This window comes from Azospirillum humicireducens (assembly GCF_001639105.2).
In the GTDB taxonomy this organism is placed as follows: Bacteria; Pseudomonadota; Alphaproteobacteria; order Azospirillales; family Azospirillaceae; genus Azospirillum; species Azospirillum humicireducens.
Genome location: NZ_CP015285.1, coordinates 416,648 through 528,263, shown reverse-complemented (window position 1 = coordinate 528,263; position 111,616 = coordinate 416,648). Strand labels below are relative to the sequence as shown.

117 protein-coding genes (2 of these 117 cut by a window edge) are annotated in these 111,616 nt (G+C 65.7%); 48 read left to right on the top strand and 69 right to left on the bottom strand.

The features are described 5' to 3' along the window. Positions 1-223, top strand: the end of a protein-coding gene (locus A6A40_RS02425; RefSeq protein ID WP_063633948.1) for a cobalamin biosynthesis protein. 761 nt of this gene lie to the left of the window's left edge; the window shows 223 of its 984 coding nt (coding positions 762-984); its start codon lies off the left edge, out of view; it ends in the stop codon at positions 221-223. On the opposite strand, the gene A6A40_RS02420 is transcribed toward A6A40_RS02425, so the two are convergent. The 3 genes from A6A40_RS02420 to htpX form a co-directional block, all read right to left on the bottom strand. Further along, positions 220-954: a hypothetical protein gene (locus A6A40_RS02420; RefSeq protein WP_063633947.1), complete on the bottom strand. Its 735-nt coding sequence runs from the start codon at positions 952-954 to the stop codon at positions 220-222. The genes A6A40_RS02425 and A6A40_RS02420 overlap by 4 nt on opposite strands. A gap of 26 nt (positions 955-980) precedes the next feature. Continuing rightward, positions 981-1,913: a DHH family phosphoesterase gene (locus tag A6A40_RS02415; protein WP_063633946.1), complete on the bottom strand. Its 933-nt coding sequence runs from the start codon at positions 1,911-1,913 to the stop codon at positions 981-983. A 99-nt stretch (positions 1,914-2,012) separates the two neighbouring features. Continuing rightward, complete coding sequence (htpX, locus tag A6A40_RS02410) at positions 2,013-3,023, bottom strand: zinc metalloprotease HtpX (protein WP_063633945.1); 1,011 nt, start codon at positions 3,021-3,023, stop codon at positions 2,013-2,015. Between the two features lie 93 nt (positions 3,024-3,116). Between htpX and A6A40_RS02405 the strand changes: the two genes are divergently transcribed. Then, the gene (locus A6A40_RS02405; RefSeq protein WP_063633944.1) at positions 3,117-3,305 is read left to right on the top strand and encodes a DUF1674 domain-containing protein; all 189 of its coding nucleotides are present in this window, start codon (positions 3,117-3,119) and stop codon (positions 3,303-3,305) included. A gap of 11 nt (positions 3,306-3,316) precedes the next feature. Here the strand turns inward: A6A40_RS02405 and A6A40_RS02400 are convergent, their stop codons facing one another. The 5 genes from A6A40_RS02400 to A6A40_RS02380 all read right to left on the bottom strand — a co-directional run bounded on the left by A6A40_RS02400 (position 3,317) and on the right by A6A40_RS02380 (position 9,473). Next, the gene (locus A6A40_RS02400; RefSeq protein ID WP_063633943.1) at positions 3,317-4,381 is read right to left on the bottom strand and encodes a sn-glycerol-3-phosphate import ATP-binding protein UgpC; all 1,065 of its coding nucleotides are present in this window, start codon (positions 4,379-4,381) and stop codon (positions 3,317-3,319) included. Between the two features lie 25 nt (positions 4,382-4,406). Then, the gene (gene ugpE / locus A6A40_RS02395) at positions 4,407-5,255 is read right to left on the bottom strand and encodes a sn-glycerol-3-phosphate ABC transporter permease UgpE (RefSeq protein ID WP_063633942.1); all 849 of its coding nucleotides are present in this window, start codon (positions 5,253-5,255) and stop codon (positions 4,407-4,409) included. Next, a complete protein-coding gene (gene ugpA / locus A6A40_RS02390) occupies positions 5,252-6,136 on the bottom strand; it encodes a sn-glycerol-3-phosphate ABC transporter permease UgpA (RefSeq protein ID WP_108546626.1) in 885 nt (294 codons plus the stop codon). The genes ugpE and ugpA overlap by 4 nt, the downstream gene beginning before the upstream one ends. Positions 6,137-6,219: 83 nt before the next feature. Then, on the bottom strand, positions 6,220-7,572 hold the full coding sequence (gene ugpB / locus A6A40_RS02385; protein ID WP_063633940.1) for a sn-glycerol-3-phosphate ABC transporter substrate-binding protein UgpB: 1,353 nt from the start codon (positions 7,570-7,572) through the stop codon (positions 6,220-6,222). Positions 7,573-7,871: 299 nt separating this feature from the next. After that, entirely contained in the window at positions 7,872-9,473 is a 1,602-nt protein-coding gene (locus tag A6A40_RS02380) for a hybrid sensor histidine kinase/response regulator (RefSeq protein WP_063633939.1), read from the bottom strand. A 270-nt stretch (positions 9,474-9,743) separates the two neighbouring features. On the opposite strand from A6A40_RS02380, the gene A6A40_RS02375 reads away from it, so the two are divergent. Continuing rightward, the gene (locus A6A40_RS02375) at positions 9,744-10,511 is read left to right on the top strand and encodes a M48 family metallopeptidase (protein ID WP_063633938.1); all 768 of its coding nucleotides are present in this window, start codon (positions 9,744-9,746) and stop codon (positions 10,509-10,511) included. 36 nt (positions 10,512-10,547) lie between these two features. Here the strand turns inward: A6A40_RS02375 and A6A40_RS02370 are convergent, their stop codons facing one another. The 4 genes from A6A40_RS02370 to A6A40_RS02360 all read right to left on the bottom strand — a co-directional run bounded on the left by A6A40_RS02370 (position 10,548) and on the right by A6A40_RS02360 (position 17,985). Continuing rightward, positions 10,548-13,805 (bottom strand): bifunctional diguanylate cyclase/phosphodiesterase, encoded by a 3,258-nt coding sequence (locus tag A6A40_RS02370; protein WP_063633937.1) that lies wholly within the window; start codon positions 13,803-13,805, stop codon positions 10,548-10,550. 572 nt (positions 13,806-14,377) lie between these two features. Continuing rightward, positions 14,378-15,835, bottom strand: a complete 1,458-nt coding sequence (locus A6A40_RS02365) for a VapE domain-containing protein (protein ID WP_063633924.1) — start codon at positions 15,833-15,835, stop codon at positions 14,378-14,380. Beyond that, positions 15,832-16,797: a hypothetical protein gene (locus tag A6A40_RS30650; RefSeq protein WP_063633925.1), complete on the bottom strand. Its 966-nt coding sequence runs from the start codon at positions 16,795-16,797 to the stop codon at positions 15,832-15,834. Before A6A40_RS30650 ends, A6A40_RS02365 begins: the two co-directional genes overlap by 4 nt. A 591-nt stretch (positions 16,798-17,388) precedes the next feature. Continuing rightward, positions 17,389-17,985: a recombinase family protein gene (locus A6A40_RS02360; RefSeq protein ID WP_063633926.1), complete on the bottom strand. Its 597-nt coding sequence runs from the start codon at positions 17,983-17,985 to the stop codon at positions 17,389-17,391. A gap of 392 nt (positions 17,986-18,377) precedes the next feature. Here A6A40_RS02360 and A6A40_RS30310 point away from each other — a divergent pair, with 392 nt between their 5' ends. From A6A40_RS30310 to A6A40_RS02305, 12 genes are all read left to right on the top strand, one after another. Continuing rightward, positions 18,378-19,250: a hypothetical protein gene (locus tag A6A40_RS30310; protein WP_063633936.1), complete on the top strand. Its 873-nt coding sequence runs from the start codon at positions 18,378-18,380 to the stop codon at positions 19,248-19,250. 292 nt (positions 19,251-19,542) lie between these two features. After that, positions 19,543-20,388: a phage Gp37/Gp68 family protein gene (locus A6A40_RS02350; protein WP_158279271.1), complete on the top strand. Its 846-nt coding sequence runs from the start codon at positions 19,543-19,545 to the stop codon at positions 20,386-20,388. 153 nt (positions 20,389-20,541) lie between these two features. Continuing rightward, positions 20,542-20,883, top strand: a complete 342-nt coding sequence (locus A6A40_RS30305; protein WP_146191535.1) for a hypothetical protein — start codon at positions 20,542-20,544, stop codon at positions 20,881-20,883. A 44-nt stretch (positions 20,884-20,927) separates the two neighbouring features. Beyond that, positions 20,928-21,296 (top strand): gamma-glutamylcyclotransferase family protein, encoded by a 369-nt coding sequence (locus A6A40_RS02340; protein ID WP_158279270.1) that lies wholly within the window; start codon positions 20,928-20,930, stop codon positions 21,294-21,296. Next, positions 21,293-21,868 (top strand): dual specificity protein phosphatase family protein, encoded by a 576-nt coding sequence (locus A6A40_RS02335; RefSeq protein WP_082860695.1) that lies wholly within the window; start codon positions 21,293-21,295, stop codon positions 21,866-21,868. Before A6A40_RS02340 ends, A6A40_RS02335 begins: the two co-directional genes overlap by 4 nt. A gap of 39 nt (positions 21,869-21,907) precedes the next feature. Beyond that, positions 21,908-22,129 carry a hypothetical protein gene (locus tag A6A40_RS30300; protein WP_146191534.1) on the top strand — a complete coding sequence of 74 codons (222 nt, stop codon included), beginning with the start codon at positions 21,908-21,910 and terminating at the stop codon, positions 22,127-22,129. Between the two features lie 190 nt (positions 22,130-22,319). After that, complete coding sequence (locus A6A40_RS02330) at positions 22,320-23,198, top strand: BrxR family helix-turn-helix transcriptional regulator (RefSeq protein ID WP_063633932.1); 879 nt, start codon at positions 22,320-22,322, stop codon at positions 23,196-23,198. Between the two features lies 1 nt (position 23,199). Then, the gene (locus A6A40_RS02325) at positions 23,200-26,784 is read left to right on the top strand and encodes a helicase-related protein (RefSeq protein WP_063633931.1); all 3,585 of its coding nucleotides are present in this window, start codon (positions 23,200-23,202) and stop codon (positions 26,782-26,784) included. Further along, complete coding sequence (locus tag A6A40_RS02320) at positions 26,781-27,257, top strand: hypothetical protein (RefSeq protein ID WP_063633930.1); 477 nt, start codon at positions 26,781-26,783, stop codon at positions 27,255-27,257. The genes A6A40_RS02325 and A6A40_RS02320 overlap by 4 nt, the downstream gene beginning before the upstream one ends. Before the next feature lie 49 nt (positions 27,258-27,306). Further along, complete coding sequence (locus tag A6A40_RS02315; RefSeq protein WP_063633929.1) at positions 27,307-28,092, top strand: ASCH domain-containing protein; 786 nt, start codon at positions 27,307-27,309, stop codon at positions 28,090-28,092. Further along, on the top strand, positions 28,092-30,974 hold the full coding sequence (locus tag A6A40_RS02310; RefSeq protein ID WP_063633928.1) for a DUF1156 domain-containing protein: 2,883 nt from the start codon (positions 28,092-28,094) through the stop codon (positions 30,972-30,974). Before A6A40_RS02315 ends, A6A40_RS02310 begins: the two co-directional genes overlap by 1 nt. A 21-nt stretch (positions 30,975-30,995) precedes the next feature. Continuing rightward, positions 30,996-34,343: a Swt1 family HEPN domain-containing protein gene (locus A6A40_RS02305; protein WP_063633927.1), complete on the top strand. Its 3,348-nt coding sequence runs from the start codon at positions 30,996-30,998 to the stop codon at positions 34,341-34,343. A 538-nt stretch (positions 34,344-34,881) separates the two neighbouring features. Here A6A40_RS02305 and A6A40_RS30295 read toward each other — a convergent pair. After that, entirely contained in the window at positions 34,882-35,061 is a 180-nt protein-coding gene (locus A6A40_RS30295) for a hypothetical protein (protein WP_146191533.1), read from the bottom strand. Positions 35,062-35,429: 368 nt separating this feature from the next. On the opposite strand from A6A40_RS30295, the gene A6A40_RS02300 reads away from it, so the two are divergent. From A6A40_RS02300 to A6A40_RS02295, 3 genes are all read left to right on the top strand, one after another. Next, a complete protein-coding gene (locus A6A40_RS02300; RefSeq protein ID WP_063633926.1) occupies positions 35,430-36,026 on the top strand; it encodes a recombinase family protein in 597 nt (198 codons plus the stop codon). Positions 36,027-36,617: 591 nt separating this feature from the next. Further along, entirely contained in the window at positions 36,618-37,583 is a 966-nt protein-coding gene (locus tag A6A40_RS30645) for a hypothetical protein (protein ID WP_063633925.1), read from the top strand. Next, the gene (locus A6A40_RS02295) at positions 37,580-39,037 is read left to right on the top strand and encodes a VapE domain-containing protein (RefSeq protein ID WP_063633924.1); all 1,458 of its coding nucleotides are present in this window, start codon (positions 37,580-37,582) and stop codon (positions 39,035-39,037) included. The genes A6A40_RS30645 and A6A40_RS02295 overlap by 4 nt, the downstream gene beginning before the upstream one ends. A 239-nt stretch (positions 39,038-39,276) precedes the next feature. Here A6A40_RS02295 and A6A40_RS02290 read toward each other — a convergent pair whose 3' ends face one another. Then, positions 39,277-40,521, bottom strand: coding sequence for a tyrosine-type recombinase/integrase (locus A6A40_RS02290; protein WP_063633923.1), 1,245 nt, complete (start codon positions 40,519-40,521; stop codon positions 39,277-39,279). A gap of 309 nt (positions 40,522-40,830) precedes the next feature. Here A6A40_RS02290 and purB point away from each other — a divergent pair, with 309 nt between their 5' ends. The 4 genes from purB (at position 40,831) to rarD (ending at position 44,051) form a co-directional block, all read left to right on the top strand. Continuing rightward, positions 40,831-42,126 carry an adenylosuccinate lyase gene (gene purB, locus A6A40_RS02285; RefSeq protein ID WP_063633922.1) on the top strand — a complete coding sequence of 432 codons (1,296 nt, stop codon included), beginning with the start codon at positions 40,831-40,833 and terminating at the stop codon, positions 42,124-42,126. Positions 42,127-42,284: 158 nt separating this feature from the next. Next, positions 42,285-42,524, top strand: coding sequence for a BolA family protein (locus A6A40_RS02280; protein ID WP_063633921.1), 240 nt, complete (start codon positions 42,285-42,287; stop codon positions 42,522-42,524). A gap of 89 nt (positions 42,525-42,613) precedes the next feature. Continuing rightward, positions 42,614-42,949: a Grx4 family monothiol glutaredoxin gene (grxD, locus tag A6A40_RS02275; protein ID WP_042697386.1), complete on the top strand. Its 336-nt coding sequence runs from the start codon at positions 42,614-42,616 to the stop codon at positions 42,947-42,949. 175 nt (positions 42,950-43,124) lie between these two features. After that, on the top strand, positions 43,125-44,051 hold the full coding sequence (gene rarD / locus A6A40_RS02270) for an EamA family transporter RarD (RefSeq protein WP_063633920.1): 927 nt from the start codon (positions 43,125-43,127) through the stop codon (positions 44,049-44,051). A 3-nt stretch (positions 44,052-44,054) separates the two neighbouring features. On the opposite strand, the gene A6A40_RS02265 is transcribed toward rarD, so the two are convergent. Then, the gene (locus A6A40_RS02265) at positions 44,055-44,717 is read right to left on the bottom strand and encodes a TetR/AcrR family transcriptional regulator (protein WP_063633919.1); all 663 of its coding nucleotides are present in this window, start codon (positions 44,715-44,717) and stop codon (positions 44,055-44,057) included. A 136-nt stretch (positions 44,718-44,853) separates the two neighbouring features. On the opposite strand from A6A40_RS02265, the gene A6A40_RS02260 reads away from it, so the two are divergent. Next, the gene (locus A6A40_RS02260; RefSeq protein ID WP_063633918.1) at positions 44,854-45,984 is read left to right on the top strand and encodes an alkene reductase; all 1,131 of its coding nucleotides are present in this window, start codon (positions 44,854-44,856) and stop codon (positions 45,982-45,984) included. Between the two features lie 146 nt (positions 45,985-46,130). Here the strand turns inward: A6A40_RS02260 and A6A40_RS02255 are convergent, their stop codons facing one another. Next, positions 46,131-46,634, bottom strand: coding sequence for a hypothetical protein (locus A6A40_RS02255; RefSeq protein WP_082860693.1), 504 nt, complete (start codon positions 46,632-46,634; stop codon positions 46,131-46,133). A 322-nt stretch (positions 46,635-46,956) separates the two neighbouring features. Here A6A40_RS02255 and A6A40_RS02250 point away from each other — a divergent pair, with 322 nt between their 5' ends. From A6A40_RS02250 to nifW, 6 genes are all read left to right on the top strand, one after another. Further along, entirely contained in the window at positions 46,957-47,352 is a 396-nt protein-coding gene (locus A6A40_RS02250; protein WP_014246968.1) for a HesB/IscA family protein, read from the top strand. Between the two features lie 56 nt (positions 47,353-47,408). After that, a complete protein-coding gene (gene nifU / locus A6A40_RS02245; protein ID WP_063633917.1) occupies positions 47,409-48,332 on the top strand; it encodes a Fe-S cluster assembly protein NifU in 924 nt (307 codons plus the stop codon). A gap of 15 nt (positions 48,333-48,347) precedes the next feature. Beyond that, on the top strand, positions 48,348-49,553 hold the full coding sequence (nifS, locus tag A6A40_RS02240; RefSeq protein ID WP_063633916.1) for a cysteine desulfurase NifS: 1,206 nt from the start codon (positions 48,348-48,350) through the stop codon (positions 49,551-49,553). 269 nt (positions 49,554-49,822) lie between these two features. Then, positions 49,823-50,944, top strand: coding sequence for a homocitrate synthase (gene nifV / locus A6A40_RS02235; RefSeq protein ID WP_063633915.1), 1,122 nt, complete (start codon positions 49,823-49,825; stop codon positions 50,942-50,944). Next, positions 50,941-51,792, top strand: a complete 852-nt coding sequence (cysE, locus tag A6A40_RS02230; RefSeq protein WP_063633914.1) for a serine O-acetyltransferase — start codon at positions 50,941-50,943, stop codon at positions 51,790-51,792. Before nifV ends, cysE begins: the two co-directional genes overlap by 4 nt. 13 nt (positions 51,793-51,805) lie before the next feature. Next, positions 51,806-52,141, top strand: a complete 336-nt coding sequence (gene nifW, locus A6A40_RS02225; protein ID WP_063633913.1) for a nitrogenase-stabilizing/protective protein NifW — start codon at positions 51,806-51,808, stop codon at positions 52,139-52,141. A 56-nt stretch (positions 52,142-52,197) separates the two neighbouring features. Here the strand turns inward: nifW and A6A40_RS02220 are convergent, their stop codons facing one another. After that, the gene (locus A6A40_RS02220) at positions 52,198-52,500 is read right to left on the bottom strand and encodes a hypothetical protein (RefSeq protein WP_014246962.1); all 303 of its coding nucleotides are present in this window, start codon (positions 52,498-52,500) and stop codon (positions 52,198-52,200) included. Between the two features lie 294 nt (positions 52,501-52,794). Between A6A40_RS02220 and A6A40_RS02215 the strand changes: the two genes are divergently transcribed. Then, complete coding sequence (locus A6A40_RS02215; RefSeq protein ID WP_063633912.1) at positions 52,795-53,202, top strand: response regulator; 408 nt, start codon at positions 52,795-52,797, stop codon at positions 53,200-53,202. A gap of 221 nt (positions 53,203-53,423) precedes the next feature. Here the strand turns inward: A6A40_RS02215 and A6A40_RS02210 are convergent, their stop codons facing one another. The 5 genes from A6A40_RS02210 to A6A40_RS02190 form a co-directional block, all read right to left on the bottom strand. After that, a complete protein-coding gene (locus A6A40_RS02210; protein WP_082860692.1) occupies positions 53,424-53,717 on the bottom strand; it encodes a ferredoxin family protein in 294 nt (97 codons plus the stop codon). Continuing rightward, on the bottom strand, positions 53,714-55,015 hold the full coding sequence (locus tag A6A40_RS02205; protein ID WP_063633911.1) for an FAD-dependent monooxygenase: 1,302 nt from the start codon (positions 55,013-55,015) through the stop codon (positions 53,714-53,716). The genes A6A40_RS02210 and A6A40_RS02205 overlap by 4 nt, the downstream gene beginning before the upstream one ends. A gap of 28 nt (positions 55,016-55,043) precedes the next feature. Then, a complete protein-coding gene (locus tag A6A40_RS02200; RefSeq protein WP_063633910.1) occupies positions 55,044-56,123 on the bottom strand; it encodes an electron transfer flavoprotein subunit alpha/FixB family protein in 1,080 nt (359 codons plus the stop codon). Between the two features lie 25 nt (positions 56,124-56,148). Further along, on the bottom strand, positions 56,149-57,000 hold the full coding sequence (locus tag A6A40_RS02195) for an electron transfer flavoprotein subunit beta/FixA family protein (protein ID WP_063633909.1): 852 nt from the start codon (positions 56,998-57,000) through the stop codon (positions 56,149-56,151). Positions 57,001-57,441: 441 nt separating this feature from the next. Beyond that, complete coding sequence (locus A6A40_RS02190) at positions 57,442-60,537, bottom strand: hybrid sensor histidine kinase/response regulator (RefSeq protein ID WP_063633908.1); 3,096 nt, start codon at positions 60,535-60,537, stop codon at positions 57,442-57,444. Between the two features lie 189 nt (positions 60,538-60,726). On the opposite strand from A6A40_RS02190, the gene A6A40_RS02185 reads away from it, so the two are divergent. After that, positions 60,727-61,572, top strand: a complete 846-nt coding sequence (locus A6A40_RS02185) for a BglII/BstYI family type II restriction endonuclease (protein WP_063636079.1) — start codon at positions 60,727-60,729, stop codon at positions 61,570-61,572. A gap of 33 nt (positions 61,573-61,605) precedes the next feature. Here the strand turns inward: A6A40_RS02185 and A6A40_RS02180 are convergent, their stop codons facing one another. The 7 genes from A6A40_RS02180 to A6A40_RS02150 form a co-directional block, all read right to left on the bottom strand. Then, on the bottom strand, positions 61,606-62,268 hold the full coding sequence (locus tag A6A40_RS02180; protein ID WP_063633907.1) for a LysE family translocator: 663 nt from the start codon (positions 62,266-62,268) through the stop codon (positions 61,606-61,608). A gap of 31 nt (positions 62,269-62,299) precedes the next feature. After that, the gene (locus tag A6A40_RS02175; RefSeq protein WP_063633906.1) at positions 62,300-63,196 is read right to left on the bottom strand and encodes an LpxL/LpxP family acyltransferase; all 897 of its coding nucleotides are present in this window, start codon (positions 63,194-63,196) and stop codon (positions 62,300-62,302) included. Continuing rightward, positions 63,180-64,178, bottom strand: a complete 999-nt coding sequence (lpxK, locus tag A6A40_RS02170) for a tetraacyldisaccharide 4'-kinase (protein WP_063633905.1) — start codon at positions 64,176-64,178, stop codon at positions 63,180-63,182. The genes A6A40_RS02175 and lpxK overlap by 17 nt, the downstream gene beginning before the upstream one ends. Positions 64,179-64,220: 42 nt before the next feature. Next, positions 64,221-65,507: a 3-deoxy-D-manno-octulosonic acid transferase gene (locus A6A40_RS02165; RefSeq protein ID WP_063636078.1), complete on the bottom strand. Its 1,287-nt coding sequence runs from the start codon at positions 65,505-65,507 to the stop codon at positions 64,221-64,223. A gap of 172 nt (positions 65,508-65,679) precedes the next feature. Next, the gene (locus A6A40_RS02160; RefSeq protein ID WP_108546622.1) at positions 65,680-66,105 is read right to left on the bottom strand and encodes a type II toxin-antitoxin system VapC family toxin; all 426 of its coding nucleotides are present in this window, start codon (positions 66,103-66,105) and stop codon (positions 65,680-65,682) included. Further along, a complete protein-coding gene (locus tag A6A40_RS02155) occupies positions 66,102-66,344 on the bottom strand; it encodes a type II toxin-antitoxin system Phd/YefM family antitoxin (RefSeq protein WP_014246949.1) in 243 nt (80 codons plus the stop codon). Before A6A40_RS02155 ends, A6A40_RS02160 begins: the two co-directional genes overlap by 4 nt. A 67-nt stretch (positions 66,345-66,411) precedes the next feature. Then, positions 66,412-67,023, bottom strand: coding sequence for a LysE family translocator (locus A6A40_RS02150; protein WP_063633904.1), 612 nt, complete (start codon positions 67,021-67,023; stop codon positions 66,412-66,414). A 162-nt stretch (positions 67,024-67,185) separates the two neighbouring features. Here A6A40_RS02150 and A6A40_RS02145 point away from each other — a divergent pair, with 162 nt between their 5' ends. Then, positions 67,186-68,004 (top strand): YoaK family protein, encoded by an 819-nt coding sequence (locus A6A40_RS02145; RefSeq protein WP_063633903.1) that lies wholly within the window; start codon positions 67,186-67,188, stop codon positions 68,002-68,004. Positions 68,005-68,009: 5 nt separating this feature from the next. Here A6A40_RS02145 and A6A40_RS02140 read toward each other — a convergent pair whose 3' ends face one another. Together A6A40_RS02140 and A6A40_RS02135 are read right to left on the bottom strand one after the other, a co-directional pair. After that, on the bottom strand, positions 68,010-69,008 hold the full coding sequence (locus tag A6A40_RS02140; protein ID WP_063633902.1) for a glycosyltransferase family 4 protein: 999 nt from the start codon (positions 69,006-69,008) through the stop codon (positions 68,010-68,012). Further along, positions 69,005-69,847: a UDP-2,3-diacylglucosamine diphosphatase gene (locus A6A40_RS02135; RefSeq protein ID WP_236783704.1), complete on the bottom strand. Its 843-nt coding sequence runs from the start codon at positions 69,845-69,847 to the stop codon at positions 69,005-69,007. The genes A6A40_RS02140 and A6A40_RS02135 overlap by 4 nt, the downstream gene beginning before the upstream one ends. 199 nt (positions 69,848-70,046) lie before the next feature. On the opposite strand from A6A40_RS02135, the gene A6A40_RS02130 reads away from it, so the two are divergent. Next, positions 70,047-71,018 carry a diacylglycerol/lipid kinase family protein gene (locus tag A6A40_RS02130; RefSeq protein WP_063633901.1) on the top strand — a complete coding sequence of 324 codons (972 nt, stop codon included), beginning with the start codon at positions 70,047-70,049 and terminating at the stop codon, positions 71,016-71,018. 111 nt (positions 71,019-71,129) lie between these two features. Here A6A40_RS02130 and A6A40_RS02125 read toward each other — a convergent pair whose 3' ends face one another. The 4 genes from A6A40_RS02125 to A6A40_RS02110 form a co-directional block, all read right to left on the bottom strand. Continuing rightward, positions 71,130-71,768 carry a DNA-3-methyladenine glycosylase family protein gene (locus A6A40_RS02125; RefSeq protein ID WP_063633900.1) on the bottom strand — a complete coding sequence of 213 codons (639 nt, stop codon included), beginning with the start codon at positions 71,766-71,768 and terminating at the stop codon, positions 71,130-71,132. Positions 71,769-71,812: 44 nt separating this feature from the next. Further along, positions 71,813-72,055, bottom strand: coding sequence for a phosphoribosylformylglycinamidine synthase subunit PurS (gene purS, locus A6A40_RS02120; protein ID WP_014246942.1), 243 nt, complete (start codon positions 72,053-72,055; stop codon positions 71,813-71,815). 54 nt (positions 72,056-72,109) lie between these two features. Continuing rightward, on the bottom strand, positions 72,110-72,874 hold the full coding sequence (purC, locus tag A6A40_RS02115; protein WP_063633899.1) for a phosphoribosylaminoimidazolesuccinocarboxamide synthase: 765 nt from the start codon (positions 72,872-72,874) through the stop codon (positions 72,110-72,112). A gap of 136 nt (positions 72,875-73,010) precedes the next feature. Next, positions 73,011-73,784 (bottom strand): NRDE family protein, encoded by a 774-nt coding sequence (locus A6A40_RS02110; protein ID WP_063633898.1) that lies wholly within the window; start codon positions 73,782-73,784, stop codon positions 73,011-73,013. Between the two features lie 179 nt (positions 73,785-73,963). Between A6A40_RS02110 and A6A40_RS02105 the strand changes: the two genes are divergently transcribed. Next, on the top strand, positions 73,964-74,284 hold the full coding sequence (locus A6A40_RS02105) for a DUF1476 domain-containing protein (protein WP_063633897.1): 321 nt from the start codon (positions 73,964-73,966) through the stop codon (positions 74,282-74,284). A gap of 61 nt (positions 74,285-74,345) precedes the next feature. On the opposite strand, the gene A6A40_RS02100 is transcribed toward A6A40_RS02105, so the two are convergent. Continuing rightward, entirely contained in the window at positions 74,346-75,212 is an 867-nt protein-coding gene (locus tag A6A40_RS02100; protein ID WP_063636075.1) for an N-formylglutamate amidohydrolase, read from the bottom strand. A gap of 270 nt (positions 75,213-75,482) precedes the next feature. Here A6A40_RS02100 and A6A40_RS02095 point away from each other — a divergent pair, with 270 nt between their 5' ends. Then, a complete protein-coding gene (locus A6A40_RS02095) occupies positions 75,483-76,451 on the top strand; it encodes a M14 family metallopeptidase (protein WP_063633896.1) in 969 nt (322 codons plus the stop codon). 6 nt (positions 76,452-76,457) lie between these two features. Here the strand turns inward: A6A40_RS02095 and A6A40_RS02090 are convergent, their stop codons facing one another. Next, the gene (locus A6A40_RS02090) at positions 76,458-76,982 is read right to left on the bottom strand and encodes a CreA family protein (RefSeq protein WP_063633895.1); all 525 of its coding nucleotides are present in this window, start codon (positions 76,980-76,982) and stop codon (positions 76,458-76,460) included. 124 nt (positions 76,983-77,106) lie between these two features. Between A6A40_RS02090 and A6A40_RS02085 the strand changes: the two genes are divergently transcribed. After that, the gene (locus A6A40_RS02085; RefSeq protein WP_063633894.1) at positions 77,107-78,267 is read left to right on the top strand and encodes an AI-2E family transporter; all 1,161 of its coding nucleotides are present in this window, start codon (positions 77,107-77,109) and stop codon (positions 78,265-78,267) included. Between the two features lie 91 nt (positions 78,268-78,358). Here the strand turns inward: A6A40_RS02085 and A6A40_RS02080 are convergent, their stop codons facing one another. Next, positions 78,359-79,372 (bottom strand): DUF6352 family protein, encoded by a 1,014-nt coding sequence (locus A6A40_RS02080; RefSeq protein ID WP_063633893.1) that lies wholly within the window; start codon positions 79,370-79,372, stop codon positions 78,359-78,361. A gap of 30 nt (positions 79,373-79,402) precedes the next feature. Further along, positions 79,403-80,437: an alpha/beta hydrolase gene (locus A6A40_RS02075; RefSeq protein WP_063633892.1), complete on the bottom strand. Its 1,035-nt coding sequence runs from the start codon at positions 80,435-80,437 to the stop codon at positions 79,403-79,405. Between the two features lie 168 nt (positions 80,438-80,605). Between A6A40_RS02075 and A6A40_RS02070 the strand changes: the two genes are divergently transcribed. The 5 genes from A6A40_RS02070 to A6A40_RS02055 all read left to right on the top strand — a co-directional run bounded on the left by A6A40_RS02070 (position 80,606) and on the right by A6A40_RS02055 (position 84,690). After that, entirely contained in the window at positions 80,606-81,193 is a 588-nt protein-coding gene (locus A6A40_RS02070; RefSeq protein ID WP_063633891.1) for a septal ring lytic transglycosylase RlpA family protein, read from the top strand. A gap of 465 nt (positions 81,194-81,658) precedes the next feature. Then, positions 81,659-82,108, top strand: coding sequence for a MaoC family dehydratase (locus tag A6A40_RS02065; protein ID WP_012973248.1), 450 nt, complete (start codon positions 81,659-81,661; stop codon positions 82,106-82,108). Positions 82,109-82,238: 130 nt separating this feature from the next. Next, positions 82,239-83,180: a bifunctional riboflavin kinase/FAD synthetase gene (locus A6A40_RS02060; RefSeq protein ID WP_063633890.1), complete on the top strand. Its 942-nt coding sequence runs from the start codon at positions 82,239-82,241 to the stop codon at positions 83,178-83,180. Positions 83,181-83,193: 13 nt separating this feature from the next. After that, positions 83,194-83,370 (top strand): hypothetical protein, encoded by a 177-nt coding sequence (locus tag A6A40_RS30945; protein WP_167562457.1) that lies wholly within the window; start codon positions 83,194-83,196, stop codon positions 83,368-83,370. 117 nt (positions 83,371-83,487) lie between these two features. Further along, positions 83,488-84,690 carry a multidrug effflux MFS transporter gene (locus tag A6A40_RS02055; protein WP_063633889.1) on the top strand — a complete coding sequence of 401 codons (1,203 nt, stop codon included), beginning with the start codon at positions 83,488-83,490 and terminating at the stop codon, positions 84,688-84,690. On the opposite strand, the gene A6A40_RS02050 is transcribed toward A6A40_RS02055, so the two are convergent. Then, positions 84,656-85,210, bottom strand: a complete 555-nt coding sequence (locus A6A40_RS02050) for an MgtC/SapB family protein (protein ID WP_063633888.1) — start codon at positions 85,208-85,210, stop codon at positions 84,656-84,658. The two genes, A6A40_RS02055 and A6A40_RS02050, sit on opposite strands and share 35 nt — an antisense overlap. A gap of 439 nt (positions 85,211-85,649) precedes the next feature. Here A6A40_RS02050 and A6A40_RS02045 point away from each other — a divergent pair, with 439 nt between their 5' ends. Next, a complete protein-coding gene (locus A6A40_RS02045) occupies positions 85,650-86,786 on the top strand; it encodes a type III PLP-dependent enzyme (RefSeq protein ID WP_063633887.1) in 1,137 nt (378 codons plus the stop codon). Between the two features lie 214 nt (positions 86,787-87,000). Here A6A40_RS02045 and A6A40_RS02040 read toward each other — a convergent pair whose 3' ends face one another. Continuing rightward, positions 87,001-87,213 carry a DUF1127 domain-containing protein gene (locus tag A6A40_RS02040; RefSeq protein ID WP_063633886.1) on the bottom strand — a complete coding sequence of 71 codons (213 nt, stop codon included), beginning with the start codon at positions 87,211-87,213 and terminating at the stop codon, positions 87,001-87,003. 313 nt (positions 87,214-87,526) lie between these two features. Here A6A40_RS02040 and A6A40_RS02035 point away from each other — a divergent pair, with 313 nt between their 5' ends. Next, positions 87,527-88,252, top strand: coding sequence for an HAD family hydrolase (locus A6A40_RS02035; RefSeq protein ID WP_063633885.1), 726 nt, complete (start codon positions 87,527-87,529; stop codon positions 88,250-88,252). 12 nt (positions 88,253-88,264) lie between these two features. After that, a complete protein-coding gene (locus A6A40_RS02030) occupies positions 88,265-88,615 on the top strand; it encodes a cupin domain-containing protein (RefSeq protein WP_063633884.1) in 351 nt (116 codons plus the stop codon). A 9-nt stretch (positions 88,616-88,624) separates the two neighbouring features. Here A6A40_RS02030 and A6A40_RS02025 read toward each other — a convergent pair whose 3' ends face one another. From A6A40_RS02025 to A6A40_RS02015, 3 genes are all read right to left on the bottom strand, one after another. Further along, entirely contained in the window at positions 88,625-88,858 is a 234-nt protein-coding gene (locus tag A6A40_RS02025) for a hypothetical protein (RefSeq protein ID WP_063633883.1), read from the bottom strand. 120 nt (positions 88,859-88,978) lie between these two features. Continuing rightward, positions 88,979-90,481: a tripartite tricarboxylate transporter permease gene (locus tag A6A40_RS02020; protein WP_108546621.1), complete on the bottom strand. Its 1,503-nt coding sequence runs from the start codon at positions 90,479-90,481 to the stop codon at positions 88,979-88,981. Then, entirely contained in the window at positions 90,478-90,954 is a 477-nt protein-coding gene (locus A6A40_RS02015; RefSeq protein ID WP_063633881.1) for a tripartite tricarboxylate transporter TctB family protein, read from the bottom strand. The genes A6A40_RS02020 and A6A40_RS02015 overlap by 4 nt, the downstream gene beginning before the upstream one ends. Positions 90,955-91,305: 351 nt before the next feature. Between A6A40_RS02015 and A6A40_RS02010 the strand changes: the two genes are divergently transcribed. Beyond that, a complete protein-coding gene (locus A6A40_RS02010; RefSeq protein WP_236783703.1) occupies positions 91,306-92,316 on the top strand; it encodes a tripartite tricarboxylate transporter substrate binding protein in 1,011 nt (336 codons plus the stop codon). A 41-nt stretch (positions 92,317-92,357) separates the two neighbouring features. On the opposite strand, the gene queC is transcribed toward A6A40_RS02010, so the two are convergent. The 6 genes from queC to A6A40_RS01980 all read right to left on the bottom strand — a co-directional run bounded on the left by queC (position 92,358) and on the right by A6A40_RS01980 (position 99,665). Further along, on the bottom strand, positions 92,358-93,098 hold the full coding sequence (gene queC, locus A6A40_RS02005; RefSeq protein ID WP_249039489.1) for a 7-cyano-7-deazaguanine synthase QueC: 741 nt from the start codon (positions 93,096-93,098) through the stop codon (positions 92,358-92,360). Between the two features lie 100 nt (positions 93,099-93,198). Beyond that, positions 93,199-95,100 carry a sensor histidine kinase gene (locus A6A40_RS02000; protein WP_063633879.1) on the bottom strand — a complete coding sequence of 634 codons (1,902 nt, stop codon included), beginning with the start codon at positions 95,098-95,100 and terminating at the stop codon, positions 93,199-93,201. Between the two features lie 161 nt (positions 95,101-95,261). After that, positions 95,262-96,077 carry an alpha/beta fold hydrolase gene (locus A6A40_RS01995; protein WP_063633878.1) on the bottom strand — a complete coding sequence of 272 codons (816 nt, stop codon included), beginning with the start codon at positions 96,075-96,077 and terminating at the stop codon, positions 95,262-95,264. Between the two features lie 10 nt (positions 96,078-96,087). Then, a complete protein-coding gene (locus A6A40_RS01990; protein WP_063633877.1) occupies positions 96,088-97,413 on the bottom strand; it encodes an O-acetylhomoserine aminocarboxypropyltransferase in 1,326 nt (441 codons plus the stop codon). Between the two features lie 178 nt (positions 97,414-97,591). Further along, on the bottom strand, positions 97,592-98,743 hold the full coding sequence (locus tag A6A40_RS01985; protein ID WP_063636073.1) for a carboxylate-amine ligase: 1,152 nt from the start codon (positions 98,741-98,743) through the stop codon (positions 97,592-97,594). 19 nt (positions 98,744-98,762) lie between these two features. After that, on the bottom strand, positions 98,763-99,665 hold the full coding sequence (locus tag A6A40_RS01980; protein ID WP_063633876.1) for an N-formylglutamate amidohydrolase: 903 nt from the start codon (positions 99,663-99,665) through the stop codon (positions 98,763-98,765). Positions 99,666-99,784: 119 nt separating this feature from the next. Between A6A40_RS01980 and A6A40_RS01975 the strand changes: the two genes are divergently transcribed. From A6A40_RS01975 to A6A40_RS01965, 3 genes are all read left to right on the top strand, one after another. Then, positions 99,785-100,480: an MBT domain-containing protein gene (locus tag A6A40_RS01975; protein ID WP_063633875.1), complete on the top strand. Its 696-nt coding sequence runs from the start codon at positions 99,785-99,787 to the stop codon at positions 100,478-100,480. A gap of 115 nt (positions 100,481-100,595) precedes the next feature. Then, positions 100,596-101,513, top strand: a complete 918-nt coding sequence (locus A6A40_RS01970) for a DMT family transporter (protein ID WP_063633874.1) — start codon at positions 100,596-100,598, stop codon at positions 101,511-101,513. Positions 101,514-101,671: 158 nt separating this feature from the next. Next, positions 101,672-102,451 carry a FadR/GntR family transcriptional regulator gene (locus A6A40_RS01965; RefSeq protein ID WP_063633873.1) on the top strand — a complete coding sequence of 260 codons (780 nt, stop codon included), beginning with the start codon at positions 101,672-101,674 and terminating at the stop codon, positions 102,449-102,451. Between the two features lie 92 nt (positions 102,452-102,543). On the opposite strand, the gene A6A40_RS01960 is transcribed toward A6A40_RS01965, so the two are convergent. The 19 genes from A6A40_RS01960 to rplB all read right to left on the bottom strand — a co-directional run. Beyond that, positions 102,544-103,191 carry an adenylate kinase gene (locus A6A40_RS01960; RefSeq protein WP_063633872.1) on the bottom strand — a complete coding sequence of 216 codons (648 nt, stop codon included), beginning with the start codon at positions 103,189-103,191 and terminating at the stop codon, positions 102,544-102,546. Then, entirely contained in the window at positions 103,191-104,531 is a 1,341-nt protein-coding gene (gene secY / locus A6A40_RS01955; RefSeq protein ID WP_063633871.1) for a preprotein translocase subunit SecY, read from the bottom strand. Before secY ends, A6A40_RS01960 begins: the two co-directional genes overlap by 1 nt. Before the next feature lie 123 nt (positions 104,532-104,654). Then, a complete protein-coding gene (rplO, locus tag A6A40_RS01950; protein WP_014246904.1) occupies positions 104,655-105,140 on the bottom strand; it encodes a 50S ribosomal protein L15 in 486 nt (161 codons plus the stop codon). A gap of 4 nt (positions 105,141-105,144) precedes the next feature. Next, the gene (gene rpmD / locus A6A40_RS01945; RefSeq protein WP_014246903.1) at positions 105,145-105,336 is read right to left on the bottom strand and encodes a 50S ribosomal protein L30; all 192 of its coding nucleotides are present in this window, start codon (positions 105,334-105,336) and stop codon (positions 105,145-105,147) included. Between the two features lie 2 nt (positions 105,337-105,338). Beyond that, positions 105,339-105,908: a 30S ribosomal protein S5 gene (rpsE, locus tag A6A40_RS01940; protein WP_014246902.1), complete on the bottom strand. Its 570-nt coding sequence runs from the start codon at positions 105,906-105,908 to the stop codon at positions 105,339-105,341. Between the two features lie 12 nt (positions 105,909-105,920). Continuing rightward, positions 105,921-106,283 carry a 50S ribosomal protein L18 gene (rplR, locus tag A6A40_RS01935; protein WP_063633870.1) on the bottom strand — a complete coding sequence of 121 codons (363 nt, stop codon included), beginning with the start codon at positions 106,281-106,283 and terminating at the stop codon, positions 105,921-105,923. 5 nt (positions 106,284-106,288) lie between these two features. Continuing rightward, positions 106,289-106,822 carry a 50S ribosomal protein L6 gene (rplF, locus tag A6A40_RS01930; RefSeq protein ID WP_063633869.1) on the bottom strand — a complete coding sequence of 178 codons (534 nt, stop codon included), beginning with the start codon at positions 106,820-106,822 and terminating at the stop codon, positions 106,289-106,291. 13 nt (positions 106,823-106,835) lie between these two features. Further along, the gene (gene rpsH, locus A6A40_RS01925) at positions 106,836-107,234 is read right to left on the bottom strand and encodes a 30S ribosomal protein S8 (protein ID WP_042694090.1); all 399 of its coding nucleotides are present in this window, start codon (positions 107,232-107,234) and stop codon (positions 106,836-106,838) included. A 13-nt stretch (positions 107,235-107,247) separates the two neighbouring features. Further along, on the bottom strand, positions 107,248-107,553 hold the full coding sequence (rpsN, locus tag A6A40_RS01920; protein ID WP_014246898.1) for a 30S ribosomal protein S14: 306 nt from the start codon (positions 107,551-107,553) through the stop codon (positions 107,248-107,250). A 15-nt stretch (positions 107,554-107,568) separates the two neighbouring features. After that, positions 107,569-108,111, bottom strand: coding sequence for a 50S ribosomal protein L5 (gene rplE, locus A6A40_RS01915; protein WP_014246897.1), 543 nt, complete (start codon positions 108,109-108,111; stop codon positions 107,569-107,571). A 10-nt stretch (positions 108,112-108,121) separates the two neighbouring features. Further along, positions 108,122-108,439, bottom strand: a complete 318-nt coding sequence (rplX, locus tag A6A40_RS01910; RefSeq protein ID WP_014246896.1) for a 50S ribosomal protein L24 — start codon at positions 108,437-108,439, stop codon at positions 108,122-108,124. Continuing rightward, a complete protein-coding gene (gene rplN / locus A6A40_RS01905; RefSeq protein WP_012973215.1) occupies positions 108,439-108,807 on the bottom strand; it encodes a 50S ribosomal protein L14 in 369 nt (122 codons plus the stop codon). The genes rplX and rplN overlap by 1 nt, the downstream gene beginning before the upstream one ends. Before the next feature lie 19 nt (positions 108,808-108,826). Further along, entirely contained in the window at positions 108,827-109,081 is a 255-nt protein-coding gene (gene rpsQ, locus A6A40_RS01900) for a 30S ribosomal protein S17 (protein ID WP_014246895.1), read from the bottom strand. A 12-nt stretch (positions 109,082-109,093) separates the two neighbouring features. Continuing rightward, positions 109,094-109,300, bottom strand: a complete 207-nt coding sequence (rpmC, locus tag A6A40_RS01895; RefSeq protein ID WP_012973213.1) for a 50S ribosomal protein L29 — start codon at positions 109,298-109,300, stop codon at positions 109,094-109,096. After that, the gene (gene rplP / locus A6A40_RS01890) at positions 109,297-109,728 is read right to left on the bottom strand and encodes a 50S ribosomal protein L16 (RefSeq protein ID WP_012973212.1); all 432 of its coding nucleotides are present in this window, start codon (positions 109,726-109,728) and stop codon (positions 109,297-109,299) included. Before rplP ends, rpmC begins: the two co-directional genes overlap by 4 nt. A gap of 12 nt (positions 109,729-109,740) precedes the next feature. Further along, complete coding sequence (gene rpsC / locus A6A40_RS01885) at positions 109,741-110,490, bottom strand: 30S ribosomal protein S3 (protein ID WP_012973211.1); 750 nt, start codon at positions 110,488-110,490, stop codon at positions 109,741-109,743. Beyond that, on the bottom strand, positions 110,490-110,885 hold the full coding sequence (rplV, locus tag A6A40_RS01880) for a 50S ribosomal protein L22 (protein WP_014246892.1): 396 nt from the start codon (positions 110,883-110,885) through the stop codon (positions 110,490-110,492). The genes rpsC and rplV overlap by 1 nt, the downstream gene beginning before the upstream one ends. A 3-nt stretch (positions 110,886-110,888) precedes the next feature. Beyond that, entirely contained in the window at positions 110,889-111,167 is a 279-nt protein-coding gene (gene rpsS, locus A6A40_RS01875; protein ID WP_012973209.1) for a 30S ribosomal protein S19, read from the bottom strand. Positions 111,168-111,179: 12 nt separating this feature from the next. Next, positions 111,180-111,616 carry the 3' portion of a 50S ribosomal protein L2 gene (gene rplB / locus A6A40_RS01870; RefSeq protein ID WP_012973208.1) on the bottom strand. It continues 391 nt past the right edge of the window, so the window shows 437 of its 828 coding nt (coding positions 392-828); the start codon falls outside the window, past its right edge — the gene reads right to left on this strand; its stop codon occupies positions 111,180-111,182.

Here is a 111,616-nt window from a genome sequence, read left to right as displayed (position 1 = left end):
GAACATGGGCTGGCCCATCGCGGCGATGGCGGGCGCCCTGGGCCTCGCGCTGGGCGGCCCACACCGCGACGGCGGTGTGGTCATCACCGAAAGCTGGATCGGCGACGGCCGCGCCCGCGTCACCCCTGCCGACATCGGGCGAGCGCTCGCTCTCTCAGCGGTCGCAGCATTGCTGCTGGTCGGGCTGGTGGCGCTGCTGCTGTGGGGCGTGGCGGGGATCTAGGCAGGCATTTGACCGGACGCCTGCGGCCCGACATCCTCCACCATGTAGAACGGCCCCCGCCGGTCGCGCTCGACCCGCAGGATGAAGCGGCTGGTCCCGCCGGCCTTGATGGTCCAGAGATCATCGCCGTCATCCAGCGGGCGCAGTTCCAGTTCGTCCGGCACCGGGGCCTCTCCGAGCCGCTTCAAAATGCGGTCGGCGCGGGTGCGGTCGATGGCGGGCAGGCTTTCGGCGGCGCGGGCGTCGAAACGGTCGCTCTTCACATAGCGGGTGCCGGAACCCTGGATCGGACTGGACGGCCGGCCCGGCTGAAGCCTGGCGCGCGACGCCATCAGCCGCCAACGCGACGTGCCACAGGCCAGCGCCGCCGCGGCATGGACGGCGGCGACGCGCTCGATCAAATCCGGGAACAGCGGCATCAGTTCCCGCCGCTTGTAGGCGACGCGGCTCATCAGGTCGTGGATGGAGCGTTCGGCCGTCGCAGCAGCCTCCGGCAACTCATGGGTCTCGGCCACCAGCAGCGCCGGGATGGCGTCGAGCGCAGCGCCTGCCACCAGCGCGTCGATGCGGGCCAGCGCCGCCGCCCCGGCCGCGTCGGTGCGGGCGATGGCGTCGGCGACCACCGGGCGGGCGCGGTCGAGCGCCTCGGCCCGCGGCACCTCGTCGGACAGGGCGGACAGCCATCCGGCGTCGAACAGGGTGCCATCGGGGAAGGGAGGAAAGGCGCTCAATCGCTCAGGACCCGGTCGGTGAGGTGTCAGCCGTCCGCCCGCATGCGGGCGACGATGGCCTCCAGTACCTCTTCGGCCCGGTCGTTGTCGACCTGGCAGGTGCCGGCCGCCTGATGCCCGCCGCCGCCATATTGCAGCATCAGCGGGCCGATGTCGGTCTTCGAGCTGCGGTTCAGGATCGACTTGCCGCAGGCCAGCACGGTGTTCTGCTGCTTCAGGCCCCACAGCACATGGATGGACACGTTGGTGTCGGGAAACAGCGCGTAGATCATGAAGCGGTTGCCGGCATAGATCGTCTCCTCCTTGCGAAGGTCGAGCACGACGACGTTGCCGCGCACGGTGGCGCAGCGCTTCAGCTGGTCGACGAACAGCTCGGCATGCTGGGTGTAGAGCTCCACCCGCTCCTTCACGTCGGGCAGCTCCAGGATCTGCTCGATCGAATGGCTGCGGCAATAGTCGATCAGGTCCATCATCAGCTGGTAGTTCGACACCCGGAACTCGCGGAAGCGGCCCAGCCCGGTGCGCGCGTCCATGATGAAGTTCAGCAAAGTCCAACCGGTCGGGTTGAGGATGTCCTCGCGCTGGTACTGCGCCGAGTCGGCCTGATCGACCGCTGCCATCATCTCGTCGGAGATGGTGGGGAAGCGCTCCTTCCCACCGTAATAATCATAGACGACGCGGGCGGCGGACGGTGCCTTGGGGTCGATGATGTGGTTCGCCTTTTCGCCGACGCGCAAGGTCTCCGACAAATGATGGTCGAACACCAGATGGGCGCCGTCGACATAAGGCAGGTTGGTGGTGATGTCGCGGCTGGAGATCTCGATCTTGCCGTCCTGCATGTCCTTGGGATGGACGAACTTGATCTCGTCGAGGATGCCCAGATCCTTCAGCAGGACGGCGCAGACCAGCCCATCGAAATCGGAACGGGTGACGAGGCGGTATTTCGCGACTTCGGACATGCAAGCTTCCCCTGGCGGCCGTCTTGGTTGAGCGCTGGCCGGAAGGGTAATCGTCCACCCATCCGGCGCGCAATCCTTTACCAGCGACCGCGCCGGAGATCAGCCCCAGGGGCCGCGGCGGTTCTGCGGCATGAAGCCGCCCTGGCTGCCCTGTTGCGGCGGAGCCCCCCAGGGAGAGCGGCCGTCACGCGGCGGGGTGTGGTTGCCGCCCCCAAAGCCGGCCCCAAAGCCGCCGCTGAAACCGCCTCCCTGGGCCGCCATCGCGCGCAGCCGCGCCACCCGCTCGCCCATGTCGGGGTGGGTGGAGAACAGGCTGGCCATGCTGGCGCCGCTCAGGGGGTTGGCGATGAACAGGTGGGCGGTCGCCGGATGCGCCTCCGCCTGATAATTGGGGATGTGGTTGGCGCTGTTGTGGATGTTGGTCAACGCATCGGCCAGCCAGCTGGGACGGCCGCAGATCTCGGCGCCGATGCGGTCGGCCTCGAACTCGCGGGTCCGGCTGATCGCCATCTGCACCAGCGTGGCGGCGATGGGGGCGAGGATGGCGGCCAGCACCGCCCCCACCATGCCCAGCGGGTTGCCGCCGCGCTCGTCGCTGCTGGAAGCGCCGAAGAACAGGCCGAAATTGCCGAGCATCGACACCGCACCGGCGATGGTCGCGGTGATCGTCATGATCAGCGTGTCGCGGTTCTTCACATGGGCCAGCTCATGCGCCATCACGCCGGCGATCTCCTCCGGCGTCAGGCGCTGCAGCAGGCCGGTGGTGGCGGCGACCGCCGCATGCTCCGGATCGCGGCCGGTGGCGAAGGCGTTGGGCTGATCGTTCTCGATGATGTAGACGCGCGGCATCGGCAGGCCGGCGCGCTCCGCCAGCCGGGCGACGATGCCCTGGAACTCCGGCGCCGAATAGCCGTCGACCTCGCGGGCGCCGTACATCGACAGCACCATGTCGCCGGAGTTCCAGTAGCTGAACAGGTTCATGCCCAGGGCGACGACGAAGGCGATGATCAGGCCGGTCTTGCCGCCCAGCAGGAAGCCGACCGCCATGAAGATCGCCGTCAGGCCGGCAAGGAGAATGGTGGTCTTCAGATAGCTGGTCATGATCGCCATATCGGTTCAGGATGGGCCGAAGCGGGGTTACCCGCTCCGAACCGAGATATGGGACCTATCCGAGCCCGCGTTCAAGATGCCCGCAATTTCGCGATGGACATGATGACCGAACCGACCAAGCCGCAGCAGGACACCACCGAGGCGGCAACCGGAGAGACCGCTCCGGACGCCAGCGAGACGAAAGGCCCGGAGCAGAAGCCGGGCGAGATCGGCGGCCCGAAGGGACCGGAGCCGACCCGCTACGGCGACTGGGAGTTCAAGGGGCGCTGTTCGGATTTCTGAGGGACTCCTTCTCACTCCATCCGGCGGCCGGTCACCGCGTCGAACAGGTGCAGGGCACCGTCCTGCGGAGCAACGGTCAGGCGGTCGCGCTCGCGCACGATGGGAATGCCGGCCATGCGGACCAGCAGCGTCTCGCCGTCCGGCAGGCGGCCATAGACCACCGTGTCGGCCCCCAGCGCCTCGACCAGTTCCACCTCGATGGAGAAGCCGTCCGCTGCGGCGGCCATATGCTCCGGGCGGATGCCCAGCTTGATCGGCCGGCCGGCATCGGTCGGGCGCGGCTGCGGCAGGGTCAGGCGCTGGCCACCGGGCACCAGCACCGCCTCGCCGCGGTCGTCGATGCGGCCGTCCAGAACATTCATCGGCGGGGAGCCGATGAAGCCGGCGACGAACAGGCTGGCCGGGCGCTGATAGACTTCCAAGGGCGTGCCGATCTGTTCGGCGACGCCATGGTTCATCACCAGGATGCGGTCGGCCAGCGTCATCGCCTCCACCTGGTCATGGGTGACGTAGAGGCTGGTGATGCGCAGGCGGTCCTGCAGCCGCTTGATCTCCACCCGCATCTGGGTGCGCAGCTTGGCGTCCAGGTTGGACAGCGGCTCGTCGAACAGGAAGGCGGCGGGTTCGCGCACGATGGCGCGGCCCATGGCGACGCGCTGGCGCTGGCCGCCCGACAGCTGGCTCGGCCGGCGGTCGAGGAAGCGGCCCAATTCCAGGATTTCCGCCGCCTTGTCGACGCGGGCGCGGATCTCCGCCTTCGGGATCCCGCGGATCTTCAGGCCGTAGGCCATGTTGTCGAAGACCGTCATGTGCGGGTAGAGCGCATAGTTCTGGAACACCATCGCGATGTCGCGGTCCTTGGGTTCCAGAGTGTTGACCACGCGCCCGCCGATGGCGATCTCGCCGCCGGTGATGCCCTCCAGCCCGGCGACCATGCGCAACAGGGTGGACTTGCCGCAGCCGGACGGCCCCAGCAGGACGAGGAACTCGCCATCGCGGATCGCGATGTCGATGCCCTTGATCGCTTCGACCGGCCCGTAGGATTTGCGGACGTCGCGGATTTCAACGGTTGCCATTGTTCTTCTTTCCTTCGCCCGCGTCTTACTTTTCGCTGTCCACCAGACCCTTGACGAACCAGCGCTGCATGAACACCACCACCGCCACCGGCGGCAGCATCGCCAGCACCGTCGTCGCCATGATGAGATTCCAGTCGTTGGCCGATTCGCCGGTGCCGATCATCTTGGTGATGCCGGTGACGATGGTTTCCATGTCGCCGCTGCTGGTGACCAGGAGCGGCCAGAGATACTGGTTCCAGCCATAGATGAAGAGGATGACGAACAGGGCGGCGATGTTGGTGCGCGACAGCGGCAGCACCACGTCGATGAAGAAGCGCACCGGCCCGGCGCCGTCGATCTTGGCAGCCTCCAGCAGTTCGTCCGGAATGGTCAGGAAGAACTGGCGGAACAGCAGCGTCGCGGTGGCCGACGCGATCAGCGGGACCGCCAGCCCGGCATAGGTGTTGATCAGGCCGAGGTCGGCGACGACCTTGTAGGTCGGGATGATGCGCACCTCCACCGGCAGCATCAGCGTGATGAAGATCAGCCAGAAGAAGGCCATGCGCAGCGGAAAGCGGAAGAACGCCACCGCATAGGCCGACAGGATCGAGATGGCGATCTTCCCCAGCGCGATGGCCAGCGCCATGATCAGGCTGTTCAGCATCATGGTGCGCACGGGCGTGTATTTGGCGCGCGCCCCCGCCTCGCCCGCCCAGGCCTGGGCGTAATTGTCCACCCCTTCCCCGCCCGGCCACAGCGGCAGACCGCCGCGACCGATGGTGCCGGAATCCCAGGTGGAACCGATCAGCGTCACATAGATCGGATAGGCGAAGACCAGCACGCCGACGATCAGCACGATGTGCGGCACGAGGTCGATGAATCGGGTCGGCTTCATGCGTAATGGACCTTGCGCTCGATGAAGCGGAACTGCACCGCCGTCAGAGCGATGACGATCACCATCAGGATCACCGACTGGGCCGACGATCCGCCGAGATCGTTGTTGACCACGCCGTCGTGATAGACGCGGAAGATCAGCGTCTCCGTCGCCTTGCCCGGCCCGCCCTGGGTCAGGGCATGGATGGTGCCGAAGGTCTCGAAGAAGGCATAGACCATGTCGACCACCAGCAGGAAGAAGGTGGTCGGCGACAAGAGCGGGAAGGTGATGGTCCAGAAGCGCCGCACCGGACCGGCACCGTCGATGGCGGCCGCCTCCATCACCGAGCGCGGGATCGCCTGCAGGCCGGCCAGGAAGAAGATGAAGTTGTAGGCCACCTGCTTCCAGCTGGCGGCCATGATGACCATCCACAGCGCCTGCCCGCCGTTCAGCCGGTAGTCCCAGTCATAGCCCAGCGACTTCAGCGCCAGGCCGAAGGATCCGATGTCGGGGTTGAAGATGAACATCCACAGCACCGCGGCGACGGCCGGGGCCAGGGCATAGGGCCAGATCAGCAGCGTCTTGTAGGCGCGCGCACCCTTGATCTTGGAATCGGCCAGCACCGCCAGCAGCAGCGCAGTGCCCATCGACAGCACGGTGACCGCGACGCTGAAGACGACGGTGACTTTCAGCGTGTCGAGATAGTTCGGGTCGGTCAGCACATGTTCGAAATTCTCGAACCAGACGAACTCGCTGCGGATGCCGAAGGCGTCCTGCAGATGCACAGACTGCCACACCGCCTGGGCCGCCGGCCAGATGAAGAACACCAGCGTCACCGCCACCTGCGGCGCGAGCAGCAGATAGGGCAGCAGCCGGTTGTCGAATGTCACGCGACGCTGCAAAGGATGGTCTTTCGTGGGTTGGATGGCGCACATTCGGGGGGCCCCCCTCTCCCCAGTGGGGGAGAGGGGGAGCCTTCAGTGGATCAGCCCTTGTTGGCGCGCTCGAAGTTGCGCAGCACGGCGTTGCCGCGCTTCACCGCGGAGTCCAGAGCCTGTTTGGCGTCCTGCTGGCCCTGGAAGGCCTTCTCAAGCTCTTCCTGGATGATGTTGCGGATCTCCGGCAGGTTGCCCAGGCGGAGGCCCATGCTGTTCTCGGTGGTGGGCGTGCGGGTCAGTTGGGCGGCCGGCACGTCGGCGCCGGGATTCTTCTCGTAATAGCCCTGGGCCTTGGTCAGTTCGAAGCCCTTCATCGTCACCGGGACATAACCGGTGTCCATGTGCCACTTGGAATCCACCTCGGGCTTGGCAAGGTAGCTGAAGAACTGCGACACCGCCTTGTATTCGGCCGGCGTGCGCTTGGGCGAGGTCATGACCCAGAAGGCGGCGCCGCCGATGATGCTGTTCTTCGGCCCGTCCTTGGCGAAATCCGGCCAGTAGGGCAGCGGGGCGGCACCCCAGGCGAAGGTCGCCTCCTTCAGGATGCGGCTGCGCAGGCCGGACGAGCCGTGGATCATCGCGCATTCGCCCGACGGGAACAGGGCGTCCGGCTTGTTGTCACGGCCGCCATACTTGAACAGCCCCTCCTTCTGCATGTCGATCAGAGTCTGCACATGCTTGACGTAGAGCGGCGCGTCGATCTTCAGCTCGGCGTTCAGCCCACCGAAACCGTTGGCCTGGCTGGCGAAGGGAGTGTTGTGGATGGCGCCCAGCTGTTCGAACTGCGCCCACACCGGCCAGGAGGTGGTCATCGGGCAGGTGGAGCCCGACGCCTTCAGCTTCTTCGTCGCCTCGATCATCTCCGGCCAGGTCGCCGGCGGCTTGTTCGGGTCGAGGCCGGCCTTCTGGAAGGCGTCCTTGTTGTAGAACATGATGGTGCTGGAGCTGTTGAACGGCAGCGCCATCATCTTCCCGTCCTTGGACGAGTAATACCCCTTCACCGCCGGGATGTAGGCGTTGGCGTCGAAGGCCGCCCCCGTCTCCTGCATCAGCTGGTAGACCGGCTTGATCGCCGGGCCGGCGGCCATCATGGTGGCGGTGCCGACCTCGAACATCTGCACGACGTGCGGCGCGTTGCCGGCGCGGAACGCGGCGATGGCGGCCTGCATCGTCTCGGGATAGGCGCCCTTGTACGAGGCGTTGACCTGGACCGCCTGCTGGCTGTCGTTGAACTCCTTGACGACCTGCTCCAGCTGGCCGCCCAGCGGCTGCGGCAGGCCGTGCCAGAAATCGATCACCGTCTTGCCTTGGGCGAGCGCGGAGCCCGGCAGCGCGGCGAGGAGCAGCGCGGTGGTGGTGGCGGCGCCCGTCAGGAGGGCAAGCTTGCGGCGGGTCAACATGCGGTGGGTCTCCCTGTCCCGGTATGGTTCGCGGTTGTCATGAGGGCAACGGGTTGCCATCCCGCGACGCTTTCGTGAAGTTTTGGTGGCAGACGCATGCGGCCATTTGCTGGGCCATCTGTTTGCGCTTGCGAAAAGCGCCGACAACCCGATGATCGCTTCCGAAATTGTTTGGTTGCTCTAAGCGTCACACTGCCCACGCCGAGCCGGCTCTGTCAAGACGCCGTATCGCAGCTTCATGACGCAGGCCAGCCGCCGACCGGAGTGTTGCGGAGCGAAAATGCGCAGGCGCGGAAAGACTATCGCGAACAGGTGACGTCCGGCCGGTTCGCGCCATTCGAAGCGGGTGCGGCACCCGCCTTCATGCTGCGGGAGAGCAGGCGGCGCAGCGCCCGGGGATCGCAAGGTTTGTGCACCAGGGGCAGCCCGCTGCGGTCGACGCTGCGCAGCCGGTCGGGGTCGGTGTCCCCGGTCACGATGACGCCCGGCACGCGCCGGCCGCAGCGGGCGCGCACCGCCTGGATGGCGTCGATGCCGGTTTCCGGGCCCGACAGGCGCAGGTCGGAGAGCACGAGATCCGGGGCGGCGGCGGCATTGTCCAACTCGGCACAGGCCTCGACGATGCCGCGGGCGGGGATGACGGCATAGCCCCAGCCGCGCAGCAGCATGCCGATCCCCTCCAACTGCATGGCGTCGTCCTCGATCACCAGCACCGTCCCGGCCTTTGCCGGAGCGGAAGCGGCCTGGGTGCCGGCGGCCGGTTCGGGCTCGCTGTCGGCGGGATCGTCGCCCGACCGGTCGCCGTCGCAACCGGACAACGGCACCTCGACCGCGAAGACCGAGCCCTTGCCGAGCTTGGAGCGCACCGTCACCGGGTGCCCCAGCACCTGCGCCAGCCGCCGCACGATGGCGAGCCCCAGCCCCAGCCCCTGCTTGCGGTCGCGGCCGGGATTGCCGAGCTGGTGGAAGTCCTCGAAGATCACCCCAAGGTTGGCCGGGTCGATGCCGACACCGGTGTCCCAAACCTCGATGCGCAGAGTGCCGCCGCGCCGCCGCGCCGCCAGCAGGATGCCGCCCGTCAGGGTATAGCGCAGGGCGTTCGCCAGGATCGGCCGCAGAAGCCGTTCCATCAGCACGGGATCGCTGGTGACCTGGGCGTCGAGCGGTCGGACGTTGAAGCGCAGCCCCTTGGCCTCCGCCTCCGGCCCGAACTCCTCCAGCATCTTGGCGAGCAGTTCGTCGACCGGGAAGGTCTGCGGCTTAGCCGTGACCAGCCCGGCTTCCAGCGCCGACACCTCCAGAAGGGCGCGCAGCAGGGTCTCGCCGCCGACGATCGCCTGCTCCAGCTTGTTCGCCAGCTCGATGGAGGTCGGATCGGTCAGCCGGCCGACCAGCAGATGGTGGAACAGGTGCATCGCCTGGAAGGGCTGGCGCAGGTCATGGCTGGCCGCCGACAGGAACTTGCCCTTGGCGGTGCGGGCGCGCTCCGCATCGGCACGCGCCTGCGCGGCATCCGCCCGCGCCTCCTCCAGGGCGGTCACGCCGGCGTCCGCGATCAGCGCCACCGCACGGATGGCGCCGCCGGCATCCCGCACCGGGCTCAACGTCACGGCCCGCCCAAGACCGGGAAACGGTCCGGCACCGACGGCCGGGGCGCCGGTCGCCAGCACTTGGCGCCGCAGCAGGTCGATTGCGGCGGCCGCCTCCGCAGCCAGCCCGCCCTCTGCCAGTGTTCGCCCTTCCGCCGCATCCGGCGCACGGCCCAGAGCTTCGGCAAAGGCACGGTTCGCCACCAGCACGCGCCCATCTCCGCCAAGCAACGCATGGGGAGCGTCGTTGGCCGACAGCAGCGCGTCGAACCAGTCCGCGCGGGTCGGCGTCTGTCCTTGGATGAGTGGCATCGGCATGTACTCGGTAAAACTGCGGGGAAGACCGAAGATAGAAAGAAAGGCATTCTGAACTGTGGGATACCGGAGATCATGGGACCGCCGCGTTACCTCTGCTTTATCTTGTGCTCCGATCGATCGTGTCAAATGTGACCTCAGTCCACCCCATAGCCTATGGTTCGTTCGAAGGCCCTAATGCTTTAAGCCGAGGCTGCGCCTTAACTCCGTTACCGCCAAGGTGGGAGGACGCTTTCGCATAAGGCCGCAGCCGCGCTATAAGACGGCATGGTGCAGCGCCGCCCTCCTCTCCCCGCCCTCTTGCGCAGACGCAAGCGTTCCGCCGCCCGGCCACCCCAGCCGCCGCGGGCGCTGGAGATATCCGGCCTGCCGATTCCGCTGGAGCTGCGGGAGAGTGCGCGCGCCACCCGGATGACCCTGCGCGTCGATGCCGGCCGCGGGCTGGTCCAGGTTGTCGTTCCGGTCGGCGTATCGGAGACCGACGCCCGCCAATTCGTCGGCCGGCATGACGGCTGGCTGCGGGCGCGTCTGGCGGCGATGCCGCCCTCCCTGCCCTTCGCCGACGGGGCCAGTGTGCCGTACCTCGGCGTCGATCATGTGATCCGCCACGACCCCGCCCTGCGCGGCCCGACCCGGATCGAGGAGGGCGCCCTGCTGGTCGGCGGCCAGCCGGAGCATGTCGCCCGCCGTGTCCGCGATTTCCTGACCGCCGAGGCGAAGCGGGAACTGTCGACCCGTGCCCGCGTCAAGGCCGAGTCCATCGGCGCCCGCGTCGCCGCCGTCACCATCCGCGACACCAGGAGCCGTTGGGGAAGCTGTTCGTCCACCGGCCGTCTGTCCTTCTCCTGGCGCCTGATCCTGACGCCGGAACCGGTGCTGGACTATGTCGTCGGCCATGAGGTTGCCCACCTGCGCGAGATGAACCACTCCCCGCGCTTCTGGGCGCTGTGCGCCAGCCTGACAGCCGGTCGGGATGTCGAGCTGCCGCGGGCCTGGCTGAAGGCCAACGGCACGCGGCTGCTGCGGTATGGGTAAGGCGGACGGCGGGGCCGTGCAGCCCGGCCCCCGCGCCTATTGCACCACTTCGGCCAACTGCGCCTGAGCCGTGCCGGCATCGCGGCGGACGAAGGCCAGGAAATCCTCATAGGGCATGGGACGGCCCAGCAGATAGCCCTGGCACTGGTCGCAGCCCATGGTGGCCAGACAGTGATACTGCTCCTCTGTCTCCACCCCCTCGGCCAGCGTCTGCATGCGCAAGGACCGCGCCATGCCGATGATCGCCTCGGCGATGGCGCCGCTGTCCGGATTGCCGGCACGCAGGCCGCTGACGAAACTGCGGTCGATCTTCAGTTTGTCGACCCGGAAGCGTTTCAGATAGGCGAGCGAGGAATAGCCGGTGCCGAAATCGTCGATGGCCAGTGGCACCCCCATCTCGCGCAACTGCGAGAAGGTTTCCGACACAACGTCGGAATCGTCCATCAGGACGCTTTCCGTCACCTCCAGCTCCAGCGCCGAGGGCGGGATTCCGTAGGCCGACAGCCAGCCCGCCACCCGCTCCGCCAGACCGGGGCGGCGGACCTGCACGGCCGACAGATTGATGGCGATCAGCAGATCCTGGTGCCGCAGCAGTTCCGCCGCGCGGCGGCAGGCCTCCCCCAGCACCCAATCGCCCAGCGGCAGGATCAGGCCGGTGTCCTCCGCCACCGGGATGAACTGGCCGGGCATGATCAGCGTGCCGTCGGGTTGGCGCCAGCGCACCAGCGCCTCCGCCCCGATCAGCCGGCGGCCGTCCAGCGAGAACTGCGGCTGGAAATGCAGCTCCAGCTCGTTGTTGGCCAGGGCGCGGCGCAGGTTGTTCTCCGTCCACATCCGATCCGACGCGCGGCGGTTCAGCTCCGGGGTGAAGAACTGGTAGGTGGCGCGCCCGGCCTCCTTGGCGGCGTACATCGCCATGTCGGCGCTCTTCAGCAGCGCGTCGATGCCGGTGCCGTCGTCCGGGTAGATGGCGATGCCGATGGAGGGCGTGACCTGCAGCTCGTGCCCATCGATCAGATAGGGCTCCGACAGGGCATGCAGCACCTTGCGCGCCACGATGCCGGCCGCGTCGGGGCTGTCCATGTCGCTGATCAGGAGGATGAACTCGTCGCCGCCCTGGCGGCTGACGGTGTCGCTGGCCCGCACGGTGCCGAGCAGCCGCACCGCCACCTCGCGCAGCAGGCTATCGCCGACCTGATGGCCCAGGCTGTCGTTGATGGTCTTGAAGCGGTCGAGATCGACGAACAGCAACCCCACCTTGGTGCCGTGGCGACCGGCGGCCAGCATGGCGCGGTCCAGCCGGTCGCGCAGCAGGAAGCGGTTAGGGAGGTCCGTCAGGAAATCGAACTGCGCCAGATGGCGGATGCGTTCCTCCTGGGCGCGGGTCTCGGTGATGTCGGTGAAGGCGGCGATGTAGTTGGCGACCGCGCCATCCTCGTTCCTCACAAGCTTGACGCTCAGCCATTCCGGGAACATCTCGCCATTCTTGCGGGTGCTCCAGATCTCGCCGGCCCAATGGCCGTTCTCGCGCAGCTGCGCCCACAGATCGTCATAGAAGCCCGGCGGATTGCGGTCGGAGCGCAGGAATTCCGGACTGCGGCCCAGCACCTCGTCCCGGTCATAGCCGGTGATGCGGGCGAAGGCGTCGTTGGCGGCAACGATCCGGCGGTCTTCGTTGGCGACGAACATGCCTTCGGCGGCGTTGTCGAACACCTTGGCCGACAGCCGCAGCTGCCATTCCGCCCGCTTGCGCTCGCTGATGTCGCGGGCGATGGCGGAATAATAGACCTCCCCCTCGTAGGTGATGCGGCTGGCCGTGACCTCCAGCTCCAGGGTGCGGCCGTCCGGAGTATGGTAGACGGTCTCGTAATGGCTGGCCGCGTCCTCGCCCTCCGCTGCAAAGCGTTTCAGCAGGTCGGCCTGCCCCATCACCAGATCCTCCAGCGTCCCGCCAAGCGCCTTGCAGCCGAAGGGGTTGATGTAGGCGATGCGCAGGTTGGCATCTGCCAGGACGACGATCTCCGACACATGGTCGACGAAGAAGTTGGCGAGATAGAGCTGGCGCGCCCGCTCGCGCAGCATGCTGTCGCTATGCCGGACCCGCAACTGGTAGCTGCCGACGATGCGGCGGATCCAGCCGGTGACCAGCCACGACACGCCGACGGACGCAGCCAGCGCCACGCCCAGCACGGCGACCGTGGTCCAGACGCGCAGGTTGACGCCGCGGCTGATCTCCGCCCTGCGCGCCTCCATCTCCTTGCCGACATCGTCGATGTAGAAGCCGGCGACGAGGATCCAGCCCCACACGGTGGGGGCGGAGACATAGGCCATCTTCGGCGTCGGCCGCGCGGTGACCGGATGGATCCAGTCGTAGCGCACCTCCCCCCCGCCTTGGCGTCCCTGCTCCAGCAAGCGGGTGACGAGATCGCGTTCGGTCTTCCACGGCAGGTCGCGCGCGTTCATCCCTTCCGACGCCGGCGCGGTGGGGGACAGCAGAACCTGCCCGTCCTGGCGCAGCACGCCGATATAGCCGGTCTCTCCGAAGCGGAAGGCGCGCAGCCGTTCCAGCGATTCACGCTGGAGCTGCGCCTCCGCCGCCCCCAACGAATCGCTGGCGCCGATCACCCAGTCATAGGGTTCGAACCGGCGGACGAAGGCCAGCTTGTCCACCATCTGCGCCGGGTTTTCGGGCATGCGCCAGCGGTATCGGGCGAAGCCGCGCAGGCTCGGGTCCTGGACGGCCCGCATCAGCTCGCGCACCACCGCGGCACCATGCGGATCGGGAGCCGCGAAAGGCGTGGTTCCCTCCTGCGACGGATCGACCGGCATCAGCACCGACTCGCCGTTCAGGTCGTAGATGAAATAATAGCCGCGCCCGCCGGAGAAGCGGAGCGGCCGCAGCGTCTCCTTGATCGATTCCTTCACCGCCGCATCGGGCAGGATGTCCTTTTCCCGATTATGGACGCTGCGGGCGATGGCGTAGGCCTCATCCACCTGGGCGCGCAGATGCTCCTTCAGAAGCGGTTCCACGCGCGAGCGCATGTAGGCCAGATAGGATTGCGCGTTCTCCACCTCCTGCACCAGGGCCTGCTGCTGCTCCTGGACATAACGCGCCTCGCTCTGCTTCAGATCGTGCTCCAGATCGGCCCAATGCTGCCAGACGAAATAGAAGCCGAGCCCGAGGACGAGCGCCGACACCAACGCCATCGACGCCAGGAACTGCAGGCGGTAGAGCCGGGCCTCGTCTGACGAGCGCGACGGCGCACGAACCAGCTCGGCGACGGGGTCGGACAAGAAGGGCTCCCTTCGGATGGCCTGATCTGATGAAGCTCGCGGCAACCGGCTGCGGCCGGCCCCGATGCACTGTGCAAGTGTTGCTTAATGCTCGCAAGGATTCAACCGCAAGCGAATTAAAGCCACCACAGCGCGACTCTTTGACTGTTTTCCTCGCCCTTGGATGGACGATCTGCGCCGCGTCCGCGAGTGTACAGGGAAATCACGGAAACCATGCCTGCAGAGATCTAGGCGCGGATTCCCTTCACCGGGCAACGATTCGGCGGCGAAGATCAATGCGGCCGACGACGGTCCGGTCCGGACGGGCAAACCGGAGCATCGCGAGGCTTTAAAACGCATGCCCACGCCGCTATGGTCGCGCGCGCGTGCTATGAGACCCGCAAGCCACCCTCAATCCAGCGCCCGCATCCTCCGGAGAGTGCCGATGATCCCCCGTCAGAGGCGTCAAGGCTGGATTTGGTGAACGCAGCGAAGGATGTAGGGGAACGGCCCAGAGGGCCGGGCCATCGGTCAGCCATCTGGGCTTATCGCTGAGCATCGGTTGATGGGCGGGGGCATGCCCCCGCCCGTGATCATGCGGCGTGCTTGGCTGCCAAAATGTCCTGGATGGTGAGCACCTGGGCGGATGGTTTCGGCCGACTACTGCTCTTTGCCTGGGCATCGGTTGCCGTGAACCGGTATTCGCTCCGGCCGCCGCGACTCCGGTGTTCAAGCCGGTCGTCCTGGCACAGCTTCATCTCCTTCGCGAACTTCACGACGCTGTAGCGTTCGGCCGGGAAGAACGTCTCCCGCCATTCCTCGAAGTGGTCGGCGAACAGGGATGCGCAGGTGGTCCAGGAGTCCGGGATGTGGACGTCGGAATCGAGCCATTGTTCAACCGGGGTCCGATACCGCTGTCCCGCTTGCTCACCCCGGATCAGCGCATAGACGTCGCCTTCAAACGCCGGGGCCTCGGCGTCCTCGTCCACCGAGCGCCAGAAAGCCATGGCGTCCAACTTGCGGATCGCGGCAAGGTCGATCCTGTCGCACACGTTAATCTGGAAGAACCGGCGATTACCGCTGGGATCCATGATCAAGGTGTCGAGGTCAAAGTTCCCGCAGCCGATAAACGTCGAGATGATCTCCCGCTTCCCGGCCTCTTGATAAAGCTGTCGGAATTGCTGGGATCGGCTGGTCATCAACCCTTTCACCTTGTTCACCTCCGAACGCCGGGCATTCGCCATCTCGTCGAAGAAGATGATCGGCATGGTGGTGAGGTCCATCATGCGGCTCTGATCTTCCAGCATATCGAAGGACGTGGCCGTCACGGCTTCCTCGACAGGGTTGATCAGATGCTCAACAGTCGTGGTCTTTCCACAGCCTTGGACCCCCATGAGATACGGCATGATGTGGGTCCGGTAATGGATCGTCCCACGCATCGCGTTCTTCACCCGGTGAACCCAGTTCCTCAGCACAGCTTTGGCCGCCTCTCGATGTGTCGGGTTATTGACGGTGTTGTGAAAGAGGAGGTCGAGGATACGGTCAAAGACGGTGGTGTCGGCCGCCGGGTCGAACTTCACCCGCTCGTAGCAGGCTTGCAGAGCCTCTTTGTGCGCCAGCCGCCGCCATTCGGCCCAGGCGCCGTTGAGCGGATTGACGGCAGCGAACGCCCCATGGTCGCCGGTCCAGATCGCGATCTGGTTTCGGACATCGGCGCTGCCAACGGTCTGGCCCTTGGCGTCGATGAACGTTCCGTCCACCTTCATCCGCAAGTCACGCGACTCGATGAAGGCGGAGATGAAGTCGATGAGGCCGTCAGGATAGCGGCCGAGATCGGCGGTGATCCGCCATCCCCGAACCATGTCGGCAGCCTCCCGCTTCGGCAGGCCGGAACGCTCCTCCATGGTGCGGCGCACATCGGCCCACAGCCAGGACGGCGCGTCATTGGCGGCCTTGGCCGCTTCGGCGAACCGAAGGATGTCCTCCGGTGTTGCCGTCCATCGCCCAGGCTGTTGGTTCCACTCGTTGATGATGTCGTGCAGGTCCATCATGCCGCCCCTCCCATGGCCCGCGCTTGACGGCGGCGGATACGGTCGAGGAGCCGGGGATCGCGCCGGAACGGTTCCGGGGCCGGTTGACGTGCGATGAAATTGAGCGCGTGCTCGGCTTCCCGGCGCGTCCCTGTTCGAGGGCGGGCCTTGCCGCTGGCCCCGTCCATCATCAAGGCCAACGCCTCCAGATCGGCCGCCGTGATCGAGACGCCGAGGAACCGTGCTCTCGCCGCGATCCGACACATGAACTTGTAGAACCGGCCGGAGCCAATGGGCGCGGAGAAGTATTCCTGCTGCATCTCCTCGGTCACCAGCGCCGTTGGATCGTCGCATGGCGGGGCCAGTCGCCACACGGTATCCGCAACGCTCGCTGGTGCCACGGTCGGAGCGGCAGGCACGGGGAAGGCAGCGATCAGGGCGTCAACGTCGAGGGCGGCGCCCTCCACCCGGCAGGCGAAACGGTTCTCGGCCCCGTCCCAAGCGGCCGGGATGAAGAAGACGCGGCTGGGATCTCGGGTCCGATGATCGAAGAGTCGGCCAAACCGTTGGTTGGCCGCCCACCAGAACGCATCGAACTCATTGATCTCCACCGGTCGGGACAGCGGCAAGATCAGCCGCATCCGATGATGGTCCGGCTTTGACTTGGTCGTTGAATGCAGGATGTACGGCAGATCGCCGAGCAGTTCCACGACATCCTCGAACCGCACCGAGCGGGCCGGATCATCGTTGTCGAGGTCGAAGGCCGCAAAGCTCCATCGAGCGACGGCATCCTTGCGGCGGGTGGCGCCGGGTTGGAACTCGGCAGGCGAGATGGTTGGGACGGTCCCGGCGTCCTTGGCGCTCGGCGGCCGGGCGATCAAGCTCCAAGCGTGGAGGCGGTCGCAGGCTTCGCGCCAGGAAAGGGTATCGTAGGTTGGGATGGTGTCCCGGATCGTCGGGAAGAAGCTCCAAGTAATAAGCATGTCGTTGCTCGTGAATGCCCCGCATGGTGGCAGCCATGCGGGGCGGTTTTGGCACACGACAAGTTTGGAGGCACGTTCCCGGCGTCAGATGGACGCCCGGCCTCGTGATGTATTTAGTTGGCGATAAAGTCGTGTGCTCCGCTCTGCCAGCGGTCCGCCTGCACGTATTTAAGGCGGAGATGGGTTCCGTTTGTCGATATCTTTCTCGTGCCCAGCGGATATTTCCTGGATCGACATTTGAATATTGACAATGGCGACGGTCCATTCGGTATAATCGTTGCCCCTGTCCGCTCCGCCGCTGGGGAGGTGGGGTCCACCCCACCGGGTGGTGGGGTTCACCTCACCAGCCAACCCAATGATATTGTTGATGAATTTCTGTTTGGTGGGGTAGGTGGGGTGATTTCTGGAAAGTCATGAGAGAAGAAGAGAAAAAGACAAGAGGTTCGGAAACCACCCTCACCACCCCACCATCCCCACCATGATCCACACCAGACGGTGAGCAGTTCGTGATCACGGCAGGTCGGGCGTAGCCCTGGACCCCACCATCCACCGGCGCGGCGGGGAACCGCGTTCCCCACCGTCGCTCCACGATCACGCCGCGACGGCAAGCTCCCCGATGGACGCCGCCTTCGCCGACCGAAGGGCCATGTAGTAGCTCGACCGCGAGATGCCGAGCGTCCGGCACGTCTCCGCGACCGGCGTACCAGCGTCGCTCGCCAACATGATCTGCCGGACCACGGCCGCCGTGACCTTGGACGGGCGGCCGAACTTCACCCCGCGTTGCCGGGCCACGGCGACACCGGCCTGCGACCGTTCCCGGATGAGGTTGCGCTCGAACTCCGCCAGCGTCGCCAAAACGCCCAGGATCATCCGGCCGGTGGCGGTGCTGGTATCGATCTGGTCCATCACCGAAACCAGCTTGGCGCCGCGACCCTCCACCTCTTCCACGATCTGGAGCAGATGGATCTGCGACCGGGCCAACCGATCCAGGCGCCACACCACCAGTTCATCGCCCGGCCGGAGCAGATCAAGGACGCGCCGCAGTTCCTCGCGATCCCGGCGGGCACCGCTGGCCTTCTCCTTGAAGATGTCGCGATCATCGACCCCGCGCTTCAGCAAAGCGTCAAGCTGGAGCGCCCAGTCCTGTTCGCTCGTGGACACCCGCGAGTAGCCGTAAATCCTCCCCATGTCCAGAAACCCCCGTCCGGTTGTCTCTAATTTTCGCACGGATTTTCTGGACGTCAACCGCCGCAGTTCCACGTCATCTTCAGCACCGTCCAGAAACCCAAGAAATTCTGGACAGGCCACCTCCCCTGGTGCCGCATGCCCTTTACGTGGGACAGAAATACCACTCAGGATCTGCGTGGGACGGAAATACCACGCGAAAAAATTGTGAAAAACATATTGACCCTCGGACCGCCCATGGTAATATCTCCAACAACGCTGAACGGCGTTCAAAGCGCAATCATCAACATGCGGAAACTTCAAAAAACGGGCGTTGGATTGGATTCCACGCAGAACCGAACGTTATTCAATGCGCACTCTTGATATGGAAACCGATACGAGGATAACGGAGACCCATGGAAAATTTGCTGAATTACCACGCAATCGCTAAGGCTTCAAAGATGATTATCATGGCGGGACATCCGAATACATCGGACATTGAAGCTTTGAACGCCATCAGAAAAGCCTACACGTATATGGACTCAACAGGCATTTCACCAAAGGAGACACTCAAAACGGGTGGCGCATTCCTTGCCTTTGACGAAGCCAAACGCGAATTTGAGAATCGTGTGGCTGAACTGGAGGAGGCACTGGATCAGCAACAACAAATTTATGACGATCTCGTGAGGAAGGCCGGTCACAACGCGACGGATGAAGAGCAACTCAGTGCGCCGCTTCGTCCCACCGTGGACGAGATTGTCGCCTCGTTGAAGGACGTGGACCGCTACTCGACCGAGACAGACGAAATCGGCAACAAGCGTGCTTATCGCTCCCTCGCGGTAGTCTACGAAATTATTCGCCTGTGGGACGATCTTGGCGACGAGAAGCGCGAGCAGATCATCGAACAATCGGGACAAGCCAAGGCGATCAACCGCCTGAAGATCGCCGACACCCCGGCGATCATCAGCTACATGGCATGGCCGGGCAACACCGATCCTCGTAAGCGTAATCGCGCCTATTGGATCAATGCCATGCGTGCCGCATTGCAGGATGGAATCGACTCCGATGGGTTCGTTGCCTGGATCGAGGAGCAGGGGGGAATCAAGAAGGCCGCCGACCGTGGGAGGGTTGGAAGCAGCCGCAGGCACATTGATGATGAAAGCTCTGGAGAACTCGGTTCCCTTGAACCGGTAAAAGCTGCTCGATCCATCGGCAAACGTCTTGCCAAGGCGAAAGCAGATGACCTTGAGCCGCTGTTCGATGAACTTGCTGCTGTGCTTGGCCGCTGAAACGATTGGTCACTTCTTGACGCTCCGGCGCCAAACCTTCCACCTTGTTGACGACCGCCGCCTGATGGCGGGTGTCACGGCATGACCAGGGCGACGGCGAAGGATTATCAGTAGCAAAGCAGTTTCCACGATGCGGATTCCGTCGGAGCCGCCTCAGGGAACGCAATATTGATCTCCGGGGCGGAGCTTGTTCCGCCTGATCCACCAAAAACACGCGAAACGATTTTCAAGCCGATGTCACCACAAGACGGACGGCAACAAAGACGCGCGACTTTTTTGAAGGAAAATGAAGATGACGACCATCGAATGGACTAAAAAGACTTGGAACCCGCTGATCGGCTGCAAAATCGTTTCGGCGGGTTGCACCAACTGCTATGCGCAGAAGATGGCGCACCGATTGGCTGGAATGAGGAATCGGCCAGAATACAAGGGTCTGACGGAACGCAAGCCGGGAAAGCCTGCGGTCTGGAGTGGGGTCATCCGACGCAACTCGCCTAAAGTCTTTCGTGCGCCAGTCGGCGATAAGCGGGGAAGCGTCTATTTCGTGAACAGCATGTCCGACTTGTTCTATGAAGAAGCTAATGAGCATGACGTGCTCGACATTATTAACATCATGAATAGTTTGCCGCACCACATCTTTCAGGTTCTGACAAAGCGCCCCGGCTATGCCGCCGATTTTATCGCCAAGCACAATGTGAGGCTCGGTGACCACGTCTGGATTGGAACGTCTGTCGAGAATGCAAAGGTCACGGGCCGGGTTGATGACCTTCGGCGTATCCCAGCCCGCACCCGCTTTCTTTCGATTGAACCGCTGATTGGTTCGGTGGGGCCGCTGGACCTGGACAGCATTCATTGGGTGATTGCGGGCGGTGAAAGCGGAATCGGTGCTCGGCCGTGCTCCATCGATTGGGTGAGAGATATCCGGGACCAGTGCATTCGCAGGGGGGCGCCGTTCTTCTTCAAGCAGTGGGGCAAGGTTGAGAACAACCCGGAAGGCGTGGACGACGGATATGGCAAGGGAGGCGCTATGCTGGACGGCATACTGTGGCGCCAGTTTCCATCCACCGGACACCCACTCGACATGCAGTCCGATCCACCACATGGGATGGTGGTTCACGAGGGGCGGATCGCGGCATGACCAGGACGGGCAGGCGGGGCAGCCCCGTCTGCCCAAGGATTATACCAGGAAATCCAAGAGCGAAGGTTTCGACAGGATGATGGTGAGTTCTGATGTGTCGACTTCAGGAGAACAATGCATTATTATTGTTCTCCACTCTTTGGGATCATTCATATGGAGTCCGACTTTCAAGGAATCGAAACTTCTGTCTGTGACCGAAACCGCTTGCGGCGGCGTTCTGGCCTTCCGTTGCTCGACGAAGAACGAGAGTTTACGCGAACGGTCGCCGTCTTGAAATGGAATGAGCGGCAGACAGCAATCAATGTCCACATGGCCGTCTATCTGAAACTCCGCCAGGAGGTGCTCCACGCCATGCGTTCCGAGCGCGGTGATAATTTCCCGCCGAACTCGTTCAGCCATTGTCTTCTGATTGCCGAAACCGAAAGGCGGTTCCGCAAGTATTTGCTATCCATCGGGATGGTCGACCTGCCGATCCCTTGCATCCCTTCCCTGTGAAAGCCATGCCGCTCTTGAAGAGGATGCCGAAGAAGGACAGCGGGATGCTGTTCGTCTACGGCAGTTTGAGGCGCGGATTTCACAATCACTCATATCTGCAAGGTACAAGATTTTTCGGAGAGGGGCGAACTCGGCCAGAATTCGATCTCGTTGATCTTGGGGATTTTCCGGCAATGGTGCGGCCGGGTCGTTTCCATGTTCAGGGCGAGATATACCAAGTGAATCGGCGCACTCTTGATGAGGTCGATCTCGTCGAGGGAAATGGAATTTTCTACGAGCGCATCGCTGAAATGATATTCACGAGAACCGGTGAGGTTGAGTGCTGGCTCTACGTTCTGATTGAGCCGGACACCGGATCGAAGCCGATTGCCCCGTTGCCGGATGGCGTAACAAAGATTTGGAGGCGTCGATGATTCTCTGCACGAGCGCGACGCACCCGATGGAGATCGTGGAGGTGCCGGTGCCCGGCGCCGCCGGTCATATTGGGGTCACCTTTTGTCCAGGCCGCAAGGATCGCGATCCAGTATCCGGTGGGTGGAATCGCGACATGGCCGCCGACCTCCAAGCCATCCGCAGATGGGGGGCAAATGCCATCATCTCGCTTTTGACGCCGCGCGAAACCCGCGTTCTTGGGGTTGAGCGCCTTGCGCATGAAGCTGGGCTGCATGGTATCGATCTGTTCCGCTGTCCGATCTTCGACCAGCATCCACCTGACGAGGAGTTCGAGAAAACCTGGGCGCTGGCTGGTCCCGAGGTGCGGCATCGCCTGCGTTGTGGCGAAAGGGTGCTGGTACATTGCCGGGCTGGGCGCGGACGGTCTGGGATGATCGCAGCCCGCCTGCTGGTCGAACTTGGCACCCTGGCCGACGACGCCACCCGTCTGGTACGTGCTGCTCGCCCCGGTGCGCTGCTGAACCCACAGCAGGTCCAGCATGTTCTCTCGATCCGCCCTGTTTCCAACGGAAGAATCCCTCACGGTAAATAGTCTTGGGCATCTTGCCCGATAAACCGCGAGGAAATGTTCATGAGCAACGCACAAATTTTGGAGACGAAAGATCAACGATATCCGTTTCAGGTCTCGGTCATCATTGACCCTGCGGATTATGATCGACTCGTCTGCCACACCAATTCCCGACGCGGCCTCAAGGTCGCGGCGGTTGATGATGAAGTTGGAGGTGAATGGACTGTCGCCATTGGCTGTGCCAGCCGCCGGATGGCTGAGGACGTGCTAACCTGGGAAATGTGACGGTCGACTTGGTTCAGTGCTCCCCGCATGATGGTACCGAGATGGAAATGCACATCTTCCCAACGGAGCCGTCCTGCGGCCGACGCGACCAAAAGGCATACCTCAAATTGATAATTCCACGTTGACGTCAATCGTCGGACGGTCCAGAAACTAGGAGGGTTTTTTGGATTGACCGGCGAACAGGCGTCTCGTGGAGCAGCTTCCTGCGAAGCTACGGTGGGGAATTGAACGGCGGCTCGAATTCATCGAGTTCCGCCTGTTCTGGGACGGTCACGCTAACCGCGCCGACCTGACGGGCATGTTCGGCATCTCGATCCAGCAGGCATCCGCCGATCTGCGGCGCTACCTTGCCATGGCACCGGGCAACATGTCCTATGACACCCATGCCAAAGCATACGTCCGCTCTCCGTCTTTCGCACCGATCTTCTTCCGCCCAGACGCCGAACAATACCTCTCGCAGCTTCGTCTGGTTTCGGAGGCGGTGTTGGGCCAATCGGAATGCTGGCTGCCTCGTCTGCCTCCATTCGGTGTCCTGCCGGTACTTGCCAGAACGGTCAACGCGAGCGTCCTTCGGACCATCATAGGAGCCATCCACGGCCACGAGGCGGTGGAGATCCATTACCAGTCCATGTCGCGCGTGGAACCCACGTGGCGCTGGATTGAACCACACGCGATAGCCCATGACGGCTTCCGTTGGCATGCGCGTGCATTTTGCTGCGCCGATGGCCGGTTCAAGGACTTTGTGCTCCCCAGGATCCTGGAGACCAGGACGCTGACTCCCGCGTCGACGAACCCCGCTGACGACACGGATTGGCATGAGGACGTGGCGCTCGAAATCGGCCCTCATCCGGCTCTATCCGCGTCCCAGCACGCGGCGATAGGGCGCGATTACGGCATGGTCGATGGGCGGGCGGAGGTCCGGGTACGCCGGGCGCTTCTCTATTACACGCTGAAGCGTCTGGGCATCGACACCGACCCTTCCGCACGCCGACCGCAGGATCAACAAATCGTCCTTTTGAACCGCGACGCCATCGGCGCCGCGTCCCAACAGCTTCATGGGGTTGCTTGAGATGGCGCGGCTCGAAGACCTGACCCCCAACGCTTCCGTGCGGGGCATCCTGCCGAACGGGCTTGTGACCGTGGTCAGCGTTCAGTGGCATGGCACTGCGGCGGTCGAACTGACCTACAAGACGCCGGAAGGCCGGGTCGCCAACGAACTGCTGTTCCGGCACGATGAACCGCGTATCGAGGTGGCGACAGTCGGCCGCCCCTGGAGCTTCGATGGCGAGGGTGACCTCTTCCGTCTGGTGTCGGAGGCCCAGCGCATCCGGCTGGCCCACCTGTTCGACCCGGTCTTGGCGGTCCACACCTCCGTGGTCGAGCCGCTGCCCCACCAGATTACCGCCGTCTATGAAGCGATGCTGCCCCGCCAGCCCTTGCGCTTCCTGCTGGCCGATGACCCCGGCGCGGGCAAGACCATCATGGCCGGGCTGCTGATGAAGGAGCTGATCGCGCGCGGCGATCTGCAACGCTGCCTTGTCGTCTGCCCTGGCAGCTTGGCAGAGCAGTGGCAGGACGAGCTTTACCGCCGTTTCCATCTGCCCTTCGAGATCCTGACCAACGACAAGCTTGAAGCGGCCCGAACCGGCAACTGGTTCCTGGAGAACAACCTCGTCATCGCCCGCCTGGACAAGCTGTCGCGGGACGAGGACGTCCAGCAGAAGCTCCAGGCCCCGGATTGCCGGTGGGATCTGGTCGTCTGCGACGAAGCCCACAAAATGTCGGCCACCTTCTTCGGTGGTGAGATCAAATACACCAAGCGTTACCGGCTCGGCCAACTGCTCTCGACGCTCACCCGGCACTTCCTGCTGATGTCGGCGACACCGCACAATGGCAAGGAGGAGGATTTCCAGCTTTTCATGGCGCTGCTCGACGGCGACCGGTTCGAAGGCCGGTTCCGCGATGGCGTTCATACCGCCGACGTGTCCGATCTCATGCGGCGCATGGTGAAGGAGAAGCTGCTGAAGTTCGACGGCAAGCCTCTCTTCCCCGAGCGGATCGCCTACACCGTCACCTACACCCTGTCGGATGCCGAGGCGCAGCTCTACAAGGAGGTCACGGACTACGTTCGGCAGGAGTTCAACCGCGCTGACGCGCTGGAAAACGACAAACGCGCTGGAACGGTTGGCTTCGCCCTTACGATCCTGCAACGGCGTCTGGCGTCTTCGCCGGAGGCGATCTACCAATCCCTCCGCCGTCGCCGGGAGCGGCTGGAAAGCCGCATGCGCGAGTTGGAGGTGCTGCAACGCGGGGCCGAGGTCGGCACGGTCCTATCGGCGGGCCGGATGCTCGACGCCGACGATGTGGACGATCTCGACGACGCGCCGGACAACGAGGTACAGGCCGCCGAGGAGGAGATCCTTGATCAGGCCACCGCCGCCCGCAGCATCGGCGAGTTGAAGATCGAAATCGACACGCTGAAGCGCCTCGAAGCCCTGGCGTCCTCGATCCGCCGGTCCGGCGAGGATCGCAAATGGCGCGAGTTGGCGAGCCTCCTGTCCGAAATCTTCACCCCCACCGTGATCGCCAACGGCTTTGCCGAGGAACAGGCCGAATACGACGCCGGAGGGCCGGATCAGCACAACCCACCGCCAAAGCCCACGGCGTCGCCGCATCAGAAGCTCGTCCTCTTCACCGAGCATCGCGACACGCTGAACTATCTGGAAACCCGCGTCTCGTCCCTGCTCGGCAGCCGGGAGGCCGTGGTCTGCATCCACGGCGGCCTCGGTCGGGAGGAGCGCAAGAAGGCCGAAGAGTCCTTCAAGCACGACCCGGAGGTGCGCGTCCTTCTCGCCACCGACGCGGCGGGGGAAGGCATCAACCTCCAGCGCGCCCATCTGATGGTCAATTACGACCTGCCCTGGAATCCCAACCGGCTGGAACAGCGTTTCGGCCGCATCCACCGCATCGGCCAGACCGAGGTCTGCCACCTGTGGAACCTCGTCGCCGACGAGACGCGCGAAGGCGACGTCTATCGCAAGCTGCTGGAGAAGCTGGAGCAGGCCCGCAAATCGCTGGGTGGGCAGGTCTTCGACGTGCTCGGAAAGCTCCAGTTCGACGGACGCCCGCTGCGCGATCTCCTGATCTCGGCCATCCGCTACGGCGAACAGCCGGAGGTGCGGGACCGCTTGAACCGGGTCATCGACGACGCGGTGGACCGCGACCATCTGCAAGACCTGCTGGAGGATCACGCCCTCGCCCAGGACAGCATGGACGCGAGCCGTGTTCACCGCATCCGCGAGGAGATGGAGCGGGCGGAGGCGCGTCGCCTGCAACCCCACTACATCGAATCCTTCTTCCTGGAAGCCTTCCGGCGCCTGGGCGGCACGGTGAAGCAGCGTGAGCCGCGCCGGTTCGAGGTGACCCATGTCCCGGCCCCGGTCCGCAACCGCGACCGGCTGATCGGCATCGGCGAACCCGTGCTGCCCCGTTACGAGCGCATCGCCTTCGAGAAGGCGCTGGTGGCGCCGCAGGGTCAGACGCTCGCCGCCTTCGTCTGCCCCGGCCATCCCCTGCTGGATTCGGTGATCGATCTGGTCCTGGAGCGGCACCGCGACCTGCTACGGCGCGGCTCCATCCTGGTGGACGACCGCGACCCCGGCACCAAGCCCCGCGTCATGTTCACGATGGAGAGCGCGCTCCAGGACGGCGGCGTCACCCGCAGCGGCGACCGGCGGATGATCTCCAAGCGCCTGCTCTACGTGGAGATCGACGAGGCCGGGGAGACCCGGCACATCCATTACGCCCCCTACCTCGACGTTCGCCCGTTGCGCGCCGACGAACCCGGAGTGGAAGCGATTCTCGCTCGGCCCGAATGCGGCTGGATCCGACCGGAGTTGGAGCGCCAAGCCCTCGGCCACGCTATCGCCCACATGGTGCCGGAGCATCTTGCCGAGGTGAAGGAGCGCAAGCTGGCCCTGCTGGCGCGGACCGAGGCGGCGGTGCGAGACCGTCTGACCAAGGAAATCTCCTATTGGGACCATCGCGCGGAGCGGTTGAAGGAGCAGGAAAAGGCGGGCAAGCCTAACGCCAACCTGAATTCGGCCGAGGCCCGCAAGCGCGCCGACGCGCTCCAGGCCCGGCTGGAAAAGCGCCTGGAGGAAATCCGCCAGGAGCGGCAGATGGCGGCCCTACCGCCGGTGGCGCTGGGCGGCGTGCTGATCGTCCCCGCCGGATTGATCGCCGCGATGTCCGGGCGACCGCTGGTTCAAATGGTGGACACCATGGCGGTGGCGGCACGGGCGCGCGCCATCGTGATGGATGTGGAGCGGGGCTTGGGATTCGTGCCGGTGGACCGGGAGTTCGACCGGCTTGGCTATGACATCGAAAGCCGCATCCCCGGCACCGGCCGCCTGCGCTTCATCGAGGTGAAGGGCCGTGTCACCGGCGCCGATACCATCACGGTGACGCGCAACGAAATCCTAACCGCGCTCAACAAGCCGGATGACTTCATCCTGGCCGTGGTCGAATTCGACGGTCCCAACCATCGCGTACATTACATCCGCCAACCCTTCCGGCGGGAGCCGGACTTCGACGCGGCCAGCGTGAACTATGGCTTTGCGGAACTGATCGCCAAGGCGGGAGCCATCGCATGACCCGTGAGGAATTGGCCGTCCATCAGGAGCACCGGGCGAAGGCGGAGCTGTTCGCGCTCTACTCGGTCTGCCGCCGCCGCTTCCTTCGGGCGGCGGACCTTCTGGGGGTTACGCGCGACCGCCTTGGACCAATCACCACCATGGGCAGCAGCGATCCGGTGGATCTGGCGCCGCTTCTGGCGCCCTGGACCATTCTGTGCAGACGTTATCGCGACGAGGCATACGAGCCGCAGATCGATCTGTTCGTCCAATCTGCCACCCATCCGGCCGAGCTGTGGGGACGCTTCATCCACCATCACCTGTTCCCGGCGCTGGTACGGGATGACGAGGTCGTGCGAAACGTTCTGCGTGCGGTCGGTGCGGTTTCTTGCCGGTCACCGTCCGAAGCGTCGCATGCGCTCTGCCTCTACATGATCGAACTGGCGTTGCCCGGTGCTCCTCCGCTTTGGGCACCCGAGGAGGAGGTGGAATGACCGATAGGATCCGTCCACTGCTGTGGTCCAAACCGTGCGGGACATTCCGATGAAGGGGCTGGTCATTCGCGAGCCGTGGATCGACCTGATCCTGTCCGGCAGCAAGACCTGGGAGATGCGGTCGAAGCCGACCTTGGTCCGGGGGCAAATCGCCCTGATCCGCAAAGGCAGCGGGATGGTCTGCGGCGTGGCGGAACTGGTGGCTTGCCATTCAGCGCTGGACCGCGATGGGCTGACCGCGACTGGGGACCGGCATGGCATTGGGGCGAACCAAATCGCCGATGTACTCGCGGCCGGGTGGGTCGTTCCCTGGGAGTTGGCGCAGGTGCGGCGTCTGCCCAAGCCGGTGCCGTATCGGCATCCGTCGGGTGCGGTGACGTGGGTGAATCTTCCGCCGGAGGTTACGGCGTTGATCGCGCAGCAGTCCGGCGAAACGTCAAACCCTGAAGACACCGTCGAACCCGCACGCAAGCTGATTCCGGCCGCCGCGCCAGTTTCTCCACCTGCTCCCCCTGTGGACAGCCACATCGTCCATTTGACGAAAGGCGCCATCGACAATGGCTACATCCGGTTGACGAATGCGCTCGGCCTTTTCCCGAATGATGCCATTGGCGGTTCCAACACGGCTACCATGGCGAAAGGAACCGTCACGGTGGCGTTCGACCCCGGCCCGACCGTCACGACCGATGTCGATGGCAGCAAGATGATCTTGCGCGACCGGGGCGGCACACGCGCCTTTTTCACGAGTGCCGGGGCCATGCCCGGCGATCAGGTTCTTCTGGAGCGCATGGCACCGCGCCAAATCCGAATCCGTATGCTGAAAGACTCTCTGTGATGGTCAAGACCCGCAAGAAGCTCATCGAAGTCGCCCTGCCGCTGGAGGCGATCAACAAGGCCAGCGCACGGGAAAAGTCGATCCGGCATGGGCATCCCAGCACGCTGCACTTGTGGTGGGCGCGACGGCCCCTGGCAGCGGCGCGGGCGGTGATCTTCGCGCAGATGGTGGACGATCCGTCGGCGTGGCCGGACCTGTTCCCGACGGAAGAGGCGCAACAGAAGGAGCGTGACCGTCTATTCGGCATCATCGAGCAATTGGTTAAGTGGGAGAACACCACCAACGAAGCGGTGTTGGAACAGGCTCGCGCCGAGATCAGGCAAAACTGGCGGCGAGCCTGCGCCGACAATGTCGCCCATCCGCGTGCAGGGGAACTATTTGCCCCAGACCGGCTACCCGGCTTCCACGACCCCTTCGCGGGCGGTGGCACCCTGCCATTGGAGGCTCAACGGCTAGGACTGGAGGCCCATGCCACCGACCTCAACCCTGTGGCGGTGCTAATCAACAAGGCGATGATCGAAATCCCGCCCAAGTTCACTGGGCTACCACCGGTCAACTTGCAAGCAAGAATGGAGCTGGCGCGCGGCGGCACATGGAGCGGTAAGGGGGCGCAGGGGCTGGCAGAGGACGTGCGGCACTACGGCCAATGGATGCGGGACGAGGCGGAAAAGCGCATCGGGCACCTGTATCCCAAAATCGAGATCACCGCGTCTATGGCTGATGAGCGGCTCGACTTGAGGCCGCTGGTAGGCCGCAAGTTGACCGTCATTGCTTGGCTGTGGGCGCGCACGGTGAAAAGCCCGAACCCCGCCTTCCATGACGTGGATGTGCCACTGGCCTCCACATTCATGCTGTCCACCAAGCCCGGCAAGGAAGCCTACGTCGAGCCAGTCATTGAGGATGGTGGCTACCGATTCGTCGTCAAGATCGGCAAGCCAGGGGATACCGATGCAGCGAAGAATGGCACCAAATTGGGGCGCGGAGCCAATTTCCAATGTGTGATGTCAGGATCGCCGATTATGCCCGATTACATCAAAGGTGAAGGGCAGACCGGGAGGATGGGTGCGCGGCTGATGGCGATTGTCGCGGAAGGAGACCGGGGGCGCGTCTATCTGTCGCCCACCGAGGAAATGGAGAGCTTGGCGACCAGAGCGACCCCCGACTGGAAGCCGGAAACAAACTTGCCGAACGATCCGCGCAACTTCTGGACTGTTCAATACGGTCTGACCACCTACGGCGATCTGTTTACATCGCGCCAATTGATGGCGCTGACGACGTTTTCCGATTTGGTGCAGGAGGCGCGGGAGCGAATCAAGGCCGATGCCTTAGCCGCTGGACGTCTCGACGACGGCGAGAGCCTCGTCGATGGCGGTGCCGGAGCCACAGCCTATGCTGACGCTGTAGCTGTATACTGCGGGTTCTCTGTAAGTAAGGCCACTGACCGCAACTCATCTTTGTGTGTCTGGGAAAGCGGAATGGACCGTATGCGCGGAACATTCGGCAGACAGGCACTGCCAATGACTTGGGATTATGTTGAAACCAATCCTTTTGCAGGCGCGGGCGGGGATTTTTACGGAACAACTCACTCATTATGCGAAGTTCTAGACAAATTTATGGATTGCACTGGCGGAAGGGCAACGCAAAGCGATGCGCAGACCCAATCGACCAGCAATGCCCGCGTTATATCCACAGACCCGCCCTACTACGACAATATCGGTTACGCCGATTTGTCCGACTTTTTCTATGTCTGGCTGCGCCGCACCCTGCGTCCGGTCTTCCCGACCCTGTTTTCCACCCTGGCAGTTCCGAAGTCCGAGGAACTGGTGGCGACCCCCTATCGCCATGGTGGTAAAGAGGCGGCGGAGACCTTCTTCCTGACCGGGATGACGGCAGCCATGCATCGGTTGGCCGAACAGGCTCATCCCGCTTTTCCAGTCACCATCTATTATGCCTTCAAGCAGTCCGAAACCGCTAATGATGCCGGAACTGCGAGCACGGGCTGGGAAACGTTTCTTGATGCCGTTATCTGTGCTGGATTTGCCATCAGTGGGACTTGGCCTATGCGGTCCGAATTGGCAACTCGAAACATTGGACGCAACACCAACGCTCTGGCCTCCTCCATTGTCTTGGTCTGCCGCCATCGCCCAGATGACGCCCCTACGGCCACCAAGCGTGAGTTTCGGAATGCGCTGAAGGCCGAGCTTCCTGTGGCTCTGGCCCATCTCCAGCGCGGCAACATCGCCCCGGTGGATTTGGCGCAATCAGCCATCGGCCCTGGCATGGCGGTCTATACCCGCTATGCCCAGGTGCTGGACGCCCAAAGCAAGCGGGTTTCTGTCCGTGAAGCGCTCTCCCTGATCAACGAACTACTGGATGAATCCCTGGCCGAGCAGGAAGGCGATTTCGATGCTGACACCCGCTGGGCGCTGTCCTGGTTCGAGCAGGTGGGCTTCAGCGACGGGGCCTATGGCGACGCCGAAACACTGTCCAAGGCCAAGAATACTGCCGTCGCCAGTCTCGCTGAGGCGGGGATACTGGTGTCGAAGGGCGGCAAGGTCCGTCTGTTGCGTCCGGCGGAGCTTCCCGCCGACTGGAATCCAGCGACCGACCCGCGCCTGACGGTGTGGGAGATGGTGCATCACCTGATCCGCGTCCTGGAGTCCGGCGGCGAAACTGCCGCCGCCCGTATGGTCGCGGCCATCGGCTCGAAGGCCGAGGTGGCGCGCGAACTCGCCTATCGGCTCTACACGCTCTGTGAACGCAAGAAGCGGGCGGCGGAGGCGATGGCCTACAACGGTCTGGTGCAGAGCTGGCCGGAAATCCTGACCCTGTCGCGCGACATCCAACCCGAACCCGCGCCCGCCCAGGGCACCCTGCTGTAAGCCGGAACCGGAGATACCGTTATGGCACTGACCAACCAGGAGCGCGTGGGCAAGGCGCTCGACCTGTTACGCTCCGGCCTCGGCCCCTTCATCGAACGCGAGATCGGCAGCGCGCTGAAACGCGCCGTCGCCATTCCAGCGCTGGTCGGTTTCAACGAAGACCCGATGACCCGCAACCGGCCGATCCCGGACTGGGACGCGGCGGCACTGCTGAAGCTGATGTGGGAGTCGTGGAACGACGTTTTCCGTGCCACGCTCGGCCCCGCCGAACGCGGGCTGGTCGGGGAGATTCGCGGCCATCGCAACGGCTGGGCGCACCAGAAGCCGTTTTCAAGCGACGATGCCGACCGGGCGCTGGACAGCATCGCCCGCCTGCTCACCGCCGTGTCGGCGCCGCAGGCCGATGAAGTCGGGCGGATGAAGATGGAACTGCGCCGCCTGATCTTCGACGAGCAGATGCGGTCGGAGAAACGCAAGGGCGCGGGCACCGCCATCGAAAGTCAGGTCACCGGCAGCCTGAAGCCCTGGCGGGAGGTGGTGGCGCCGCACCGCGACGTGGCGAGCGGCCGTTACCAGCAGGCCGAATTCGCCGCCGATCTGTGGCAGGTCCATCTCGGCGAAGGCTCAGACGAATACCGCAACCCGGCGGAGTTCTTCCGCCGCACCTTCCTGACCGAAAGCCTGAAGAGCCTGCTGACCGGCGCGATGCGGCGGCTAACCGGCCAGGGCGGCGACCCGGTCGTGCAGTTGCAGACCAACTTCGGTGGCGGCAAGACCCACTCGATGCTGGCCCTCTACCACCTGTTCTCCGGCATGCCACCAGGGGATCTGCTGGGGGTGGAGCCGCTGCTGATCGAATCGGAGGTGAAGAGCCTGCCCCCGTCGGTGCGCCGGGTCGTGCTGGTCGGCAACAAGATTTCCCCCGGCAACCCCAGCGTGAAGCCGGACGGCACCGTGGTCCGCACCCTGTGGGGCGAGCTGGCATGGCAGCTTGGCGGCGCTGCGGCCTTCGCACGGCTGCGGGCGGATGACGAACGGGCCACCAGCCCCGGCGACACGTTGCGGGAGCTGATGAACGAATATGGCCCCTGCCTGATCCTGATCGACGAATGGGTGGCCTACGCCCGTCAGCTCCACGACGACCCGGACCTGCCCGGCGGCAGCTTCGAAACCCATTTCAGCTTCGCCCAGGCATTGACCGAATCGGCCAAGTTGGCGAAGCACTGCCTGCTGGTCATCAGCCTTCCCGCCTCCGACACCGGCACCTCGCCCCATGCGGTGGGCGCCGACGAGGAGGTGGGCGGCGAGCGCGGCCGGGCGGCGCTGGCGCGGCTGCGAAACGTGATCGGTCGCGTTGAATCCTCCTGGGCACCGGCCAGCACGGAGGAAGGCTTCGAGATCGTCCGCCGCCGCCTGTTCGAACCGCTGATCGACAAGGCACAGTTCGTCTCCCGCGATACGGTGGCGAGCGCGTTCCATGACGTCTACCGTACCCAGCACCAGGAATTCCCGCCGGAATGCCGGGACTCCCCGTATGAAGGCCGGATGAAGGCCGCCTATCCGATCCACCCGGAGGTGTTCGACCGGCTCTATGGCGACTGGTCGACCCAGCCCAAGTTCCAGCGCACCCGTGGCGTGCTGCGCCTGATGGCCGCCGTGATCCATAGCCTGTGGGAAAAGGGCGACCGCAACCCGCTGATCATGCCGGGCAACCTGCCCATAGACGATCCGCGTGTGCGGGACGAACTGACCCGCTACCTGTCCGACGATTGGAAGCCGATCATCGAGAAGGACGTGGATGGGACGAGCGCCCTGCCGCTCCAGATCGACGCTAGCAATACCAACTTGGGCAAGTTCGCGGCGACGCGGCGCGTCGCCCGCACCGTGTATCTGGGGTCCGCTCCGACCTCGACCGCCGCCAACCGGGGGTTGGAGGATCGTCGGATCAAACTGGGCTGCGTCATGCCCGGCGAGACGCCGTCGCTGTTCGGCGACGCGCTGCGGCGGCTGGCGATGGCGGCGACCTACCTTTACCAGGACGGCGCGCGTTATTGGTATTCGACCCAGCCGACCGTCACCAAGATGGCGGAAGACCGGGCGGAGCAACTCAAACGAAACCCCGATCCGGTCATCACCGAAATCGAGCGCCGACTCCGTCTCGATCTGCGCTCCACCGGCGACTTCCGGCGCATTCACCCCTTCCCACAGTCGGGCGCTGATGTGCCGGACGATCTGGACGCCCGGCTGGTGGTGCTCGGCATCGATTTTCCCTACAGCAAGGCGGAAGGGAACAAGGCCGAAGCTGCGGCCAAGGCGATCCTGGAGTCGCGCGGCAGCGGGCCGCGCCTGTTCCGCAACACCCTGGCCTTTCTGGCGGTCGATCAGGCCCGTCTGCAAGACCTCGACGAAGCGACGCGCCGTTACTGCGCTTGGTGGTCCATTCTGGACGAGAAGAACCAGCTGAACCTCGATCCGCATCAGGTCCGGCAGGCCGAGACGCAGTTGAAGACGGCGGACGGCACGGTGGCCGCCCGGCTGCCGGAAGCCTATCAATGGCTCCTGACGCCGGTGCAGGACACCCCACAAACGCCGGTGACCTGGGAGGCGCTTCGCCTGACCGGGCAGGAGCCGCTTGCCGCCCGCGCGTCGAAGAAGCTGCGTGGTGCCGATCTTCTCTTCCCGTCCATCGCGGGAACCCGGCTGCGCATGGAGTTGGACCGGGTGCCGCTATGGCGGGGCGATCATGTCGAGATCCGGCAGCTCGCGCAGGATTTCGCGCAATACATCTACCTGCCGCGCCTGAGGGATACGACGGTTCTTACCGCCGCTATCCAGGATGGGCTTGGACTGCTCCTGTGGAAGCAGGAGTCCTTTGCCTTCGCCGACAGCTACGACGAGGTTGCGAAGCGGTATCGCGGACTTCGCTGCGGAAAGCCGCCGACCATGGCCCCGGATAGCCTGGATGGACTGCTGGTGAGAGCGACCGTTGCAGACGCCCAGCATACCTCCGAAACCGCCGTGACGGCACCGGCGCCGACGCCGGGTGAGGGAACGGTACCTCCGTCCTCCGGCGGTGGAAGCATGCCCGTCAAAACCGAAGGCGGCGTTGAGGTGATCGTCGATGCTCCGCCATCCCTTCGGCGGTTCCATGGTACGGTCACGCTCAACGCAATGCGGGTCGGTCGCGACGCGGGCGAGATTGCCAATGAGGTCATCGCGCACCTCGTTGGGGTTGTCGGCGCGGAGGTCACGGTGACGTTGGAGATCGATGCGGTCTTGCCAAGCGGGGCGAGCGATCATCTGGTCCGCACCGTCACCGAGAATTGCCGCACCCTGAAGTTCACATCGCAGGGGTTCGAGGAAGAGTAACGTCTACCCGGCTGTTGTCCTGGGGTTGGCATAATCGTCAGCCCCAGGAGCAACCATTTCCGGTAAAATGGACTGTTTTTACCGCATTATCGGGAGGATGCCATGGACGCGGCGATGAGGGCACGGATGGAGGAGCTTGCGGCGCTGGGCCGGAAGGTGTCGCGAGAGAACCCGGAGTTTGCGGCGTCAGCGAGGCGCGCGTTTCATCCAAGTCGTAACGAATGCTTGACCGAAGACGCGGCAGTGATGTCCAACAATCAGCCTGATGGCAAATCGACACGTGATGGCGCTTGACGGAAGAGCTACCATTCGGGAGTCACGCCATTTTCGGCGGTTAAGGCATCATGTGGCGCGTTGCTTCATGAATTGATTTTTTCCGGGTTCCAATAGGCCAACCTCAACATCGAAGCGCATCAAAGTAAAGCAGTAAGGTTTATAGAGATTTTATCGGAAATAAGATCAATTTTTATTGTATATTAACGTTATAACAAAATATCGATATTAATTGCATCGCTAGGCATTCATTATTTGAATGCCGTCATTTTTGATGATCAGCAAGTCCTTTCCATAGCTTTTTTTGCCTCTTTTTATCGTTAATAATCCTGTTCGCTAAGCTAGCTCCCTGTTCTGGGGACATTTCTCCATCAAGAATTTTGCCCATTATTTCATCGAGTTTATCCTCTGCTGTCCGTGCGTCGCGAATCACATTGTGTTTCATCTTCAATCCTCCAGATGTATGCATTCACGGAATGTTTCCATGTTGAATGTTGGCGGCGTGTCGTTTTGCGAGCCAGTCGCGCGTTTGATGATTGCGCTTTGAACGCCGTTCAGCGTTGTTGGAGATATTATCATGGGCGGTCCGAGGGTCAATATGTTTTTCACAATTTTTTCGCGTGGTATTTCCGTCCCACGCAGATCCTGAGTGGTATTTCTGTCCCACGTAAAGGGCATGCGGCACCAGGGGAGGTGGCCTGTCCAGAATTTCTTGGGTTTCTGGACGGTGCTGAAGATGACGTGGAACTGCGGCGGTTGACGTCCAGAAAATCCGTGCGAAAATTAGAGACAACCGGACGGGGGTTTCTGGACATGGGGAGGATTTACGGCTACTCGCGGGTGTCCACGAGCGAACAGGACTGGGCGCTCCAGCTTGACGCTTTGCTGAAGCGCGGGGTCGATGATCGCGACATCTTCAAGGAGAAGGCCAGCGGTGCCCGCCGGGATCGCGAGGAACTGCGGCGCGTCCTTGATCTGCTCCGGCCGGGCGATGAACTGGTGGTGTGGCGCCTGGATCGGTTGGCCCGGTCGCAGATCCATCTGCTCCAGATCGTGGAAGAGGTGGAGGGTCGCGGCGCCAAGCTGGTTTCGGTGATGGACCAGATCGATACCAGCACCGCCACCGGCCGGATGATCCTGGGCGTTTTGGCGACGCTGGCGGAGTTCGAGCGCAACCTCATCCGGGAACGGTCGCAGGCCGGTGTCGCCGTGGCCCGGCAACGCGGGGTGAAGTTCGGCCGCCCGTCCAAGGTCACGGCGGCCGTGGTCCGGCAGATCATGTTGGCGAGCGACGCTGGTACGCCGGTCGCGGAGACGTGCCGGACGCTCGGCATCTCGCGGTCGAGCTACTACATGGCCCTTCGGTCGGCGAAGGCGGCGTCCATCGGGGAGCTTGCCGTCGCGGCGTGATCGTGGAGCGACGGTGGGGAACGCGGTTCCCCGCCGCGCCGGTGGATGGTGGGGTCCAGGGCTACGCCCGACCTGCCGTGATCACGAACTGCTCACCGTCTGGTGTGGATCATGGTGGGGATGGTGGGGTGGTGAGGGTGGTTTCCGAACCTCTTGTCTTTTTCTCTTCTTCTCTCATGACTTTCCAGAAATCACCCCACCTACCCCACCAAACAGAAATTCATCAACAATATCATTGGGTTGGCTGGTGAGGTGAACCCCACCACCCGGTGGGGTGGACCCCACCTCCCCAGCGGCGGAGCGGACAGGGGCAACGATTATACCGAATGGACCGTCGCCATTGTCAATATTCAAATGTCGATCCAGGAAATATCCGCTGGGCACGAGAAAGATATCGACAAACGGAACCCATCTCCGCCTTAAATACGTGCAGGCGGACCGCTGGCAGAGCGGAGCACACGACTTTATCGCCAACTAAATACATCACGAGGCCGGGCGTCCATCTGACGCCGGGAACGTGCCTCCAAACTTGTCGTGTGCCAAAACCGCCCCGCATGGCTGCCACCATGCGGGGCATTCACGAGCAACGACATGCTTATTACTTGGAGCTTCTTCCCGACGATCCGGGACACCATCCCAACCTACGATACCCTTTCCTGGCGCGAAGCCTGCGACCGCCTCCACGCTTGGAGCTTGATCGCCCGGCCGCCGAGCGCCAAGGACGCCGGGACCGTCCCAACCATCTCGCCTGCCGAGTTCCAACCCGGCGCCACCCGCCGCAAGGATGCCGTCGCTCGATGGAGCTTTGCGGCCTTCGACCTCGACAACGATGATCCGGCCCGCTCGGTGCGGTTCGAGGATGTCGTGGAACTGCTCGGCGATCTGCCGTACATCCTGCATTCAACGACCAAGTCAAAGCCGGACCATCATCGGATGCGGCTGATCTTGCCGCTGTCCCGACCGGTGGAGATCAATGAGTTCGATGCGTTCTGGTGGGCGGCCAACCAACGGTTTGGCCGACTCTTCGATCATCGGACCCGAGATCCCAGCCGCGTCTTCTTCATCCCGGCCGCTTGGGACGGGGCCGAGAACCGTTTCGCCTGCCGGGTGGAGGGCGCCGCCCTCGACGTTGACGCCCTGATCGCTGCCTTCCCCGTGCCTGCCGCTCCGACCGTGGCACCAGCGAGCGTTGCGGATACCGTGTGGCGACTGGCCCCGCCATGCGACGATCCAACGGCGCTGGTGACCGAGGAGATGCAGCAGGAATACTTCTCCGCGCCCATTGGCTCCGGCCGGTTCTACAAGTTCATGTGTCGGATCGCGGCGAGAGCACGGTTCCTCGGCGTCTCGATCACGGCGGCCGATCTGGAGGCGTTGGCCTTGATGATGGACGGGGCCAGCGGCAAGGCCCGCCCTCGAACAGGGACGCGCCGGGAAGCCGAGCACGCGCTCAATTTCATCGCACGTCAACCGGCCCCGGAACCGTTCCGGCGCGATCCCCGGCTCCTCGACCGTATCCGCCGCCGTCAAGCGCGGGCCATGGGAGGGGCGGCATGATGGACCTGCACGACATCATCAACGAGTGGAACCAACAGCCTGGGCGATGGACGGCAACACCGGAGGACATCCTTCGGTTCGCCGAAGCGGCCAAGGCCGCCAATGACGCGCCGTCCTGGCTGTGGGCCGATGTGCGCCGCACCATGGAGGAGCGTTCCGGCCTGCCGAAGCGGGAGGCTGCCGACATGGTTCGGGGATGGCGGATCACCGCCGATCTCGGCCGCTATCCTGACGGCCTCATCGACTTCATCTCCGCCTTCATCGAGTCGCGTGACTTGCGGATGAAGGTGGACGGAACGTTCATCGACGCCAAGGGCCAGACCGTTGGCAGCGCCGATGTCCGAAACCAGATCGCGATCTGGACCGGCGACCATGGGGCGTTCGCTGCCGTCAATCCGCTCAACGGCGCCTGGGCCGAATGGCGGCGGCTGGCGCACAAAGAGGCTCTGCAAGCCTGCTACGAGCGGGTGAAGTTCGACCCGGCGGCCGACACCACCGTCTTTGACCGTATCCTCGACCTCCTCTTTCACAACACCGTCAATAACCCGACACATCGAGAGGCGGCCAAAGCTGTGCTGAGGAACTGGGTTCACCGGGTGAAGAACGCGATGCGTGGGACGATCCATTACCGGACCCACATCATGCCGTATCTCATGGGGGTCCAAGGCTGTGGAAAGACCACGACTGTTGAGCATCTGATCAACCCTGTCGAGGAAGCCGTGACGGCCACGTCCTTCGATATGCTGGAAGATCAGAGCCGCATGATGGACCTCACCACCATGCCGATCATCTTCTTCGACGAGATGGCGAATGCCCGGCGTTCGGAGGTGAACAAGGTGAAAGGGTTGATGACCAGCCGATCCCAGCAATTCCGACAGCTTTATCAAGAGGCCGGGAAGCGGGAGATCATCTCGACGTTTATCGGCTGCGGGAACTTTGACCTCGACACCTTGATCATGGATCCCAGCGGTAATCGCCGGTTCTTCCAGATTAACGTGTGCGACAGGATCGACCTTGCCGCGATCCGCAAGTTGGACGCCATGGCTTTCTGGCGCTCGGTGGACGAGGACGCCGAGGCCCCGGCGTTTGAAGGCGACGTCTATGCGCTGATCCGGGGTGAGCAAGCGGGACAGCGGTATCGGACCCCGGTTGAACAATGGCTCGATTCCGACGTCCACATCCCGGACTCCTGGACCACCTGCGCATCCCTGTTCGCCGACCACTTCGAGGAATGGCGGGAGACGTTCTTCCCGGCCGAACGCTACAGCGTCGTGAAGTTCGCGAAGGAGATGAAGCTGTGCCAGGACGACCGGCTTGAACACCGGAGTCGCGGCGGCCGGAGCGAATACCGGTTCACGGCAACCGATGCCCAGGCAAAGAGCAGTAGTCGGCCGAAACCATCCGCCCAGGTGCTCACCATCCAGGACATTTTGGCAGCCAAGCACGCCGCATGATCACGGGCGGGGGCATGCCCCCGCCCATCAACCGATGCTCAGCGATAAGCCCAGATGGCTGACCGATGGCCCGGCCCTCTGGGCCGTTCCCCTACATCCTTCGCTGCGTTCACCAAATCCAGCCTTGACGCCTCTGACGGGGGATCATTATTCTTCTCCTGGTTGCGGCGCGCCGTAGACGCCAAGGTCGCGAGAAAACCTTGGAATTCCAATGGCTTAGCGGTGTCGCGATGACGGTTTCAAGACGGTTCTGGAGGACGGTCTTCCAAAGAACCCGTCTCTCTATTCGCCCTCAAGTTGCCGCTTGCAAATCCCGCGATAGCTTCCGCAACATTACCTGTAACTTCGCGCCGTTGGGCCTCCTGTAAGTGCCAGTAATGGCGCTCGTTTACGCGAGCAGAGTTTCCGATCACCTTTCCCATCACGCTTGGGCCATACCCCAGCGTTGCGCCCACGCTATTCCAACTTCGCCGCAAATCATGGAGGGTGACACGATCATCATTCAACAACCCCGCGTCCTTTCTGATCTGCGACCAAGCACGATCCAGGCTCATGATGTGTCCCGTCGCCGAATCCGGCGTTGGAAACAACCATTCGCATGACCTGGGCATCCTCTTCAGCAGGCGCTTGAGCGGTGCGCTGATGTGGACTTCAAGCACACCGTCTTTCTGGTCCGTCTTGTGTTGAACAACTCTGATGATGCTACGATTGATGTCCACGTTCTCCCATCGCAGACGAAACACCTCCGTTTTCCTAAGCGGTGAAAGCATCATGAACTCAATCGCCCAGAGCGACACGTTCTTTATAGCTCCACGGTAACGGTGCTTCTCGATAGCCGCCCACAGACGTTCGTATTCTTCTGCGGTCAACACCCTTGACCGTCGTGGCTTGGAAACACCAACGTCGATCACAAACGGGTTACGAGCGTCACCGACAAGTTCACGCTTCTCACCCCAGGTCCAAATCGACCGCGCCCATGCAATCATCTTCGCGCGGAAATGCGGTCCCTGTCGCATCTTGTCATAAGCCTGCTGGACCATTCCCCGGCTCATGCTCGTGACCGGGAACTCGCCGAACCGTGGACGGATATGCAGGCGGCAGTAACGACGAACCTCTGCCAATGAGGTTTCCTTGTGGTGCCCATCCGCCCAGTCAAGATATCTGTCGATGACCTCGTTGAAGGTTCGCGCTGAGGCCAAACCGACCTTGCGGTCCCATGCTGGATCGGAGCCTTCCACGATTTTGCCCACCAAGATCTTCGCCTTGCTGCGAGCCTCATCGGCCCCGATCACGCCAACCTGTCCAAGCCTGAATTCCCGCTGCTGCTTCTGCTGACCGCGATAACGAAGGATGTATTGCGCCTTACCTGACGCATAGACCTTGACCCCAAATCCTCCAATTTCCGTGTCCCAGGACCGGCCAATGGGAAGTTTCTTGACAGCAGCATCGGTCAGTCTGATTTTGCGCCTCACTGGAGGAGCCATCACGATTCCTTCCCCGGAATTCCCTGTTAAGCTCTTGAGATCACTGGCAAAAATTACGGTAGGCGGCACTGTGCAAGGCCAACGCGAAAAAGACGCGCTAGATCAACGCCTTAGAGCGGGGTTGAGGATGGCGCATCCTTACGCGGAGGAAGCATGCCGTCGCGATGTGGAAGAGCCACCAAATAGCCATCACCGACCGTCCTCCAGAACCGTCTTGAAACCGTCATCGCGACACCGCTAAGCCATTGGAATTCCAAGGTTTTCTCGCGACCTTGGCGTCTACGGCGCGCCGCAACCAGGAGAAGAATAATGATCCCCCGCTATACCCGCCCCGAAATGGCCCGCATCTGGGAGCCGGAAAACCGCTTCCGCATCTGGTTCGAGATCGAGGCGCACGCCTGCGACGCGCAGGCCGAGCTGGGCGTGATCCCGAAGGAGGCCGCCAAGGCGGTGTGGGAGCGCGGCAAGTGGGAGATCGACCGCATCGACGAGATCGAGCGGGAGACCCGCCACGACGTCATCGCCTTCCTGACCAACCTTGCCGAATATGTCGGCCCCGAGGCCCGCTTCGTCCACCAGGGCATGACCTCGTCGGACGTGCTGGACACCTGCCTCGCCGTCCAGATGACCCAGGCCGCCGACCTGCTGCTGGCCGACATGGACGCCCTGCTGGCCGCGCTGAAGCGCCGGGCGTACGAGCACAAGGACACCGTCACCATCGGCCGCAGCCACGGCATCCATGCCGAGCCGACGACCTTCGGCCTGAAGCTGGCCGGCCATTACGCCGCCTTCGCCCGCGGCCGCGAGCGCCTGGTCCAGGCGCGCCAGGACATCGCCACCTGCGCCATCTCCGGCGCCGTCGGCACCTTCGCCAACATCGACCCGCGGGTGGAGGAGCATGTCGCCGCCAAGCTGGGCCTGGCGGTGGAGCCGGTGTCGACCCAGGTCATTCCGCGCGACCGCCATGCCTTCTACTTCTCGGTCCTGGGCGTCATCGCCTCGAGCATCGAGAATCTGGCGACGGAAATCCGTCATCTGCAGCGCACCGAGGTGCGCGAGGCCGAGGAATACTTCCACCCCGGCCAGAAGGGCTCGTCGGCAATGCCGCACAAACGCAACCCGGTCCTGTCGGAGAACCTGACCGGTCTGGCCCGCATCGTGCGCTCCGCCGTGGTCCCGGCGCTGGAGAATGTCGCGCTGTGGCACGAGCGCGACATCTCGCACAGCTCGGTCGAGCGCATGATCGGCCCCGACGCCACCGTCACGCTGGACTTCGCCCTGGTGCGCCTGACCAGCATGATGGAAAAGCTGGTGGTCTATCCCGAGCGCATGCAGAAGAACCTTGACGATCTGGGCGGTCTGGTCTTCTCGCAGCGCGTGCTGCTGGCGCTGACCCAGGCCGGCATGAGCCGCGAGGACAGCTACAAGGCGGTGCAGCGCAACGCCATGCAGGTGTGGGAGAAGGGCGGCAACTACCTGGACCTGCTGTCGGCCGACCCCGACATCGCCAAGCATATCGGCCGCGACAAGCTGGAGCCGATGTTCGACATGACCTACCACACCAAGCATGTCGACACCGTGTTCAAGCGCGTGTTCGGCGAATGAGCATTTGATGGGGCGGGCCGCTGCCGCGTCTTCCGCATTCCGGCAAATATTTGCCGGTGGATGACAAACGGCCCGCCCGCACCTACTCTATCCTGAGAAGCAAGTGCCCGGGCGGGGCAATCCTGAACAGAGCCCTGAACAGAACGAGGATTGGACCCATGGCGATGGAAGCCGCCACGATCGAAAAGCTCATCAAGGAGGGCATCCCGGACGCGGTCGTCGAGATCGCGGATCTGCGGGGCGACGGCGACCACTATGCCGCGCTCGTCACCTCCGCCGCCTTCAAGGGCAAGAGCCGGGTGCAGCAGCACCAGATGGTCTACGCGTCCCTGCAGGGCAGGATGGGCGGCGAACTGCATGCCCTGGCGCTGACCACCGCGGTGCCGGAAGGCGCCTGACGTCAGAGCCCGCCGGAAGGCGCCTGAACACACGTCGAAACGGACAAGGCTCCGGCACAGCCGGGCCGAATCGGAAGGGTTATCGAGTCATGGTCGATCAGAACGTCGTCGAGCGCATCGAGCAGGACATCAAGAACAACGATGTCGTGCTGTACATGAAGGGGACCCCGGTGTTCCCGCAGTGCGGCTTCTCCGCCGCCGTCGTCCAGGTGCTGAGCCACACCGGCGTCAAGTTCAAGGGCGTCAACATCCTGGAGGATCCGGGCCTGCGCCAGGGTCTGAAGGAATACTCGAACTGGCCGACCTTCCCGCAGCTCTACGTCAAGGGCGAGCTGGTCGGCGGCTGCGACATCGTCCGCGAGATGTACGAGTCGGGCGAGCTGCAGACCCTGCTGGCCGACAAGGGCGTCGCCACCGCCGCCTGATGCGGCCAGGGTCTTCAAGGAGCAAGTCTTCAGGGACCGAAACGAAAAGCCCCGCTCCGGCGGGGTTTTTTGTTGGGTGAACAGGGCGTGGAACCGGAGAGATGCCGGCCGCGCAGCCCGGCCATGTCCGGCCGCCCGCTGCCGGATTGCACAAACAATGTGCTAAACGGACGGTATGGTTCAGACCCCGCCGCCCGCCAAGGCCCCGACCTCCACAACCGCGGCGTTCGTCGCGGCGCTGGCCTCCTACCTGATCTGGGGGCTGGTCAATCCGGTCTTCTTCAAGTCGCTGGGCGATGTCGGCGCGGTGGAGATCGTGGCTCACCGCGTGGTCTGGACGGTGGTGCTGGTCGGCATCGGCGTGCTGGCCACCCGCGGACCGGCGGCGGTCCTCGCTGCGGTGGGAAGCTGGCGCCGGCTGGGCGTGTTCCTGGTCACCACGCTGCTGGTCACCACCAACTGGACCGTCTTCATCTGGGCGGTGGTCAACAGCCGGCTGGTCGAGGCCAGCCTGGGATACTTCATCAACCCGCTGGTCAATGTGCTGCTGGGCGTGCTGTTCCTGAACGAACGGCTCAGCCGTGGGCGGATGCTGGCGGTCGCCATCGCAGCGGCCGGCGTCGGCAGCCTCGTCGTCAGCTACGGCGCCGTGCCCTGGGTTGCCCTGTCGCTGGCGCTGTCCTTCGGGTTCTATGCCCTGGTGCGCAAGAAGGCCGCTGTCGATCCGGTGATCGGGCTGCTGGTGGAAACGGCGCTGCTTCTGCCGGCCGCCCTCGGCTATCTGCTGTGGCTGGGCGGCAGCGGGGCCTTCGGCCATGACTGGGGCGAGAGCATCCTGCTGGTGCTGGCCGGGCCGATGACCGCGGTGCCGCTGGTGCTGTTCATGATCGGAGCGACCCGACTGACCATGACCACGCTGGGTCTGCTGCAATATGTCGGGCCGACCGGACAGCTTCTGCTGGGCGTGCTGGTCTATGGCGAGGCCTTCACCAGCAGCCATGCCATCGCCTTCGCCTGCATCTGGGTGGCGCTGGCCGTCTTCACCGCCGACGCTGTGCACAGCCATCGCGCTGCCACCCGCACCGCCGCCGCTGCGGAATAACCGTTACCGTGGCGTCAGGCCGTGGGCGATGGTGTGGGCCAGCGTGCCGACCATGGCGCAGATGCCGGCGTCGTCGCGGCCGAACACCACCTGATCGAGGAAGCCCAGCCCGAAGCTGAGCGTCGCAATGCCGGCCGCCACATTGGCGAGATCGGCGTCGGCGGCGATGGCGCCGCGGTCGCGGAACCCCTCCAGCCGCTTCAGCAGACAGGGAATGCGGCTCTGCGACAGGGTTCGGGCCATCTCGTCGGCAACCGCCTGATCGACCAGGGCACGGGCCAGCACGACACGGGTGAAGTCGCGGCATTCCCAGCTGTGCCTCAACTGGGCGTGCAGAAAGCGGGCAAGGTCGGTCTCCAGATCCTCGTCCGGCGGCGGCAGGTTGCAGCCCCCCGATTCCTCGCGCCAATAGCGCTCCACCACCGCCACCAGCAACCCGCTCTTTCCTGAGAAATAGCGCTGGATCAACTGTTCATTGACACCCGCCCGGCCGGCGATTTCGCGGGTCGTCGCCGCGTCGAAGCCACGCTCGGCGAACACGGCCTTGGCGGCGTCGAGCAATGCGCCCTCGGTCGCGGCCCGGTCGCGCTTGCGCGCCCCGCCTTCGCAGGCGCCTTCGGTGCCGTTGCCGGGGCAACAGCCGCCATCGTCCTTGCTTGCGTCCAAAACCCGTCCCTCTCCGGTGCGTCCCGCCGACGTCATAATAAGTATGCAGATACATACTTGACAAGCGGCAGGCTCGGGTTCAAGTATGTACTCACATACATACAAGCTGATTTGCCCAACAGGGGGTAGTCCCGCCATGCCGCAGAGCATCGACACGCACAGCACCGCCGCTCCGGATCTGTTCACCCCACTGCGCCTCGGCGCGATCGAGCTGCCGAACCGCGTCATCATGGCGCCGATGACCCGCAGCCGCGCCGGCGAAGGCAACTGCCCGACCGCGCTCACCGCCGAGTATTATGCGCAACGCGCCTCGGCCGGACTGATCATCACCGAGGCGACGCAGGTCTGCGACACTGCCCAGGGCTATCCCAACACGCCGGGCATCCACACCGACGCCCAGACGCTGGCCTGGCGCGCGGTGGCCGACGCCGTGCACGATGCCGGCGGGCGGATCGTCGCCCAGCTCTGGCATGTCGGCCGCATCTCCCATCCGCTTTTCCAGCCGAACGGCGCCGCCCCGGTCGCCCCCTCGGCCATCGCGGCGAAGGGCCAACTCTACACCGGTGCCGGCATGGAGCCGTTCCCGGTGCCGCGCGCCCTGGAAACGTCCGAGATCCCCGGACTGGTCCGCCATTTCGCCGATGCGGCCAAGCGCGCGGTGTTCGATGCCGGCCTGGACGGCGTCGAGATCCACGCGGCCAACGGCTATCTGATCGACCAGTTCCTGCGCGACAGCACCAACACCCGCACCGACCAGTATGGCGGAACGGTGGAGAACCGCTGCCGCTTCCTGCTGGAGATCCTGGAGGCCACGGCCCACGCCGTCGGCGCCGACCGCATCGGCGTCCGCCTGTCGCCGACCGGTGTGTTCAACGACATGAAGGACAGTGACCCGCTGCCGCATTTCCTGGCGATCACCAAGGCGTTGAATCCCTTCAACCTCGCCTATCTGCATGTGATCGAGGGCAAGCCCGGCCATCAAATGGCCCCGCCGGAGGGGGCGCCGCATGTGGCGTCCGCCCTGCGCGCCGCCTTCAAGGGTCCGTTCATCCTGAATGGCGGCTACAGCCGCGGCGATGCCGACGCCGCACTCGCCAAGGGTGAAGCCGACGCGGTCAGCTTCGGCGAGGCCTTCATTTCCAACCCGGACCTGCCCGTGCGCTTCCGTGCCGATGCGCCGCTGGCCGAGCCGGACCGCACCACCTATTACGGCGGCGACGCCAAGGGCTACACCGACTATCCGGCCCTGGAATCCGTCGCCGCCTGACGGGATTGCGGCCCCACTGCCCCGGCGGGGCCGCAATTGCTCTCGACGTGAGAGCGCGTCGTGAGAGCGTCGTGAGACGCAAATCCCCGCTGCCCCCGGCCCGGTTCCCCCCTGGGCCGGGGGGCTTTTTTATGTGGAGCCGGCCTCTACGCCTCTCCGTCCAGCCCGCGGGCCAAGGCGGCGATGGTGCCGTAACCGACCTGATCGGCCGGGTCGATCTCCGCCATCTTGGCAAGGATCGCCAGCGCCTTGCCGCGGTTGTGGCGGCGCAGCTCGATGAAGGCCAGCGCCTTCATGGTGAACAGGAAGAAGCGCGCCGGTCCGGCCGCCGTCCAGTCGGTGGAGCCCGCGGTCAGCTGCGACCAGTCCGCCTGAAAGCCGCCCTGGAGTGCGGCGGCATCCAACCCGATGCGGGCCACCCGCTCCGCTTCCGCCAACTTCTTGCGGTTGAAGTAGAATTTGTAGAGCGCATGGAAGACCGGCAGCACCCGCGGCCCCTTGCGATGCGCCTCCCACAGCAGCGACTCGCAGACCTCCGGCACGTCGCGGGCCTTCACCGCCTCCTGCAACAGTTCGTCGATCTGTTCGGGCACGTCGCCGAAGGCCATGCGGCCGTTCGACATCCTGAGTTCGATCGGTTCGTCGCTCATCGCTCCCCTCGCCTTTCCGCTGCCTGGGTTTTCTGTTGAGAAAATCAACCATCCGACGCACCGACGACGCCACATGGTACGCGCGCGGGCGCAGGGAATGACCACAATATTATTGTGCGGCGAAGTGTCGCGGCTGTCGCAAAACCGACACGCGCCAAACCCGACAAAAACGTTGGAAGGCGAAACATTGTCGGACTCTCGCCATGCCCCTCCGACCTGACAATCGTTATAAATCAATGCTTTGTCTGCTTGGCACACCGCTTGCTCTATTCCTCGTCAGATCGGCCGGCACCCCCGGCAACGCGGCTTGAGGAGGCGGGACATGGTGACTCTGACGGATGCGGCGGTTTCCACCCTGGAACAGGTCCTGGCGAAGTCGGGCGGTGCGGCGGCCGGTTTGCGGATCGCCGTGACCGACGGCGGCTGCGCCGGCCTGAAATACCAGATGGGCCTGGAGGCTGCGGCCGGCGACGACGACGCGGTGCTCAGCTTCGGCCCGGTCACCATCTTCGTCGACGCCAACAGCCAACCCTTCCTCAGCGGCGTGGTGGTCGATTTCGTCGAGGGCATCGAAGGCTCCGGCTTCAAGTTCGACAACCCGAACGCGACCAGCAGCTGCGGCTGCGGCAAGTCCTTCTCCGCCGGTGAAGGCGGTGGCGGCTCCTGCTCGACCTCCTCGTCCAGCTGCGGATCGTCGACCCCCTATTCGACGCACTGAAGTCTCCCCGGACACTCTTCCCCTAGGCGCGCACCCCACGGAAAGGCAGCAGCGACATGTGGAACTACACCGACAAGGTCAAGGAACACTTCTTCAACCCGAAGAACTCCGGTGTCCTGGACAGCGCAAACGCGGTCGGCGAGGTCGGCTCCATCACCTGCGGCGACGCGCTGCGTCTGATGCTGAAGGTCGATCCCGACACCCAGATCATCCTGGATGCGAAGTTCCAGACCTTCGGCTGCGGCTCGGCCATCGCCTCCTCCTCCGCCCTGACCGAGATGATCATCGGCAAGACGGTGGACGAGGCGCTGACCCTGACCAACCGCGACATCGCCGAGTATCTGGGCGGCCTGCCGCCGGAGAAGATGCACTGCTCCGTCATGGGTGCGGAGGCGCTGCGCGCCGCCATCGCCAACTACAAGGGCGAGGCGTGGGAAGACGACCATGAGGAAGGCGAGCTGGTCTGCAAATGCTTCGGCATCGACGCCGCCATGATCGAGCGCGCGGTGAGCGTCAACGGCCTGACCACGCTGGAGGAGGTCACGCACTACACCAAGGCCGGCGGCTCCTGCCAGACCTGCCACGAGAAGATCGAGGAGGTGCTGGAAGAGGTGCTGGCGAAGACTGGCGCGCTGAAGCCCGCCAAGAAGCACGCCCCCGGCACGGTCGGGCTGGACGCCATCAAGCCCTTGGAGCCGAAGGCGGAATCGGCTGCGGCGCCCAAGCTGACGAATGTCCAGCGCATGCAGGTCATCATGGGCGCCATCGAGGAGATGCGGCCGCAGATCCAGCGCGACGGCGGCGACGTGGAGCTGGTCGACATCGACGGCAAGGACATCTACGTCCGGCTGACCGGCGCCTGCTCCGGCTGTTCGCAGTCGGCCGGCACGATGATGGGCGTGCAGATGAAGCTGGTCGAGGCGCTCGGCGAGTTCGTGCGGGTCAAGCCCGCGTCCCTCATGCCGGCCCATGCGGGCTAAGGGGAGCGCCAAGCCATGAGCCAGGGAATCTACCTCGACAACAACGCCACCACCCGCGTCGATCCGGAAGTGCTGCAGGAGATGCTGCCGCTCTTCACCGAGCATTTCGGCAACGCCTCCTCCATGCACGGCTTCGGCGCCGCGGTGGGCGGCAAGATCGAATGGGCGCGCTGCCAAGTCCAGGCACTGCTGGGAGCCGCCCATGACAGCGAGATCGTCTTCACCTCCGGCGGAACGGAGAGCGACAACACCGCCATCCTGTCGGCGCTGGAGGCCTACCCGAAGAAGCGCGAGATCGTCACCAGCGTGGTCGAGCACCCCGGCGTGCTGGCGCTCTGCGAGTATCTGGAGAAGAAGCGCGGCTGCAAGGTCCACCGCATCCCGGTGGACAAGCGCGGCAATCTCGACATCGAAGCCTACCGCGCCGCCCTGTCCGATCAGGTCGCCATCGTCTCCATCATGTGGGCCAACAACGAGACCGGGACGATCTTCCCGGTGGAGGAGCTGGCGCGCATGGCGAAGGAGGTCGGCGCCCTCTTCCACACCGATGCGGTGCAGTCGGTCGGCAAGATCCCGGTGAAGCTGGCCGACAGCGCCATCGACATGCTGTCGCTGTCAGGCCACAAGCTGCACGCCCCCAAGGGCATCGGCGCGCTGTACGTCAAGCGTGGCCTGCGCTACCGCCCGATGCTGCGCGGCGGCCACCAGGAGCGCTCGCGCCGCGCGGGAACCGAGAATGCGCCGGGCATCGTCGGGCTGGGCGCCGCCGCCCAACTGGCGCTGGTCCATATGGGCGACGAGAACACGCGGGTGAAGGCGCTGCGCGACAAGCTGGAACGGGCGATCCTGGCGGCGGTGCCGAGCTGCTTCGTCACCGGCAACCCCGACAACCGCCTGCCCAACACCTGCAACATCGCCTTCGAGTATATCGAGGGCGAGGCGATCCTCCTGCTGTTGAACGAGGCCGGCATCGCCGCGTCCTCCGGCTCCGCCTGCACCTCGGGCTCGCTGGAGCCCAGCCACGTCATGCGCGCCATGGGCGTGCCCTACACCGCCGCCCATGGCGCCACCCGCTTCTCGCTGTCGCGCGAGACGACGGAGGAGGAGATCGACCGGGTCATCGCCGTGGTGCCGGGCATCATCGCCAAGCTGCGCAGCCTGTCGCCCTACTGGCAGCAGGAAGCCGGCAAGCCCAAGGAATTCGCGCCCGTTTATTCGTAACACCGGAATCGCAGGCCGGGTCGATGGCCCGTCCCGGCACCCCGCCCGACGACACCCCGTCGGGGCGGGTCCCCGGCCCGGCCTGCGACACTTCTCATGGGGGCGAGGGTCTATGCCCCCTCCCCAACCCTCCCCCGCTTCGCGGGAGAGGGAACTCCGCCGCTTTGACGGTTACGTCACGCCACCAAGCATTCTACCCCCTCTCCCGCGGAGCGGGGGAGGGATGGGGAGGGGGCAACCCGCGGCAACAACTCCCAGAAGGTGCCCCCATGCCCACCACCTTCGCCACCATCAACGACACCACGCTGCGCGATGGCGAGCAGACCGCCGGCGTCGCCTTCACGCTCGACGAGAAGATCGCCATCGCCAAGGCGCTCGACGCCGCCGGCGTGCCGGAGCAGGAGGTCGGCATCCCCGCCATGGGCGAGGAGGAGCGCGAGGGCATCCGCGCCGTGGCGGCGCTGGGGCTGAAGGGCCGGCTGATGGTGTGGTGCCGCATGCACGATGCCGACTTGAAGGCCGCGCTGTCCTGCAATGTCGGCTTCGTCAACCTGTCGATGCCCGTGTCGGACATCCACATCACCAGGAAGCTGAAGCGCAGCCGCGCCTGGGCGCTGGCGGAGATCGAGCGCCGGGTGAAACAGGCGCGCGACCATGGGCTGGAGGTCAGCGTCGGCGGCGAGGATTCGTCGCGCGCCGACATGGATTTCCTGATCGCCGCCGCCACCGTGGCGCAACAGGCCGGCGCCCGGCGCTTCCGCTTCGCCGACACGCTGGGCGTGCTCGATCCCTTCCAGACGCGCGCCTGCATCGAACGGCTGCGCCGGGCCACCGACCTGGAGATCGAGATCCACGCCCATGACGATCTGGGCCTCGCCAACGCCAATTCACTGGCGGCGGTGCTGGGCGGCGCCACCCACGTCAACACCACGGTGAACGGACTGGGCGAGCGCGCCGGCAACGCCCCGCTGGAGGAGGTGGTGGTGTCGCTGAAACACCTCTACCACATCGACACCGGCGTGGAGACGCGCTCGCTCGGCACCATCAGCGATCTGGTGGAACGGGCCTCCAACCGGCCGGTGGCGGTCAACAAGTCGATCGTCGGCGCCGCCGTCTTCACCCATGAGGCCGGCATCCATGTCGACGGGCTGCTGCGCGACCGCGCCACCTACCAGAATTTCGACCCGGCCGAGGTCGGGCGCGAACACCGCATCGTGCTGGGCAAGCATTCCGGCACCGCGGCGGTGAAGCTGGCCTATGAGCGGCTCGGCATCGCCTGCGACGACGCCACCGCGCAGGCGGTGCTGCCGCGCGTCCGCGCGCTGGCCACCCGCGCCAAACGGCCGCCGACGCCTGAGGAACTGCACGCCTTCCTGGAGGCGGCGACATGACCAAGCCCAAAAGCTCTCCGGGCATTCTGGCCCTGCTGCGCGAGGACGTCGCCTGCGTGTTCGACCGCGACCCGGCGGCGCGCAACGTCTTCGACGTGTTGACCTGCTATCCCGGCATCCATGCGCTGGTGATGCACCGCGTCGCCAATGCGGCGTGGCGGCAGGGGCTGCGCTGGCCGGCGCGTTTCCTGTCCTATGTCGCCCGCGCGGTGACCAACATCGACATCCACCCAGGCGCCGCCATCGGCCGCCGGTTCTTCATCGACCATGGCGCCGGCGTGGTGATCGGCGAGACCGCGGAGATCGGTGACGACGTGACGCTCTATCACGGGGTGACGCTGGGCGGCACCTCCTGGACCAAGGGCAAGCGGCACCCGACGCTGATGGACGGCGTCCTCGTCGGGGCCGGCGCCAAGATCCTGGGGCCGATCACCGTCGGCGCCAACGCGCGGGTCGGCGCCAATTCGGTGGTGACCAAGCCGGTGCCGGCGGGCATGACCGTGGTCGGCATTCCCGGCCGGGTTGTCCGGCCGGACGCGCATCGGCAGTTGTCCGATCGCCCTCTTCCCGATCACGGCATCGACCTGGAGCATCACCTGATGCCGGACCCGGTCGGCAAGGCCATCGCCTGCCTGATCGACCACATCAACCGCATCGAAGCCCGGCTGGAAGCCCACACCGCAACCGAACCGTCACAGTTTCCTGCTAAGAACATCCGCCTGTCGGAATTTCGCCTGAACGATATGCACGGCGATATACGTTTGGACGGTGTGGCCTGCAGCTCTTGTGGCAACATCTGCGACCAGGAGGGGTGCGGCCCCTCCCCTTCCACCCAGCAGCACGCGTGAGGAGCCTTCGACGATGAGCGATTTCACCGACGACCTCGACGACCTGGAAACCGCGGAAGACTTCCTGCGCTTTTTCCACGTCACCTACGACCAGCGCGTGGTCCATGTGAACCGCCTGCACATCCTGCAGCGCTTCCACGACTACCTGTCGGCGGACCATGGGATGGAGGGACTGGACGACGAAGGGATGTCGTCACGCTACCGCTTCCATCTGGAACGGGCGTACCAGGATTTCGTGGTGTCCAACGCCATCGCGGAAAAGACCTTCAAGGTCCACAAGGAGGAAGCGCGCAAGATGGCCGACCGCTTCGTCCCGCTGGACAGCCTGCTGGGGACGCCGGTCGGCTGAGCCGCCCGCACCGGACCAACGGACAGAAGGGGGCGCCTGTCGCGCCCCCTTTGCCGTCAGTGGATCTTGCTCTCGTTGGGGCCGTCGTCGCGTCGATAGACATGGATGTGGTAGGCGGCCATCGGGTTCTCGTCGATGTAGCGCAGCAACTGCTGCTCCGTCCTCGGCGTGGCGTCGCGGATCAGCACCTGCCAGGCGGGCTCCATCGTGGCACGCATGGTCTCGTCGTGAGGGAGCATGATGAATCCGGCCCATTCTGGGTCGAAATCCGCCAGATAGCTCTTGGCGTAATGCTTCATCATCGCCGCGTCGTTGACGTTGACGCTCTCCATGTTTTCGAAACAGACACGCAGGTCCATCGCCGTCCTCCTCATGGAATAGGGCGCGGCCCCGCCAATGGTCCGCATGGGACGCCCGCAGGTCCGCGTTGTTCGGTCCTGAAAACAGCCATGGGATAGAGATGGTGCGCCGACGGGGTGAAAAACAAGGGCGCGCCAACTATCATCGAGCATCTGCGCCGACCTGCGGCCACGCTTGCCCACTGTGCCATGCATCCAGCGCAGACCGCACCATTGGTCATAATCCTGCGCTTTTTGGGTTCGCCTGTTGCATGGCTCCTGTAGAATTCTTGTGACAGTACCCGCGCGAGTACGATGACAGACCTTACGCCTGCCTCCGACCAGCCCCTGCGCATCCTCATCGTCGAGGACGAAAGTCTCGCCGCCATGGCTTTGGAAGAGGTCCTGGGGATGCTGGGCTTCGCCGTCATCGGCATCGAGGACAATGCCGACGCCGCGATCGCAGCAGCCGAACGGTTGCGCCCCGACATCGTGATGATGGACATCCGCCTGCACGGTCCGCGGGACGGGATCGACGCCGCCGCGGCCATTCGCGCTTTAACCGGCATCCGCTGCATCTTCACCTCCGCCTTCGCCGATGCCGAGACCCGGCACCGCGCCACCGACTGCGAGCCCTTCGGCTTCGTCCGCAAGCCCTATTTCCCGGCCGAGCTGCAGCGGGCGCTGGACCATGCGGCGGAGGTGTTGCGGGGTAGCGTTTAGAAAATTGTCGGCGCAGGCCCCCTCCCCAACCCTCCCCCGCTAACGCGGGAGAGGGAGTTAGTCGCAGAGCGGCGGCAGTCCCCTCTCCCTCGAAGAGGGGGAGGGTTAGGGTGGGGGCAAACACCTTGCCCGGCAACCACTTCCCACCAGACAAATCGGCCCCCGCACGTCGCCGCGCGGAGGCCATCCAGTTCCGGGGGAAGACAACACACGCGAACCGATCAGCCGAACTTGTAGCTGATGCCGTAGCCGCCGCGCGGATAGTCCCAGGCGATGTTGCCCTTGTCCTGGCAGACGACGCGGCAGGTGCCGCATTCGAGGCAGCCGTCGGTCACCAGCGTCACGCCGCCGGTCTCGTTCTTGCTGTAGCAGGCGGCCGGACAGCAGACGGTGCAGGCCTGTTTCTCGCAGCTCTGGCAGGCCTCCACACTCTTGATCTGGATGTGCGGCCGGCTTTCATCGACGATGTAGCGGTTCTGATAGAGCTTCTCTTCGACCTTGACCATGATGCTCATCGCACGGCCCTCACCAGCTTGATTGCGTCACCGACCAGTCCCATCACCGAGCGGCGCTTGATGAAGGACTTCATGATCTGCTTTTCCTTGGTCTTCTTGTCGACGCTGTCCACCGTGAACCAGTTGTGGACCGCCGAGGTGATTTCGTCGGGATAGGCGCCGAAGAACTGCTTGTTGCCGTGCATGATGCCGGGCAGCTCGCGGTACTTCTTCAAATCCTTCATGATGAAGCTGTCGTCCAGCTTCTTCTTGTAGGCCGCCAGGTTCGACGCGCTGTAGCCCTTGCCGGCGGCCTTCAGCTCGATCACCGTCTCCGCCGCCATCCGGCCCGACGCCATGGCAAGGTTGGAGCCCTCGCGGTGGGCAGCGTTGTTGAAGTGGGCGGCGTCGCCGACCACCATCCAGCCGTCGCCATAGAGCTGCGGAACCGCCTTGTAGCCGCCCTCCGGGATCATGTGGGCGGCATATTCCTTCATCTCCGCCCCTTCGATCAGCGGCTTGATGACGGGATGCTTCTTCAGATCCTCCAGCATCCGGTAAGGCGGGCAATCGCCGTTCTTGAAGTCGGAGATCAGGCAGCCGATGCCGATCGTCAGCGATTCCTTGTTGGTGTAGAGGAAGGCGGTGCCGACCATCCCCTTGGTCACCTTGCCCATGATCTCGATGACGACGCCTTCGTCCTCCTTGATGCCGAAGCGCTGCTGGATCAGCTCGGGATCGATGAAGAGGATTTCCTTGACGGCCAGCGCCACATTCTCCGGCGCTGCTTCGCCCTGAAGCCCGGCGCGCTTGGCCAGCAGGGCGTTGACACCGTCGGCCATGATGACGACGTCGGCGTGGATGTCCCCGCCCTCGCGGTCGGTGCGCACGCCGATCACCTTGCCGGATGGATCGCGGATCAGCTCCGTCACCGTGGTCTCGCAGATCTGGAGGCCGCCGACCTTGCGGATCTGCTCGCCCCACCATTTGTCGATGTTGGCGCGGATGATGGTGTAGCGGTTCGGCTTGTCGCTGTTGAAGGACTCCGAGCGGTAGTTGGTGCCGACATAGCTGTCGTCGCCCAGCAACCAGACGCGCTGTTCGATGATGTGGCGCTCGGTCGGGCAATCGTCCCGGAAGTCCGGGATGATCTTCTCCAGCTCGTGGGCGTACATGATGCCGCCCTGGACGTTCTTGGCGCCGGGATATTCGCCGCGCTCCAGCTGGAGCACCTTCAGCCCCTGCTTGGCCAGCGTGTAGGTGGCGGCGTTGCCGGACGGGCCGGCACCGATGACGATGGCGTCGAACTTTTCGACCATGTCGACAGGCTCCTTTCTCGTCCGGCGGTCAGCCGGCCATGCGGTTGATGGAGAGGCGGCGGCCGAAGGCATCGGTCAGCGCCGGCAGGATCTTCAGCGCGTCGCCGACCAGCCCGAGATGGGCGAAGTCGAAGATCGTCGCGTTCGGATCGGTGTTGATCGCCAGGATCAGGTCCGACTTCTCCATGCCGACCCGATGCTGGATGGCGCCGGAGATGCCAGCGGCGATATAGAGTTTCGGCCGCACCGTCTTGCCGGTCTGCCCGACCTGACGGTCGTTGGTCGCCCAGCCGGCCTGGACCAGCGGGCGGGTCACCCCGACCTCCGCGCCCAGGACCCGGGCGAGGTCGAAGACCAGCTTCATGTTCTCGACCTTGCCCAGCCCCTTGCCGGCCGACACGATGATGTCGGCGAAGGCCAGCTGCGCCTCGTTCTGCTCGCGGTCGGCGATGAAGTTCAGGACCTTGGTGACGATGTCCTCTTCGCGGAGATCCGGCTGGATTTCGATGACGCGGCCGGTGCGGGCGTCGTCGCGCTCCGGCATCGCCATGACGCGCGGCCGCACCGTCGCCATCTGCGGCCGGTAGGCCAGAGTCTGGATGGTGCAGAGCAGCGTGCCGCCGAAGGTCGGCCGGGTGGCGGCCAGCGAGCGGTTGTCGGCGTAGATGTCCAGTTCGGTGCAGTCGGCGGTCAGGCCGGTCGCCAGCGTGGTGGCGATGGCGCCCGCCAGGTCGCGGCCCAGCGTGGTGGCGCCCAGCAGCACGATCTCCGGCTTGTGGGTGTTCACCACCTCGGTCATCACGCGGCAATAGGGGTCGGTGCGGTAGTCGGCCAGCGCCGGGTCGGTCACCTTGTAGACGATGTCGGCGCCATAGCCGATGGCGTCGCCGCAGATGCGGTTCAGGTCGGGGCTGTCGGCGCCCAGAACCACGGCGCCCACCTCCACCCCCAGCTTATCGGCCAGCTTGCGGGCTTCGCCCAGCAACTCCAGCGACACGGAATGGACGATGCCGCGCTCCTGCTCCACGATCACCCAGACGTTCTTGTAAATTTTCAGGTGTTCGGGAAGCTGGAACTTGCGGCCCTGGGGCTTGCTCGGTTCGCTCATCGTCGGGTCTCCCGCGGGTAAATCGTCAGAGCCCGGCCGCGGCGCGGGCGAGCAGGTCGCCGGCCAGCTTGGGCTGGGCGGCGAAGATGGCGTCGATGGCGGCGGCGGCCATCGCATCGGGGGTATCGGCATCGGCGACGATCATCTTCGCCTTTTCCGCCCGCGGCTTCGGCACGAACACCTTCGACACCACGGTCGGCGAGCCCTTCAGCCCGACGCGGCCCTCCTCGGCGCCGGTGAAGTCGCGGCTCCAGGTCTTCAGCTCGTAGCGGGCGGCGCGGAACAGATCGTCCATCTTGCCGAAGCGGATGGTGTTGGTCCCCTCCAGCATGGTGATCATGCAGGGCAGCTTGGTCTTCAGCACCTGCACCCCGCCTTCGGAGCGGCGTTGCACCACGATCTCCCTGGACGCGATGTCCAGATCCTCGATCTTGGTGATGTAGGTCAGCTGCTCGAAGCCGAGGCGGGTGGCGATGCCGGGGCCGACCTGGGCGGTGTCGCCATCCACCGTCTGCTTGCCGCAGAAGACGATGTCGACCGGATCCTCCTCCGCCAGCTTCTGGATGGCCGAGGTCAGCGCGTAGGAGGTCGCCAGCGTGTCGGAACCGGCGAACTTGCGGTCGGTCAGCAGCACCGCGTCGTCGGCCCCCAGCGACAGCGCCTTGCGCAGCGAGGTCTCCGCCATCGGCGGCCCCATGGTCAGCACGGTGACGCGGGCGCCGACCTTGTCCTTCAGCCGCAGCGCCTCTTCCAGCGAGAACAGGTCGAAGGGGTTGATGATGGCGGGCACGCCCTGCCGCATGATGGTGTTGGTGACGGGATGGATGCGGATCTGGGCGCTGTCGGGCACCTGCTTGATACAGACGACGATGTGCATCCCGTTCTCCTTGGCTTCCGCTCTCGCTGTGGCGCGCATGTGGGGTTGGGGCCGGCACCGGGCCGGGATACACCCAGGACAGCAAGCGGCGTGCCAGCCGGCAGGACGCCGGCCAAGCCATGGAAAATGTTCATAATTTCAAGGAGATGCGATGAATCGCAGCCTTGTCGCAAAGGCGACAAGCGGGCTGCCATGTCGGGTTCGTTACAGCCTGTGAGGGCGGCTATGGCACGCCCCTGTTCCGTCGCGAGGAAGCGTCGGCGGAAGGATGGAGAACTCTTTTCGGCCGTCATTCCCGCGAAGGCGGGAATCCATCCGCTTCAGCCGCTTGTTTGCGGAGTTACCTGGATCCCCGCCTTCGCGGGGATGACGCCAAGTTCTGTACGTTCCAATAGCTTAGCGGATTGCAGACCGGATACCGCAGCCCGCGCGGCTGGAGGATCAGACAGCCTCGATGTGGGCGACGACGCGGTTCAGCTCGACGCCGACGCGCGCGACCATGGCGGCGATGCCGTCCAGCCGGCGGTCGATCACCGCCATCTCCACCGCATCGGCGGCGGCGGCGAGGTCGCGGGCGCCGACGGTGCGGGAGGAGCCGGCCAGCTTGTGCGCGGCCTGCCGCACCTCGTCCCAGATCTCCCCCGCCAGTGCATCGGTCAGCCATCGGTGGGAGGCATTGTTGGAGGTCACGAACTCGCCCAGCAGATGCCCCACGAAGTCGGCGTCCCCGTCGAACAGCGCGGTCAGTGCCCCGATGTCGAGCGGCGGCAGATCGGCGGCGGCGGATACCGGCTGCAGTGCCGGTTCCAGGGTGGGTTGCTGCAACTCCGCGGTCATTGCCGGCAGGTCCTGCGACGGTTCGCACGGCTCCTCCCCCTCCCAGACGTCACCATCGAGAGGAGGCAGGAAGCGGTCGAGCACGCGGCGGAGATCGGCGAGACTGACCGGCTTGGCCAGCGTGTCATCCATGCCGGCGAGCAGGCAAAGCTGGGCCTCGTTCTCCGTCGCGTTGGCGGTGATGGCGACGATGGGCAGGCGGAGGCCTCCCCCGCCCGCCTCCCCCGCGCGGATGCTGCGGGCCAGTTCCATGCCGTCCATCTCCGGCATCTGGCAGTCGGTCAGCAGCAGGCCATGTCCGCCGGCCCGCCACAGCTCCAGCGCCTGAGCGCCGTCCTCCGCCGTTTCCATCACATGGCCGAGAAGGGTCAACTGGCGCTGGATGACCTGCCGGTTCGTCGGGTGGTCCTCCGCCACCAGGATCAGGCGGCCCTGCGCCCGCGCTTCCTCCACCGTGGGCAGCCGCCGCCGGCCGGCGGCAGGAGCGGCGGGTTCCGGTTCAGGCCGCAGGTCGGCCCGTCCGCCCTCACCCGCCGGCATGCGTCCGGCGGCCGCCAGAACCGCGCGGATCAGGCTGGTCCGCCGGACCGGACGGCCGAGGACGACGGTTGCGCCCCCGGAGGAGCCCAGCGCAGCCGTGTCGCCGGCCGTCATCGCGTCGCCACCGATGAGGACGCGGCCACGCACGCGGCCACGCGGGTCGTGATCCAGTGCCGCGCCGTCGGAGCCCACGGTGGAGACCAGCACGTCGCAGGCGGCGGTGGGCAGCAAGGTGCGCAGCGCCGCGTCGGCATCCGCCGCCTCCACCACCTGGGCGCCGTCGGCGTTCAGGTAGCGGGCAAGGAATCCGCGCTCCTCCGCATCCGCGGCCAGCAGCAGCACGGTCACGCCCTGCAGCGGGGCCCGCTGAAGAAGAGAGGCGTCATCCTCTTGCTGGACCAGATCGGCGGCGAAGGTGAACCAGAAGGTGGAGCCGGCATTCAGCTCGCTGGTGACGCCGATGTCACCGCCCATCAGTTCGGCCAGACGCCGGCAGATCGACAGCCCGAGACCGGTGCCGCCGAACCGGCGGGTGGTCGACACCTCGGCCTGGGTGAAGGGGCGGAACAGGCGGATCTGGTTCTCCGGCGAAATGCCGATGCCGGTGTCGGTCACCGCGACCCGGATGATGACGCGGTCGCCGTCGAAGTGCGTCAGTTCCACCCGCACCGTCACCGAACCGGACTGGGTGAACTTCACCGCATTGCCGGCGATGTTGAACAGCACCTGCCGGATGCGGACCGGGTCACCCAAGACCTCCGCCGGCAGGTCGGGATCGACGTAGGTGACCAGCGACAGGCCCTTCGCCCGCGCGCCGGGGGCCAGCGTGTCGGCCACCCCCTCCACCACCCCCGCCAATGCCACCGGCACCCGCTCCAGGTCGAGCCGCCCGGCCTCGATCTTCGAGAAATCCAGAATGTCGTTGATGATCGTCAGCAGCGCACCGGCCGATTCCCGCACCACACTGACCAATTCGCGCTGGTCGCCGGTCAGGCTGGTGTGCTCCAGCAATTCCAGCATGCCCTGGATGCCGTTCATCGGCGTCCGGATCTCGTGGCTCATGGTCGCCAGGAACAGCGACTTCGCCTGGTTGGCCGCCTCCGCCTCCGATCGCGCCGCCTCCGCCGCTTCGCGCGCCGCAACGAGGTCGCGCGTGCGCTCCGCCACCTGGCCTTCCAGGCTGCGGTTCAGTTCGGTCAGTTCCTCGTACAGGTGGACGTTGTCGAAACCGATGGCGACCTTGGCGCAGAAAACCTCCAGAAGCCGCCGCTCGTCCGTCGTCAGCGCCCGGTAATGGCCGAGATAGACCGCCGTGTCGTGCCGCCGGGTGGCGGAGCGGAAGATCAGAACGCTGTGCCCGCGCTCGAACCGGTTGCGGCCGTCGGCCAGCGCCGCCGTCACCGCCTGCACGGCGTCGGGCGGCAGGGCCAGGAACAGCGGGGTCCCCTCCATCCCGGCATGGCGTCCGGCGCCGCCCAGCACCAGCGGTTCCCCCGGCCGCGGCCCATCGGACGGGCCACCCGACAGACGGCTGACCAGCGCCACCCCGTCCCCCGGCGGACAGACGCCGACGATCTGCGCCACGGCATGGCGCACGAATTCCGCCATCGTCCGCTGGCCCAGCAGGGTGGAGGAGGCGTCGAGGATGCGCTCCAGCCCCTCGCGGTGGTCCTCGATCGCGGTGATGTCCTGGTAGCCGCGCAGTGCCGCGACGACGGAGGTGAACAGCTTCTGCGCCGTCAGTTCGGTCTTCGACTTGTAGTCGTTGATGTCGTAGCTGAGGATGACGTCGCGTTCAGGCGCCTGTCCCGGCTGGCCGGTGCGCAGGATGATGCGGACGCGGCGGTTGCTCAGCTCGTTGCGGATGTAGCGGACCAGCCGAAGGCCGGCGTCGTCCGACTCCATCACGACGTCCAGCAGGATCACCGCGATGGCCGGATTGTCGCGCAGCACCCCGCGCGCCTCCGCCGCGGTGGCCGCCGACAGGAACTGTGCCGGACGCCCTTCGAAGGTGAAGCCACGCAGCACCATCTTGGTGGTGGCATGGATGGCGGGGTCGTCGTCGACGATCAGGATCAGCCAGGGTTCGACCGGTTCGGCGGCCTCCGCCGCCGCCTCTACGGCAGGCTCCTCCTCCGCGAACAGGAATTCGTCGCTCATTACGGTCCCCCGGCGAACTTGCCGCTCATTTTCCACCCCGGCGCGCGGGCGACCTTATCATAGGTGCGGGAATGGTCGCCAGTTCGGCCCCGATCGTGACCACGAGACCGCAATGTCCGGCGGAAAGGGTGGATTTGCCGGGCGGCAGCCGCCATGGTGGCGCCGTTTTTCCATCGCGCATGTGCCGTCATGACCCTGCTTGCCTGCATCCACGACAAGGCCCCGCTGATCGAGGCGCGGGATCCCGACCTGGGCGACCTGTTCCCGGCGGGCTTCCTCGATTTGTACGAGGTGCACAGCTACCGCAACGCCGCCCGCATCCTGGCCCATGCCTGCACGGCCGAATTCCGCGAGATCACCGAGCGGCTGATGGAGTTCCGCATCCGCACCGAGGACATCGTGGCATCCGGCGGCAACAAGTCGCAGATCGCCAAGACGATGGAGCGGATGCTGAACCCGCTGGGCTGGAACGAAACCCGCATCCGCGGCGACCTGTTCATCACCAAGATGATCGTGACGCACGAGGAGAAGCGCCGCATAGCCGGCAAGAACCGAGGCCAGACCGTGACCGAACAGCGCCAGCGCGAGGAGCTGTACAAGGTCAACGGTTTCATCGACGGACACAAGATCGACTTCGTGAAGGGGCGCGTCTCCTTCGACCTGGAATGGAACAGCAAGGACCAGACCTTCGACCGCGACCTCTACGCCGCCCGCACTTTCTACGAATGCGGCATCATCAATGCCGGCGTCCTGCTGACCCGCAGCGCCGAGCTGATCCCGCTGTTCACCGAGGTGGCGCGGCGGGTGGAGATGAAGAACTTCCAGAACAAGTACGGCGCCAGCACCACCTGGATGAAGAAGCTGCTCTACCGGCTGGACGCCGGCCGCGGCGGCGGCTGCCCGGTGCTGGCGCTGGGCATCCGCCCCGCTGTGGTGTCGGATTTCGATGAGTGGAAGGACAGCCACCCGGTCGTCCGCCAGACCGCGACCTTCGATGTCGACACCGGGGCGGAGGACGAGGACGATCTTTGGTGAGGGTCGGGGGCCAGCCTTCCCCTCACGCGCCCCTCACGCGAACTTCCGGTCCGTCAGCAGCAGCCTCACCGCAAAGCCCAGGAACAGCACCCCGGCGATGCCGTCCAGCGCCGTGCGCACCCGCGGGCTCGACAGCACGCGGCGGGCGGCGCCGGCGCTGAGGGCGGCGACGCCTGCCAGATAGAGGCCGCCCAGCACCGAGATGATGCTGCCGAGGATGAAGGTCTGCAGAGCCACATTGCCCAGGGCTGGGGCGATGAATTGCGGGACGAAGGCCAGCTGGAACAGGATGATCTTCGGATTCAGCAGGTTGGTCAGCAGCGCCTGGACGAACACGCGGCCGGGGCGGGCCGAGGGCGGCGCCTCGATGGCCGGCGCGGGTTCGGCGCCCCGGCTCGTCCAGACGCTCCACAGCGACCGCAGGCCGATCCACGCCAGATAGGCGCCGCCGGCATAGCGCAGCAGGTCGAACAGCGTGGTCGAGGCGGCGATCAGGGCGGAGATGCCGGCGGCGGCCAGCAGCGCATGAACCATGTTGCCGACGCAGATGCCCAGCGTCGCCACCACCCCGGCCTGCCGGCCGTCGGCGATGCTGCGGGTCAGCACCAGCAGCGAATCCGGTCCCGGCGCCAGGACCAGGACACAGACGGCGATCATGTAGAGTTGCAGCAGATGGGGATCGAGCGGCAGGGTCATGGCAGCGGGCCTTCGGGCGATGGGGACGCGGTCAATCCGGCCAGCGGCGATGGATCCACAGCCATTGTGCCGGCTTGTCGCGGATCCAATCCTCCAACAGACGGTTCAGCCGTTCCATCAGAATTCGCGCATCCGCATTGCGGTCGCCGCTGGTCGGGTATTCCTCCGGCGGCAGGACGGTGACGCGGAACCGCGCGCCCTCCAGCCGTTCGGTCCGCGCGGGGCACAGCGGCAGCTGCATCTTCATGCCGAGCATGGCGGCGGCCGGTGCGGTCATGGCGTCGCGGCCGAAGAAGGGGATCGGAATGCCGTCGTTCATCTTCTGGTCGATCAGCATGCCGACATGGCCGCCGCCGGTCAGGTGCCGCAGCAGGATGCGTGCGCCGTCCGGCCCCTTGGGGATCTGGGTGCCGGTCGCCGCCCCGCGCAGCTTCACCAGCAACTCGCCGACGATGGGGTTGTTGGGCGCGCGGTAGACCAGCCCCAACTCCAACCCATGCAGGCGGGCGGTGACCGACTGCACCTCCCAATTCGCCAGATGGCCGGAGACCAGAATGCCCGCCTTGCCGTCCTCGCGCAGCATGTCGACATGCTCGATGCCGACCAGTTCGATCCGTTCGCGGCCGATCTGCTCCAGATGCGGATATTCGGCGATGGTGCGGCCGAGATTGTCCCACATCCCCCGCAGGATCGCGTCGATCTCCGCCTTGTTCTTCTCGGGAAAGGCTCGGGTCAGATTGCGGCGGGCACGGGCGCTGTTGGGCAACAACGGCCCGACCGTGCGCCCGATCCAGCCGCCGAGCGCCGACGCGCGGTCGAGCGGCAGCGCCCGGAACAGCGCACAGACGCCATGGACGAGCGCCGCCTCCAGCTTGTAGCCGACATGGCGCGTCAGCCATTGCTGCAGCGGGCTACGCGGCTTGGCCATCGGAGCTTCCTTTCAACAGCACAGGGGACAGCAGCGTGGCGAGCGCCCCCTCATCTTCCCAGCGCACCGCGACCGGCAGCACCTCCACCCTGCCCCGCAGTTCCGGCGGCAGACGCACGGCGTCCTTGGCGGTGGTGACGGGCAAGGCGCCCGTCGCTGCGGCGCGGGCGATCAGAGCCGCGAGCTCGGCGGGGCGGTAGGGATGGTGGTCGGCGAAAGGCGCACGCTCCACCACGCGGGCGCCGAGCGCGTCCAGCGTGGCGAAGAACTTTTCCGGCCGGCCGATGCCGGCGAAGGCCAGGACGTCGCGGCCGGCGAGCCGGGCGGCGGCGGCGGGATCGGGCTCCAGCCATGCCTTCAGCACCGGACGCCCGCCGGCCAGCGCCGCGAGGCCATTGCGGTCCTCCCCCAGGATCACCAGCGCATCGGCGCGGGCGAGGCCGTCGGCCACCCGTTCGCGCAGCGGTCCCGCCGGCACCAGCCGCCCATTGCCGAAGCCGACCGCGCCATCGGCGACGATCAGGGCCAGATCCTTGTGCAGGGCGGGGTTCTGGAACCCGTCATCCATGACGATGGCCCCCGCCCCGGCGGCGACCGCGCGCTGCGCACCGGCCACGCGGTCGCGCGCCACCCAGCAGGGCGCGGCGCCGGCCAGCAGAAGCGCCTCGTCGCCGACATCGGCCGCGGTATGGCGGGCGGGATCGACCTGCAGAGGCCCGGCCTCCCGTCCGCCATGGCCGCGGGTCAGGGCATGGACGGGAACGCCGCGGGCATGCAGTGCGGCGATCAGCGCCAGCCCGACCGGCGTCTTTCCCGCGCCGCCCGCCACCAGATTGCCGACGCAGACCACCGGCGCCGCGACGCGCTGCGGAACGGTCCCGGCGATGCGCCGCCGTCCGGCCAGCCCATAGAGGGCGCCAAGCGGCGCCAGCAGCGAGGATGCCAAGCCGGGCGGCCTGTACCAGAAGGCGGGGGTCTTCACGGGCCAGTCATCCCCTCACGTTCATCCCCTCACGCTCATCCTTCAGGCGGCGGTCGGGATGCCGGCGGTGCCCAGCAGCGGGGACAGCGCGGACAGCGCGCGGTCGATGATCCGCCGGTTGTCCGCCGTCACCCGCGCCGCCCCCGCGACGATGCGGTCGCGCGCATGGTCGTCGGTCAGCAACCGCCGGATCTCGCGGGCAAGCGCCTCGCCATCCGCGACCGGCAGGGCGCCGCCGGCGGCCTCCAGCATGTGGGTGATCTCGCCGAAATTGAACATGTGCGGACCGTAGATCACCGCGCAGCCCAGCTGCGCCGGCTCCACCGGGTTCTGCCCGCCATGGGGGATGAAGGAGCCGCCCATGCACACAACCGGGGCCGCGCGGTAGAACAGTCCCAGCTCGCCCATCGTGTCGGCGACATAGACGGCATGCTCCGGCCCCGGCAGCAGGAGGCGGTCCGTTCGCCGCAGCACCGGCAAGCCGCGCGACCGCATCAGCTCGGCAACGGCCTCGCCGCGATGGGCATGGCGGGGGACGATGATCGTCAGCAGGCCGGGCAGAGCCGGAGCCAGCGCCGCGTGGACCGCCGCGGCGATCTCCTCCTCCCCCGGATGGGAACTGGCGAGCAGCCAGACCGGCCGGCCGGCCAGCGCCGCGCGGAGCGGCTCCATCGCATCGGCGGCGGCGGGCGGCGGCTCGGCGGAGAATTTCAGGTTGCCGACGCTGGCGACGCCCGCGGCACCCAGCCGCCGCAGCCGCTCCGCATCGCCTTCGGTCTGGGCCAGCGTGATCTGGAAGGTCGACAGCAGCCCGCCGACGAAGGCCGGTGCGTTGCGCCAGCGGGCGAAGCTGCGCTCCGACATGCGGGCGTTGACCAGGGCGGCGGGGATGGCGCGGGCGCGGATGCCGGCCAGCAGGTTCGGCCAGATCTCCGATTCCGTCCACAGCACCGCGTCGGGGCGCCAGTGGTCGAGAAAACGGTCGACGGCATCCGGCAGATCGACCGGCACATATTGATGGATCGCCCGCTCGGGCAGGCGCCGTCCCATCAGTTCTGCCGAGGTGACGGTGCCGGTGGTCATCAGCACGGTCAGGCCGGGCGCGTCGTCCAGAAGCCGGCCGATCAGGACCAGGACCGAATTCGCCTCGCCGACGCTGGCCGCATGGATCCACACCAGCGGTCCGGCCGGCCGCGGGCGCGAGGGCATGCCGAACCGCTCCGCCTGACGCACGGGGTCTTCCTTGCCCGCGGCGCGGCGGCGGTCGAGATAGAGGCGCACCGCCGGCCCGGCGACGGTCGTCAGGCCACGGTAAAGGGATTGCAGCATCAAGGCCCGGAACAGGAGACGGACGACAACGGGCGCGTTGCCGGTCCCCCTGATACGGACCACCGGCAGCGCGCCCGGCGGCACCTTAGCACGCGGCAACCGTTCCGTAACAGGGGCCGGTTCGATGGGGGTGCGTGGCTGGCAGGTCGGGGCTCCGCGGAACTGTTGGTCATCAAGGCGAAAGTGTTTCGATCCCCAACGCGAGCCCCGCCTCCGCCAAGCGGCGGTCGAGCGTGCACAGGCAAGCCCCGGCTTCCGCCGCGATGGCAAGATGCAGGGCATCGCCAGCCCGCAGGCCAAGCATGTGCTGGTCGGCAAACCGGGCCGCAGTTCGGAAATGCGCAGCTTCAACCCGAAGAATGGTGAAGGTCTCTGCGCAAAGCCGCGTGAACAATGCCAACGCCGCCGCGCGATGATTGGCAGCAAGCTGCCCGGTGCGCAGCTTGATCGCCAATGCCGACGATACCTCCGTCATGACCCATGGGCTGATCAACAGACCGGCGGGATCCTGCCGGTGCAGCCAGACCTGGATGCGCGCCGTCGCAGCTTCATTCGTCAGTGCGGCAACCACCAAAGACGTATCGAGATAATGGATCAATACCGGTCGCCGTCACGCATGTTGCGGACGAAATCCCCGGCATCTTCAGACTGCATCGGCATAGAATTCGTGACCGACTGCAGCTCCGCCAGGGAAATCGGACGGCGAGCGGATTGCACGGCCGTCAACCGGGCGACAGGCTTTCCGCGCCTGGTGATGCAGACGGTCTCTCCCGCTTCCGCCTGCGCGACAAGATCGCTGAGATGGGCCTTGGCGTCGGCAAGGGGGATCATGTTCATGTCCGGGCATCCTGACCAGATGATTGGTCAGATATAGTCCAGCTCGTCATGGTCTCCAATTCCCATCTCACCGCTCCGCCAGCGCCAGCTTCGCCCCCAGCGCGGCAAAGGCGGCGGCGAAGCTGCGGCGCATCCAGGCCATCACCCGTGGGCGGGAGACCACCTGATCGCGCACCGCCGCCGCGAACAGGCCGTAGACGACGAACACGACGAAAGTCAGCGCCATGAACACGCCGCTGAGCTCCAGCATGCGGGCGAGCGGCTGCGGATCGGCATCGGTGACGAACTGCGGCAGGAAGGCCAGGAAGAAGATCGACAGTTTCGGGTTCAGGACATTGACCAGAACCGCCCGCAGGATCATCCGCCCGGCCGGAAGCCGCGCCGCCTCCGCCTCGACGTTGAGCGCCCCCTGCTCCTTCAACGTCGCCCAGGCCATGTAGAGCAGATAGAGCACGCCCAGGATCTTCAGCCCCTGAAAGGCCACGGCGCTGGTGTGCAGCAGAGCCGCCAGCCCGAGAACGGCCGCCGCCATGTGCGGCACGATCCCCAGCGTGCAGCCGAACGCCGTGATCGCACTGGCCCGCGCGCCCTGGGACAATCCGGCCGCCAGCGTGAGCAACACCCCTGTGCCGGGGGAGGCGACGACGATCAGGGAGGTGACGAGGAATTCGGGGCTCATGAGCGGACATCTCGCGCCGATGGGGGAGAGCAGAATGGAACCATGGCCCGCGTCCATCGCCAAGGGATCGGTTTCGCGAGACGGGAAAGCCCATCCCGTCGCATTGTCCCCCGCCCCGTCCGTCCGCTATCCTGATCCAAATCCTCCGCCTCGCGGTGATGCATGCCTTTTTCATATCTGCGCACGCTTTCGGAGAGCAAGCGAACCAGGCGGGCCAACGTCCATCTCGGTGTATCGCTGGCCTTCGTCGCCGGGGCGATCAATGCGGGCGGGCTGCTGGCGGTGCTGCAATACACCTCGCACATGACCGGCATCGTCTCGTCCATCGCCGACAACCTGATCCTGGGGAACCTCGTGACGGCGGCGGCGGGGATGGCGTCGGTGGCGGCCTTCGTGTCGGGGGCGGCCTATTCGACCATCCTCGTCAATTGGGGGCGGCACCACAGGATGCACAGCGCCTATGCCTACCCGCTGTTCTGGGAGGCGCTGCTGCTGCTGGGCTTCGGGCTGCTGGGCAACAGCCTGGACGACCATCGGGCCCTGTTCGTGCCGGTGACGGTTCTGCTGCTGTGCTTCATCATGGGGCTGCAGAACGCCATCGTCACCAAGATCTCCAATGCGGAGATCCGCACCACCCACATGACCGGCATCGTCACCGACATCGGGATCGAGCTGGGCAAGCTGGTCTACATCAATCTCGGCACCGAGTCAGAACGCTACAAGCCGGTGCGCACCAACTGGCCGCGGCTGGGGCTGCTGGTGGCCCTGCTCGGCGCCTTCTGCCTGGGCGGCGTGGTCGGTGCCGCCGGATTCAAATATGTGGGCTACGTCACGACGGTGCCGCTGGCCGCATTCCTGGTGCTGCTGGCGATCGTGCCGATGGTGGACGACGCGCGGACGCGGACGCGGCTGCTGCTGCGCCAGCGGGTCAGGGCGAACGGCGGAGGACGGCACCGCGAAGCGCCGCCCCCGCTGACCTGACGCATTTACGAGAAGGGCCGCAGGTTGGACAGGAACTGTTCGGCCGAGCGGCGCCAGGAATAACCCAGCGCATAGTCCCGGCAGGTCTGCGCCGGGATCGTCAGGGCGCCTTCCACCGCCCGCTTCAGATCGACGTCCAGGCAGCCGGCGCCGGAGCCGTCGACCACGTCAAGCGGTCCCGGCACCGGATAGGCGGCCACCGGCACGCCCGACGCCAGCGCCTCCAGCAGGACCAGCCCGAAGGTGTCGGTGCGCGACGGGAAGACGAAGACGTCGGCGGCGGCGTAATGCTTGGCCAGCTCCTCGCCATGCTTGGCGCCGACCCAATGGACAGCCGGGTATTTGCGCTGCAACTCTTCCCGTGCCGGACCGTCGCCGACCACCACCTTGGTGCCCGGCAGGTCAAGGCGCAGGAAATCCTCCAGGTTCTTTTCCACTGCGACGCGGCCGACATACATCGACACCGGCCGCGGCAGATCGAGAAAGCCCTTGTCGCGGGGACGGAACAGCTCGGTATCGACGCCACGGGTCCAGCGGCGGATGTTGGCGAAGCCGCGGGTCTTCAGCGCATCCTCGATGGTCTGGGTCGCCACCATCACCGCCGAGGACGGCTTGTGGAAGCGGCGAACCACCGCATAGGACAGCGCCAGCGGGATCGGCGCGCGGTCGCGGACATATTCGGGAAAGCGCGTGTGGTAGGCGGTGGTGAAGGGCTTGCCGTGCTTCAGGCAATAGGACCGCGCCGCGAAGCCCAGCGGTCCTTCGGTGGCGATGTGGATGCAATCGGGCCGCATGCCGTCGATCATCGCCCACAGCCGGCGCTTCGCCCCCACCGCCAAGCGGATTTCCGGGTAGGTCGGCATCGGCAGGGTGCGGAAGCGGTCGGGGCCGATCACCTCGACGCTGTGGCCCATCGCCTCCAACTCGGCCCGTACGGTGCCGATGGTGCGCACGACGCCGTTCACCTGCGGGTGCCAGGCGTCGCTGACGATCAGGATGTTCACGCCGCTTCCCGTTCCTTCGCCGTGATCTTGCCCGCACTCGGGCCGGGGGCGGGAAGCCGCCGCGCCATGACCTCCGCCCAGTGGATGATCTCCAGCACGCCGCTGTCGTGCTCCACCAAGGCGGTGCAGGACTCGACCCAATCGCCGTCGTTGCAATAGAGGATTCCTTCGATATCGCGCATCTCGGCGGTGTGGATGTGGCCGCAGACGACGCCGTCGACATTGCGGCGGCGGGCTTCGTCGCCCAGCGCCTCTTCGTACTTGCCGATGAACTCGACCGCGGTCTTGGCCTTGTGCTTCAGGTAGGCCGACAGCGACCAGTAATTGAAGCCCAGCCTGCGGCGCACCCAGTTGAACAGGGTGTTGACGTGCAGCAGCGTGACGTAGGCGTGATCGCCCAGCAGGGCCAGCCACTTGGCATAGCGCACCACCGCGTCGAACTTGTCGCCGTGGGTGATCAGCAGACGCTTTCCGTCGGCGGTGGTGTGAACCCATTCGTCGACGACATGCACGCCGCCGAACTGCAGGCCGACATAGTCGCGCGCCGCCTCGTCATGGTTGCCGGGAATGTAATAGACCTGCACCCCCTTGCGGGCGCGGCGCATGATCTTCTGCACCACGTCATTGTGGGCCTGGGGCCAGTACCAGCTTTTCTTCAGCCGCCAGCCGTCGACGATGTCGCCGACCAGGAACAGGTGATCCGATTCGGTATGCTTCAGGAAATCGAGAAGCAGCTCCGCCTGACAGCCGCGCGTTCCCAGATGAACGTCGGATATCCAAATGCTGCGGTAGCGCTTGACCGCTGGGACGGCGTCCATCATCCGCTCCGTCGTCGCCATGGCCGGTGGCCATCAAGACAACTGCCGTATAAAGGAAAGCACCATATCTTGACAATGATTTGGAACGCCCGCACCTATTCGTCACAGTGATTTGGGCATTCGTCACAATGTTGCAGTTTTACTGCAACGAAACCGCCGCCTGCCCTTCACGGTTCCGCAACAGAAGGCGCCTGGTGCGCCGGTCAGGGAGAGCGAATCGGTGCGCGACACGGTGCTGATGGACGAGAACCCGGTGGTGGGCACGGGCGGCGGAAACGATGCCACGACCGAAGTGCGGCGGCTGCTGGTGATCCACAACCCGACGGCGGGCGGGCGGCGGGCGCGGCGGCTGCGCGCGGTGGTTTCCCGGCTGGAGGCGCGCGGCCTGTCGGTCACGGTCAAGCCGACGGGCAAGCGCGGCGATGCGGAGGCCTTCGCCAGCGCGGCCGATCCCGCCGCCGTCGATGCCGTCATCGCGGCCGGCGGCGACGGCACCATCAACGAGGTCATCAACGGGCTGGCGGTCCATGCCGAGGCGGGCCTGCCGCTGCCGCTCGGCATCGTGCCGATGGGCACCGCCAACGTGCTGGCCGCCGAGTTGGGTTTGGGCATGGATGCCGAGTGCATCGCCGCGGCGATTGCCGGCGGGAGGCGGACGATGATCTGGCCGGCGCTGGCGAATGGGCGGGTGTTCTCGCTGATGGCCGGGGTCGGGCTGGACGCGCGGGTGGTGGAGCGGGTCGATCCACGGGTGAAGCGGCTGATCGGCAAGGGCGCCTATGTGGCCGAAACGCTGGTGCAGCTGGCAACCCGGCCGGATCACCGCTATCGCGTGACGCTGGATGACGGGGAGGCTCAGGACGTGGCGTCGGTCATCGTCGCCAAGGGGCATTTCTACGGCGGCCGCTTCATCTGTGCGCCCGATGCCCGGCTGACCGAGCCGGAGCTGCATGTCTGCCTGTTCCCGCGCGGCGGGCGGCTGAACGCGCTGCGCTATGTCTGGGGCGTCACCGCCGGGCGCTTGGCGCGCTTCCCGGAGTATCGCGTGGTGACGGCGAAACGCGTGCGCATCGAAGGGCCGGCGGGTGACGAGCTGTTCGCCGACGCGGTGCAGGGCGACGGCGACGTGCTGGCGCGGCTGCCGGTGGAGATCGCACTGGCGGGGTGGCGGTTGCCGGTGCTGGCGGGGTGAGTGATCGCTCGGAGGCCCCCTCCCCATCCCTCCCCCGCTACCGCGGTGGAGGGGGCAGGAGCTTTGCGGGAGTGCAGCGGCAGTTCCCTCTCCCGCATTAGCGGGGGAGGGTTAGGGAGGGGGCAATCCCTTGCCGACCCTCGCCGCCCTCGCCTGCTCCTGCAATGCCACGTAATGGTGCCAGACCAGCCGCGCCGCCAGCGAGCGATAGGGCCGCCAGGGCTCGGCCACCTCGATCAGCTGCTTCGCGGTCGGCTTGTCGGCCCAGCCCTTCAGCCGCTGGACGCCCAGCTGGATCGCCAGATCGCCGATCGGCCAGATGTCCGGCCGGTCGAGCGTGGTCATCAGATAGACCTCGGCGCTCCAGCGGCCGATGCCCTTCAACGCGACGAGTTGGGCAATCGCCTCCTCGTCGGGCAAATCATGGATGATGTCGAAATCGAGCCGGCCGCTCGCCACCGCCTCGGCAAGGCCGCGGGCATAGCCGATCTTCTGGCGGGAGAAGCCGCAGGCACGCAGGCTTTCATCGTCGAGCGCCAGGATGGCGTCGGGGGTGACCGCGCCGCCCAGCCGGTGCTGCAGCTTGGCCCACAGCGCCAGCGCCACCTTGGTGGAGAGCTGCTGCTCCATCACCATGCGCAGCAGGCCGACGAAGCCGGTCGGCCGGGTGAAATCGCGGATCACCGGGCCGCCGACGCGCAGGCACTCGGCGAAAATGGGGTCGAGCGCGGCCAGATGATCAGCGTTCATGCTCGACGCTCATCGGCCGCGCTCCACATCCCGCAAGCGGTGGCTCAGGCCACCAGCTCGATGGCGTAGTCCTCGATCACGGTGTTGGCGAGCAGCTTGCTGCACATCGCCTCGACCTCTTTGCGGGCGGTCGCCTCGTCGGTGCTCTTGAGCTGCAGCTCGATCACCTTGCCGGCGCGGACGTCCTCGACGCCGTCGAAGCCCAGCGTGTGCAGCGCGTGCGCGATGGCCTTGCCCTGGGGGTCGAGAACGCCGCGCTTGAGGGTGACGTGAACCTTGGCCTTCATCGGATGTCCGCTCGCTTTACGGTGTTAGGTGGAGGGGTGGTTGTCGGGTGGCAGTCACTGGATGGTCTTGGGGCCCTTGACGTCGCTCGGTCCGCCTTCCGGCAGGATGCCGAGGCGGCGTGCGACCTCCTGATAGGCTTCCTCGACACGGCCCAGATCCTGGCGGAACCGGTCCTTGTCCAGCTTTTCGTTGGTCTTGACGTCCCACAGCCGGCAATTGTCGGGACTGATCTCGTCCGCCAGGACGATCCGCATCTCCTCGTTCTCCCACAGCCGGCCGAACTCCAGCTTGAAGTCCACCAGCTTGAGCCCGATGCCGAGGAAGAGGCCGGACAGATAGTCGTTCACGCGGAGCGACAGCGCGACCATGTCGTCGAGGTCCGGCGGGCCGGCCCAGCCGAAGGCGGTGATGTGCTCTTCCGAGACCATCGGGTCGCCCAGCTCGTCCGACTTGTAATAATACTCGATGATGGAGCGCGGCAGCGGCGTGCCTTCGGGAATGCCGAAGCGGCGCGACAGGCTCCCGGCGGCGACGTTGCGGACGACGACCTCGATCGGGATGATCTCGACCTCGCGCACCAGCTGCTCGCGCATGTTCAGGCGGCGCATGAAATGCGTGGGCACGCCGATCTCGGACAGCCGGCTCATCAGATACTCGGAGATGCGGTTGTTCAGCACCCCCTTGCCGGTGATGACGCCCTTCTTCTGGTTGTTGAAGGCGGTGGCGTCGTCCTTGAAGTACTGCACCAGGGTGCCCGGCTCCGGCCCTTCGAAGAGAACCTTGGCCTTGCCTTCGTAGATGCGCCGGCGTCGTGTCATCGCGTGTTCGTCCAAATACGTAAGGACCGGTCAAGCGAGCTTGCCGGCCCAGGAATGTGCCCAAGTGATATAGCAAGCCGGGTGCACGAACACAACGATGGGGGCGGAAGGGCTGGATTGTGCGGCCGCCGGCCCCTCACAGCTCCACCGGCGCATAGGGCACCGCGTGCGGACGGCCGGGGGCGAAGTGCCAGATCGGGTTCAGGTCGGGGCGCTCCACCCGTGGCACCGCCAGCAGCGAACTGGAGGAGGTGCCGAAGCCGCCGGGGAGCAGGAAGTCCATGGCGCCGCGCTCGTCCGGCGTGCCCTCCCAGATGCGGCTGCCCATCAATTCCGGCCAGCCGCCCCAGGCGAAGGACTCCGCGTCGGGGGCGTCGGTGGTCGGCGGCGCGGCATGCGCGAACAGCGGGCGGTAGAAGGCGGTACGCGGGTCCTGCGGGTCGTCGAGCTCGAAGGCGGTCAGCATATGGACGCCGGCGGGGATCGACGACACCTCCGGCCGGTGGCGCGGGTTGGCGCCGCGATGGACAACCAGATAGGCGTCGCGGTTGTCGGCGATCACCAGGTTGAACGGGCGGTAGGCGCGGATGTCGAGATGGGCGAAGCTGCGCGCAGCATCGGCCGCATCGGCATGGTCGAGCGCGTCCAGCACCAGTTCGCCGCGGGACCGCTTGCCGGCCTCCGGCCCCAGCGTGCCGAAACGGTTCAGGATGACCGCGACCACCCCCTCGTCATTCAGCCCCATCCAGGAGCCGCCGGCCAGCTCGTCCAGCCCGGCGACCACATTGGGCCGGTCAGGCCAGTGGCGGGCCGGCGGCAGCCAGGGGCGCCCTGCCATCTCGTCACGGTTCCCGGCGACGACCAGCGGCCAGGTTGCGTCGGGTCGCCGCAGGAGAATCACGCTGCACATGCCTTGCCCTGTCTGCTGTTTCGTCTTGTCGCGGGAGAGGAACGGGGATCGCTGTCAATCCGTGGAAAACGCCGCGGAATATCCGTGGCTGCGACGCGGCGGGACGGTGACGGCGACCGCTTCCCGGCTATATAATCCTTAGGAATGGGAGTGAAACCGATAAAGGAGCGCAGGTCATCATGACGACCTTCGACGACCGCGAAAAGGCCTTCGAGACCAAGTTCCAACATGACGAGGACCTGCTCTTCCGCATCCGTGCGCGGCGCGACCGGCTGGCCGGCGAGTGGGCGGCAACCCTGATGGGGCTGACCGGGGCGGAGGCGGAAGCCTACGCCCGCGAGGTCGTGGACACCGACATCGCCACCCTCGGCCCTCACGACATCCGGGACAAGCTGTGCGCCGATCTGCACGCCCGCGGAGTCGACATCTCCGACCACCGGGTGGAGAAGCAGATGGCCCAGTTCCTGGATCTGGCGCGCCAGCAGGTGACGCAGGCCTGATCCGCGGGGCGCCGCCCCGTCCGGAAGACCCGCCGCCCGAACAGGGATGGCGGCGGGTCGCCTATTCCGCTGCGCGGCGCAGGATGCGCTGGCCGGCATAATCGGCGATGCGGCCGATCAGCAGGTCGATGTCGCCCTTCAGCCGGGCGAAGCCGTCGTGCCGCTCCAGCGTCTCCTCGTTCATGTAGAGGCGCCGGTTGATCTCCAGTTGGATGGAATGGCGGCCGCGCGCCGGATCGCCGTAGCGGGCCAGCAGTTCCACCCCCTTGTAGGGATCGTTGATCGCCACGCGATAGCCGAAACTGCGCAGGGTTTGCGCCACCAGATGGACGAATCCCGGCTCGCTGGTGGTGCCGTCGCGGTCGCCGATCACGAAATCCGCCGCCAGCGGATCGCGCCCGTCCGGCCGCAGCGACGACGGCATGGAATGGCAGTTGACGTGCCAGACCGCACCGAATCGATCCGCCAGCCCGTCGAGCGCCAGCCGCATCTGGGCATGGTAGGGGCGGTAATAGCGGTCGATGCGGTCGGCCACCACCGCAGCCGGCAGCTTGCCGTCATAGAGCGGAACGCCCGGCCGCAGCATGCTGCGGATCAGCCCCATGCCCAGCGTGCTGCGCGCGGTCGGGTGCAGCGGCACCGGCCAGTCGCCGTCGATCAGCGCCGGGTCGATGTCGTCCACCGCACGGTTCACGTCGATGCAGGTGCGGGGAAACAGCGCGCACAGCAGGGTGGCGCCATGGTCGGGGGCGGTTGCGAACAGCTCCTCCACATGGCTGTCCTCGCCCTGGCGCAGCAGGGGATGCGGGCAGACCACCCGGAAATCGGCGGGATAGACGCTGCCGCTGTGCGGCGAATCGAACAGCACCGGCAGGCGATGGCCGACCGGATCATTGCGGACAAGTACGTCATCGATCACGAAGCTCATCGACCGGCCCCGCCCAGACGCCAAGACAGTGATAACCGCAAGCTCGACCGCCGCCTTCATTGATCCTGCGGATCCCATGGAAACAGGATCACACGGATCCTATAACCCATGCGTCAAGCCACAGTCGACGGCTATCTGTCACGGTCCTGCCATGCCGCCGCAACATTACGCCCCTCCGGATCAGCCGAAAAAACCACGCCGCCGGACTGGCGCGGCGTTGGATGGTTCGCCATACTGACCGGAGCGCCCCACCGCTGGCGAGCCTGCCGCTTGACCGATCCCCTCTTCGCTCCCGTCGAACTCACGCCGCCGGACATCGCGCCCTACCGGCGCGGCAACACCGGCATCGACCACGTCACCAGCCTGTCCGCGGCGGAGCCGGGTCCGCATGTGGTGCTGAACGCACTCGTCCACGGCAACGAACTGGGGGGCGCCATCGCGCTGGACGCCCTGTTGCGCATGGGTCTGCGGCCGAAGCGCGGGCGGCTGACCTTCGTCTTCGCCAACACCGCCGCCTACGCCACATTCGATCGCCAGAACCCCTACGCCTCGCGCTATCTGGACGAGGATTTCAACCGGCTGTGGTCAGCCGACCATCTCGACGGCCGGCGCGACAGCGTGGAACTGCGGCGCGCCCGTGCGCTGCGTCCGGTCTATGATTCCGCGGATCTGCTGCTCGACCTCCATTCGATGACCGCGGACACGGCTCCGCTGACCCTGTGCGGGCGGACCACGCGCGGGCGGGACCTGGCGCTCGGCCTGGGCTATCCGGCCTGGGTGGTGGCGGACGGCGGGCATGCCGGGGGGAAGCGGCTGATCGACTATGGCAGCTTCGCCGAGGCGGAGGGGTCGCGCACCGCGATCCTGGTCGAATGCGGCCAGCATTGGCGGGCAGAGACGGCGACGGTCGCGCTGGAAAGCTGCCTGCGCCTGCTGCTCGGCCTGGAAATGACCGATCCGGACATGATCGGCCGGCAGGGAAACGGTCCGCGCCTGCGCCCGCGCACCGACCCGCAGCGGGTGGTCGAGGTCACCGACGCCGTCACCGCCGCCAGCGAGCGTTTCCGCTTCACCGCTCCCTTCATCGGCATGGAGGTGATCGGCCGCGCCGGCACCGTCATCGGCTGGGACGATGGCCGCGCCATCCTGACCCCCTACGACGACTGCGTCCTGATCATGCCCGCCCGCCGGGTGAAGTCCGGCCAGACGGCGGTGCGTCTGGGCCGGATCGTCGGGTAAGCACCCTCACTTCGCCGGCGGCTTGCCCTTTGTCCAGGTGGCGTTGGCGCTGAACAGCGGCACGGTGGAGATCGACATCTTGGCGGATGCGTCCTTCACCTGCCGGCTGTACACCACATAAACCAGCGTGTCGTTCGGCCGGTCGTAGATGCGGCGGATGGCGATCGATTTGAAGATCAGGCTTTTCCGTTCGGAGAAGACCTCCTCCCCCTTCTGCGACAGCTCGATGTCGCCGACGGTGATCGGACCGGTCTGGCGGCAGGCGATGGAGGCGTTGGACGGGTCCTCGAACCAGTTGCCCTTGCTCAGCCGGTCGATCAGGCTGCGGTCGAAATCGACCAGATGGCAGGTGACGCCCTTCACGCCGGGATCCTCGATGGCCTGCACCTGGAGCCCGTTGCCGGTCCAGTCGTTGGAGAAGCGCCCGACCACCTCGTCCGCCGCCGCGGAGCGGAGCGGAAACCCGGCGGCCAGCAGGCCCAGAACCAAAAGGCCGGCGGAAACGTTCATCAGGGGAAACGGGCTGCGCATCGCGACTGGGTCTCCGGCAAGGACGGGCGGGACCGCAGGAAGCGCGGTCCGGCAAAACACCCCCCTAGATCGGAGGGTCCGGCGCCACCGTCAAGCGCCGTCCTTCGGAGGTCCGGCCACCGCGATGACAGACCGCAGCCCGCTCGCCTCGGTTCCCCCTGCGCTTCCACCCGCCCCCGAGGCCCCGCTTCCCGGAACGCCCGAGCCGGTGACGGAGCCCCTGCCCCCGCCCGGCAACCGCCGCGACCCGCTGACCATCGCCGCCGTCGGGCTGTTCGTGATCGCCGTGCTGTTCGCGCTGTATTTCGGACGCGAAGTCCTGCTGCCGATCATGCTGGCGCTGATCCTCAGCTTCCTGCTGCGGCCGCTGGTCCGCGCGCTCTACCGCGTCGGCATTCCGGAAGGGATCGGCGCCGCCATCATGGTGATCACACTGTTCGGCAGCGTGCTGCTGGCGGTCTACACCCTGTCGGCTCCGGCGGCCGAGTGGGTGAACCGCATGCCGCGCGTCCTGCACGAGCTGGAGTTCAAGCTGGGCGACATCCGCGCCGGCATCGAACGGGCCCGCGAGGCCTCGCGCCAGATCGAACAGATCGCCAAGGAGACCGGAAACGAGGGCGGACCGGTGCGCGAGGTGGTGCTGCGCGGTCCGTCGCTGATGGAACAGGCGGTCAGCCAGGTCGAAGCGGTGATCGTCAATGTCCTGATCCTGCAGGTCCTGCTGTACTTCTTCCTGGCGAGAGGCCGCCATTCGCTGGAGGCGCTGATCGGCACCATGCGCAACGTCGACGATCGCGTGCATTACGCCATGGTCGCGGCGACGCTGCAGCAGAACATCGCCGTCTATCTGCTGACCATCACCGTGATCAACGCGGCGCTGGGCATCGCCACCGGTCTGCTCATGTGGCTGTGGGGGCTGCCCAACCCGGCGCTGTGGGGGGTGCTGGTGGCGGTGGCCAACTACATCCCCTTCATCGGGCCGGCGGTGATGACCGGCGTCCTGTTCCTGGTGTCGGTCCTCACCTTCGACGGGCTGGGCACCATCCTGCTGCCGCCCCTGTCCTTCGTGGCGCTGACCACCATCGAGGGCAACTTCCTGACGCCGATGATCGTCGGCCGGCGGCTATCGCTGAATCCCATCGCGGTGTTCGTGTCGATCCTGTTCTGGGGCTGGCTGTGGGGCATACCGGGCGCGCTGCTGGCCGTGCCCATCCTGGCGATCCTGAAGATCCTGTTCGACGCACATGAGCCGCTGAAGCCGGTGGGGGCGGTATTGGGGGGGTGAATGCGATTGCCCCCTCCCTCCCGCTTCGCGGGTCCCTCCCTCCCCCGCTTCGCGGGAGAGGGTTAGGGAGAGGGCACCCGCAGCGATACCCTCACGCCACCGAAGCCAGCGGCAGATTCACCAGCAAATTCTGCGGCTTCAGCTTCAGCCGCCGCCCTTCCGTCATCGCCAGCCCGAGATAGACCGGCCGGCCGGCGAGGTCGGAGCGCATGGCGGCGGGGTCGGCGAAGTCCAGGCGGAACAGGGCGAGGATGCGGGCCAGCCGGTCCTCTCCCACCTCCACACCGTTGTAGAGGTCGTTGAGGATCGAAGTCGCGGAGCTGTCGAGCCCGACATGCCAGACCCAGCGGTCGTCGCGGATGTTCTGCACCGGCTGGATGCCGACCGTCACGCCGAGGAAATGCGCGATCCAGGCCTCCAGCACGCGGGCCAGCGCGTCGAGACCGGCGGCGGCGAAGGTGATGTCCAGCACGGTGTCGTGCCGGGCGTCGCGGCCCCAGTAGAGCGGGTGGTTGGTCTCGTCCAGGATGTCCAGATCGACACTGCGGGGGGCGGTTCCGGCCTCCACCACCAGACGGCCGAGAGAGCCGAAGCCGCCCGAAGCCGCCATGGTCTCCACCGTTTCAGCATCGGCGACGCGGACGCGGCCGTCGTCGACAGACACCGTCTGCTCGCGGAAGAACAGTTCGCCGGCACGGGCGCGCAGGCCCGACGGGGTTCCGTCCAGGATGCCGCGCAGGATGGCGTGGGCCAGCTGGTCGATGAACAGGCCGGGCACGCCGCGGGCACCCTCGCGGAACAGGCGGATGTAGCAGCCCTCCAAAGTCCCGGCGGCCAGCAGCCGGTCGCGGAAGGCCAGCCAGACCTGGAAATTCTCCCGCGCATCCGCATCGGCGATGGCGTCGAGCAGCGGGGCCGGCACCGTCCGCGCCGGATCGTCCAGCAAGGCGGCGTGCAGCGTGCGCTCGGCGTCGCAGGCCTCCTCCGGCGGGCGCATCTCGGGCCGCAGCAGATAGGCGCGCAGGAAATCGGGCGTCACCGCCAGATGGTTGTCGGCATCGCGGGCCAACAGGTGGAAGCCGGACGCCGTCCAGAAATCGGTCATGCTGAGGGGCACCTCTGGTCCTGAAGGCGCCTATCCGACGACAGAGCCGCCGGACGGCGCAAGTGTCTTGTGGCCGGGCACGGGATCAAGCGTCCTGTCGAGGAAGTCGTCGATGTCGGTCCAAACCCGGTCGCGGATGGCGTCGCACTCCATCAGCAGTTCGTGCTTCGCGCCGGGATACTCGACAAGATGGGCGTTGCCGAGCCGGGCGGCGACCCTGCGGTGAAGCTCCGCCCGGACCACCCGGTCGCCGGGCGCGCTCAACAGCAGGACAGGCGTCCGCACCCGCTCCAGCGGCAGGTCGCCGCGGCCCAGCGCATCCTCCGCATCCAGCGCCGCCGCCACCCAGGCGAAGCTGACGCCGCCGACGCGCATCTCCGGCCGCTTGACGTAGGGGGTATGGAAGGCGGCGAAGCGCCGCGGATCGGCGGTGATCCTGTTGTCAGGCCGGAAAACGGCCTCCGCCGGATCGTAATCGCCCTGCCACAGTGCATAGCGGGCACCCCATCCACAGGCGAGCCCCAGGCAGGCCAGCGCCCGCGCCAGCCGGCGCGGCAGCGGTGCGGTGTGGATGGCGTACATCGGCGCCGCCAGCAGCACGGCGGCATAACGGCCGGGATCGTCGCCGGCATGGCGGGCCAGCGCCAGCGTCGCCACGAGGCCGCCCATGGAATGCGCCAGCAGGATCAGCGGCCCGCCGGTTTCCGCGGCGACGGGCGCCACGATCTGCCGGTACACGCTATCCAGGTCGTCGACCAGCAGCGCGAAATCGCTCAGATGGTGGATCTGCCGATTGGCCAGGGGCCGGTCCGACAGGCCCTGGTTGCGCCAGTCGAGCGCGACGACCCGAAAGCCGCGGGCCGTCAATGCGGTCGCCGTCTCCGCATATTTCTCAATGAACTCGGCACGGCCGGTCAGCACCAGCGCCGTGCCGCGCCCCCGTTCCGGCTTCGGCCAGACGGCGACCCGCAACCGCGCCCCGTCGGCCATCGCGACAGACCGCATCTCCACATGGCGCAGGTCCGGCATGACCCCGGATGCAGTCCAGGCGGACTCGTCGGCCATATTCTCTCCCCTCGACGTTGCACTTCGGACTGTAAGAGCGCCCCTGCGGACAATCCACCCGAATTCATCAAGACGCACGAAACCGGAAATAGCAATGAGACCTTGGACATGATCCGCAATGGAACTCTTTTCCTTGGCTGGTGTTGGTGCGCCGTTGGAGGTGTACCGATGAAGACAATGCGAATCATCGTCCTGGCGATTGCCGCCACGACCCTGAGCGGGACCGCCGTCCCGGTGCTGGCGAACGAAAAGGCCAAGGTTCCGCCCGTGCGCGTGGAGCAGCATGAGGATGGCGAGGATATCCTCGTCCACAAGGGGGAGGCGTCCTTCTACAGCCAGAAATTCCACGGCCGCACCACTGCCAGCGGCGAGCCGATGAACCAGAACAAGGCGACCGCGGCTTCGCGCACGCTGCCGCTCGGCGCCAAGGCCACGGTTACGAACGAGGACAACGGCAAGAGCGTCGATGTCATCGTCAACGACCGCGGCCCCTATGTCGACGGCCGGGTGATCGATCTGTCACGCTCCGCCGCCAGGAAACTGGACATGATCGAGGACGGAACCGCCCCCGTCACCGTCGAGGTCAAGCCGTCGGAGCAGCCGACCGACACCGCCCGCGACAAGGTCGAGGCGAAGGTCGAGCAACTCACCCCCGACCGGCAGGTTGCCGACCGTGAAAGCCGCCGCAGCGATAGCGCCGGCACCAGTGGCGGCACCGGCAGCGACACAGTGTCGCACTCCGGATCGGGCAAGTAATGATGCAGTGCGGCGAAGACGGCTCCCGATTCGCCGCGCCCGCTAACCGGAGTTTATTGCGCCGCCGAACCAACAGTCTCCGAACAGTCAATCGATTGAAAAGAAACGGACTTTGCCATTGTGGGATGGAGCGGCGTCCAAAAGTCGCGCCACCGCCTGCCGCAAGGGACGAAAGCCGGGAGGAGTTTGCGTTAAGCTGTTGATCGGTCGAAGATTCCACCTTTCTTCCCTCCGCTGGAAGTAATCCGGCCGCGCAATGCGCCCTTCCATTGCGAGCAAGCGTTCCGAAGGGCGAGGTCGCCTTCACCGCGGTCTTGTGCGGAACGTTAGAGATTTTTTTGCATTTTTGGAGGAGACGTGGTGCCATTCCCATCGCTGCGGTGCACATGACGCATTGCAGCGAACGGCGCGGCGCCAGTGCGTCAGACGCCGGAACAGGCACCGAGAGAAAGAGGAATTGCTGCGATGGACGACGTGCGTCAGGTCCGCAAGGATACCGAAGGCTATTGCATCGAAGACCTGTCCGTCGGCATGACGGCAAGCTTCGCCAAGACGGTGACGGAAGCAGACATCGTCCTGTTCGCAGGCATTTCCGGCGACACCAACCCGGTCCACATCAACCAGGAATACGCCGCCACCACCATGTTCCAGGGCCGCATCGCCCACGGCATGCTGACGGTTGGCTTCATCTCGGCCGTGCTGGGCACCAAGCTGCCGGGACCGGGCTGCATCTACATGAGCCAGACGCTGAAGTTCAAGGCGCCGGTCCGCGCCGGCGACACCGTCACCGCCCGCGCCACCATCACCGAACTGATCCCGGAAAAGCGCCGCTGCGTCATCAAGACCGTCTGCACCGTCGGCGAGACCGTGGTGGTGGAAGGCGAAGCGCTGCTGATGGTTCCGTCCCGCGGCTGATTTTTCGACGCCCGGCCGCTCCTTCGGGCGGCAGGACAGCGCCGGCGCGTTTACCCCGCGCCGGCGTCGGTCTATATAGACGCCCGAGCAAGCGGACCCGCCGGGGTCCGCCCACAGCACCGGGGCGCGCATGCGACTGTACAGACACACCGCCGACCTGCCGGCCGAAGAGCGGGGCGCCGTCGTGGCGCTCGGCAATTTCGACGGCGTGCACCGCGGGCATCAGACGGTCATCGGCACCGCCCAGCGCCTTGCGGCCGATTTGGGCGCACCGTCGGCCGTCGTCACCTTCGAACCGCACCCACGCAGCGTCTTCCGTCCCGACGACCCGCCCTTCCGGCTGACGCCCTTCCGCGTCAAGATCCGGCATATCGAGGCTCTGGGCGTCGACCAGTTGATCGTCTGCCATTTCGACGACGGTTTCCGCCACAAGTCCGCACAGGCCTTCGTCGATGAAATCCTGATCGGCGGGCTGGGCGTCCGGCATGTCGTCTGCGGCTATGATTTCCTGTTCGGACACAAGCGGTCGGGCGACCCGGCCTTCCTGCTGCGCGCCGGCCGCGCCCAGGGTTTCGGCGTGACCGAGGTCGGCCCGGTGTCCGACGCCGAGGGCGGGGTCTACTCCTCCACCCGCGTGCGCGACGCGCTGGTCGCCGGCCGGCCGCGCGAGGCGGCCCATGTGCTGGGCCATCCCTGGGAGATCGAGGGGCGCGTCGTCCATGGCGACCAGCGCGGTCGCACCATCGGCTTTCCCACCGCCAACATCGAGCTGGGCGAGTATCTGCGCCCGGCCTTCGGAGTCTATGCGGTGCGCGCCGGCATCGACCGCGGCGGCGAGACCGTCTGGCTGCCGGGCGTCGCCAACCTGGGCGCCCGCCCCACCGTGGACGGCACCGTGGCCCGGCTGGAAGCCCACCTGTTCGACGTCGACCTGAATCTGTACGATCTGCATCTGCGGGTTCAGATGGTCGATTTCCTGCGGCCGGAGATGAAGTTCCCAAGTTTCGACGCGCTGAAGGACCAGATCGTTCAGGATGCCGCCGCCGCCCGCGCGGTTCTGGCCGCCGGCTGACGGGAGAAAAGGGATGGAACGGGTTCTGATGCTGCTGTTCATCCTGAACCAGGGCGGTCCGACCACGCTGGAGTTCGCCAGCATGGAACAGTGCAAGGCGGCCGAGCCGGTCGTCATCCAGAACTACCGCGAGATGACCGGCAACACGGTGCTGTCGCGCTGCATCCGCATGGTGCTGCCGGCAAAGTGACGCTGCGGCGCAGCGGGTCTGCGGGTCTGCCTCGCAGCGATCGCCGCTGGCGCGGGTGGTTTCGTCTGATACAGTGCGGCCCCATCCTCGCTTTCCGCCGCGGTACCCTCCCCTGCCATGCCCCGTCCAGACTCCCTGCCGATCCGCGTGCTGCTGACCGCCCTGGTCGCCTTCGGTCCGCTGTCCACCGACCTGTATCTGCCGGCGCTGCCGGCGCTGGTCCGGATTTTCGACACAGATGTCGTCACGGTGCAGATGACCCTGTCGATCTTCCTGGTCGGCTTCGCGGTGTCGCAGCTGGTCTACGGCCCGATGTCCGACCGGTTCGGCCGGCGCCCCACCCTGCTGGTCGGGGTGGCGGTCTATCTGGCGGCCAGCGCCGTCTGCGCCATGGCCACCAGCATCGAGGGGCTGATCGCCGCCCGTTTCTTCCAGGCACTGGGGGCCTGCTGCGGGCCGGTGGTGGCGAGGGCGGTGGTGCGCGATGTCTTCGGCCGCGACCGGGCGGCGACGGTGCTGGCCTACATGTCGATGGCGATGGCGCTTGCCCCGGCGGTTGGGCCGATGTTGGGCGGCATGCTGACGGAATGGTTCGGCTGGCGCGCCAACTTCGTCCTGCTCACCGTTTTCGCCTGCGGCATCCTGGCGGCGGTGTGGTCCATGCTGGGCGAGACCAACGCCCACCGCGACGAAGAGGCGCTGCGGCCGGGCCGGCTCGCCGCCAATTCCCTGCTTCTGCTGCGCAACCGCGGTTTCGTCGGCTATATGCTGGTGGTCGCCTTCTCCTACAGCGGCATCTTCTCCTTCATCTCGGGCTCGTCCTTCGTGCTGATCGACCGGCTGCACCTGACCCCGGCGCAGTATGGCGCCAGCTTCGGCGCGGTGGTGCTGGGCTATATGCTGGGCACCTTCCTGGCGGGCCGGCTGACACCGCGGCTGGGCGGCGGCCGGATGATCCGCATCGGCACGCTGCTGTCGCTCGGCGGCGGAGCCCTGGGCGGTCTGCTGGCGCTGGCCGGCGTGGTCCATCTGCTGACCATCCTGCTTCCGGTCTTCCTGTTCATTCTCGGTGCCGGGCTGACCCTGCCCAACGCCACCGCCAACGCGGTCGGCCCCTATGCCTCCATGGCGGGGCTCGCCTCCTCGCTCCTGGGTTTCGCGCAGATGACCATCGCCGCGATCATCGGCATCGTCGTCGGCCATATGAACGACGGCAGCGCCCTGCCGATGATGGGAGCCATCGGGCTGGTGGGGATGGGCGCACTGCTGGCGCACCGGCTGCTGGTCATCCCGGCGGCGCAGGGCGGGCGATCCGCCTGATCCGGCCCCGGCGGACGGTGCGGCGGCGCTGCTGCGCCTTGCGGCCGTCCTCCTCGTCCTCCTTGCCGAACTGCGGGAAGCGGTCCATCAGGACGGTGAACAGGATCGTCACCATCAGGCACAGGGCCAGAGCCATTCCCGCCAGCAGGTAGTATCCGGCACCGCAGGCGATGCCCAGCCCGCCCGCCACCCAGATCACCGCGGCAGTGGTCGCCCCGCGCACGCTGTCGCCGGAGCGGAACATCACGCCGGCGCTGATGAAACCGACCGCCTGGGCCACCCCCTGGATGACTCGCACCGGGTCGCTCGGCCGCTCGTCGCCGCCGGCGTGCAGCCCGGCATAGAGCTCCAGCGCCACCAGAGTCGTCAGGGCGCAGCTGATGGAAATCAGCGTATGCGTGCGCAAGCCGGCCGCCTTGCCGCGCATCTCGCGGTCAAGCCCAAGCAACGCACCGCAAAAGGCTGCAGCCAGCAGCCGCAATCCGATCTCCCCCACCGTCAGAACCATCGTCAAGCCCATGAAATCACTCCGGTTTTTTGCCCCCTCAAACGGTCTGCCACTTTTTTGGGGCACAGGGCATTTTTCACTTTGCAATCGATCGCGTTGGATCTATGTAACGCGAACTCGCAAGCGCACGTGCCGCTGGCCCGCCCCTCGGCGTCTCCGAGATGTGGTTATGCAACGACGTAACGCGTGATCCCCGACCGTCCCTTAAACAAGGCGGCGACTTGGAGGTTACGATGGTTGATGTTGTTGTGGGTGGGCGCGTGCTCACCCGTCTCCGAAATCTGCCGCTCCTGGACCATACGGACAGAACAGGGTTCTGTACGGGGCAATCCAGTATTGGCGGCCTGAGCGCCTGATCAGCTTTTTAACTTGCTGATCGGCCCGCCCGGCCGCTCCGTTCCCCCCGACTTCACCCGTTCCGTTCCATCATCTTGCGTCCCAGGAGACCTCGATGACCCAGAAGATTGCGCGCTTTTTCGAAGAGCAGCGCCCGCAGACCCCTTGCCTCGTCATCGATCTGGACGTGGTCGAGCAGAACTACAACGATCTGCACGACGCCCTGCCCGACGCCCGCATCTTCTATGCGGTGAAGGCGAACCCGGCCGCGGAAATCCTCAGCCTGCTGGCCCGTCTCGGCTCGGCCTTCGACTGCGCCTCGGTCCCGGAAATCCAGATGGCGCTGGCGGCCGGCGCCACCCCGGACCGCATCTCCTTCGGCAACACCATCAAGAAGGAAGGCGACATCCGCCGCGCCTTCGAGCTGGGCGTGCGCCTGTTCGCCTTCGACAGCGAGCCGGAACTGGAGAAGATCGAGCGCGCCGCCCCCGGCGCCCGCGTTTTCTGCCGCATCCTGACCTCGGGCGAGGGCGCCGAATGGCCGCTGTCGCGCAAGTTCGGCTGCGACCTGACGATGGCGCGCGAGCTGCTGCTGAAGGCCCGCGACATGAACGTGCAGCCCTATGGCGTGTCGTTCCATGTCGGCTCGCAGCAGAAGGACCTGATGCAGTGGGACCACGCCATCTTCCAGGTGGCGCAGCTGTTCCGCGAGCTTGAGGTGCTGGGCGTCGATCTGGGCATGATCAACCTGGGCGGCGGCTTCCCCACCCGCTACCGCACCGACGTGCCGGAATGCACCGCCTACGGCCAGGCGATCTTCGACTCGCTGCGCACCCATTTCGGCAACCATCTGCCGGAAACCATCGTGGAGCCGGGCCGCGGCATGGTCGGCAGTGCCGGCATCATCGAGAGCGAAGTGGTCCTGGTCTCGCGCAAGTCGGCCGAGGACACCAAGCGCTGGGTCTATCTGGACATCGGCAAGTTCGGCGGTCTGGCCGAGACGATGGACGAAGCAATCCAATACCCGATCGAGGTGCTGGGCGACGAGCCGGACGACGACCGTGAGGCGGTGATCCTGGCCGGCCCGACCTGTGACAGCGCCGACGTGCTGTATGAGCGTGCCGACTACAAGATGCCGATGGGTCTGAAGGCCGGCGACCGCGTGCGCATCCATGCCACCGGTGCGTACACCACGACCTACTCGGCCGTCTGCTTCAACGGCTTCGCACCGCTGCAGCATTACTGCATCTGAGGAGGCGGCGGGGCGGTGCCCTGCCCTTTTCCCGGTTGGTGCAAGAAAAGGCCCGTCTGCCGGTTCAATCCGGCGGCGGGCCTTTCATTTTTCACCGGCTATTTTTTAAGCAGCCCACTCATTGGGCAGCTGGCGCGTCGGACAAAGAAAAAGGCCGCTTCCGATCAACGGAAGCGGCCTTTTTCAGTGCGTTCGCCAGCCGGCGTACAAGCGCTCATTCGCGCCAGAACGGCTTGGACATCTCGCGCTCGGCGTCCAGGCGGCTGAAGCCGATGTCCTGGAGCATACGGTCGTCCAGATAGCCCAGCTCACGACGGGTCACAACGCGCTGGCGCCACAGGCCCAGCAGGTTCGAGGCCATTTCGACGATATGGGAGAAGGTGGAGGTGGTGTGGCCGGTCTCGGCCGAATGCAGAAGGGTTGCCATGACGGAGATTCCTGAGATGTCTTGTTTTGGAGGGTCCGCCGGTCGGCGATCACGTCCTCCTTGTGTGGAAATATAATTATGCTTCTTTGAGCCATGTTGCCACCCCCGGCGGCAACATGCCCGCTTTGCAGGCAGCGAAGAACTCGCCATTGAATGTCACGGATCTGTGGCAAAATCGTCATTGCGGATACTTACCGTTTGCCCGTCGAACAATAGAAGGTGTCTGCGGCTTCATGCCCTGGACAAGGCAACCTGACTTGGGTCATGTATTGTTCTGCTTACTGATGAATCGAGCGGACCTGCGGATACTCCAATGAACGGCATACACAGACCCGGCGGCGCACCCGGAACGCAGACCTTCGAGACCATCGGCTTCGATGGAGACGACACGCTGTGGCACAACGAATCGCTATTCTCGATGACGCAGGACCGCTTCCGGGCCCTGCTGGCCCATGCCGCCGACCCGACCGATCTCGACCGACGGCTGCTTGAGGCGGAACGGGCCAATCTCCGGGTCTATGGTTACGGCATCAAAGGCTTCGTGCTGTCGATGATCGAGACGGCGATCGCGGTCACTGACGGCAACGTCGCCGCCCGCGACCTGCAAAGCCTGATCGATTTCGGCAAGGCGATGCTGGACCATCCGGTGGAGTTGCTGCCCGGCGTGGCGGAGGTCGTGGAGGCGCTGTCTTCGCGTTACCGGCTGGTCCTGATCACCAAGGGCGACCTGTTCGACCAGGAAAGCAAAATTGCCCGCTCCGGTCTGTCGGACCTGTTCCACGCGGTGGAGATCGTCAGCGAGAAGGATCCGTCGACCTACCGGCGGGTGATGAACCGCCACGGCATCGAGCCGGAGCGCTTCCTGATGGTCGGCAACTCGGTCCGGTCGGACATCCTGCCGGTGCTGGCGACCGGCGCCCACGCCGTTCATATTCCCTATGCCATCACCTGGGCCCATGAAGAGGCCGAGGTGCCCGACGACCATTACCGGCGGCTGGACTCGGTGCGCGACCTGCCCGCACTGCTGTCGGCCTGGTGAGGAACCTGATCGATGACCCTGCTTCCCCTGCCCGACCTGGCCGGCATCGCCCCCGAAACCGGCGCCCCGGCCGCCGACCGCATCCTCTCCGGAACCCCGGTCTTCACCACATGGAATGATTACGAATCGGCCGACGGCAAGCGGTTCGCCGGCACTTGGCGCTCGACTCCGGGTTCCTGGCGCATCGTCTATGAGGAGTGGGAGTATTGCGAGATTCTGGAGGGCGAGAGCGTCGTCGCCCATGAGGATGGCCGCTCCTGGACACTCACGGCTGGCGACCGTTTCGTCATCGAACCGGGTTTCCAAGGCAGCTGGACGGTGGTCGCGACCACGACCAAGCGTTACGTGGTTGTCCTGCCCTGAAGGGTCCGCTCAGCCGGTGAGTTCGACAGAGTTCTGGGTGGCTCCATGGCTGATGATGGTGACGGCCTTGCGCCCGATCTCCACCGCCAGCACGCCCAGCACGAGGACGGAGGCAACCAGCATCAGTCGGGCGACGTCACGGGTCAGCGCACGCTTGCGGGCGTTTGCGCGGCGATGCTCGCGGAGCGCCGCTCGCATGGCTCCACCGGTCAGCCGACGTCCGAACCAAGCATTGGCGGCCATGATGCTGCTCCCATCATCCCGAACAAGTATATGTGTATTTATATAAAATTTTATCTTGTTCGGCAAGAACCGAATCCTGTGGCGTGATGCCACGGGATTCGGTTGCGGGCAGCCCGGCGCCTAGTCCTTGAATGCCGCCTCGCGCTGGCGGCGGAAGGCCGGCAGCAGGATGAGGGCCAGCAGTCCGGCGGCCACGGCTATCAGACCGGCACTGATCGGGCGGGTGACGAAGACAGTCGGATCGCCCTGCGACAGCAGCATGGCGCGGCTCAGATTCTCCTCCAGCAGGGGACCGAGGACGAAGCCGAGCAGCAGCGGCGCCGGCTCGCAATCCAGCTTCTTCAGCACATAGCCGAACACGCCGAAGCCGGCCATCAGCAGCACATCGAACACGTCGTTCTTCAGGCTGTAGGTGCCGATGCAGCAGAAGACCAGGATCGCCGGGAACAGATAGGCATAGGGCACGCGCAGAAGCCGCACCCACAGACCGATCAGCGGCAGGTTCAGCACCACCAGCATGACGTTGCCGACCAGCATGCTGGCGATCATGCCCCAGAACAGGTCCGGCTGCTTGGTCATGATCTGCGGCCCCGGCGTGATGCCATGGATCATCATGGCGCCGATCATCAGCGCCATCACCGCGTTGGACGGGATGCCAAGGCTCAGCATCGGGATGAAGCTTGCCTGGGCGCCGGCATTGTTCGCAGCCTCCGGCCCGGCGACGCCCTGGATGGCACCCTTGCCGAAGGCAGAGGGGTCGCGCGCCACCTTCTTTTCCAGCGCATAGGAGGAGAAGGCGCTGAGCGTCGCCCCACCCCCCGGCAGGATGCCCAGGAAGGCGCCCAGCGCCGTGCCGCGCACGGTGGCCGGGAAGGCGTCCTTGAAGTCCTGCCAGCTCGGCCACAGCCGGTGGACCGGCGAGGGCTCGATGCCCCGCCCCTCCGTCTCCTCCAGGTTGATGATGATGTCGGCGAGGCCGAACAACCCCATCGCCAGCGGCACGAAGTCCAGCCCGTCATACAGCTGCGGAATGTCGAAGGTGAAGCGCATCTGGCCGGAGTTGACGTCGGTGCCGACCATCGACAGCAGAAGCCCGACCAGGATCATCGCCACCGCCTTCACCACCGAGCCATGGGCGAGGGTCACCGCACCGATCAGGCCGACCAGCATCAGCGCCACATATTCCGAAGGGCCGAAGGCCAACGCCATTCCGGCCAGCGGCGGACCGGCCAGCGCGATGACCAGGGTGGTGACGCAGCCCGCGAACAGCGAGGCCAGCGCCGCCGTCGCCAAGGCCACGCCGCCGCGCCCCTGCCGCGCCATGGCGTTGCCATCCAGACATGTCATGACGGAGGAGGATTCGCCCGGCAGCTTCACCAGGATGGCCGTGGTCGATCCGCCATACTGGGCGCCATAGAAGATGCCGGCCAGCATGATCAGCGCCCCCACCGGTGGCAGGTAGAAGGTGATCGGCAGCAGCAGCGCCACCGTCGCCGTCGGCCCCAGTCCTGGCAGGACGCCGATCAGCGTGCCGATCAGGGCGCCGAGGAAGCAATAGACCAGGTTCATCGGCTCGACCGACACACCCAGCCCGAGCCAGAGATTGGCAAGGACGTCCATCATGGCCAGATCTGGAGCGGCAGGCCCAGCCCCCAGGAAAAGATGGCGACGCAGCTCGTGGCCAGCGTGGCCCACAATGCGGTGAAGGGGCCGGGGCGCAGCGGCCGTCCGGCCAATCCGCCGATGCCGATCAGCGCCAGGATGGCGAGCACCAGACCCAGCCTGTCGAGCAGAGCCGCGAAGGCGATCACGGCGACGGTGATGGCAACCGACGGCCTCCATGCCCAGGCCAGCGTCGCCGGCCCTTCCGCCGTCAATCCGCGCAGCAGGGACGCCAGTCCCGCCGCCAGCAGGAGATAGCAGACCAGGCGCGGGAAGAAACCGGCCTGCATCATGGCCAGCGATCCCGCCTCCCAGCCGCGCGCCAGCCAGAGCCCGCCGAGGGCGATGGCACTGAGCAGCAGTCCGGCCGCGAGATCCTGGGGCGATCTCAGCCGGGGGGCGGCCGGCCGGGGCGATCTCAGGGTGTGTGTCATTGGATGGATGTGTCCGCTTTCTCAGCCATGCGATGGCGGAAGGCCCAGGCGCCACATCCGCCTCATCGGGCAATGCAGCATGCAGCGCCGAGAAAATCACCCGGAACTGTCGATCCAGCTGCCGGCACCATCTCCGCCAGTTGTATTATTACCGGTTGACACCCCATCGTCGAGCGCCTTCTCACCGGACATCGCCGTCATGGAGAGAACATCACCGGAAAGTTCAAGATATTTTTCATAAGATTTGTGTCATATTACCCGCTATGGTACATTCCTACTTTCATCATACACGCATCAAGAGCGGGCAACTCCGGCCCGGCCGTGAACGGAACCCGAAGGATCGGACAAAGAATGATGACTGCAGCGCCCCTCCCCCCGCGCATGGCCGGCGGCCGCGCCGTGTCCTTCCTGATTGCGGCGTTCGCGGCCCTGATGCTGTGGCTTGCGGGTTCTCCCGCAGCGGTGCAGGCCGCCTATCCCGAAAAGCCGATCACCATGATCGTCGCCTATGGCGCCGGGGGCTCCACCGACGTGACGGCGCGGATGCTGGCACCCTACATCGAGCGCCATCTCGGCGGCGGGCGCATCGTCATCCTGAACCGGCCGGGGGCCGGCGGCGAGATCGGCTTCGCCGCCATCGCCGACGCCCCAGCGGATGGCTATACGATCGGCTTCATCAACACGCCCAACCTGATCACCATCCCGATCGAACGGCAGGCGCGCTATGCGCTGGAGCGGCTGGACCCGCTGGTGAACATCGTCGACGATCCGGGCGTGATGACCGTTCGTGCCGACAGCCCGTTCCGGTCGGTCGCCGACGTGGTTGAATTCGCGAAGGGCAATCCTGGCGCGCTTACCGTCGGCTCGACCGGCATCGGTTCCGACGACCATCTCGCCATGCTTCTCCTCGAACGGCAGGCCAGGGTGAGGATGACCCATGTGCCGTTCGCCGGCAGCGCCGAGAATTACCGTGCGATGTTGGGTTCCCACACCAAGATCTGCGACCAGAACCTGGGCGAAGGGCTGCGTGGGATCGCCGCCGGCGATCCCGTGCGCATGCTGGGGGTGATGAGCCGGACGCGGTGGGACATGGCGCCGGAGTTGCCGACCTTCCGCGAACAGGGCTATGCCATCGACATGGTGTCCATGCGCGGCATCGGCGCCCCGAAGGGCTTGCCGCCCGACATCCGCAGCACGCTGACCGAGGCAATCACCAAGGCCGCGATGGACCCGGAGTTCCAGGCCAAGGCACGCGAGACCTTTCAGCCCTTGCGCATCGTCGGCCCCGACGCCTTCGCCGCCGAACTGAAGCAGCTGGACGGCGAGTTCCGCACCCTGTGGACCGAAATGCCTTGGAAATGATGCTCAAGAAATAATGAGCATATACGGAATGATCGTTTCCGTTACGATATCATTCCGGAATCGTAACGGATTGGGTCACTCAGTCCGGCTTCGGCAAAGCCCTTCAGCCGCAACAGGCAGCTGTCGCAGGCTCCACAGGACAGCCCTTCCGGCGTCGGATCGTAGCAGGAGTGGGTGAGGCCGTAATCCACCCCAAGCTCCAGCCCGCGGCGGACGATCGCGGCCTTGTCCAGCGTCATCAGCGGCGCGTGGATCTTGAACCGGCTCGTCCCCTCCACACCGGCCTTGGTGGCCAGATTGGCCAGGGTTTCGAAGGCCGCGATATAGTCCGGACGGCAGTCGGGATAGCCGGAATAATCCAGAGCGTTGACACCGATGAACAGGTCGGACGCCCCCAGCGTTTCCGCCCAGGCCAGCGCGAAGGACAGGAAGACGGTGTTGCGCGCCGGCACATAGGTGACGGGAATGCCCTGCTCCAGTCCGGCCTCCAGCTCTGCGGCGCTGTCATGCTTGGGGACGTCGATGCTGTCGGTGAGCGCAGAACCGCCGAAGGCGCGCAGATCGATGTCGGCGATCACATGCCGCTCCACCCCCATCGCCGCGACCACTCGGCGCGCCGCCTCCAGCTCCACCGAATGGCGCTGGCCGTAGCGGAAGCTGAGGGCGTTGACGCGATAGCCCTCCGCTTTGGCGATGGCGAGCACCGTCGTCGAATCGAGACCGCCGCTGACCAGCACCACGGCTTGCTTCGGAACGCCCATCGTCTTGTCCGGTTCCGCCATCGCACACCCACCTCTGCAAAGCCGCCCGCCATTGCGGGCAAGGATGGCGACAGCTTTTGGCACATCCCGGCCGGTCGGGCCAGACCGGGTGTCTCGGCGATCACATCATCGTGGCCAGCATGTCCTCGACGGTCATGACGCGCGCAGGCGGCAGCCGGACGGTTGCGGTACAGCCCTGATCGGGCTTGCCCTCCAGCGTCAGGGTGCCGCCATGCGCCTCCACCAGACGCAGCGCAAGCGGCAGGCCGAGGCCGATCCCCTCGTATCGGCGGGTGGCGCTCTGATCGACCTGCGCGAAGGGCGTCAGGGCGGTCGCGATGTCGTCCGCCCGCATGCCGATGCCACGGTCACGCACCGCCAGTTCCACCCAGCCATCGGTGGCGGGCGCCATGGTCAGCGTCACAACGCCGTGGGGATGGCTGAACTTGATGGCGTTGGACAGCAGGTTGTCCAGCGCTTGGCGCAGGCGCCGCGCATCGCCCCGTATCGGCGGCAGATCGCCGTCGGCGACCACCTCGACCGTCACGCTCCGGTGGCTGGCCTGGAACTCCAGGTTGGCCACGGCCTGGGCGGCGAGCGCCGACAGGTCGACCGGCTCCTCGGCCAGTGACAGTCCGCCGGCCTCGACCCGCGCCATGTCGAGGATATCGTCGATGATGGCCAGCAGCTGCTCGCCGGCCTGCCTGATGGCGGCGATGCAATCGCGCTGTTGCCCCCGACCGCTCGCCGGCTCCGCCTCCGTCCGCACCTCCAGCAGCTGGGAAAAGCCGATCACTGCGTTCAGCGGGGTGCGCAGTTCATGACTCATGGCGGCGATGAAGGTCGATTTGGCGCGGTCAGCCGCCTCGGCCGCATCCTTGGCCGCCAGCAGTTCGGCTTCCGCCCGGCGCCGTTCGGTCACATCGCGCAGGATGGCTGTATAGATCCGCCGCCCCTCCACCTCGCTGGCGCTGACCGACAATTCGACTGGGAATCGTGTGCCATCGGCACGTTCCGCTTCGGCGGCACGATCGCGGGCAACCAGGGCGGTTGTCTGGCCGGGCTCGAAGTCCAGCCGGATGCCGTCCTCCTCCCGCAGATGGGCCAGCGGGATCAGCCGGTCGAGCGGGCGCCACAGCAGCTCACCGGCCGGAACACCGAACATCGCCTCTGCCGCACGGTTGAAGCCGAGCAGGATGCCGGCCTCATCCACGGTGAGGATGGCCTCGGCGACCGTATCGAGGATCGCTTCGGTGCGCGCCTCCGACAGGCGCAGGGCGTTGGCGGTGTGCAGATATTCGCTGACATCGGTGATGGTGGCGATGATGCCGCCATCCTCCATCAGGATGCGCTGGCACATCACCCGGCGGTCGGCGCCCGTCCCCTCCGGATCGTGGAAGCGGAAATCGGTGGACTGCGGATCCCGGCCCGGCTCGGTCCGCCATTCCGACACCACCCGCGCCCGGTCGTCGGGATGGACCGCACGGAGCCAGCCGTCGCCGAGCAGCCGGTCGGGCTCCACCCCGGTGATGGCGGAAAGACGGGCGTTGGCGAACAGCACCTGACCGGCTGCATCGGCCTGAAGGATGCCGACCGGCGCCGCCTCCGCCAGTGTGCGATAGCGCGCCTCGCTGGCGCGCAGCCGCTCCGACAGGGCGATGGCGTCATTGACGTCGCGGAAGGTCAGGACCAGCCCGCCAATCTCCGGCTCGTCCAGTTCGTTGCGGACGGTCACCTCCAGCCAGCGCCAGCCGCCATCGGCATGGCGGAGCCGGAAGATGGTGCGGCCGCTGCTTCCGGCCGGAGCGGCGGCCCGGATGCGAAGCCGCTGCTGCGCCTCCTGCAGATCCCCGGGATGAACATGCAGGTCCAGCATGGTGCCGGTGAGCGCCTGTGGCGCGTGCCCCAGCATCTCCGCCGCCGCTTGGCCGACCCTGAGGATGCGACCGTCCGTCGACAGCACCGCAACCGCTCCGTCCGACAGGCGGCACGGGACGCCGACCAACCGTTCGCCTGCCTGCAAGATGACACCTCCGAACCGGCAAAAAGAGTTCCGGCCGGATTGCCGCCCTTTTCGGTTCGGCACAGCAATCCGACCTTGCCGGACAGCGTAGGCTGTCAACCGTTAACAGGTGATGTCAGAAAAAATCAGGTCCGCCCCTGACGATTTCACCACTGAAACTGTCACCCCCGCCGCAAGGACAGGAAAGAGGTCAACGAATCAAGCACTGCATCGGGCGCCTCGGTCATCACCATATGCCCGGTCTGCGGCAGGACGACGACCTGCGAGGATTTGACGCAGGCGGCCAGAGCGCGTCCTGCCTTGGCCGGCGTCATCTTGTCCAGCGCGCCCAGCAGGAACAGAGAGGGGCAGGCGACCGACGCGGCGGCCTCCGCCCCCTGCCCATACTCATTGCAGGCCGCAAGATCGGCCCCCAGCACGCCCGGCCGCACCGATGCCATGAGCCGGCGACCGCCGGGGATCAGCGCAAGGCCAGGGGTCGGGCAACTGCCGCCCTGGGCGCCGCCATGGCCGCGCGGCCCATGGCCCCAGCCGATCACCATCTCAATGGCCGACTGTTCGCCGGCATGGGCGGCAGCCAGCAGGTCCGGGTGCACCGGCATGCGCTCCGCCACGCCCAGCAGCGCCACCGCCTCCACCCGCGCGCCATGACGGGCGGCAGCGTCCAGGGCCACAAGCGCACCCATCGAATGGCCGATCAGCACCGCCCGTTCCAGCCCGGCGGCGTCCAGCAGGGCGATCACCCAGTCGGCGATGGCGGCGATGCTGCCCAGCGGTTCCCCGCCGGACCGGCCGTGGCCCGGCAGATCGACCGCCAGCACCGAGCGGCCATGGTGAGCGAGATAGCGGCTTTGCAGGCTCCACACGCTGTGGTCCATGCCGGCGCCGTGGATCAGCACGACGGCCGGCCGCGCGGGATCGACCTCCCGGCCGCCGGTGTGGACGAAGACGGGGGTTCCGTTGACGGTCAACTGCATGGCGCGGCCCTCAGCCCTTGGTGGCGGCGCGCAGCGCCTGCTTCAGGTCGTCGATCAGGTCGTCACAGTCCTCCAGCCCGATGGACAGACGGATCATGTCCTCCCCCACCCCGGCGGCGGCGAGCGCCTCCGCATCGAGTTGGGCGTGGGTGGTGCTGGCGGGATGGATGACCAGAGACTTGGCGTCGCCGACATTGGCGAGGTGCGAGAACAGGGTCAGCGACTCGATGAAGCGGCGCCCGGCCTCGCGGCTGCCGCCCGCCCCACTGCCGCGGATGCCGAAGGAAATGATGGAGCCGGCGCCGTGCGGCAGCAGCCGGGAAGCCAGCGCATGGTCGGGATGGTCCACCAGTTCCGGGTAGGAAACCCAGGCGACGGCACCCTTCTCGACATTCAGCTCCCCTTCCAGGAAGCAGACGACCTTGCGGGCGTTGTGGATGTGGCACTTCATCCGCAACGGCAGCGTTTCCACCCCCTGCAGGATCTGGAAGGCGTTCATCGGGCTCATGCAGGCGCCGAAATCGCGCAGTCCCTCGGCGCGGGCGCGGGCGATGAAGGCGGCCGGGCCATATTCCTCGGCGAAATCGATGCCGTGATAGCCGGCATAGGGCTCGGTCAGGGTCGGGAATTTGCCCGAGGCCTCCCAATCGAAGCGACCGCCGTCGATCACCACGCCGCCGATGGCGGTGCCGTGCCCGCTCAGCCACTTGGTGCAGGAATGCATGACGATATCGGCGCCATGCTCGAACGGACGGCAGAGATAGGGGGTGGTGAAGGTCGAATCGATCATCAGCGGGATGCCGGCCTCGTGCGCGATGGCCGCGACCTTCGGCACGTCCAGCACCTCGAGCCCCGGATTGCCCAGCACCTCGCCGAAGACCAGCCGGGTCTCCGGCCGGATCGCCGCGCGGATGCCGTCGAGGTCGCGCGGATGAACGAAGGTCGTGGTGATGCCGAATCGCGGCAGCGTGTAGGCCAACAGATTGCGGCTGCCGCCATAGATCGAGGAGGAGGCGACGATATGCCCGCCCGCCCCCATCAGCGTCATGATCGCCAGCGTCATGGCGGCCTGACCGCTGGCGGTGCAGACGGCGCCCACCCCGCCCTCCAGCGTCGCCAGCCGTTCCTCCAGAACCGCGACGGTGGGGTTGGAGATGCGTGAATAGATGTGCCCTGGCCGTTCCAGGTTGAACAGGGCCGCCGCCTGATCGACGTCGCTGAAGACGTAGGAGGAGGTCAGGTGGATCGGAACCGCGCGCGCCCCGGTCGCCGGATCGGGCCGCTGCCCCGCATGCAGAGTCTGCGTATCGAACTTCAGGAACTTGGCGCCGGCCATGCTCCTCCCTCCCCTCGGATTGGAAAGAGGGCCGCCAATGGTTGAGCGGCCCTCTCTGCTTGTCAGCTTATTATTTGCCAGCCCTGTTCAACCCGCATTCCAGCGGCATCGAATGTGCGGAAGCGTATGGAGACATGACGCGCGCGTCAAGCTGGTTGGAGAGCCGGGGTGCCGGGGGTCAAGCGGTCGGCCCTTCGGCGGCCACCCCCACCATCGTCTCCTCCACCAGCCAGTCCACAACCCGGCGCAGCGCCTCGTCCTCACTTGCGCCGCCAGCGAGCGCCTCCTGGAAGATCGCGATCTGCCGATGGGCGCTGGTGCCACGGGCAACGATCTCGCGCGCCCGCTCGACCTCGGCGGTGCAGCCGAAATGCAGGGCGTCCTCGCGGGTCAGATCAATGATCTCGTCCAGCAGGTCGGCATAGGGCACGATGCGGCCCTGGCCGAAATCGACCAGCCCGCTGTCCAGACCGTAGCGCTGTGCGCGCCAACGGTTCTCCTCGATCAGCAGGTTCTTGTAGGGCCGCCAGGTGACGTTGCGCAGCTTCAACCGCCACAGCATGCGCAGCAGGCAGCGGTACAGCGCCGCCACCGTGACCGCATCGTCCAGCCGGGTGCAGATGTCGGTGATGCGCATCTCCAGCGTGGGAAAGCGCGAGGACGGGCGGATGTCCCACCACAGCTTGCTGGCATCCTCGATCACGCCTGCATTCACCAGCACCGCGACATGGCTCTGATACTCGCCATAACTCTGGAAGCCGGCGGGCATGCCGGTGCGCGGCAGTTCGTGCCAGACGCTGAGCCGGTAGGACCGGCGCTCCATGTCGCGCCCGCGCCAGAAGGGCGAGGAAGTCGACAGCGCCAGCAGATGGGGCAGGAAATAACGGACCTGATTCATCAGGTCGATGCGCAGGTCGTCGTCCTCGATCCCGATATGGACATGCATGCCGCAGATCATCAGCCGCCGGGCCGGTGCACCCAAATCCCGCGCCAGCATGTTGTAGCGGTCGCGGTTGGTGTGCTTCTGCGGCTCCCACGCAGCGAAGGGATGGGTCGAGGCGGCGATCGGCGCCAGCCCGTAACGGTCTGCCACCCCGGCAACGGTGGCGCGCAGGGCTGCCAACTCGGCCCGCGCCTCGGCCAGCGTCTTGCAGACCGGGGTGCCGACCTCGATCTGGCAGCGCAGGAATTCCGGGTGGATGCGGCCGGGCGCCTGCTCCTGACAGGCCTCCAGCATCTCGTCCGGCGGACTCTGCACGATGTCGCGCGTGCCTCGGTCCACCAGCAGATACTCTTCTTCCAGGCCCATGGTGAAGGACGGTTCGGTCACGGCGGCTTCCATCTGGTGTTCAGGCCCGCGGATAATGGTGGATGGTCGCCAGCGACGGCAGGGCCAGCAGAGGTTCCAGCGCGTCGCCGATCACCTGCGCCCACAGATCGGCACCCTCCGGCGTCGCGATCAGATCCTGCCGGACCTCCAGCAGGACGTTGGGATAGCCGGCAGGTGTCGCGTGGGTCTCCACCGTGCCGCCCAGCGTGCCGCGGCCGGAATAGGGCTGGTTGTCGCCGACGCACCAGCGCCCGTCCGCCTTCAGCGACTCGATCAGCGGCACCGGCAGGCGCGGGTCGTTGTCCCACAGCACGCCGATATGCCAGGGCCGCGCCACGCCGCGCATGGCGGGAGTGAAGCTGTGGACCGACACCATCACCGGCACCTCCCCGCGCGCGCGGATGACCGACAGCGCCGCCGCCACCGCCGCATGGTAGGGGTGGAAAAGCGCCTCCACCCGCCGGGCCTGTTCGGCGGCGTCCAACGCACGGTTGCCGGGGATCACCACATCGTCGCTGACCACCGGGATCGCGGTCGGATCCTCCAAAGCCCGGTTGGGGTCGATCACCAGCCGGGAGAAGCCGGACAGCACCGCCGTTGCGCCGAACCTTGCCGCCAGCCGCCGCGTCACCTCCGCCGCGCCGATGTCGTAGGCGATGTGGCGGCAGAGCTGTTCCTCCGGCAGGCCGAGATCGCCCAGCACCCTGGGAATGGCGCGCGACGCATGGTCGCACACCAGCAGCAACGGTCCGGCCGCATCGGGGTTGAGCGTGGTCGCCGGCGCAGGATCATCGGGATCCAGCAGCGGAGCGGCCATTCGCGGGGCGGGCGCAGGCGCGGTGACCGGCTGGCGGTGTTCGGGCGGCCCGTCCTGGGATCGGCCGGGCTGGCGCGAAGAATCTTGAGGAATGGAGTCAACCATACGCCACACTAACGCAACCGCCATGTCGGGCGGAAGCGCGGCCGAAGGTGGTAGCCCGAGCGGCAAGCTGCTACGCTCCATTTCCCTTTCCGCGCGAACCCACCCGGAAGACATCCCGCATGCTTCGCCTGCTCACACTTTGCCTTGCCGTGCTCGCGCTGCTCAGCGCTTGCGGTCCCGTCTATGAAACCCAGTACAGCCTGATCCCGCCCAGTTCGGCGGAAGGACGGCTGTGCGTCAACCAGTGCCAGCAGAACCGCAATTTCTGCCGCCAGAACTGCGGCATGAACCAGCAGGCATGCGTGAACGAGGCACGGTCGCGGGCGCTCTACGAGTATCAGGCCTACGTCAACCGACAGCAGGCGGAAAAGAAACCGATCAAGAAGTCGGTCAGCGATTTCGACCGTTCCTACTCCTGCGGCAACAGCAGCTGTGAAGCGCGCTGCGAGGCGGACTATCGCGACTGCTTCGGCGGCAGCTGCGGCGGTCAGGTGATCGCCCGGACCGTCTGCACCGCATTCTGCGACCAGGAAAAGCCCAAGCCGGCCCCGACCGCGGCACCGATGCTGAGCCCGATGCCGCAGGGCGCCGCCCAGTCACAAATTCAATCCCCTGCATCGTCCGCGGGCGGCTATCCGGCCGGCGCGTCGCTGTGCCAGCCTGGCATGCGGGTGGAGGTCGAGTGGCAGGGCGACTGGTATCCCGCAACCGTGAAGGACCGGCCGCGCAACGATGGCCGCTGCCCGATCCACTATGACGATTTCGGATCGGAAGACGACGAATCAGTATCGCTGCGCCGCATCCGCCCACGCTGACGCCCTCGGGCTCCGCATTGGGCCGGACACCGTAAAGGAGAAACCCGGACGCGCACGGCAGCCATGACGCGCGTCCGGCTGGCTTGGCAAATCCGCGCCCGATATAAGCGCCTCTATGCCAGACGCCAGTGCCATCCCCATCGACCATGCTTCCCGGACGCAACGCGTCGCCCTGATCGCCTTGCTGCTGGGCGCGCTCGGCATCGCCTTCGCCCCCATCTTCGTCCGCCTGTCCGATGTCGGGCCGGTCGCAATCGGCTTCTGGCGGATGGCCCTGGCGACCCCGGTGCTGACGCTGTGGATGATCGGCGAGTCGCGGACGAGGACCGGCCGAAGCAGTCGGCGCCCTTCCTCCCTCGCCGATTACGGCCGACTGTCCATGGCGGGCCTCTGCTTTGCCGGAGACCTCGCGGTCTGGCACACGTCAATCCGATACACCTCCGTCGCCAACGCCACACTGCTGGCCAACTTCGCGCCGCTGTTCGTCGCACCTGTCGCCTGGTTCCTGTTCAAGGAACGCATCACCGGCCGCTTCGTCCTGGGCATGCTGCTCGCGCTGGGCGGAGCCATCGTTCTGATGGGGCAGAGCTTTCAACTGAGCCCCGAGCATCTGTTCGGCGACGCGCTGGGTCTGCTGACCGCAGTTTTCTATGGCGGATACATCCTGTCGGTCGGACATCTGCGCGCCGAGTTCTCCACGGCCACCATCATGACCTGGAGCGGCGCCATCACCGCGGCCGTGCTTCTGCCGCTGGGTCTTTATGGCGGCGAGGCGATGCTGCCAGGAAGCGCCGCCGGCTGGCTGGTTCTGATCGGGCTTGCGCTGTTCAGCCATGCTGGCGGACAGAGCCTGATCGCCTACGCCCTGGCCCATCTTCCTGCCTCCTTCTCGTCCGTCAGCCTGCTGCTGCAGCCGGCAGCAGCCGCAATCCTGGCCTGGATTCTGCTGGACGAGCCGCTGGGGACGCTGCAGGCCGTGGGCGCCGCCGTGATCCTGATGGGCATTCTGCTCGCCCGGCGCGGCAGCCGCTGACATTCCTCCGACCGTAACTCCCCAGTACCCGTGATGTTTTTTCATCCCGCGGGCAAGGCGCCGCAAGCACTCTGTCGACCATTGACCCGGCCCGCCGGGACCGCTACCGGTATTACCAACTGCCGATAAACCGCTTTCCGATCGAAGGGGAACCTCCCGTGCCGGGCACCGACGACAGCGCTCACGTCCCCTCCTCCTCGCAGCGCATTTCAGAGTGGGTCGCTCAACAGCTTCTCGACCGCATCGCGCGCGGCGAGCTGGTGCCGGGAGAGCGCCTGCCGGGCGAACGCCAGCTTGCCGAGCAGTTGCATGTCAGCCGCGTCTCGGTGCGTGCCGCGCTGCAGAAGCTGAAGACCCAGGGATTCCTGACCGCCGTCCAGGGCGGCGGCACCCGCGTGGTCTCCTCGGCCGGGGTGATGGACGGTGCACTGACAGCCATGGTCCGCAGCACTCACCAGAATCTCTGCGACCTCGTCGAAATCCGCATGGCGCTGGAAAGCTGGGCGGCGCGCCGTGCGGCCGAGCGGGCGACACAGCAACAGATCGACACCATCGGCCGCATCCTGGCAGCGATGAGCGAGACCAACCGCGATGGCGGACGCGCAGCCGACGACATGGATTTCCACGTCGCCGTCGCCCAGGCGTCCGGCAGCCCGGTCTATCTGCACCTGCTCTCCACCATCCGAGACATCCTCGGCAACATGGTGGAGATGAAGCACACCGAGCCCTTCATGGAAAACCACGAGGCGCTGATGATCGAGCATCACCGCGCCATCCACCAAGCCATCGCCCGGCGCGATCCCGATGCCGCCGCCAATGCCGTCACCGCCCATCTCGGCTGGATCCTGGCCCGCTACCGCACCATGACCGAAGACCCTGCCTCCCGGCCGGGAGTCCAGGCCGATGCCCCGCCCCCGCCGCGCTCTCCCGCGGACTGACACCGCCGCTCGACCGACCAGTACCAAAAACGACAAAGGCCGCAGCCTCCCAACGGAAACTGCGGCCTTTGTCATTGAAACCGTTGCGACCCTCAGCTTGCGAGAATCGCCTCGATCTCCTTCGTCACCTCATCGATGTCGGCCATCCCGTCCACTGCCTTCAACACACCCCGGCCCTGGTAATAGGGCAGGATCGGCGCAGTCTGCTGATGGTACTGGGTGAGACGGGTGGTCACCGTTTCCGCATTGTCGTCGGCGCGCCGCTTGAACTCGGTGCTGCCGCAAGCGTCGCAAACACCCTCGACCTTAGGCTTCTCGAAGCTGTCGTGATACCCCTTGCCGCACTTGGCGCAGGTGTAGCGGCCGGTGATGCGCTCCACCAGGACATCGTCGACGACCCGCATCTCGATCACATGGTCGAGCTTCAGGCCCTTCTCTTCCAGCATCTTGTCCAGCGCCTCGGCCTGGGCCACGGTGCGGGGGAAGCCGTCGAGAATGAAGCCGTTCTTGACGTCCGGCTTGGAAATGCGCTCGGCGATCATGCTGACCATGAGATCGTCCGGCATCAATTTGCCGGCGGCCATGATCTCCTTCGCCTGCTGCCCGAGCGGCCCGCCTTCCGCCACCATGGCGCGGAGCATGTCGCCCGTGGACAACTGCACCAAGCCACGCGTGTCTTCCAGACGGCGCGCCTGGGTCCCCTTCCCGGCGCCCGGCGGACCGAGCAGTATGAGGTTCATTACTTTCTCCCCCGAAGCTTCGATTTCTTGATCAATCCCTCATACTGGTGAGCCAGCAGATGGGAATGAATCTGCGCGACCGTGTCCATCGTGACGGTGACCACGATCAGCAGGCTGGTGCCGCCAAAATAAAACGGAACCGAGTGCTGGGATATCAGGATTTCGGGGAGGAGACAAACCGCCACAAGATAGGCGGAGCCGATCACGGTAAGCCGGGTCAGCACATAGTCTATATGGTCGGCCGTGTTCTTGCCGGGGCGGATGCCGGGGATGAAGCCGCCATATTTCCGCAAATTCTCGGCCGTCTCGGCCGGATTGAACACGATGGCCGTATAGAAAAAGCAGAAGAAGACGATCAGCGAGGCGTACAGCAGCATGTAGAGCGGCGTACCGTGCGCGAGGTAGCGGGACACCGCCTGCAGCCACTCCGGTCCCTCACCGCCAGCAAAGCCGACCGCGGTGAGCGGCAGCAGCAGCAGAGACGATGCGAAGATCGGCGGGATGACACCGGCCGTGTTCATCTTCAGCGGCAGGTGCGACGCTTCGCCGCCGAACACGCGGTTGCCAACCTGGCGTTTCGGGTACTGCACCAGCAGGCGGCGCTGGGCGCGCTCCATGAAGACGATGAAGAACACCACGCCGACCGACATCACCAGCATCAGGATGATGAACAGCGTCGACAGGGCGCCCTGGCGGCCAAGTTCCAGCGTGTTGACAAGCGCACGCGGCAGTTCCGCGACGATGCCGGCGAAGATGATCAGCGAAATGCCGTTGCCGATGCCACGGGCGGTGATCTGCTCGCCCAGCCACATCAGGAACATGGTGCCGCCGACCAGCGTGATGACCGTGGCAACACGGAAGAACAGCCCCGGATCGATGACCGCCGCCCCGCTGGATCCGCGCATCGCTTCAAGACCGACCGCAAGGCCATAGGCCTGCACGGTGGCGAGCGCCACCGTACCGAATCGGGTGTACTGGTTCAGCTTCTTGCGCCCGGCCTCGCCTTCCTTCTTCATGGCCTCCATCTGCGGCGACACGGCGGTCAGCAACTGCACGATGATGGACGCCGAGATGTACGGCATGATGTTGAGCGCGAAGATGGTCATGCGGCTCAGCGCGCCACCGGCCAGCATGTCGAACATGCCGAGAATGCCGCCGCCCTGCTGCTTGAAGACGTCGCTGAGAATCGTCGGGTCGATGCCCGGCAGCGGGATGTAGGTGCCCAGCCGGTAGACGATCAGGGCCGCCAAGGTGAACCAAATCCGCTTTTTCAGCTCGGTCGCCTTGGAGAAAGCCCCGAAATTGATGTTGGCGGCAAGCTGCTCGGCCGCTGATGCCATGGTCCAATCCCTGTCCCGTAAGCGCGAACGGGGCGGCACTGCATGACGCAGGCCGCCCCTCGCGACTTCGCTTTTTGTAGTGCCCCAAAAGCCCGCGCGCAAGCGCGGGCTTGTCGCGGAACTTTACTCGGCGGCTTCGGCGGCGGGAGCGGTCAGCGTGACGCTGCCACCCGCCTTCTCGACGGCTTCGATCGCCGACTTGGACGCGCCGGCGACCGTGAAGGATACCTTCGCGGTCAGCTCGCCCTTGCCCAGCAGACGGACACCGTCCTTCTTCACCTTGCCAGTGACACCGGCGGCGTTGAGCGCCGCGGCATCGATGGTCTCGGAAGCATTCAGCTTGCCCAGGTCGATGGCCTTCTGGACCATGCCCAGGTTAACCACCGAATATTCCTTGGCGAAGATGTTCCGGAAACCGCGCTTCGGCAGGCGGCGGTGCAGAGGCATCTGCCCGCCTTCGAAGCCGTTGATCGCCACACCGGTGCGCGAGGTCTGACCCTTCACGCCGCGGCCAGCGGTCTTGCCCTTGCCCGAACCGATACCGCGACCGACGCGCATGCGCGCCTTGCGGGCACCGGCGTTGTCACGCAGGTCATTCAGCTTGGTCATGATCTCAGCCCTCGTTCTCGACGCGGACCAGGTGCGCGACCTTGGCGATCATGCCCCGCACGGCCGGAGTGTCCTCCAGCTCGCGGGTCCGGTGCAGCTTGTTGAGACCCAGACCGACCAGCGTCTCGCGCTGGTCGTGCTTGCGGCCGATCGGGCTGCCGATCTGGGTCACGACGACGGTCTTCTTCTCCGCCATGATCAGGCCTCCTGTCCGGCGCCGGCCTCACGACGGCCGAGGATGTCGCTCACGCGACGACCACGGCGCGCCGCGACAGACCGCGGGCTGGTGACCTGGGTCAGGGCGTCGAAGGTCGCCTTGATCATGTTGTGCGGGTTCGACGTGCCGATCGACTTGGTCACGACGTCAGCGACGCCGAGAGCCTCGAAGATCGCGCGCATCGGACCACCGGCGATGATGCCGGTACCGGCCGGAGCAGCCCGCAGCACGACCTTGCCGGCACCGAAGTGACCGTTGGTGTCGTGATGCAGCGTGCGGCCTTCGCGCAGCGGGACGCGGATCATGCCGCGCTTGGCCTGATCGGTCGCCTTGCGGATGGCTTCCGGGACCTCGCGGGCCTTGCCCGAACCGACGCCGACGCGGCCCTTGCCATCGCCGACAACGACCAGAGCGGCGAAGCCGAAGCGACGACCACCCTTGACCACCTTGGCGACGCGGTTGATGCCGACGAGCTTTTCGATCAGCTCGCTTTCTTCCCGCTCGCGCGGCTGCCGGTCGCGGTTGTCCCGCTCCCCACGTTCACGTGCCATATCCGGGCCTCCTTAGAACGACAGCCCGCCCTCGCGGGCGGCGTCGGCCAGGGCCTTGACCCGGCCATGGTAAATGTAACCACCGCGGTCGAAGACGACCTCGGTAATCCCAGCGGCCTTGGCGCGCTCGGCGATCAGGCCGCCGATACGCTTGGCAGCATCGACGTTGCCGCCGTGCTTGAGCTGCTCGCGCAGCTCCTTCTCCAGCGACGAGGCGGACGCGAGCGTCTTGCCGTTTTCGTCGTCGATGATCTGGGCGTAGATGTGCAGATTCGACCGGAAGACCGAGAGGCGAACGCGCCCGCCGGCCTTCTTGGCAATCTGCGCGCGCACGCGCTGCTTGCGGCGCTCGTGGAGTTGCTTTGGCTTCAGCATGGCGGTTACTTCTTCTTACCTTCCTTGCGCAGGACGGTTTCGGTCTCGTACTTGATGCCCTTGCCCTTGTAGGGCTCCGGCTTCTTCCAGCCGCGGATCTCGGCAGCCACCTGGCCGACCTTGTGCTTGTCATAGCCGCTGACCGAAATGGCCGTCGGCTTGTCGCACTTGATCGTGATGCCTTCCGGGATCGGGTACTTCACGTCGTGCGAGAAGCCGAGCTGGAGAACCAGCTCCTTGCCCTGCACGGCAGCGCGGTAACCGACGCCGTTGATCTCGAGGTTGATCGTGTAGCCCTGGCTGACACCGGTGACCATGTTGTTGATCAGGGTGCGCGAGGTCGCCCACATGACGCGGGCGCGCTTGCTGTCGTTTGCCGGCTTCACCACCACCTTGCCGTCTTCCAGCGAGGCGGTGATGTCGTCGATCAGGGTCAGGCTGAGTTGCCCCAGCTTGCCCTTGGCCGTCACCTGCTGACCGTCGACCTTCACGTCGACGCCAGCCGGAACCGGCACGGGATGCTTGCCAATGCGCGACATCTGCCAATCCCCCTTAGAACACGCGGCAGAGGACTTCACCGCCAACGTTGGCGGCGCGGGCCTCATTGTCCGACATCACGCCGCGCGGGGTCGACAGGATCGACAGACCGAGCCCGTTATAGACACGGGGCAGGTCGGCGATCTTCGAGTAGACGCGACGGCCGGGCTTGGACACACGGGCGATCTGCTTAATGACAGGCTCGCCTTCGTGGTACTTCAGCTCGATCTTCAGGTTCTTGACACCCGGGCGCAGTTCTTCCTCGGACCAGCCGCGGATGAAGCCTTCACGCTTCAGAACTTCCAGGACGTTGACGCGCAGCTTCGACGCCGGGGAAACCACAACGGACATGCGGGCGTGCTGACCGTTGCGGATGCGGGTCAGCATATCGCCGAGCGGATCGCTCAAAGACATTCTCGGACCCTCCTTACCAGCTCGACTTCGTCATGCCCGGAATCTGGCCGGTCGAGGCCAGTTCGCGGAGCGTGACGCGGGACAGCTTGAACTTGCGATAGAACGCGCGCGGACGCCCGGTCATTTCGCAGCGGTTCCGGATGCGCACCTTCGAGGAGTTGCGCGGCAGCTCGGCCAGCTTGAGGCGGGCAGCGAATTGCTCTTCCGGCGGGAGGGACTTGTCGTTCGCGATTGCCTTCAGGCGCGCACGCTTGTTTGCGTACTGCTTGGCCAGCTTGGCGCGACGCTTGTTCTTTTCGATGGCACTGGTCTTAGCCATGGTCGTGCTCCAGCCTCAGCTCACGAACGGCATGTCGAAGCCCTTCAGGAGAGCCTTGGCTTCCTGGTCGGTCTTCGCCGTAGTGACGATGATGATGTCCATGCCGCGGATCTGATCGATCTTGTCGTAATCGATCTCCGGGAAAATGATCTGTTCCTTGACGCCCATGGCGTAGTTGCCACGGCCGTCAAAGCTGTCACCCGGGATACCGCGGAAGTCACGGACGCGCGGCAACGCAATCGTCACCAGGCGATCCAGGAACTCGTACATGCGGTCGCGACGGAGCGTGACCTTGCAGCCGATCGCCATGCCTTCGCGCAGCTTGAACTGGGCGATCGACTTGCGCGACTTGGTCACCACCGGCTTCTGACCGGTGATGGCGGCCATCTCGGCCACGGCGAGCTGGATCTTCTTGGAGTCGGCGACAGCCTCGCCGACACCCATGTTGACCACGATCTTCTCGATCCGCGGAACTTCCAGGTCGTTCTTGTAGCCGAATTCCGACTTCAGAGCGGCGCGGATCTTGGAATCGTAAACTTCTTTCAGACGTGCGGTCATGCCCGGGTCCTCACAGGTCGATGACTTCGCCGGACCGCTTGGCGACACGCACCTTGCGGCCATCCTCAAGGATCTTGAAACCGACGCGGGTCGGCTTGCCATCCTTGGGATCGACGTGAGCGAGATTGGAGACGTTGATCGGCGCCTCCATCTCAATGATGCCACCCTGCGAGCGGGCGCTGGCACGCTGGTGCTTCTTCACCACGTTCACGCCCTGCACAACGGCACGGTTCTCCTTGGGGAAAACCTTCAACACCTCGCCGGTCTTGCCCTTGTCACGGCCGGTCAGGACAACGACCTTGTCCTTGGTCTTGATCTTGGCGGCCATTACAGCACCTCCGGCGCCAGCGAGATGATCTTCATGAACTTCTTGCCGCGAAGCTCACGAGTGACCGGCCCGAAAATACGGGTGCCGATCGGCTCGCCCTGCTTGTTGATCAGCACGGCGGCATTGCGGTCGAAACGGATCGCCGACCCGTCCTCCCGACGCAGTTCCTTCGCGGTGCGGACGATGACGGCGCGATGCACGTCGCCCTTCTTGACGCGGCCCTTCGGAATGGCCTCCTTGACCGAGACGACGATGACGTCGCCCACGGTCGCGACCTTCCGCTTGGACCCGCCAAGCACCTTGATGCACTGCACCCGGCGCGCCCCGCTGTTATCGGCGACTTCCAGGTTGGTTTGCATCTGGATCATTGTTTACGACCTTTCGTTATCACGCGGCGCCGCTGTCGGCGGCGGACTCCGTCACGACCGTCCAACGCTTGGACTTCGAGATCGGGCGGCATTCGATGATCGAAACCGTATCGCCGACCTTGAACAGGTTGCCCTCGTCGTGGGCGGCGTACTTCTTCGACTGACGAATGAACTTCTTGTACACGGGGTGCATGACACGGCGCTCGACAAGAACCGTAACGGTCTTGTCGCACTTGTCGCTGACCACCGTGCCCTGCAGAACGCGGCGAGGCATGGATGATCCCCCTTACTTGCCGGCGTCGGCGGAGCGGGCACGCTCGCCGAGGATGGTCTTGATGCGGGCGATGTCGCGGCGCACCGTGTTCACCCGCGCGGTGTTCTCCAGCTGGCCGGAGGCCTTCTGGAAACGCAGGTTGAACTGTTCCTTCTTGAGCTGGAGGAGCTGATCGTTCAGCTCATCCGCGCTCTTCGTACGAATGTCTACGGCCTTCATGCCGCGGTCTCCTCGACACCGCCCAGGCGGGTCACCAGCTTCACCTTGATCGGCAGCTTCGCGGCCGCCAGAGCGAAGGCGGTTTTTGCCACATCTGCCGGCACGCCGTCCAGCTCAAACAGGATACGGCCGGGCTTCACACGGGCCGCCCAGTACTCCGGCGAACCCTTACCGGAACCCATGCGGACTTCGGCGGGCTTGGTGGAGACCGGGAGATCCGGGAAAATGCGGATCCAGACGCGGCCCTGACGCTTCATCGCGCGGGTGATCGCGCGGCGGGCCGCTTCGATCTGACGCGCGGTGATGCGCTCCGGCTCCAGGGCCTTCAGGCCGTAGGAGCCGAAATTGAGGGCGGTGCCGCCCTTGGCGTTGCCGTGGATGCGGCCCTTGTGGGCCTTACGGAATTTCGTGCGCTTGGGAGAAAGCATCGCTCGGCCCCTTTACTCGCGTTCGGAGCGCTCGGAGCGCTCGCGGCGGTCGCGACGATCGTGCCGCTCGCGGCGCGGCTCGCCGTCGGTCGACACCGGCTCGGAACCCATGCGCTTGTCCTGCGCCATCGGATCGTGAGCCATGACCTCGCCCTTGAACACCCACACCTTGACACCGCAGGTGCCGTAGGTGGTCTTGGCGGTGCCCACACCGTAGTCGATGTCGGCGCGCAGGGTGTGCAGCGGAACGCGGCCTTCGCGGTACCACTCCATGCGGGCGATTTCCGCACCGCCGAGACGGCCGGAGCAGTTGATCCGGATGCCCTGAGCGCCCAGACGCATGGCGGACTGCACGGCGCGCTTCATGGCGCGACGAAATGCCACACGGCGCTCGAGCTGGCTGGCGATGTTCTCGGCGATGAGACGAGCGTCGATTTCCGGCTTGCGGATCTCGACGATGTTCAGGCTCACCTCGCTGCCGGTCATCTTCGACAGCTCAAGACGCAGCTTCTCGATGTCCGCGCCCTTCTTGCCGATCACCACGCCCGGACGAGCCGAGTGGATGGTGATGCGGGCCTTCTTGGCCGGACGTTCGATCACGACGCGCGAGCAACCGGCCTGCTGCAGGCGACCCTGCAGATAGCCACGCAGCTTCAGGTCCTGATGCAGCAGGTTGGCGTAATCGCGCTTGGCGAACCAACGGCTGTCCCAGGTCCGGTTGATGCCGAGGCGCAGCCCGATCGGATTGATTTTCTGACCCATTACTCGGCCCCCTCGGCAACGGCGGCGTCACGCTCGCGAACGATGATCGTCAGGTTGCTGAACAGCTTCTCGACCCGGGCACCGCGACCGCGGGCACGGGCGTGGAAGCGCTTCATCACCAGAGCGCGACCGACCGTCGCCGACGACACGTAGAGACGGTCGACGTCGAGCTGGTGGTTGTTCTCGGCGTTCGCGATCGCGGCCTGCAGCACCTTCTTCACCTCGCCGGCGATGCGGCGCTTGGAGAAGGTCAGCTCGGCCACGGCGCGGCTGGCATCCATGTTCCGGATGAGCTGGGCGACGAGGTTGAGCTTCCGCGGGCTGGTGCGGATCATCGGATTGCGGGCCAGAGCCTCGTTCTCCGCGATCCGGCTGGGATTGGCAGACTTGCCCATGGCTTACTTCCTCTTCGCCTTCTTGTCCGCCGCGTGGCCATAGAAGGTCCGCGTCGGAGCGAACTCGCCGAACTTGTGACCGATCATGTGCTCGGTGACGAGAACCGGCAGGAACTTGTGGCCGTTGTAGACGCCGAACGTCAGACCGACGAACTGCGGCAGGATGGTCGAACGACGCGACCAGATCTTGATGATCTCGTTGCGGCCCGAAGCCCGGCTCTTGTCCGCCTTCTTCAGCAGATAGCCGTCGACGAACGGGCCCTTCCAAACGGAGCGTGCCATCGTTCGACCTCCTTACTTCGAATGACGGCGGCGCAGGATCAGGCCATCCGTCTTCTTGTTGTGACGAGTCTTCTTGCCCTTGGTCGGCTTGCCCCACGGCGTGACCGGATGACGGCCGCCCGAGGTGCGACCCTCACCACCACCGTGCGGGTGGTCGATCGGGTTCATGGCGACGCCACGGACCGACGGACGCTTGCCCAGCCAACGGTTGCGGCCAGCCTTGCCCAGGTTGGTGTTCATCTGGTCCGGGTTGGACACGGCACCCAGGGTGGCCATGCATTCGCCGCGAACCATACGCAGCTCGCCCGAGGGGAGCTTGAGCTGGGCGTAGCCGCCGTCGCGGCCGACCAGCTGCAGGTAGGTGCCGGCGGAACGAGCCACCTGACCACCCTTGCCGGCCTTCAGTTCGACGTTGTGCACGATCGAACCGACGGGGATGTTCTTCAGCG

Coding starts and splice junctions, on each gene's coding strand:
- A6A40_RS01980 (WP_063633876.1), bottom strand. CDS start 99,665: ATGGTTGACTCCATTCCTCAAGATTCTTCGCGCCAGCCCGGCCGATCC.
- A6A40_RS02280 (WP_063633921.1), top strand. CDS start 42,285: ATGGCGATGGAAGCCGCCACGATCGAAAAGCTCATCAAGGAGGGCATC.
- A6A40_RS02325 (WP_063633931.1), top strand. CDS start 23,200: ATGGCGCGGCTCGAAGACCTGACCCCCAACGCTTCCGTGCGGGGCATC.
- rpsE (WP_014246902.1), bottom strand. CDS start 105,908: ATGGCACGTGAACGTGGGGAGCGGGACAACCGCGACCGGCAGCCGCGC.
- A6A40_RS02195 (WP_063633909.1), bottom strand. CDS start 57,000: ATGCACATCGTCGTCTGTATCAAGCAGGTGCCCGACAGCGCCCAGATC.
- A6A40_RS02090 (WP_063633895.1), bottom strand. CDS start 76,982: ATGCGCAGCCCGTTTCCCCTGATGAACGTTTCCGCCGGCCTTTTGGTT.
- A6A40_RS02360 (WP_063633926.1), bottom strand. CDS start 17,985: ATGGGGAGGATTTACGGCTACTCGCGGGTGTCCACGAGCGAACAGGAC.
- A6A40_RS30945 (WP_167562457.1), top strand. CDS start 83,194: ATGGAACGGGTTCTGATGCTGCTGTTCATCCTGAACCAGGGCGGTCCG.
- A6A40_RS02045 (WP_063633887.1), top strand. CDS start 85,650: ATGACCCAGAAGATTGCGCGCTTTTTCGAAGAGCAGCGCCCGCAGACC.
- htpX (WP_063633945.1), bottom strand. CDS start 3,023: ATGGCGATCATGACCAGCTATCTGAAGACCACCATTCTCCTTGCCGGC.
- A6A40_RS30305 (WP_146191535.1), top strand. CDS start 20,542: ATGGAGTCCGACTTTCAAGGAATCGAAACTTCTGTCTGTGACCGAAAC.
- A6A40_RS02190 (WP_063633908.1), bottom strand. CDS start 60,537: ATGAGCGACGAATTCCTGTTCGCGGAGGAGGAGCCTGCCGTAGAGGCG.
- A6A40_RS02010 (WP_236783703.1), top strand. CDS start 91,306: ATGATGACTGCAGCGCCCCTCCCCCCGCGCATGGCCGGCGGCCGCGCC.
- rplO (WP_014246904.1), bottom strand. CDS start 105,140: ATGACCAAGCTGAATGACCTGCGTGACAACGCCGGTGCCCGCAAGGCG.
- nifV (WP_063633915.1), top strand. CDS start 49,823: ATGCCCACCACCTTCGCCACCATCAACGACACCACGCTGCGCGATGGC.
- A6A40_RS02030 (WP_063633884.1), top strand. CDS start 88,265: ATGACCCTGCTTCCCCTGCCCGACCTGGCCGGCATCGCCCCCGAAACC.
- rarD (WP_063633920.1), top strand. CDS start 43,125: ATGGTTCAGACCCCGCCGCCCGCCAAGGCCCCGACCTCCACAACCGCG.
- A6A40_RS02135 (WP_236783704.1), bottom strand. CDS start 69,847: ATGGCGACGACGGAGCGGATGATGGACGCCGTCCCAGCGGTCAAGCGC.
- purC (WP_063633899.1), bottom strand. CDS start 72,874: ATGACACGACGCCGGCGCATCTACGAAGGCAAGGCCAAGGTTCTCTTC.
- nifS (WP_063633916.1), top strand. CDS start 48,348: ATGAGCCAGGGAATCTACCTCGACAACAACGCCACCACCCGCGTCGAT.
- A6A40_RS02060 (WP_063633890.1), top strand. CDS start 82,239: ATGCGACTGTACAGACACACCGCCGACCTGCCGGCCGAAGAGCGGGGC.
- A6A40_RS02375 (WP_063633938.1), top strand. CDS start 9,744: ATGGTGCAGCGCCGCCCTCCTCTCCCCGCCCTCTTGCGCAGACGCAAG.
- A6A40_RS02100 (WP_063636075.1), bottom strand. CDS start 75,212: ATGAGCTTCGTGATCGATGACGTACTTGTCCGCAATGATCCGGTCGGC.
- A6A40_RS02085 (WP_063633894.1), top strand. CDS start 77,107: ATGACAGACCGCAGCCCGCTCGCCTCGGTTCCCCCTGCGCTTCCACCC.
- grxD (WP_042697386.1), top strand. CDS start 42,614: ATGGTCGATCAGAACGTCGTCGAGCGCATCGAGCAGGACATCAAGAAC.
- A6A40_RS02070 (WP_063633891.1), top strand. CDS start 80,606: ATGAAGACAATGCGAATCATCGTCCTGGCGATTGCCGCCACGACCCTG.
- A6A40_RS02315 (WP_063633929.1), top strand. CDS start 27,307: ATGAAGGGGCTGGTCATTCGCGAGCCGTGGATCGACCTGATCCTGTCC.
- nifU (WP_063633917.1), top strand. CDS start 47,409: ATGTGGAACTACACCGACAAGGTCAAGGAACACTTCTTCAACCCGAAG.
- A6A40_RS02155 (WP_014246949.1), bottom strand. CDS start 66,344: ATGAACATGATCCCCCTTGCCGACGCCAAGGCCCATCTCAGCGATCTT.
- A6A40_RS01995 (WP_063633878.1), bottom strand. CDS start 96,077: ATGCAGTTGACCGTCAACGGAACCCCCGTCTTCGTCCACACCGGCGGC.
- A6A40_RS02255 (WP_082860693.1), bottom strand. CDS start 46,634: ATGAGCGACGAACCGATCGAACTCAGGATGTCGAACGGCCGCATGGCC.
- A6A40_RS02110 (WP_063633898.1), bottom strand. CDS start 73,784: ATGTGCAGCGTGATTCTCCTGCGGCGACCCGACGCAACCTGGCCGCTG.
- A6A40_RS02405 (WP_063633944.1), top strand. CDS start 3,117: ATGGACATGATGACCGAACCGACCAAGCCGCAGCAGGACACCACCGAG.
- A6A40_RS02055 (WP_063633889.1), top strand. CDS start 83,488: ATGCCCCGTCCAGACTCCCTGCCGATCCGCGTGCTGCTGACCGCCCTG.
- rpmD (WP_014246903.1), bottom strand. CDS start 105,336: ATGGCGGAGAAGAAGACCGTCGTCGTGACCCAGATCGGCAGCCCGATC.
- A6A40_RS02415 (WP_063633946.1), bottom strand. CDS start 1,913: ATGTCCGAAGTCGCGAAATACCGCCTCGTCACCCGTTCCGATTTCGAT.
- A6A40_RS02310 (WP_063633928.1), top strand. CDS start 28,092: ATGGTCAAGACCCGCAAGAAGCTCATCGAAGTCGCCCTGCCGCTGGAG.
- rplV (WP_014246892.1), bottom strand. CDS start 110,885: ATGGGCAAGTCTGCCAATCCCAGCCGGATCGCGGAGAACGAGGCTCTG.
- A6A40_RS02340 (WP_158279270.1), top strand. CDS start 20,928: ATGCTGTTCGTCTACGGCAGTTTGAGGCGCGGATTTCACAATCACTCA.
- A6A40_RS02040 (WP_063633886.1), bottom strand. CDS start 87,213: ATGGCAACCCTTCTGCATTCGGCCGAGACCGGCCACACCACCTCCACC.
- A6A40_RS02050 (WP_063633888.1), bottom strand. CDS start 85,210: ATGGGCTTGACGATGGTTCTGACGGTGGGGGAGATCGGATTGCGGCTG.
- A6A40_RS02035 (WP_063633885.1), top strand. CDS start 87,527: ATGAACGGCATACACAGACCCGGCGGCGCACCCGGAACGCAGACCTTC.
- A6A40_RS02350 (WP_158279271.1), top strand. CDS start 19,543: ATGACGACCATCGAATGGACTAAAAAGACTTGGAACCCGCTGATCGGC.
- A6A40_RS02300 (WP_063633926.1), top strand. CDS start 35,430: ATGGGGAGGATTTACGGCTACTCGCGGGTGTCCACGAGCGAACAGGAC.
- ugpB (WP_063633940.1), bottom strand. CDS start 7,572: ATGTTGACCCGCCGCAAGCTTGCCCTCCTGACGGGCGCCGCCACCACC.
- A6A40_RS02025 (WP_063633883.1), bottom strand. CDS start 88,858: ATGGCCGCCAATGCTTGGTTCGGACGTCGGCTGACCGGTGGAGCCATG.
- rplF (WP_063633869.1), bottom strand. CDS start 106,822: ATGTCGCGCATTGGCAAGCATCCCGTGCCGGTTCCGGCTGGCGTCGAC.
- rpsH (WP_042694090.1), bottom strand. CDS start 107,234: ATGTCTTTGAGCGATCCGCTCGGCGATATGCTGACCCGCATCCGCAAC.
- rplX (WP_014246896.1), bottom strand. CDS start 108,439: ATGGCCGCCAAGATCAAGACCAAGGACAAGGTCGTTGTCCTGACCGGC.
- rplP (WP_012973212.1), bottom strand. CDS start 109,728: ATGCTTTCTCCCAAGCGCACGAAATTCCGTAAGGCCCACAAGGGCCGC.
- rplE (WP_014246897.1), bottom strand. CDS start 108,111: ATGACCGCACGTCTGAAAGAAGTTTACGATTCCAAGATCCGCGCCGCT.
- A6A40_RS02080 (WP_063633893.1), bottom strand. CDS start 79,372: ATGACCGATTTCTGGACGGCGTCCGGCTTCCACCTGTTGGCCCGCGAT.
- A6A40_RS30645 (WP_063633925.1), top strand. CDS start 36,618: ATGCTTATTACTTGGAGCTTCTTCCCGACGATCCGGGACACCATCCCA.
- rplR (WP_063633870.1), bottom strand. CDS start 106,283: ATGCTGAAGCCAAAGCAACTCCACGAGCGCCGCAAGCAGCGCGTGCGC.
- A6A40_RS02205 (WP_063633911.1), bottom strand. CDS start 55,015: ATGGTCGAAAAGTTCGACGCCATCGTCATCGGTGCCGGCCCGTCCGGC.
- A6A40_RS30650 (WP_063633925.1), bottom strand. CDS start 16,797: ATGCTTATTACTTGGAGCTTCTTCCCGACGATCCGGGACACCATCCCA.
- rpmC (WP_012973213.1), bottom strand. CDS start 109,300: ATGAAGGCCGTAGACATTCGTACGAAGAGCGCGGATGAGCTGAACGAT.
- A6A40_RS02220 (WP_014246962.1), bottom strand. CDS start 52,500: ATGGACCTGCGTGTCTGTTTCGAAAACATGGAGAGCGTCAACGTCAAC.
- A6A40_RS02020 (WP_108546621.1), bottom strand. CDS start 90,481: ATGATGGACGTCCTTGCCAATCTCTGGCTCGGGCTGGGTGTGTCGGTC.
- A6A40_RS02075 (WP_063633892.1), bottom strand. CDS start 80,437: ATGGCCGACGAGTCCGCCTGGACTGCATCCGGGGTCATGCCGGACCTG.
- A6A40_RS02175 (WP_063633906.1), bottom strand. CDS start 63,196: ATGGCCAAGCCGCGTAGCCCGCTGCAGCAATGGCTGACGCGCCATGTC.
- A6A40_RS02065 (WP_012973248.1), top strand. CDS start 81,659: ATGGACGACGTGCGTCAGGTCCGCAAGGATACCGAAGGCTATTGCATC.
- purB (WP_063633922.1), top strand. CDS start 40,831: ATGATCCCCCGCTATACCCGCCCCGAAATGGCCCGCATCTGGGAGCCG.
- A6A40_RS02320 (WP_063633930.1), top strand. CDS start 26,781: ATGACCCGTGAGGAATTGGCCGTCCATCAGGAGCACCGGGCGAAGGCG.
- A6A40_RS30300 (WP_146191534.1), top strand. CDS start 21,908: ATGAGCAACGCACAAATTTTGGAGACGAAAGATCAACGATATCCGTTT.
- A6A40_RS02015 (WP_063633881.1), bottom strand. CDS start 90,954: ATGACACACACCCTGAGATCGCCCCGGCCGGCCGCCCCCCGGCTGAGA.
- ugpE (WP_063633942.1), bottom strand. CDS start 5,255: ATGAAGCCGACCCGATTCATCGACCTCGTGCCGCACATCGTGCTGATC.
- A6A40_RS02365 (WP_063633924.1), bottom strand. CDS start 15,835: ATGATGGACCTGCACGACATCATCAACGAGTGGAACCAACAGCCTGGG.
- A6A40_RS02400 (WP_063633943.1), bottom strand. CDS start 4,381: ATGGCAACCGTTGAAATCCGCGACGTCCGCAAATCCTACGGGCCGGTC.
- A6A40_RS02150 (WP_063633904.1), bottom strand. CDS start 67,023: ATGAGCCCCGAATTCCTCGTCACCTCCCTGATCGTCGTCGCCTCCCCC.
- A6A40_RS02260 (WP_063633918.1), top strand. CDS start 44,854: ATGCCGCAGAGCATCGACACGCACAGCACCGCCGCTCCGGATCTGTTC.
- A6A40_RS02180 (WP_063633907.1), bottom strand. CDS start 62,268: ATGACCCTGCCGCTCGATCCCCATCTGCTGCAACTCTACATGATCGCC.
- A6A40_RS02145 (WP_063633903.1), top strand. CDS start 67,186: ATGCCTTTTTCATATCTGCGCACGCTTTCGGAGAGCAAGCGAACCAGG.
- A6A40_RS01990 (WP_063633877.1), bottom strand. CDS start 97,413: ATGGCCGGCGCCAAGTTCCTGAAGTTCGATACGCAGACTCTGCATGCG.
- A6A40_RS02210 (WP_082860692.1), bottom strand. CDS start 53,717: ATGAGCATCATGGTCAAGGTCGAAGAGAAGCTCTATCAGAACCGCTAC.
- purS (WP_014246942.1), bottom strand. CDS start 72,055: ATGAAGGCCAAGGTTCACGTCACCCTCAAGCGCGGCGTTCTCGACCCC.
- nifW (WP_063633913.1), top strand. CDS start 51,806: ATGAGCGATTTCACCGACGACCTCGACGACCTGGAAACCGCGGAAGAC.
- secY (WP_063633871.1), bottom strand. CDS start 104,531: ATGGCATCAGCGGCCGAGCAGCTTGCCGCCAACATCAATTTCGGGGCT.
- A6A40_RS02290 (WP_063633923.1), bottom strand. CDS start 40,521: ATGGCTCCTCCAGTGAGGCGCAAAATCAGACTGACCGATGCTGCTGTC.
- A6A40_RS02380 (WP_063633939.1), bottom strand. CDS start 9,473: ATGCCACTCATCCAAGGACAGACGCCGACCCGCGCGGACTGGTTCGAC.
- A6A40_RS02305 (WP_063633927.1), top strand. CDS start 30,996: ATGGCACTGACCAACCAGGAGCGCGTGGGCAAGGCGCTCGACCTGTTA.
- A6A40_RS01970 (WP_063633874.1), top strand. CDS start 100,596: ATGCCAGACGCCAGTGCCATCCCCATCGACCATGCTTCCCGGACGCAA.
- A6A40_RS30295 (WP_146191533.1), bottom strand. CDS start 35,061: ATGAAACACAATGTGATTCGCGACGCACGGACAGCAGAGGATAAACTC.
- A6A40_RS02215 (WP_063633912.1), top strand. CDS start 52,795: ATGACAGACCTTACGCCTGCCTCCGACCAGCCCCTGCGCATCCTCATC.
- rpsQ (WP_014246895.1), bottom strand. CDS start 109,081: ATGCCTCGCCGCGTTCTGCAGGGCACGGTGGTCAGCGACAAGTGCGAC.
- A6A40_RS02200 (WP_063633910.1), bottom strand. CDS start 56,123: ATGAGCGAACCGAGCAAGCCCCAGGGCCGCAAGTTCCAGCTTCCCGAA.
- A6A40_RS02185 (WP_063636079.1), top strand. CDS start 60,727: ATGACCCTGCTTGCCTGCATCCACGACAAGGCCCCGCTGATCGAGGCG.
- A6A40_RS01960 (WP_063633872.1), bottom strand. CDS start 103,191: ATGAACCTCATACTGCTCGGTCCGCCGGGCGCCGGGAAGGGGACCCAG.
- A6A40_RS02250 (WP_014246968.1), top strand. CDS start 46,957: ATGGTGACTCTGACGGATGCGGCGGTTTCCACCCTGGAACAGGTCCTG.
- queC (WP_249039489.1), bottom strand. CDS start 93,098: ATGGCGGAACCGGACAAGACGATGGGCGTTCCGAAGCAAGCCGTGGTG.
- rplN (WP_012973215.1), bottom strand. CDS start 108,807: ATGATCCAGATGCAAACCAACCTGGAAGTCGCCGATAACAGCGGGGCG.
- rpsC (WP_012973211.1), bottom strand. CDS start 110,490: ATGGGTCAGAAAATCAATCCGATCGGGCTGCGCCTCGGCATCAACCGG.
- A6A40_RS02335 (WP_082860695.1), top strand. CDS start 21,293: ATGATTCTCTGCACGAGCGCGACGCACCCGATGGAGATCGTGGAGGTG.
- rpsS (WP_012973209.1), bottom strand. CDS start 111,167: ATGGCACGCTCCGTTTGGAAGGGCCCGTTCGTCGACGGCTATCTGCTG.
- A6A40_RS30310 (WP_063633936.1), top strand. CDS start 18,378: ATGGAAAATTTGCTGAATTACCACGCAATCGCTAAGGCTTCAAAGATG.
- A6A40_RS02125 (WP_063633900.1), bottom strand. CDS start 71,768: ATGAACGCTGATCATCTGGCCGCGCTCGACCCCATTTTCGCCGAGTGC.
- rpsN (WP_014246898.1), bottom strand. CDS start 107,553: ATGGCTAAGACCAGTGCCATCGAAAAGAACAAGCGTCGCGCCAAGCTG.
- A6A40_RS02165 (WP_063636078.1), bottom strand. CDS start 65,507: ATGCTGCAATCCCTTTACCGTGGCCTGACGACCGTCGCCGGGCCGGCG.
- A6A40_RS02295 (WP_063633924.1), top strand. CDS start 37,580: ATGATGGACCTGCACGACATCATCAACGAGTGGAACCAACAGCCTGGG.
- A6A40_RS01975 (WP_063633875.1), top strand. CDS start 99,785: ATGCTTCGCCTGCTCACACTTTGCCTTGCCGTGCTCGCGCTGCTCAGC.
- cysE (WP_063633914.1), top strand. CDS start 50,941: ATGACCAAGCCCAAAAGCTCTCCGGGCATTCTGGCCCTGCTGCGCGAG.
- A6A40_RS02105 (WP_063633897.1), top strand. CDS start 73,964: ATGACGACCTTCGACGACCGCGAAAAGGCCTTCGAGACCAAGTTCCAA.